97 protein-coding genes, 11 tRNA genes, 1 other RNA gene and 1 pseudogene (2 of these 110 running past the window's edge) are annotated in these 111,765 nt (G+C 70.3%); 59 read left to right on the forward strand and 51 right to left on the reverse strand.

Annotated features, from left to right (window positions below):
- From ACX114_RS09590 to mglB, 11 genes and pseudogenes are all read right to left on the reverse strand, one after another.
- Window positions 1–502, reverse strand: partial view of a hypothetical protein gene (locus ACX114_RS09590; protein WP_014394786.1) — the 5' portion only. Its footprint begins 62 nt before the window's first position; the window shows 502 of its 564 coding nt (coding positions 1–502); it begins with the start codon at window positions 500–502; its stop codon lies off the left edge, out of view.
- A 117-nt stretch (window positions 503–619) separates the two neighbouring features.
- The gene (locus ACX114_RS09595; RefSeq protein ID WP_459296896.1) at window positions 620–1,066 is read right to left on the reverse strand and encodes a cyclic nucleotide-binding domain-containing protein; all 447 of its coding nucleotides are present in this window, start codon (window positions 1,064–1,066) and stop codon (window positions 620–622) included.
- A gap of 47 nt (window positions 1,067–1,113) precedes the next feature.
- Window positions 1,114–2,463: an AgmX/PglI C-terminal domain-containing protein gene (locus ACX114_RS09600; protein WP_459296898.1), complete on the reverse strand. Its 1,350-nt coding sequence runs from the start codon at window positions 2,461–2,463 to the stop codon at window positions 1,114–1,116.
- A gap of 4 nt (window positions 2,464–2,467) precedes the next feature.
- Complete coding sequence (locus ACX114_RS09605) at window positions 2,468–2,767, reverse strand: hypothetical protein (RefSeq protein ID WP_459296900.1); 300 nt, start codon at window positions 2,765–2,767, stop codon at window positions 2,468–2,470.
- 15 nt (window positions 2,768–2,782) lie between these two features.
- Window positions 2,783–3,196 carry a tetratricopeptide repeat protein gene (locus tag ACX114_RS09610; RefSeq protein ID WP_459300105.1) on the reverse strand — a complete coding sequence of 138 codons (414 nt, stop codon included), beginning with the start codon at window positions 3,194–3,196 and terminating at the stop codon, window positions 2,783–2,785.
- A gap of 94 nt (window positions 3,197–3,290) precedes the next feature.
- A pseudogene (locus ACX114_RS09615) lies at window positions 3,291–4,142 on the reverse strand (tetratricopeptide repeat protein); the annotation flags it as partial.
- Window positions 4,139–7,567 (reverse strand): tetratricopeptide repeat protein, encoded by a 3,429-nt coding sequence (locus ACX114_RS09620; RefSeq protein ID WP_459296902.1) that lies wholly within the window; start codon window positions 7,565–7,567, stop codon window positions 4,139–4,141. The pseudogene ACX114_RS09615 and the gene ACX114_RS09620, both read right to left, overlap by 4 nt.
- Before the next feature lie 2 nt (window positions 7,568–7,569).
- The gene (locus tag ACX114_RS09625; protein WP_459296904.1) at window positions 7,570–9,975 is read right to left on the reverse strand and encodes a tetratricopeptide repeat protein; all 2,406 of its coding nucleotides are present in this window, start codon (window positions 9,973–9,975) and stop codon (window positions 7,570–7,572) included.
- Between the two features lie 12 nt (window positions 9,976–9,987).
- Window positions 9,988–10,788, reverse strand: coding sequence for a dihydrolipoamide acetyltransferase (locus ACX114_RS09630; protein ID WP_459296906.1), 801 nt, complete (start codon window positions 10,786–10,788; stop codon window positions 9,988–9,990).
- 108 nt (window positions 10,789–10,896) lie between these two features.
- A complete protein-coding gene (mglA, locus tag ACX114_RS09635) occupies window positions 10,897–11,484 on the reverse strand; it encodes a gliding-motility regulator Ras-like GTPase MglA (protein ID WP_014394794.1) in 588 nt (195 codons plus the stop codon).
- Window positions 11,485–11,495: 11 nt separating this feature from the next.
- Window positions 11,496–11,975: a gliding-motility regulator GTPase-activating protein MglB gene (gene mglB, locus ACX114_RS09640; protein ID WP_002637270.1), complete on the reverse strand. Its 480-nt coding sequence runs from the start codon at window positions 11,973–11,975 to the stop codon at window positions 11,496–11,498.
- A 223-nt stretch (window positions 11,976–12,198) separates the two neighbouring features.
- Here mglB and ACX114_RS09645 point away from each other — a divergent pair, with 223 nt between their 5' ends.
- From ACX114_RS09645 to ACX114_RS09655, 3 genes are read left to right on the forward strand one after another with little or no spacing between them, the layout of a single operon-like run.
- The gene (locus ACX114_RS09645) at window positions 12,199–13,764 is read left to right on the forward strand and encodes a carboxypeptidase regulatory-like domain-containing protein (RefSeq protein WP_459296910.1); all 1,566 of its coding nucleotides are present in this window, start codon (window positions 12,199–12,201) and stop codon (window positions 13,762–13,764) included.
- Between the two features lie 31 nt (window positions 13,765–13,795).
- Entirely contained in the window at window positions 13,796–15,760 is a 1,965-nt protein-coding gene (locus tag ACX114_RS09650; protein WP_459296912.1) for a FecR family protein, read from the forward strand.
- Window positions 15,761–15,763: 3 nt separating this feature from the next.
- Window positions 15,764–17,635, forward strand: a complete 1,872-nt coding sequence (locus tag ACX114_RS09655; protein WP_459296914.1) for a protein kinase domain-containing protein — start codon at window positions 15,764–15,766, stop codon at window positions 17,633–17,635.
- A gap of 9 nt (window positions 17,636–17,644) precedes the next feature.
- On the opposite strand, the gene recR is transcribed toward ACX114_RS09655, so the two are convergent.
- The 5 genes from recR to ACX114_RS09680 form a co-directional block, all read right to left on the reverse strand.
- On the reverse strand, window positions 17,645–18,238 hold the full coding sequence (gene recR / locus ACX114_RS09660) for a recombination mediator RecR (protein ID WP_459296916.1): 594 nt from the start codon (window positions 18,236–18,238) through the stop codon (window positions 17,645–17,647).
- A gap of 6 nt (window positions 18,239–18,244) precedes the next feature.
- Window positions 18,245–18,562, reverse strand: a complete 318-nt coding sequence (locus tag ACX114_RS09665; RefSeq protein ID WP_120551982.1) for a YbaB/EbfC family nucleoid-associated protein — start codon at window positions 18,560–18,562, stop codon at window positions 18,245–18,247.
- A gap of 98 nt (window positions 18,563–18,660) precedes the next feature.
- Window positions 18,661–19,731, reverse strand: coding sequence for a DNA polymerase III subunit gamma/tau (locus ACX114_RS09670; RefSeq protein WP_459296919.1), 1,071 nt, complete (start codon window positions 19,729–19,731; stop codon window positions 18,661–18,663).
- Window positions 19,732–20,341: 610 nt separating this feature from the next.
- A complete protein-coding gene (dnaX, locus tag ACX114_RS09675) occupies window positions 20,342–21,553 on the reverse strand; it encodes a DNA polymerase III subunit gamma/tau (RefSeq protein WP_459296921.1) in 1,212 nt (403 codons plus the stop codon).
- 77 nt (window positions 21,554–21,630) lie between these two features.
- Window positions 21,631–23,169: a phytoene desaturase family protein gene (locus tag ACX114_RS09680; RefSeq protein WP_459296923.1), complete on the reverse strand. Its 1,539-nt coding sequence runs from the start codon at window positions 23,167–23,169 to the stop codon at window positions 21,631–21,633.
- Window positions 23,170–23,278: 109 nt separating this feature from the next.
- Here ACX114_RS09680 and ACX114_RS09685 point away from each other — a divergent pair, with 109 nt between their 5' ends.
- The gene (locus ACX114_RS09685; protein WP_459296925.1) at window positions 23,279–24,745 is read left to right on the forward strand and encodes a glycosyltransferase family 39 protein; all 1,467 of its coding nucleotides are present in this window, start codon (window positions 23,279–23,281) and stop codon (window positions 24,743–24,745) included.
- A gap of 86 nt (window positions 24,746–24,831) precedes the next feature.
- Here the strand turns inward: ACX114_RS09685 and ffs are convergent.
- The 9 genes from ffs to ACX114_RS09730 all read right to left on the reverse strand — a co-directional run bounded on the left by ffs (window position 24,832) and on the right by ACX114_RS09730 (window position 32,409).
- Window positions 24,832–24,924: signal recognition particle sRNA small type (gene ffs / locus ACX114_RS09690), an RNA gene on the reverse strand.
- Window positions 24,925–24,952: 28 nt separating this feature from the next.
- Window positions 24,953–25,039 (reverse strand) — tRNA-Ser (locus tag ACX114_RS09695).
- A gap of 13 nt (window positions 25,040–25,052) precedes the next feature.
- Window positions 25,053–25,139, reverse strand: a tRNA-Ser gene (locus tag ACX114_RS09700).
- Between the two features lie 7 nt (window positions 25,140–25,146).
- Entirely contained in the window at window positions 25,147–25,614 is a 468-nt protein-coding gene (tadA, locus tag ACX114_RS09705; RefSeq protein ID WP_459296927.1) for a tRNA adenosine(34) deaminase TadA, read from the reverse strand.
- Window positions 25,615–25,638: 24 nt separating this feature from the next.
- Window positions 25,639–25,715, reverse strand: a tRNA-Arg gene (locus ACX114_RS09710).
- Window positions 25,716–25,744: 29 nt separating this feature from the next.
- Window positions 25,745–25,834: transfer RNA gene (locus ACX114_RS09715), tRNA-Ser, on the reverse strand.
- A gap of 42 nt (window positions 25,835–25,876) precedes the next feature.
- Window positions 25,877–25,963, reverse strand: a tRNA-Ser gene (locus ACX114_RS09720).
- A 126-nt stretch (window positions 25,964–26,089) separates the two neighbouring features.
- Window positions 26,090–27,370 carry a serine--tRNA ligase gene (serS, locus tag ACX114_RS09725; RefSeq protein ID WP_459296929.1) on the reverse strand — a complete coding sequence of 427 codons (1,281 nt, stop codon included), beginning with the start codon at window positions 27,368–27,370 and terminating at the stop codon, window positions 26,090–26,092.
- An 89-nt stretch (window positions 27,371–27,459) separates the two neighbouring features.
- Window positions 27,460–32,409, reverse strand: a complete 4,950-nt coding sequence (locus tag ACX114_RS09730) for a tetratricopeptide repeat protein (protein WP_459296931.1) — start codon at window positions 32,407–32,409, stop codon at window positions 27,460–27,462.
- Window positions 32,410–32,639: 230 nt separating this feature from the next.
- Between ACX114_RS09730 and ACX114_RS09735 the strand changes: the two genes are divergently transcribed.
- From ACX114_RS09735 to ACX114_RS09750, 4 genes are all read left to right on the forward strand, one after another.
- Window positions 32,640–33,734, forward strand: a complete 1,095-nt coding sequence (locus tag ACX114_RS09735; protein WP_459296933.1) for a protoporphyrinogen/coproporphyrinogen oxidase — start codon at window positions 32,640–32,642, stop codon at window positions 33,732–33,734.
- Complete coding sequence (locus ACX114_RS09740) at window positions 33,683–33,952, forward strand: hypothetical protein (RefSeq protein WP_459296935.1); 270 nt, start codon at window positions 33,683–33,685, stop codon at window positions 33,950–33,952. Before ACX114_RS09735 ends, ACX114_RS09740 begins: the two co-directional genes overlap by 52 nt.
- A 78-nt stretch (window positions 33,953–34,030) precedes the next feature.
- The gene (locus ACX114_RS09745) at window positions 34,031–34,741 is read left to right on the forward strand and encodes a glycosyltransferase family 2 protein (protein ID WP_014394809.1); all 711 of its coding nucleotides are present in this window, start codon (window positions 34,031–34,033) and stop codon (window positions 34,739–34,741) included.
- 16 nt (window positions 34,742–34,757) lie between these two features.
- Window positions 34,758–35,705 (forward strand): polysaccharide deacetylase family protein, encoded by a 948-nt coding sequence (locus tag ACX114_RS09750; RefSeq protein WP_459296937.1) that lies wholly within the window; start codon window positions 34,758–34,760, stop codon window positions 35,703–35,705.
- A gap of 1 nt (window position 35,706) precedes the next feature.
- Here the strand turns inward: ACX114_RS09750 and ACX114_RS09755 are convergent, their stop codons facing one another.
- The gene (locus ACX114_RS09755; RefSeq protein ID WP_459296939.1) at window positions 35,707–37,131 is read right to left on the reverse strand and encodes a DUF2252 family protein; all 1,425 of its coding nucleotides are present in this window, start codon (window positions 37,129–37,131) and stop codon (window positions 35,707–35,709) included.
- 91 nt (window positions 37,132–37,222) lie between these two features.
- On the opposite strand from ACX114_RS09755, the gene ACX114_RS09760 reads away from it, so the two are divergent.
- Both ACX114_RS09760 and ACX114_RS09765 read left to right on the forward strand, forming a co-directional pair.
- Window positions 37,223–38,077 carry a lysophospholipid acyltransferase family protein gene (locus ACX114_RS09760; RefSeq protein WP_459296941.1) on the forward strand — a complete coding sequence of 285 codons (855 nt, stop codon included), beginning with the start codon at window positions 37,223–37,225 and terminating at the stop codon, window positions 38,075–38,077.
- Complete coding sequence (locus ACX114_RS09765) at window positions 38,074–39,039, forward strand: SDR family oxidoreductase (RefSeq protein WP_459296943.1); 966 nt, start codon at window positions 38,074–38,076, stop codon at window positions 39,037–39,039. The genes ACX114_RS09760 and ACX114_RS09765 overlap by 4 nt, the downstream gene beginning before the upstream one ends.
- 336 nt (window positions 39,040–39,375) lie before the next feature.
- Here the strand turns inward: ACX114_RS09765 and ACX114_RS09770 are convergent, their stop codons facing one another.
- Window positions 39,376–39,834 carry a hypothetical protein gene (locus tag ACX114_RS09770; protein ID WP_459296945.1) on the reverse strand — a complete coding sequence of 153 codons (459 nt, stop codon included), beginning with the start codon at window positions 39,832–39,834 and terminating at the stop codon, window positions 39,376–39,378.
- 92 nt (window positions 39,835–39,926) lie between these two features.
- Here ACX114_RS09770 and ACX114_RS09775 point away from each other — a divergent pair, with 92 nt between their 5' ends.
- Window positions 39,927–43,541, forward strand: coding sequence for a tetratricopeptide repeat protein (locus tag ACX114_RS09775; protein WP_459296947.1), 3,615 nt, complete (start codon window positions 39,927–39,929; stop codon window positions 43,539–43,541).
- Window positions 43,542–43,593: 52 nt separating this feature from the next.
- Window positions 43,594–43,941, forward strand: a complete 348-nt coding sequence (locus tag ACX114_RS09780; RefSeq protein ID WP_459300108.1) for a hypothetical protein — start codon at window positions 43,594–43,596, stop codon at window positions 43,939–43,941.
- Here the strand turns inward: ACX114_RS09780 and ACX114_RS09785 are convergent.
- From ACX114_RS09785 to ACX114_RS09800, 4 genes are all read right to left on the reverse strand, one after another.
- Complete coding sequence (locus ACX114_RS09785) at window positions 43,938–45,995, reverse strand: RecQ family ATP-dependent DNA helicase (protein ID WP_459296949.1); 2,058 nt, start codon at window positions 45,993–45,995, stop codon at window positions 43,938–43,940. The two genes, ACX114_RS09780 and ACX114_RS09785, sit on opposite strands and share 4 nt — an antisense overlap.
- Window positions 45,996–46,046: 51 nt before the next feature.
- Window positions 46,047–46,307 (reverse strand): DUF3006 family protein, encoded by a 261-nt coding sequence (locus tag ACX114_RS09790; protein WP_459300110.1) that lies wholly within the window; start codon window positions 46,305–46,307, stop codon window positions 46,047–46,049.
- On the reverse strand, window positions 46,307–47,068 hold the full coding sequence (radC, locus tag ACX114_RS09795) for a RadC family protein (RefSeq protein WP_459296951.1): 762 nt from the start codon (window positions 47,066–47,068) through the stop codon (window positions 46,307–46,309). Before radC ends, ACX114_RS09790 begins: the two co-directional genes overlap by 1 nt.
- A 178-nt stretch (window positions 47,069–47,246) precedes the next feature.
- Window positions 47,247–47,705 (reverse strand): cyclic nucleotide-binding domain-containing protein, encoded by a 459-nt coding sequence (locus tag ACX114_RS09800; protein WP_459296953.1) that lies wholly within the window; start codon window positions 47,703–47,705, stop codon window positions 47,247–47,249.
- 63 nt (window positions 47,706–47,768) lie between these two features.
- Here ACX114_RS09800 and trxB point away from each other — a divergent pair, with 63 nt between their 5' ends.
- From trxB to moaC, 3 genes are read left to right on the forward strand one after another with little or no spacing between them, the layout of a single operon-like run.
- A complete protein-coding gene (trxB, locus tag ACX114_RS09805) occupies window positions 47,769–48,752 on the forward strand; it encodes a thioredoxin-disulfide reductase (RefSeq protein ID WP_459296955.1) in 984 nt (327 codons plus the stop codon).
- A gap of 40 nt (window positions 48,753–48,792) precedes the next feature.
- Window positions 48,793–49,980 (forward strand): trans-sulfuration enzyme family protein, encoded by a 1,188-nt coding sequence (locus ACX114_RS09810; protein ID WP_459296957.1) that lies wholly within the window; start codon window positions 48,793–48,795, stop codon window positions 49,978–49,980.
- Complete coding sequence (gene moaC, locus ACX114_RS09815; protein ID WP_459296959.1) at window positions 49,977–50,417, forward strand: cyclic pyranopterin monophosphate synthase MoaC; 441 nt, start codon at window positions 49,977–49,979, stop codon at window positions 50,415–50,417. Before ACX114_RS09810 ends, moaC begins: the two co-directional genes overlap by 4 nt.
- Here moaC and ACX114_RS09820 read toward each other — a convergent pair.
- From ACX114_RS09820 to ACX114_RS09835, 4 genes are all read right to left on the reverse strand, one after another.
- On the reverse strand, window positions 50,414–50,992 hold the full coding sequence (locus ACX114_RS09820; protein ID WP_459296961.1) for an NUDIX hydrolase: 579 nt from the start codon (window positions 50,990–50,992) through the stop codon (window positions 50,414–50,416). The two genes, moaC and ACX114_RS09820, sit on opposite strands and share 4 nt — an antisense overlap.
- 21 nt (window positions 50,993–51,013) lie before the next feature.
- Complete coding sequence (locus tag ACX114_RS09825; RefSeq protein ID WP_459300112.1) at window positions 51,014–51,838, reverse strand: SirB1 family protein; 825 nt, start codon at window positions 51,836–51,838, stop codon at window positions 51,014–51,016.
- Between the two features lie 85 nt (window positions 51,839–51,923).
- Window positions 51,924–52,199 (reverse strand): hypothetical protein, encoded by a 276-nt coding sequence (locus ACX114_RS09830; protein WP_459296963.1) that lies wholly within the window; start codon window positions 52,197–52,199, stop codon window positions 51,924–51,926.
- A 19-nt stretch (window positions 52,200–52,218) separates the two neighbouring features.
- Complete coding sequence (locus ACX114_RS09835; RefSeq protein ID WP_459296965.1) at window positions 52,219–53,814, reverse strand: YiiX/YebB-like N1pC/P60 family cysteine hydrolase; 1,596 nt, start codon at window positions 53,812–53,814, stop codon at window positions 52,219–52,221.
- Window positions 53,815–54,018: 204 nt separating this feature from the next.
- Between ACX114_RS09835 and ACX114_RS09840 the strand changes: the two genes are divergently transcribed.
- The 3 genes from ACX114_RS09840 (at window position 54,019) to ACX114_RS09850 (ending at window position 55,763) form a co-directional block, all read left to right on the forward strand.
- Window positions 54,019–54,336 carry a DUF2795 domain-containing protein gene (locus ACX114_RS09840; RefSeq protein ID WP_120551507.1) on the forward strand — a complete coding sequence of 106 codons (318 nt, stop codon included), beginning with the start codon at window positions 54,019–54,021 and terminating at the stop codon, window positions 54,334–54,336.
- An 84-nt stretch (window positions 54,337–54,420) separates the two neighbouring features.
- The gene (locus ACX114_RS09845) at window positions 54,421–55,323 is read left to right on the forward strand and encodes a hypothetical protein (protein ID WP_459296967.1); all 903 of its coding nucleotides are present in this window, start codon (window positions 54,421–54,423) and stop codon (window positions 55,321–55,323) included.
- Entirely contained in the window at window positions 55,320–55,763 is a 444-nt protein-coding gene (locus ACX114_RS09850; RefSeq protein ID WP_459296969.1) for a CoA-binding protein, read from the forward strand. Before ACX114_RS09845 ends, ACX114_RS09850 begins: the two co-directional genes overlap by 4 nt.
- Before the next feature lie 96 nt (window positions 55,764–55,859).
- On the opposite strand, the gene ACX114_RS09855 is transcribed toward ACX114_RS09850, so the two are convergent.
- Both ACX114_RS09855 and ACX114_RS09860 read right to left on the reverse strand, forming a co-directional pair.
- Complete coding sequence (locus ACX114_RS09855) at window positions 55,860–57,461, reverse strand: S8 family serine peptidase (RefSeq protein WP_459296971.1); 1,602 nt, start codon at window positions 57,459–57,461, stop codon at window positions 55,860–55,862.
- 136 nt (window positions 57,462–57,597) lie between these two features.
- Window positions 57,598–58,476 carry a patatin-like phospholipase family protein gene (locus tag ACX114_RS09860; protein WP_206798547.1) on the reverse strand — a complete coding sequence of 293 codons (879 nt, stop codon included), beginning with the start codon at window positions 58,474–58,476 and terminating at the stop codon, window positions 57,598–57,600.
- A 99-nt stretch (window positions 58,477–58,575) separates the two neighbouring features.
- On the opposite strand from ACX114_RS09860, the gene ACX114_RS09865 reads away from it, so the two are divergent.
- Genes ACX114_RS09865 through ACX114_RS09875 form a run of 3 tightly spaced genes read left to right on the forward strand, consistent with a single transcriptional unit; the run spans window position 58,576 to window position 64,136 of the window.
- Window positions 58,576–59,472 (forward strand): ArsR/SmtB family transcription factor, encoded by an 897-nt coding sequence (locus tag ACX114_RS09865; RefSeq protein WP_459296974.1) that lies wholly within the window; start codon window positions 58,576–58,578, stop codon window positions 59,470–59,472.
- Window positions 59,469–62,984: a methionine synthase gene (gene metH / locus ACX114_RS09870; RefSeq protein ID WP_459296976.1), complete on the forward strand. Its 3,516-nt coding sequence runs from the start codon at window positions 59,469–59,471 to the stop codon at window positions 62,982–62,984. Before ACX114_RS09865 ends, metH begins: the two co-directional genes overlap by 4 nt.
- A gap of 57 nt (window positions 62,985–63,041) precedes the next feature.
- Window positions 63,042–64,136, forward strand: coding sequence for a uroporphyrinogen decarboxylase/cobalamine-independent methonine synthase family protein (locus ACX114_RS09875; RefSeq protein ID WP_459296978.1), 1,095 nt, complete (start codon window positions 63,042–63,044; stop codon window positions 64,134–64,136).
- Between the two features lie 27 nt (window positions 64,137–64,163).
- Here ACX114_RS09875 and ACX114_RS09880 read toward each other — a convergent pair whose 3' ends face one another.
- Both ACX114_RS09880 and mutY read right to left on the reverse strand, forming a co-directional pair.
- Window positions 64,164–64,406, reverse strand: coding sequence for a DUF2934 domain-containing protein (locus tag ACX114_RS09880; protein WP_459296980.1), 243 nt, complete (start codon window positions 64,404–64,406; stop codon window positions 64,164–64,166).
- Window positions 64,407–64,652: 246 nt separating this feature from the next.
- A complete protein-coding gene (gene mutY, locus ACX114_RS09885) occupies window positions 64,653–65,840 on the reverse strand; it encodes an A/G-specific adenine glycosylase (protein ID WP_459296982.1) in 1,188 nt (395 codons plus the stop codon).
- A gap of 143 nt (window positions 65,841–65,983) precedes the next feature.
- Between mutY and ACX114_RS09890 the strand changes: the two genes are divergently transcribed.
- Window positions 65,984–66,949, forward strand: coding sequence for a PD-(D/E)XK nuclease family protein (locus tag ACX114_RS09890; protein WP_459296984.1), 966 nt, complete (start codon window positions 65,984–65,986; stop codon window positions 66,947–66,949).
- A 6-nt stretch (window positions 66,950–66,955) separates the two neighbouring features.
- On the opposite strand, the gene ACX114_RS09895 is transcribed toward ACX114_RS09890, so the two are convergent.
- The gene (locus ACX114_RS09895; RefSeq protein WP_459296986.1) at window positions 66,956–67,855 is read right to left on the reverse strand and encodes a tRNA threonylcarbamoyladenosine dehydratase; all 900 of its coding nucleotides are present in this window, start codon (window positions 67,853–67,855) and stop codon (window positions 66,956–66,958) included.
- 29 nt (window positions 67,856–67,884) lie between these two features.
- Window positions 67,885–68,682 (reverse strand): TatD family hydrolase, encoded by a 798-nt coding sequence (locus ACX114_RS09900; protein ID WP_459296988.1) that lies wholly within the window; start codon window positions 68,680–68,682, stop codon window positions 67,885–67,887.
- Between the two features lie 140 nt (window positions 68,683–68,822).
- Between ACX114_RS09900 and ACX114_RS09905 the strand changes: the two genes are divergently transcribed.
- A complete protein-coding gene (locus tag ACX114_RS09905) occupies window positions 68,823–70,292 on the forward strand; it encodes a TolB family protein (protein WP_459296990.1) in 1,470 nt (489 codons plus the stop codon).
- A 354-nt stretch (window positions 70,293–70,646) separates the two neighbouring features.
- Here ACX114_RS09905 and ACX114_RS09910 read toward each other — a convergent pair whose 3' ends face one another.
- The gene (locus ACX114_RS09910) at window positions 70,647–70,895 is read right to left on the reverse strand and encodes a hypothetical protein (protein ID WP_014394842.1); all 249 of its coding nucleotides are present in this window, start codon (window positions 70,893–70,895) and stop codon (window positions 70,647–70,649) included.
- Window positions 70,896–71,261: 366 nt separating this feature from the next.
- Between ACX114_RS09910 and ACX114_RS09915 the strand changes: the two genes are divergently transcribed.
- Complete coding sequence (locus tag ACX114_RS09915; RefSeq protein ID WP_459296992.1) at window positions 71,262–72,227, forward strand: hypothetical protein; 966 nt, start codon at window positions 71,262–71,264, stop codon at window positions 72,225–72,227.
- Here the strand turns inward: ACX114_RS09915 and ACX114_RS09920 are convergent.
- Window positions 72,224–72,805 carry a Maf family protein gene (locus ACX114_RS09920; RefSeq protein ID WP_459296994.1) on the reverse strand — a complete coding sequence of 194 codons (582 nt, stop codon included), beginning with the start codon at window positions 72,803–72,805 and terminating at the stop codon, window positions 72,224–72,226. The two genes, ACX114_RS09915 and ACX114_RS09920, sit on opposite strands and share 4 nt — an antisense overlap.
- Window positions 72,806–72,910: 105 nt before the next feature.
- On the opposite strand from ACX114_RS09920, the gene ACX114_RS09925 reads away from it, so the two are divergent.
- Both ACX114_RS09925 and ACX114_RS09930 read left to right on the forward strand, forming a co-directional pair.
- A complete protein-coding gene (locus ACX114_RS09925) occupies window positions 72,911–74,170 on the forward strand; it encodes a metallopeptidase family protein (RefSeq protein WP_459296996.1) in 1,260 nt (419 codons plus the stop codon).
- An 8-nt stretch (window positions 74,171–74,178) separates the two neighbouring features.
- Window positions 74,179–75,357, forward strand: a complete 1,179-nt coding sequence (locus ACX114_RS09930; RefSeq protein ID WP_459296998.1) for a class I SAM-dependent rRNA methyltransferase — start codon at window positions 74,179–74,181, stop codon at window positions 75,355–75,357.
- Window positions 75,358–75,390: 33 nt separating this feature from the next.
- On the opposite strand, the gene ACX114_RS09935 is transcribed toward ACX114_RS09930, so the two are convergent.
- The gene (locus ACX114_RS09935; RefSeq protein WP_459297000.1) at window positions 75,391–75,888 is read right to left on the reverse strand and encodes a caib/baif family protein; all 498 of its coding nucleotides are present in this window, start codon (window positions 75,886–75,888) and stop codon (window positions 75,391–75,393) included.
- Between the two features lie 28 nt (window positions 75,889–75,916).
- Window positions 75,917–76,477 (reverse strand): hypothetical protein, encoded by a 561-nt coding sequence (locus ACX114_RS09940; protein ID WP_459297002.1) that lies wholly within the window; start codon window positions 76,475–76,477, stop codon window positions 75,917–75,919.
- Between the two features lie 34 nt (window positions 76,478–76,511).
- Between ACX114_RS09940 and ACX114_RS09945 the strand changes: the two genes are divergently transcribed.
- The 4 genes from ACX114_RS09945 (at window position 76,512) to ACX114_RS09960 (ending at window position 81,165) form a co-directional block, all read left to right on the forward strand.
- Window positions 76,512–78,578, forward strand: a complete 2,067-nt coding sequence (locus ACX114_RS09945) for an ATP-dependent helicase (protein WP_459297004.1) — start codon at window positions 76,512–76,514, stop codon at window positions 78,576–78,578.
- 167 nt (window positions 78,579–78,745) lie between these two features.
- Window positions 78,746–79,192: a 50S ribosomal protein L13 gene (gene rplM / locus ACX114_RS09950; protein ID WP_043321175.1), complete on the forward strand. Its 447-nt coding sequence runs from the start codon at window positions 78,746–78,748 to the stop codon at window positions 79,190–79,192.
- An 8-nt stretch (window positions 79,193–79,200) separates the two neighbouring features.
- Window positions 79,201–79,602: a 30S ribosomal protein S9 gene (gene rpsI / locus ACX114_RS09955; RefSeq protein WP_120526842.1), complete on the forward strand. Its 402-nt coding sequence runs from the start codon at window positions 79,201–79,203 to the stop codon at window positions 79,600–79,602.
- 144 nt (window positions 79,603–79,746) lie between these two features.
- On the forward strand, window positions 79,747–81,165 hold the full coding sequence (locus ACX114_RS09960; protein WP_459297007.1) for a type IV pilus twitching motility protein PilT: 1,419 nt from the start codon (window positions 79,747–79,749) through the stop codon (window positions 81,163–81,165).
- 30 nt (window positions 81,166–81,195) lie between these two features.
- Here the strand turns inward: ACX114_RS09960 and ACX114_RS09965 are convergent, their stop codons facing one another.
- Window positions 81,196–81,933: a hypothetical protein gene (locus ACX114_RS09965; protein WP_459297009.1), complete on the reverse strand. Its 738-nt coding sequence runs from the start codon at window positions 81,931–81,933 to the stop codon at window positions 81,196–81,198.
- Window positions 81,934–81,969: 36 nt separating this feature from the next.
- Here ACX114_RS09965 and ACX114_RS09970 point away from each other — a divergent pair, with 36 nt between their 5' ends.
- The 13 genes from ACX114_RS09970 to ACX114_RS10030 all read left to right on the forward strand — a co-directional run bounded on the left by ACX114_RS09970 (window position 81,970) and on the right by ACX114_RS10030 (window position 89,509).
- Window positions 81,970–82,476: a regulatory protein RecX gene (locus tag ACX114_RS09970; protein WP_459297011.1), complete on the forward strand. Its 507-nt coding sequence runs from the start codon at window positions 81,970–81,972 to the stop codon at window positions 82,474–82,476.
- Window positions 82,477–82,488: 12 nt separating this feature from the next.
- Window positions 82,489–83,259, forward strand: a complete 771-nt coding sequence (locus tag ACX114_RS09975; RefSeq protein ID WP_459297013.1) for an outer membrane protein assembly factor BamD — start codon at window positions 82,489–82,491, stop codon at window positions 83,257–83,259.
- Complete coding sequence (locus tag ACX114_RS09980; RefSeq protein WP_459297015.1) at window positions 83,256–83,960, forward strand: hypothetical protein; 705 nt, start codon at window positions 83,256–83,258, stop codon at window positions 83,958–83,960. Before ACX114_RS09975 ends, ACX114_RS09980 begins: the two co-directional genes overlap by 4 nt.
- Before the next feature lie 37 nt (window positions 83,961–83,997).
- Window positions 83,998–84,720, forward strand: a complete 723-nt coding sequence (locus tag ACX114_RS09985) for a tetratricopeptide repeat protein (protein WP_120619113.1) — start codon at window positions 83,998–84,000, stop codon at window positions 84,718–84,720.
- Between the two features lie 37 nt (window positions 84,721–84,757).
- The gene (locus tag ACX114_RS09990; protein WP_223738531.1) at window positions 84,758–85,702 is read left to right on the forward strand and encodes a DUF4388 domain-containing protein; all 945 of its coding nucleotides are present in this window, start codon (window positions 84,758–84,760) and stop codon (window positions 85,700–85,702) included.
- 13 nt (window positions 85,703–85,715) lie between these two features.
- Window positions 85,716–86,777 (forward strand): selenide, water dikinase SelD, encoded by a 1,062-nt coding sequence (gene selD, locus ACX114_RS09995; RefSeq protein ID WP_459297018.1) that lies wholly within the window; start codon window positions 85,716–85,718, stop codon window positions 86,775–86,777.
- A gap of 63 nt (window positions 86,778–86,840) precedes the next feature.
- Window positions 86,841–87,647: an N-acetylmuramoyl-L-alanine amidase family protein gene (locus ACX114_RS10000; protein WP_459297020.1), complete on the forward strand. Its 807-nt coding sequence runs from the start codon at window positions 86,841–86,843 to the stop codon at window positions 87,645–87,647.
- 48 nt (window positions 87,648–87,695) lie between these two features.
- The gene (rph, locus tag ACX114_RS10005) at window positions 87,696–88,400 is read left to right on the forward strand and encodes a ribonuclease PH (protein WP_459297022.1); all 705 of its coding nucleotides are present in this window, start codon (window positions 87,696–87,698) and stop codon (window positions 88,398–88,400) included.
- On the forward strand, window positions 88,397–88,987 hold the full coding sequence (gene rdgB / locus ACX114_RS10010) for an RdgB/HAM1 family non-canonical purine NTP pyrophosphatase (protein ID WP_459297024.1): 591 nt from the start codon (window positions 88,397–88,399) through the stop codon (window positions 88,985–88,987). Before rph ends, rdgB begins: the two co-directional genes overlap by 4 nt.
- Before the next feature lie 71 nt (window positions 88,988–89,058).
- A tRNA-Pro gene (locus tag ACX114_RS10015) sits at window positions 89,059–89,132 on the forward strand.
- A gap of 40 nt (window positions 89,133–89,172) precedes the next feature.
- Window positions 89,173–89,246 (forward strand) — tRNA-Arg (locus ACX114_RS10020).
- Between the two features lie 94 nt (window positions 89,247–89,340).
- Window positions 89,341–89,414, forward strand: a tRNA-His gene (locus tag ACX114_RS10025).
- 21 nt (window positions 89,415–89,435) lie between these two features.
- Window positions 89,436–89,509 (forward strand) — tRNA-Arg (locus ACX114_RS10030).
- A 597-nt stretch (window positions 89,510–90,106) separates the two neighbouring features.
- Here the strand turns inward: ACX114_RS10030 and ACX114_RS10035 are convergent.
- Together ACX114_RS10035 and bet are read right to left on the reverse strand one after the other, a co-directional pair.
- A complete protein-coding gene (locus tag ACX114_RS10035; RefSeq protein WP_459297026.1) occupies window positions 90,107–91,321 on the reverse strand; it encodes a hypothetical protein in 1,215 nt (404 codons plus the stop codon).
- 262 nt (window positions 91,322–91,583) lie between these two features.
- Window positions 91,584–92,675, reverse strand: a complete 1,092-nt coding sequence (bet, locus tag ACX114_RS10040) for a phage recombination protein Bet (protein ID WP_459297028.1) — start codon at window positions 92,673–92,675, stop codon at window positions 91,584–91,586.
- Between the two features lie 334 nt (window positions 92,676–93,009).
- On the opposite strand from bet, the gene ACX114_RS10045 reads away from it, so the two are divergent.
- The 8 genes from ACX114_RS10045 (at window position 93,010) to ACX114_RS10080 (ending at window position 103,711) form a co-directional block, all read left to right on the forward strand.
- Window positions 93,010–93,082, forward strand: a tRNA-Lys gene (locus ACX114_RS10045).
- Window positions 93,083–93,210: 128 nt separating this feature from the next.
- A tRNA-Leu gene (locus ACX114_RS10050) sits at window positions 93,211–93,292 on the forward strand.
- Between the two features lie 103 nt (window positions 93,293–93,395).
- On the forward strand, window positions 93,396–94,673 hold the full coding sequence (tig, locus tag ACX114_RS10055) for a trigger factor (protein ID WP_459297030.1): 1,278 nt from the start codon (window positions 93,396–93,398) through the stop codon (window positions 94,671–94,673).
- A 48-nt stretch (window positions 94,674–94,721) separates the two neighbouring features.
- Window positions 94,722–95,342, forward strand: coding sequence for an ATP-dependent Clp endopeptidase proteolytic subunit ClpP (gene clpP, locus ACX114_RS10060; protein ID WP_014394868.1), 621 nt, complete (start codon window positions 94,722–94,724; stop codon window positions 95,340–95,342).
- A gap of 235 nt (window positions 95,343–95,577) precedes the next feature.
- Window positions 95,578–96,861, forward strand: a complete 1,284-nt coding sequence (gene clpX, locus ACX114_RS10065) for an ATP-dependent Clp protease ATP-binding subunit ClpX (RefSeq protein WP_459297032.1) — start codon at window positions 95,578–95,580, stop codon at window positions 96,859–96,861.
- A gap of 185 nt (window positions 96,862–97,046) precedes the next feature.
- A complete protein-coding gene (locus tag ACX114_RS10070) occupies window positions 97,047–99,233 on the forward strand; it encodes a prolyl oligopeptidase family serine peptidase (protein ID WP_459297034.1) in 2,187 nt (728 codons plus the stop codon).
- A gap of 194 nt (window positions 99,234–99,427) precedes the next feature.
- On the forward strand, window positions 99,428–101,881 hold the full coding sequence (gene lon / locus ACX114_RS10075; protein WP_459297036.1) for an endopeptidase La: 2,454 nt from the start codon (window positions 99,428–99,430) through the stop codon (window positions 101,879–101,881).
- A gap of 168 nt (window positions 101,882–102,049) precedes the next feature.
- Complete coding sequence (locus ACX114_RS10080) at window positions 102,050–103,711, forward strand: peptide ABC transporter substrate-binding protein (RefSeq protein ID WP_459300114.1); 1,662 nt, start codon at window positions 102,050–102,052, stop codon at window positions 103,709–103,711.
- On the opposite strand, the gene ACX114_RS10085 is transcribed toward ACX114_RS10080, so the two are convergent.
- Window positions 103,708–103,836, reverse strand: coding sequence for a hypothetical protein (locus tag ACX114_RS10085; RefSeq protein WP_459297038.1), 129 nt, complete (start codon window positions 103,834–103,836; stop codon window positions 103,708–103,710). The genes ACX114_RS10080 and ACX114_RS10085 overlap by 4 nt on opposite strands.
- A 94-nt stretch (window positions 103,837–103,930) precedes the next feature.
- On the opposite strand from ACX114_RS10085, the gene ACX114_RS10090 reads away from it, so the two are divergent.
- The 7 genes from ACX114_RS10090 (at window position 103,931) to ACX114_RS10120 (ending at window position 108,816) form a co-directional block, all read left to right on the forward strand.
- Complete coding sequence (locus ACX114_RS10090) at window positions 103,931–104,815, forward strand: ABC transporter permease subunit (RefSeq protein WP_459297040.1); 885 nt, start codon at window positions 103,931–103,933, stop codon at window positions 104,813–104,815.
- A complete protein-coding gene (locus ACX114_RS10095; protein WP_459297042.1) occupies window positions 104,812–105,624 on the forward strand; it encodes an ABC transporter permease subunit in 813 nt (270 codons plus the stop codon). The genes ACX114_RS10090 and ACX114_RS10095 overlap by 4 nt, the downstream gene beginning before the upstream one ends.
- A gap of 65 nt (window positions 105,625–105,689) precedes the next feature.
- A complete protein-coding gene (locus tag ACX114_RS10100) occupies window positions 105,690–106,139 on the forward strand; it encodes a response regulator (protein WP_014394875.1) in 450 nt (149 codons plus the stop codon).
- A gap of 60 nt (window positions 106,140–106,199) precedes the next feature.
- A complete protein-coding gene (locus ACX114_RS10105) occupies window positions 106,200–106,745 on the forward strand; it encodes a YqgE/AlgH family protein (RefSeq protein WP_043322781.1) in 546 nt (181 codons plus the stop codon).
- Entirely contained in the window at window positions 106,745–107,002 is a 258-nt protein-coding gene (locus ACX114_RS10110; RefSeq protein ID WP_120619125.1) for a BolA family protein, read from the forward strand. The genes ACX114_RS10105 and ACX114_RS10110 overlap by 1 nt, the downstream gene beginning before the upstream one ends.
- 17 nt (window positions 107,003–107,019) lie before the next feature.
- Complete coding sequence (gene grxD, locus ACX114_RS10115; RefSeq protein WP_014394878.1) at window positions 107,020–107,337, forward strand: Grx4 family monothiol glutaredoxin; 318 nt, start codon at window positions 107,020–107,022, stop codon at window positions 107,335–107,337.
- Window positions 107,338–107,430: 93 nt separating this feature from the next.
- Complete coding sequence (locus ACX114_RS10120; protein ID WP_459297046.1) at window positions 107,431–108,816, forward strand: DUF2914 domain-containing protein; 1,386 nt, start codon at window positions 107,431–107,433, stop codon at window positions 108,814–108,816.
- On the opposite strand, the gene ACX114_RS10125 is transcribed toward ACX114_RS10120, so the two are convergent.
- Window positions 108,797–109,537, reverse strand: a complete 741-nt coding sequence (locus ACX114_RS10125; protein ID WP_459297048.1) for a 16S rRNA (uracil(1498)-N(3))-methyltransferase — start codon at window positions 109,535–109,537, stop codon at window positions 108,797–108,799. The genes ACX114_RS10120 and ACX114_RS10125 overlap by 20 nt on opposite strands.
- 105 nt (window positions 109,538–109,642) lie before the next feature.
- On the opposite strand from ACX114_RS10125, the gene ACX114_RS10130 reads away from it, so the two are divergent.
- Window positions 109,643–110,827: a tRNA-uridine aminocarboxypropyltransferase gene (locus ACX114_RS10130; RefSeq protein ID WP_459297050.1), complete on the forward strand. Its 1,185-nt coding sequence runs from the start codon at window positions 109,643–109,645 to the stop codon at window positions 110,825–110,827.
- A 6-nt stretch (window positions 110,828–110,833) separates the two neighbouring features.
- On the opposite strand, the gene ACX114_RS10135 is transcribed toward ACX114_RS10130, so the two are convergent.
- Window positions 110,834–111,765, reverse strand: partial view of an acyltransferase family protein gene (locus ACX114_RS10135; protein WP_459297052.1) — the 3' portion only. Its footprint extends 160 nt past the window's final position; only the last 932 of its 1,092 coding nucleotides appear in the window; the start codon falls outside the window, past its right edge; the stop codon is at window positions 110,834–110,836.

Genomic DNA, 111,765 nt, shown 5'->3' on the forward strand with positions numbered 1-111,765 from the left:
TGGGGTCACCCCCGGGCAGGTTGTCGGGCTCCTCCACTTCCACGAAGAGGTTCTCGTCGGTGCGGAAGGCGAGCTGGCCGATGCACTCCTCGGCCTCCGAGCGCAGCTGGCCCACCTTCTGCTGGGCGATCATCACCTTGGTGAACTCGTGCTCCCCGGGCGCCGCCTCGCTCTTGCTGACGGCCTCCTGGAGGGCCACGTCGGCCTGCTCGGAGATGCGCAGGAGGCCCTTGATCTGCGTCAGCTTCTCGTTGGCGCAGTTGAGCTTCACCACGTCCTTGGTGCGCCGCGCCTCCTCCACCTTCTCGAACACCTGGCGGAGCGATTCCCGCATGCCGCCCAGCGCCTGCGTGCTGCGCTCCAGCTTCTGGCTGTCCGGCACGTCACCGGCCTTGTCCAGCGCGGGCGGAGCGGGGCGGGGGGGCGACGCGGGTGACTGCGCGAGCGCCATTCCGGAGGTGACGAGTCCTCCCACGACGGCGAGCATTCCCAGGGTGCGCATGCGCCTCACGAGTCCTTCCGGCCCTTCCCAAGCTTCGAGAGTCGAGCCTAGGAGTGAGGGGGAGGGGTGTCAACGCAATGCCCCATCGGCCCGGAGTCCGGCATTCCGGCCCGGGCGTCAGTCCTGGGGGGCCAGGCGGGCGTTGGCCTCGCGCAGGCGGGCGGACAGGCTGCGCGCGATGTTCACGACGATGAAGGTGAAGCCGTCCGCGTGCGCCAGCCGGAAGGTCCGCAAATCCTGCGCGGTGAGCTGGAGCAGCTCCACCTCGCCCAGGGCGCGCACGGTGGCGGAGCGGTGGTCCTTGTCGATGAGGCCCATCTCCCCGAAGAACTCCGGCGGGCCCAGGACGGTGAGGGGCTTCACCCCGTTGCCAGCCCCCCGGCGCACCACCTCCACCTGGCCGCGCACGATGACGAAGAGGCTGTCACCCAGGTCGCCCTCCTCGAACACCACCTCGCCGTTCGCGTAGCGGTACAGCCGTGCCAGCTCCGCCAGGCGTGCGAGCTCGGCGGGGGCCAGCATCTCGAAGAGGGGGGATGTGGCGATGACGGCCAGCTTCTCCATGTGCTCCCCGCGGTCCCGGTGCCTCCGGAAGGTCCGGGAGGTCGAGCCTATTCCCCTGGCGAGAAGATGAACGGGTAGCTGACGGGGACGTCGTCACTCGGTTTGAAAGGGAACGTCCAGGCGCGCATCGTGGTCTTGATGCAGTTGATGACCTCGTCCGAGCGCAGGGTGGACTCGTCCACCTCCACGTCGCTGGCGCGGCCCTGCGGGGTGAGATTGAAGCGGACCATCACCCTGCCCTTGAGGGAGGGGTCGCGCTTGAGGCCGTTTTCGTAGCAGCGCTGGATGGAGGCCTTCCGGCTCTGGATGTAGCGGGCCAGGTCCTTGGGCTTGACCTCCGAGCTGTCCACTTCCGGCACCGAGTCCACGACCTGGGGCACCTTGACGACCTGCTTGCGGCCCGTGTCCACGTTGCCCGCGCCGGAGGTCTGCGTCGCGCCGATGCCCGCCATCTTGCCGCCGGTGTCCCCCTGCGGGTTGGCGATGCCATTGCCGCCGCCGGAGCCCGCCGTGAGCGCGCCGCCCGACGTCGCGCCCGCGAGCGCATCCGCCACGTTGGCGCCGCTGCCGGAGCTCCCGAGCACGTCCGCGATGGCGTCCCCGCCGCCGGGGCCCTTGCCGCCCAGCAGCTTGAGGATGCCGGTGTTGCCCACCTTCTCCGCGATGTACTGCCGGCGCTCCGCGCTGTTGGCGGGAGCGGGCGCCGCTTCCGTGGGCTCGGTCTTCTTCGGGGCGGTCTTCGGCTCGTCCGCCTTCTTCTGCGGCGTGGTGCCCGGGTCCTTGGGCTCCTCCTTCTTCGCGGGCTGGGGCGGGATGATGGCGCGCACGAAGCGGTCTTCCAGCTGGTCCAGCTCCACCTCCGCCTCCACCGGCGCGGGCTGGGCGACGATGAGCGCGACGCTCAGCACGTAGAGCACCAGCATCGACAGCAGGATGCCGAAGAAGACGCGATCCACCGTGCGCCACGGGCTGGCCTTCAGCTCCGGGGGCAGGGTGGGCTTGGAGCCCTCCGCGGGCGCGGGGATGAAGTGGAAGAAGAGCGTGGCGTCCGGCAGGTCCACCTTGCCGCGGGCGCTCTCCTGCAGCGGCAGGTCGAAGGTGTCGTCCGCGCGGCGCGTGGCGAGTCCCTGGGAGCGCAGCGCGTCGAAGTCCACGTCCGACGAGCCCAGGTTGACGCGGCCCTGCATGTGCTCGTCGATGATGAGGTGGAACTGCTGGCCGCGGTTCTCCAGCACCTTGAAGCGCGGCGGTCGCGCCTCGGACGGAGGCATGACGATGGTGTTGCGGGCGTCCTCGCCAATGGTGACGGAGTCGTGGAGCAGGTGGTGCTCTTCGACGATGCGCCCGTCCTGGATGACGCCGACGCGCAGCAACTTGGGGCGGGTTTGAAGGGCCATGTGACTAGAACGGGTCCTGCTGCACGCTCTGGACCACCTTGGGCACGAAGCTCTCCGTGCGGTTCAGGTCGTCGAAGCTCGGCTTGGAGCGGTCGAGGAAATAGAAGGCTTCCGGCTTCTGGATGCGCCCCTCGACCTGGATGGCCTCCAGGCGGATGGTCTTGGCCGGCTTCTTCGGCGCCGAAGCTTGGGAAGCCTGGGGCGCTGGCGTCGCGCCGTTCGCGGCCTTCTTCGTGGACGCGGGGTCCTCCGCCCAGGACGGATGGGCGACGGCGAGGAGCAACAGGAAGAGGGCGGGGCGCATGGGCGGAAGTCGTGACTACTGGACGTCTTTGGACACCTTACCCGAGGCGCCCGGCCGCGTGGCAGGGGGCCCGGGGGGTGAGGCCGGGGTCGGGTTTGCCTCGGGGGCCTTGGCCGCTTCGGCGGCCTTCTTCAGGCCTTCCTTGCGCTCGCGCTCGCGGCGGCGGGTCTCCCGGTCGATGCCCTTCTGCGCGTCCTTGAGGTACTGCGCGGTGCGCTCGTCGGTGCCGCCCTTGGACTTGTACTGCTCCAGGAAGGACGCGGCCTTCTGGAGGCGCTCCAGGGCGTCCATGCCGGCGGGCTCCAGGTCCAGGTGGAGCAGGCCCAGGTTGAAGTACACGTCCTTCGCGTCGGGCTGGAGCTGGAGCACGCGCTCGTACTCCGCCAGCGCGCGGGGGAAGTCCCCTTCGCCGCGGTACGCGTTGCCCAGGTTGAGGTGGGCGGCGGCGAAGTCCGGCGCGGCTCTTCACGGCGGCCTCCAGCTCCACGCGGGCGCCGGCGTAGTCCTCGCCCTCGTTGAGCAGGGTGCCCAGGTTGTTGCGCGCCTCGGCGAAGTCCGGCCGGAGCGCGATGGCCTGGCGGAAGCGCTCCAGCGCCAAGGGGCGCTCCTTGAGGCCCAGGTGCACCAGGCCCAGGGCGTTGAGCGTGGCCGCGTCCTGCGCGTCGATGGCGAGCGCGTTGCCCAGCACCATGGAGGCCAGCTCGTACTTGCCCTCGCGGGCGTACACCTGCGCGAGCACCTGCATGGCGGGCACGTGCTGCTCGCTGACCTGGAGCGCGCGGCGGGCCTCCGCGACGGCGGCCGTGTGCTTCTTCTGCAAGAGGAGGTTCAGCGCCAGCGCCGTACGGCGGGCCACGGAGTCCTGTTTCGTCAGCGCCTCGCGCAGCTCCGCCTCCAGCGATGCCGCGCGGCCCGTGCGCGCGGACAGCCGCACCAGGCAGTCCCACGCGGCCTCCTGGTCCGCATCCAGCGCCAGCGCCTGACGGTAGGAGCGCTCCGCGTCCGGGAAGCGGCCCTGGCGCTCCTGCACGATGCCCAGGTTCGTCCACGCGGGGCCCAGCTTCGGGGACTTCTCCAGCAGGGCCTTGAGCGCGGTCTCCGCGATGGTCAGCTCGCCGCGCCGGGCGATCTCCACCGCGCTGGTGAAGTCCTTCTCCGGTCCCGCGAGCGACTTCGCGACCGGGGCCGGTTCCTTCGCCTGGGGCTTCGCGTCGCCAGACTTCGCTTCGCCCGGTTGGGGCGACGTGCTGATGGCGGTGGCGGGGCCTGCCTCCGGCCCGGTGAGCTTCGAGTCCTTGCGCGTCTCCGGACCGGAGGCGCAGGCGGACAGCCAGAGCACGAGCCCGGTGAGCGCGAACTTGCGGCCCGCGTTCATGGCGTGCCCCCTTCCGTGAGACGGGTCGCCTTGTCCGGGTCGGCGCGCGCGGGCGCGGGCGGCGCGGCGAGGCTGCCCAGCAGGCCGTCCGGATACACGGTCTCCGATGCGAGGGCGCCCCGGGCCTCCTTGAGGACGGGGTACTCCTTGGGGCGGAAGCGGTTGAGGGACTCCAGCGTGCGGCGCGTCCACTCGTTGGAGACGCGGTTGTTGCGCGCCTCCTTGAGCGTGGCGGCGTAGCTCTCCACCGCGCGGTCCTCCAGGGCCACGGTGCGCTGCGTGAGCATGTCCTGGTACGTCAGCACCGCGTCGTCCCCCAGGCGCTTCACTTCCGGAGGCACCGGCGCCTCCAGCAGCGTGGCCGCGAAGCGCTCCAGGGCGTAGCCGCGCCGGTAGAACGACGCCAGCGACCACTCCAGTTGCTTGTACGGCAGCACCTTCGCGTACGCGGCATCCACCGCCTTCACGGCCTCGGTCTTCTTGCTGAAGCTCTTCTCCAGCGCCTTGCCGGCGCCGCTCAGCTTCAGCGCGTCGAAGCGCTGGAACTCCATCTCCGCCAACTGGAAGCGGCTGTACGCGGCGGCCTCCGCGGCGCGTGGCTGCGTGTCCGGCTTCAGCTTGCGGCGGTCGAACTCGTCCGCCGCGGCGGAGTACGCGCGCTGGGCCTCCTTCGCGTTGCCGCGCTTCTTCCACGCGTCACCCAGGCGGCGCTTCGCGTCCACCACCAGCTCCACCTGGTCCGCCTTGCTGGCGAACTTGCGGACGAAGGCCTCCAGCGCCTGGACCTCGCCCTTGGTGTCGCCCGACTTCTCCAGGATGCGGGCCGCGCGGTACTGGTTCTCCGGCGCGCTCTTGCCGTGGGGGTACAGCTCCACGGAGCGCTGGAAGGCCGCGGCGGCTTCCGCGTAGCGCTGCTGTCCTTCGAGCAGCGACGCCGCGTTGAAGAGCGCCGCCTCGCGCTCCTCGGCCTTCGGGTAGTCCTTCACCAGCTTCTGGTAGCTGGTGACGGCCTTGTCGAAGTCGTAGGACTTCTGCGCGTTGAGGGCCACGCGGAACAGCGCGGTGTGCGCCCACGGCGACTTCGGATAGTCGCGGTAGATGCGCTCGTAGAGCTTCATCGCGGAGTCGAAGCGGCGCAGTTCCTCGTAGGCCACCGCCGCGTTGTTGAGCGCCTTGTCCGCGAACTCGTGGCGGGGGGCCTCCTCCACCAGCTGGAGGTACTTCTTCGCCGCCTCGTCGTAGCGCTTCTGCGCGGCCAGCTGGTCCGCCAGGTTGAAGCGGCCGGCGAGCTTGAACTTCATCAGCTCGCGGTACTGCTCGCTGGACGGGTCCACCACCTGCGTGTTGCTGGCGAGCCGCGCGCTGACCTCCTCCACGCTCTTCCAGTCCTGGTCGATGAGGAAGGACTCGATGATGAGGTTGGTGGCGTAGCCGGCCACCGGGTTGCGCGGGTACGCCTGCACCACGCGCTCGAAGCGGGGGCGGGCCTGGGTGAAGTCGTCGTGCGTGTAGAACAGCTCCGCGGCCTGGTACGCGATGCCGGGCGCGGCCTCCTCCTTGGGTAGCAGCGCCACGTACGCGTCGGACGCCTTCACGAGCGCGGCCTCCGTCGGGGCCAGGGCCACGGGCGCGTGCGCGCTGTCCTTGGGGCGCTCGCTGGCGCGCAGCGGCTTGCGCTCCGGCACGCGGCCCGCCTTCACGTCCTCGTCCAGCTGCGCCTTCCAGGCGAGCACCGCATTGTGCGCGGACACGTCGCGGTAGGTGTTGTCCTGGTTGGAGTCGCGGACGGCCTCGTACTCCTTCGCCGCAGGGCCGTACGCGTCCGAGTTGAAGAGCGACTCGGCGTGGAAGAAGCGCATCGCGTACGCGGTCTTGCTGCGCGGGAAGCGCTCCAGGTAGGTGCCGTACGCGCGCGCGGCGGAGGCGTAGGTGCTCTTCGCCTCCGCGTCCTTGCCCTCCTTCTGGAAGGCCTGCGCCTGCTGGTGCTGGTACGCGGCGGCGGAGTAGAGGCTCTGCTCGGCGAGCGTCTGCGCGTGAGACAGCGCGTTCGGGTCGTCCTTGTTCTTCTCGTACCAGGCGCCGCCGGGCAGGTAGTCGTTGGCCAGCTTCTCCGACTCGCGCGCGTACAGGTCCATGCGCCGGTCGCGCTCATAGGCCTGGACGATGCGCTGCTGCAGGCGGGGCGCGTCCGTGGTGAGCGGGTCGGTGGCCAGCACCTGCTGATACGCGGCGATGGCCTCCGGGTTGCGGAGTTGGTCGAAGTAGACGTTGCCCAGCCGGCGGTACACCTCGGCCTCGTAGGGCCGGCCGCCGCGCTTCGCGAAGAGGTCGCGGGCCTTCGCCACGCCGCCCCAGGTCTCATCCGCGAGCGACAGCGCGATGTACTGGAGCGCCTCCGAGCGCAGGTCGCCTTCGTCCGCCTTGCTGCCGGACTGCTGGTGGGACTGGTAGTGGTCCAGGAGCAGCAGGAAGCTGTCCACGGACTCCTCGAACCAGTCCATCCGGTAGTACGTCCAGGCCAGCTTGTAGCGGGCCTTGTCGTAGAACCGGTGCTCCGTGTCGCGCGTGGCGGCGGTGTACGCCTCCGCGGCCTTGCGCAGCGCCTCCGGGTCGGACTCGTCCTCGAACCAGTACTCGCCGATGCGCGTCCACGCGTCGGTGGCGAAGCGGCTCTTCGGGTAGCGCGTGGTGAGCTGCTGGTAGGTGGCGAGGCTCTCCTCGTCCTTGTGCTGCTCGTTGAGGCAGTACGCCAGCAGGTACAGGGAGCCGTCGTTGAGCTTGTAGTCCGGGAAGCGCGCGAGGAGCGTGCGGTACACGCCGATGGACGGCGAGAAGTCCACGTCCGGCTCCGGTGGCAGGTCCGCCATCTGCTCGTCGGACAGGGTGCGCACGCGCTCCGCGTAGTCCTTGCGCGCCAACTGGTGCTCGTCCGCGGAGCGCTCGTAGTACAGCTCCGCCAGGCGGAACATCACGTCCGGCGTGGCGCGCGGCTCGTCCGGGTAGCGGCGCAGGAAGTCCTCGGCCCGGGCGATGGCGTCCAGCCGCTGCGTGCGCTCCTGCGACTCCAGCGCGGTGAGCGTCTTCTCGTAGGCGTTGTTGAGCGCGGAGCGCTTCTGCTGGTAGCGCCGCTCGATGAGCTGCTTCACCTCGCGGTGGAAGTCGCGCGACTCCGCCTCGTAAGCCTCCAGCGCGCGGCTCACGTCGCGCAGCAGCTTCTCCTGCTCGGCCGTGTGGCCCAGGCCGTCCAGGTAGCGCGAGGTGTTGGGCGCGGGCGCGGCGGGAGGCGCGGGCTGGGACTTCGCGGGGGCCGCGGGCGCGGAAGGCTTGGAGGCCTTCTTCGCGGCCTGGCTGGGGGCCTTGGCCTTCGCGGCGTGAGCGGCCAGCGGCGCCAGGGCGATGAGGAGGGCGAGGGCAGGGCGGCGCATGTTCAGTCCCCCCCTTCCGACGTCAGGACGTCCTTGAACTCCAGGTCGAGCGCACGCAGCGCGTCCGACTTCTCCTTGGCGACCTTCTGGATGTTCGCGGCGTTGTCCTGCGTGCGGCTGAAGGCCACGTCCACCGTGCCGGTGTCGGCCTTGAGCACCAGGTCGTAGAACTGCTGTCGCACGCGGCGGAAGCTCTCGTAGGCGATGCGTCCCACCAGGTTGCGCGCGTCACCGGAGGCGGCGGCCACCTCCTGCTCGTAGCCCTGGAGCAGGGCCTGCTCCACGCGCACCTTGTCGCGGATGGACTTCACGCGGTTCTCCAGCCGCGAGCGCAGCGCCACCCGCGCGATGGCGACCCGGCCACGCAGCGAGTCGATGCGCGAGCGCACCGCGTGCATGCGCAACAGCACGCGGGTGTCCTCGCCGGACAGCCGGCCTTCACCGGCGCGCAAGAGGCCGTGCTCCTGCTGGAGCGCGGCGGAGTAGCGGGCGCGGATGGCGGCCTCGCCCTCCAGCGACGTGTCCGTGGACTGGCGCTCACTGGCGAGCCGGGCGCGCGTGCGGTCCAGCTCCGCCTGCAGGTCCTTCAGCGTGGCGATCTCCGCCTGGAGCTGCACCAGGAACTCGCGCTCCTCGGCGGGGTCCGCCTGCCGCTCGTCGCGCGTGTCCTCCACCCACTTGCGGATGGCGGCGGCGTTGGCGTGCAGGCTCTGGAGCTCGTAGCCCACGCGGAAGGCCTCGCGGTCCACCGCGTCCACCTTGGCCTGCATGCGGTGGCGGCGCTCCTCCAGCTCCTTGTTGGTGGTGGGCAGGGCCGCGAAGCGCAGCCGCTGGGCCTCGCGCGCGCCCTGGGCGACGAGCAGCTTCTCGCGCTCGGCGGGCGTCAGCTTCTCCTCCACCAGCTCCGCCTCCGCCTGGACCAGGGACTGCTCCACGGCGGTGAGCGCGGTGTCCACGGCCTCCGTGCGGACGTAGCCCTCCTGCAACTCCGGGAAGGCCTCCAGCCCGCGCGCGTCCAGCGCCTCCAGGATGCGCTCCGCGATGGCCTTCGCCTCGCCCGCGCCCTGACGGCCGCTGTCCAGGTCGCCCACCATCCGCACCGCGTCCGCGACCTCCTTCTGCGTGGACGCGTACTTCAGCGCCAGCGGGGGCAGGAGCGTGCTCACGTCCAGCGAGCGCTCGTTGCGCGCCAGCAGGTTGTCGAAGTACGCGACCGGGTCCTGGTTCACGCGCAGCAGCGCGTCCACCTTGTCGCGCGCGGGACGGAACGTGTTCGCCACGCCGTCATACGTCTCCAGCGCCTCGTCGTACTGGCGCAGCTTCTGGAGCAGGTGCCCCTGGAGGATGCGCGCCTCGGGGGCGAGCTGCGAATCCGGCGCGACGAGCAGCAGGATGTCCGTGGCGTTCTTCGCCTGCGTGAAGTCCTGCTTGCGCACGTACGTCCACGCGACCTCCAGCAGTGACTCCGGGAAGCGCTCGCTCTCGCGTGGAATCTGGCCGTAGTGGTCCAGCGCCTCGTCGTAGCGGCCCGTCTCGTACATCAGCCGTCCCAACGACAGGAACGCGAGCTCGCGGAAGCGCTGGGCCTCCGCCTCCGGAATGCCGGTGGACACCACGGCCTCCGGCCCGGTGCCCACGATGCGCTGGAACTGCGCGATGGCGGCCGGGTAGTCCCCGCTCTGCACGCTCAGGACGCCCAGGTGATAGACGGCCTGCACGCGGAAGGCGCCGGGGCTCTGCGCCAGCGGGGCGAACAGCGCGCGCGAGCGCTGCTGGTGCTCCTCCGGCGTCAAATCCATGCGCTTGAAGGTGCCGCGCGCGTGCACGTAGGCGATGTCCGGCGCCAGCACGCCGCCCGACAGTTGCCGCGCCTTCTCCACGTAGGTGTCGATGCCTTCGAACTGCTGGAGCCGGCCCGCCACCGCGAGGTAGCGGCTCACGGCCTCCTTGTAGCGCTGCGGCGTCAGGGGCAGGTCCAGCACGTCGCGCAGGTACACCCGCGCGCCGATGTCGTTCTTCTGCTGGTAGAGCGCGTCCGCCAGGTAGAAGACCGCCTCGGGGTAGCGCGGGTGCGCCTTGAACGCCGGGTCGCTCACCAGGTCGTAGAAGAGGACGGACGCGGCGGCCCAGTCACCCAGGAGCGAGTACACCTCGCCCTCGGAGAAGCGCTTGAGCTGCGAGTCGGTGCTGCTGGGCTCCGGGCGCTCCGTGAACTGCGTCTCCACGAAGCGCAGCGACAGCTCCGCGGTGCGCAGCTGTGCCTCCACCGCTTCCACCGAAGCCGCGCGCGAGCTCAGCGACGCGGGCATGGGCGGCAGCGGGGCCCCCGGCTTGGGGGCCTGGGGCGCCGGAGCGGGCGCGGCCCCGAGGGACAGCGCGAGGGCCAGGGCGTGAAGCGTCGCGGTCACGGCCGTCCGCTCCTACTTCGGCTCGCTGGAGGTGGTGGCCGGCGCGGCGGGCGTCCCCGGTGCGCCTTCCGTCTCCGAGCCCGCGCTGGGGCCGGCGGGCCGGTTCGCGCGCGTGTCCTTGGCCACTTCGATGTCGTAGCGCACCGCGGGCCGGTCCTTCAGGTCCGTGGTGAGGCCGCCCTTCTCCACGCCCACCACGTTCACCGTGGTGACCTTTCCGGACTCCGCGTTGAAGGTGTAACTGGATTGCACCTTGAACTTGTAGCCTTCCAGGTAGCTGAACACGCCGTAGCCGCTGCCCCGGTACACCAGGCGCACCGCGAGCTGGTGCTGGCCCGGCACGATGCGGCCGTTGAAGACCTCCAGCGACTGGTGCCGGTTCAGGTCTCCCTGCGTGTCCACCTGGGTGAAGATGGGCGCGCCGTCCAGCGCGTACACCACCGACTCCAACTGGAACGCGTTGCCCATCTCGTTCTTGTGCACCAGCACCGCGCGCGCGCCGGTGGACAGCTCGCCGCCCATCACCGACTCCTGGAGCAGCAGCAGGCGCGCCTTGGAGCGGTAGATCTTCTCCTTCAGGTCGACGACCTGCTCCTCCAGCGTCTTCACGCGCGACGTGAAGGCCTCGTCCGCCGTCTGGTCGCCCGCGGGTGCTTGCGCGGCGGGGGCCTGTGGCGTGCTCGCGGCCGATGATGCGGCGGCGGCCGGAGGCGGGGAAGCAGGGGAGGGGGACGCACCTTGCGCGAACACCGGCCCGGACAGGCCAGCGCTCAGGAGCGCGAGGAGACGAAAGGTGGCGGATGCGACGCGCACGGTACGACCTCGGAAGGCGGCTCTGCCCGACGGCACGAGGTCATACCATCCTTTGCCGGGGGCTGCCCGGTGGGGGCCAGCCCGCCGGGCGGGGAAGCAGGCGGACTGTCAACCGCCCTTGCGCAGCTCGGTGAGGACCAGCTTGGCCACGGCCTTGAGCGTGTCGAACACGCCCACGCCCGTGGGCGCCACGGCCTGGTACTCCGGGATGTTCCGCGGGTTGAGCGCCTTGCGCATCTCCTCCACGGTCACCGCGTTGGGCAGGTCGCGCTTGTTGTACTGCACGACGTACGGAATCTTGTTCAGGTCGTAGCCCTGCTCCGCCAGGTTGATGCGCAGGTTCTCCAACGACTCCATGTTGGCTTCCATGCGCTCAATCTGGCTGTCGGCGACGAACACCACGCCGTCCACGCCCTTGAGGATGAGCTTGCGGCTGGCGTCATAGAACACCTGGCCGGGCACCGTGTAGAGGTGGAAGCGCGTCTTGAAGCCGCGGATCTCACCGAGCGACAGCGGGAGGAAGTCGAAGAAGAGCGTGCGGTCCGTCTCCGTGGAGAGGGAGATCAGCTTGCCCTTCGTGTCCGCCGCGGTCTTGTTGTAGATGTACTGAAGGTTGGTCGTCTTCCCGCAGAGTCCCGGCCCGTAATAGACAATCTTGCAGTTGATTTCGCGGGATGAGTAATTGATGAAGGACATGGCTTCCCGGGTTACTCGCTGAAGAGGTTGTCGATATCGTCGTCGGAGATCTCGGCGAACGGCGAACCGGCTCCGGGGCTGTCGGTCTTCTTCACGAGGCTTTCGAAGATCTTCGTCAGCTCGTCGCTGGCCTTCTTGATGCGCAGGCGCACCAGACCCAGGCTCGTGCGGTTGTCGAAGATGACGACCAGCACCACCCGGCTGCCGACGATGGTCATGTAGAGGCTGTCCTTCGCCCCTTCATGGAACTGATTGGGGAACTCGTTCTCCCCGATGAGCTTCGCGAGTCCGCCCATGGCGGCCACGTTGCCGGCCGTCAGCGACGCGAGCGAGGTGGTGTCGATGTTCTGCGTCTGGCCGGCCGAGGAGATGAGCTGGCCGTTCTTGTCGACGAGGAAGACCACCTTCGCGTTCGCGTCCTTGGTGAGCCGGTCGCAAACGGCGTTGATCTTGGTGAACTCCTCTTCGTACATCACCAGTTGCGTGCCCATGGGCGTATGCGCTCCTCAGCGTTCGCTCGCCCCGCGCACGGCGGCGCTCCGATGTTTCTGGAGTGAATCCCGGAGGTTAGACGAGGCGCTACCGACCGCCGTCATGCTTAGCAAAGCAGTTCCACTCCAGCAAGAAGCCAGCCGTGATCCGCGCCGCTTCTTGAAGGAATGACGGGTTCGCGGGTTGGGACACCTGCCCCGCTTCTCTATACTCTCCCGGGCCTTGCGCCGCTCGAGCCCCCTCACCGACATCCTCCCGCGCCTCGTCGTCCTCGTCCTGGCGCTCGCCTGTACCGGGGCCGCCCGTGCGCAGGCCCCCGAGTCCGAGCGCGCCTCGCTGCGCCTTCGCTACGGGCTGTCCTCACGGCAGGGTGAGCAGGTGGATGTAGGGCCCGGGCTCACCTACAGCGGTCTGACGCCGAACGACGTGGCGCTGACGTTGATGGGCTGGGCGGGGGAGTACCTGGGGGGCCAGGTGGATCTGCAGCGCGAGGCGTTCGAGCTGAGGGATGCCTCTTCGCGCGTGACGGGTGGCAGCCTGGTGCGCGGCTCGGTGGGGCCGCGCGGGCGCCTGTCGCTGGGGCCGGTGCGGCTGGAGCTGGGCGCGGGCTATGGCTTCGCGCAGCTGCCGCTGTTCGGTGGGTTCACCTACGCGCCGGTGTTGCAGCGGGGCGTGCGGCACGCGGCGCTGATGTCAGGCCGGGTGCTGGTGGCGCTGCCGGCGCGGCTCCAGTTGGAGGCGCGGGGCGAGGTGCCGCTGACGCTCTCCGCGCACGCGGCGGACGGGCTGAAGGCGTCGTCGTCCGGCTACGTGGTGGGCGCGGCGCTGTCGTATCCGGTGGTGCGCCGGGACGGCTGGACGGGGCGGCTGCTGCTGGACGTGCAGCAGGCGCACGACACGATGGAGCTGGAGGACAGCGGCCTGCGCTCCGAGCAGCGGATGCGCCGCATCGGCCTGGGCTTCGAGGTGGCGCTGGATGGCGTGGGCCGGGCGTCGCGACCCGCGGGCCCGCGCCAGGCCTTCGTCGCGCTGAGCGTGGTGGACGCGGAGACGGGCGCACCGCTTCCGGGCGCGCACGTGCGCGTGCCCTCCTTGAAGACGCCGGGCACGGACGAGGAGCGGGTCGCGGACGCGCAGGGGCAGTTGCGGGTGCTGCTCCCCGAGGGCGCGCAGTCCACGCAGGCCAGCGTGGACGGCTATGAGGACGCGACGGCGGTCGCCACCGTCAACGGCGATGCCCCGGAGAGCGCGCCGGTCCAGCTCCGGCTGCGCAAGAAGGCGCCGAAGACGGGCTCGCTCAAGCTGAAGGTGGTGCAGGGCAAGAACAGCGCGCCGGTCGCGGACGTGCAGGTGGTTTCGGGCACCGCGCGGCTGCGCACGGACAAGGCCGGCGAGCTGCTGCTGGAGGGGCTGGAGCCCGGGCCCGTGGCCATCGCGATGTCCGCGCCGGGCTTCCGCCCCACGGAAGAGGCCGCGGTGGTGGTGGCGGGGCAGACGTCGGAGCTGGTGGTGGTGCTGTCGCAGGACCGCAAGGGCGAGCAGGCCACGCTGGTGGGCCAGGTGCGAAGCGCGCGCAACGGCCAGCCGCTGGTGGCGACGGTGTCCATTCCCCAGGCGAAGGTGCGCACGCGCACGGACAAGAGCGGCACCTTCACCGCGCGCGTCCGCGGCGGCACGTACCGCATCACCCTGTCCGCGCCCGGGCACCGGACCCAGACGAAGATGGTCACCGTGCGCGAGGGCGAGCAGGCCATTCTCAACGTTGATCTGTTCCCGAGGGGCCGGTGAATCGCGCCCGTCCGTCGTCGTCGAGGTTTCAGTGAGTCCTGTCCGCATCCTGGCGCTGTCGCTGCTCGTCCTCCTCTCCGGCTGCTCGGGGTGTGAACGCGAGGAGGCGCCGAAACCTCCGCCAGTGGTGGAGGTGGACGCGGGGAGCGTCGTTCCCATTGGCCGCCTGGAAGGGCTGTCCGGCGACGTGCGCCTGGAGCGCGGCGGCAAGGTGGGCCCGGCGGTGGAGGGCCCCCTGCTCGCGGGCGACGCGGTCGAGACGGGCGAGAGCGGATCCGCGACGGTGCGCTTCCCGGGCGACCGGACGGTGGAGGTGGGCAGCGAGGGCCGGTTCGCGGTGGGCTCGGACGCGACGGGCATCGTGATGAAGGTGGAGCGCGGCATCGTGCTGTCGCGCGTGCCCGCGGGCGGGAAGGCCGACAGCGCGGGCTCCAAGGTGACGTTGAACATCCTCACCCCCTTCGGCCTCACGCGGGTGGGGCCGGAGCAGTCGGAGGTGAAGGTCGCGGTGGCGGAGGACTCGGCGCGGGTGGAGGTGAAGCTGGGCGCCATCGAGCTGGTCTCCAAGGACGGCAAGACGCTGCGCGCGGCGCAGGGCGACGCGGTGGACCTGACCCGCGAGCGCGCGCAGGTGACGTCCGCCCCGCGCGTCGTGGAGCTGGCGCCCATCCCGGTGACGGTGCGCGCGTCGTCTGGCGTCGCGGAGGTGAAGTCGAAGGACACGGGCCGCTGGCGCAAGGTGCGCCGCGAGGGCGAGGTGCTGGCCTTCGGCGACGGCGTGCGGACAAAGGGAGGCGAGGCGGTGCTGTCCCTCAAGGACAGCGGCACGGTGCTGACGCTCGCTCCAGGCGCGGAGGCGGTGCTGGAGAGCGCGGGCCAGCAGGGCACCATCGACGAGGCGCGCGTCAACCTGCTCCAGGGCCTGTTGGCGGTGCAGCTCGCCATGGGCCGTGAGAGCCGCGTGGTGCTGCCGGAGATGACGGTGGAGTCGGGCAGTGGCGCGAGGCTGGAGATCCGCCGCACCCACGCCGGCATGCAGGTGGCGGCGCACACGGGCGACGTGACGCTGCGGCGGGGCGAGGCGCGGCAGGAGCTGCGCGCGGGTGAGCGCGCCACCGTGGGCACGGACGGCAACGCGAAGGTGGAGCCGCTGGAGGAGGCGGTGGTCGCGGTGGGCCCGGGCGACGGCACGGAGGTCTTCCACCGGGGCCTTTCGGAGGTGGCGCTCACCTGGGAGGGCGAGGGCGACGCGGTGGTGGAGGCGGCGCAGGACGCGGCCTTCAAGCGCCCGGTGCTCTGGGGCCGCGTGCACCGCGCTTCCGTCAACGTCACCGCGCTGGCGAAGGGCACGCTGTACTGGCGGGCGCGCAAGGAGGACGGCACGCAGGTGGCGGCGGGCAGCGTCCACTTCGCTCCGGAGTCGCCCACCAATTCGCTGGCGCGCGCGCGCAACGTGGTGCCGGAGGGGCCGGAGAAGACGACCATCTTCTACCAGGACAAGCCCCCGGCGGTGACCTTCACCTACGGCGAGGAACCGCAGGCCCGTACCTATCGCGTGGCGGTGTACAAGGCGGGCTCGCTGGCGACGCCGGTGGTGCAGCGCACGGTATCGGAGACGCGCGCGGCGCTGGAGGCGGGACAGCTGGGCGAGGGCAGCTACCTGTGGTCCGTCACGCCGCTGTCGCAGGCGGGGGCGGCCCTCAAGGGCGGGCGGATGAACAAGCTGGAGCTCGTCTATGACAACTCGGTGGTGGGGCTGGTGGTGGACAGCCCGCGCCAGGGTGTGCCGGCGGCGGAGAAGGTGCGGGCTTCGGGCGTGGCACCCGTGAATGCCCGCCTGTCCATCAACGGACGGGCCGTGCCCCTGGACGCCAAGCACCGCTTCGATACATGGGTGGCCCCCATGGGAATGCCCCCCCTCCTGGTGTTTAAGATGACGCGCCCTGGTGCCCCGGACGTACTCACGGTGCGCACCCTGAAACCGCGAGGACCTTGAGGGATGGCACAGCCCAACGTTCCCATTCCGGATCCCGCCGGCGCATCCACCGCCACGCTCCTCCAGCCCTACGGGCAGTACGTGCTCGTGCGAAAGCTGGCCGAGGGCGGCATGGCGGAGATCTTCCTCGCCAAGCTGCTGGGCGCGGACGGCTTCGAGCGCAACGTGGTGCTCAAGCGGATGCTGCCGACGCTGTCGGCCATCCCGGACTTCGTGGAGATGTTCCGCGACGAGGCGCGGCTCGCGGCGAAGCTGTCGCATCCGCACATCGTGCAGATCCACGAGCTGGGCTTCACGGACGGCTGCTACTACATCTGCATGGAGTACCTCGCGGGCGAGGACTTCTCCACGACGCTGCGGCTCGCGGGCCGGCGCCGGCAGTACGTGCCGCTGCCCATGGTGCTGCGGGTGCTCATCGACGCGGCGCGGGGCCTGCACTTCGCGCACGCCTTCACGAACGAGCAGGGCCAGCCGCTGAACGTGGTGCACCGGGACGTGTCGCCGTCCAACCTGTACGTGACGTACCAGGGACAGGTGAAGGTGCTGGACTTCGGCATCGCCAAGGCCGAGTCGCGGCTCGTCCAGACGCGCACCGGCGTGGTGAAGGGCAAGTACATCTACATGGCGCCGGAGCAGGCGCAGGGGAAGGAGGTCGACCCGCGCGCGGACGTCTTCTCCCTGGGCGTCAGCCTCTACGAGGCCGTCACGCACGTGCGGCCCTTCTCCCGTGAGAATGACCTGGCGGTGCTCAACGCGCTGCTCCAGTGCGAGTTCGAGAAGCCGCGCGCGCTGAGAGCGGACCTGCCGCAGGGCCTGGAGGACATCATCCTCAAGGCCATGGCCTTCAAGCCGGAGGACCGGTACGCGACGGCGGAGGACTTCGCGGTCGCGCTGGAGACCTTCGCCTCGGACTTCCAGGGCGGCGCCGCGAGCGCCCCGGCGCTGGGCACGTTCCTGCGCAACCACTTTGGCGAGGAGCGCGTCACGGAGAAGACGCGCATCCCCACGATGGCCACGCTCACCGCGGCGCGTCCGACGGACCCCGAGTTCGCGGCCATCGCCAGCGCCGGGACGAACACGTACGGGCCGCCGGTGGTCCGCCCGAGCAGCACGGGCGTGAGGGCGCTGACCACGCAGAACAAGGCGGCCCCGGTGCAGGCGCAGGCTCCCGAGCCGGAGGTTGTGCCGAGCGCGCCTCCGGTGAAGCCCGCGTCCCGTCGCTGGCTCCTGGGCGTGGTGGGCGGTCTGGGGCTGGTGGCCGCGGGCGTGGCCTTCGTCGTCGCGCGGCCCGGTGGCATCGCGGCGACCGTCACGCCTCCGCCTCCGGTACAGCAGGCCGTCGCGCCCGTGGCCACTGGAACTCCGGCGGGCACGCAGGCTCCCGCGGTCGCGGCCCAGGGCACGCAGGGGACTCCGGCCCCGGGGCCTGAAGGGACCTCACCGGGAGACGTTCAGGGCACCGTGCGGGACGACACGCCCGGCGGTGACGCGGTGGCGACGTCCGTGACGGATTCGCCCCATGTGGACGACGGGGTGGAGGACACGTCCCACCGCAAGGTGACGAAGAGGCCGGCGGCGAAGGAGCCGGTGACGCTGGGCATCGACGACATCCAGCGCGTGGTGTCCGGCGGCCGCTCGAAAATCACGGGCTGCTTCGAGCGCTACAAGTCCGACCTGCCGGCGGCCTCGGGCGAGGTGCAGGTGGAGCTCACCATCGTGTCGTCGGGCAAGGTGCGCGCAGGCACGCGCGGGCCGCTGGCGTCCACGCCGGTGGGACGCTGCCTGGAGACGCAGGCGCAGAGCCTGCGCTTCCCGGTGCACCGCGACCAGGAGGTCACGGTGTTGATGCCGTTCTCGTGGAAGGTGACGCAGTAGCCCGCGTCGTCACAGGTCGCGGCGGGCGGACAGCGCCTTGGCGAGCGTGGCCTGGTCCGCGAACTCCAGGTCGCCGCCCATGGGCAGCCCCTGGGCGATGCGCGTCACCCGCAGGCCCATCGGCTTGAGCAGCCGCGTGAGGTAGAGCGCGGTGGCCTCGCCCTCGATGTCCGGGTTGGTGGCGAGGATGATCTCCTCCACCCGGCTGTCGTTGAGGCGGTGCAGCAGCTCCTTGATGCGCAGCTGCTCCGGGTCCACGCCTTCCAGCGGGGACAGCACGCCGTGCAGCACGTGGTAGCGGCCCTTGAACTCGCGGGTGCGCTCCAGCGCCATCAGGTCGGAGTAGGTCTCCACCACGCACAGGGCTCGCTCGTCGCGGCGGTTGTCGCGACAGAAGCCGCACAGCTCCGAGTCGGTGAGGGAGAAGCAGCGCACGCACAGGTGCACCTTCTCCTTCACCTCGCGGATGGCCTGCGAGAGGTCGACGGCGAACTCGCCCGGCGCCCGCAGGATGTGGAACGCGAGGCGCTGGGCGGTCTTCTCACCAATGCCCGGCAGCTTCGCGAGCTGGGCGACCAGGCGATTCAGCGGATCGGGGGTCATCCGTCTTTAATTAATGCCGGGGATCTTCACGCCGCCGGAGATCTTCGCCAGCTCGGCGTTCATATGCTGACGGCTGTTCGCCAGGGCAGCGTTCACGGCGGCGGTGATGAGGTCCTCGAGCATCCCCGGGTCGTTGGGGTCGATGGCGCTCTTGTCGATCTTGATGCTGCGGATCTCCTGCACGCAGTTGGCGACGACCGTCACGCGGCCCTCGCCGGACTTCGCCTCGACGGTCTCTTCCGCCAGCTGCTTCTTCCGCTCCTCGATCTTCTCGGTGAGCTTGTTCGCCTGCCGGATGAAGTAGTTCAGGTCGATGCCGGGCATGTGCTTCCTCGGTCCCCGGTCGTGGGAGCGCGGGGCCGCCATGGCGCCGCTCGGAGCAGGGACGTTGCCGCGCACCCTAGCGGGGTGCGGCGGCGTTGTCAGTCCTCAGGAGCAGCGGGGACGTCCGGGAGGTTGGCCGGTGGCCGCTCGGGCTCGTAGACCTGGATGTGTTCGATTTCGCCGCCCAGCATCTTGAGGATGGCCCGCACGGACGCGTGGGAGCGCACCTTGCCCTCGGTGGACTTCTCGTGGGTGTTTCGGGTCTGGGTGTCCACCTCGGAGAGGCTCAGCCCCATGCCGCCCGGGAGGACATCCTGGGTCTGGGGCACGTCCGTGATGGTGAGCTTCACGGCCCGGCCGAAGTGCGACGCGAGCGCCGCGTCCACGGTGGCCTTGCCCGCGGCGGCCGTGACGGCGGCCTTGTGGAAGGCGGCGGAGGGCGGGAAGCCCAGGATGATTTCGCCCGCCTTCATGGACTGGAGGCGGCCGTTGGCGAGCGCCGTGCCGTGGCGCACGGACGTGGCCTTCACGGTCTCCACGGCGGCGCGCCATCGCTCGGGCAGGGAGCGGTTGGGGTTGTCGCGGCTGGTGGCGACGGGCGCCATCGCGGGCGGCGGCTCGGGCTCCGGCGGCTCCGGTTCGGGAGCGGCGGGCTCCGCCACGGGGATGCACTCGCCGGAGGCACAGCCTTCCGCGGAGCCCTCTTCCGGGAACATGCGCTCGTCCGCGTCCTCGTCGCCGTGGGGCGGAGGTTCGGGAGGAGCCACGGGCTCCGGCTTGCGCATGTTGGTGATGCGCACGGTGGGCGCGGCGGGTTCGGGCGCGCGAGCCGCGGGCGTGGGGACATCAGCAGGAGCCGGGGGCTGGGCGCCGCCGTTGCGGAGGAAGGAGAGGGGACGGGCCGCGGACGGGGGCAGGTCGTCCATGACGACGCCCGGGGCCGGAGGGGGCTCCATCGCGGGGGCCGCACCGCCACCATTGCGCAGGAAGGACAGCGGGCGCGCTGCGGACGGAGACAGGTCGTCCATCACCACCGGCGCGGGAGGCACGGCGGCGGGCGTTGGAACGGGACCGGCCGCGCCACCGCCATTGCGAAGGAAGGAGAGGGGACGGGCTGCCGCGGGGGACAGGCCCTCCATCAGCGCGGCAGGAGGCGTCCGGGTAGCCACGGCGGATGCACCGGCCTGCTCACCGCGTGAGGGAGCTTCGTGTGAGGCGGTGGCCCCCACGTGCGGAGATGCGCCGCGAGCCTCGAATGGCTGCGGCGTCGGGCCCGTGCGCGTGGACGCATCCTGCGCCCCGAAGGGACGAGGGCTCGCGCCCGCGTAGGCCGCAGGGCCTTGAGCCTCACGTGAGTGCCCGTTGGACGCGGGGGGCGCCGACGCGCCAGCTGCGTCGAACGGCCGGACCGTCGCGCCCGCGTGCGCGGACGAAGCCGGAGCGTCGAACGAACGTGGCGGTGTCCCCGCATGCGCGGACGGGCTCTGGGTAACCGCCATGCGCAGCGAGGCCTCCGGCGACGCGAATGCGGACGGAGGCACCGGGCGTGACGAGGCCTCCGTGTATGCGGACGGACCTTGCGTGTCCGTCATGCGCGGCGGGGCCACCGTCGACGCGGAGGCGGACGGAGGCACTGGACGCGACGGGGTCTCCGCGTGCGCGGACAGGCCCTGTGCTTCGAACGGACGCGGCGTGGCGCCCGTTTGCGCGGGAGTGCTCGGACCTTCGACAGGACGCGGCGCTGCTACGGGCGCGGGCGCGCGGACTTCGGTCTGGACCTCAGACGCGAAAGTTCGCGGGACCGGAGCGACCTCCTGGCGCTCCGGCAGTGCTCTTCGCGGCGCCTTCCGCGCCAAGGCCCGCGGACAGCCGCTCCACGCGGGCCAGCAGGTCGGGAATCGAACCAGCCGGGGACAGCTGGATGGCCTTGAGCAGCGCCATCTCCAGCGCCAGCCGGGGCTGCGCCGCTCGCGACACGTCCCAGATGCAGCCGTGCACGATGTCGAACAGCCGCGACAACTGCGCCGTGTCCGCTTCCTTCGCCAGCGCCACGAGCGCCTTCTGCTCGGACTCCGCCAGCTCCGCGGGTGCCTCACCCAGCGACTTCGTCACGAAGAGGTGCCGCAGCTGCAGCGCCAGCTCCTCCGCCAGCCGCTTCAGGTCCAGGCCCCGGTTGAACACCTCATCCACGCGGCCCAGCACGCGCTTGGCGTCCTTGCGGACCAGCGCCTCCGCGAAGTCCTGCACCACCGTGCGGTCGATGGCGCCCATCGCCTCCGCGACGGCCTCGTCCGTGGGGTTGGGACCGCACGACGCGAGAATCTGATCCAACAGGCTCAGCGCGTCGCGCATGCCGCCTTCGGACTGGCGCACCACCAGCGACAGCGACTGCTCGGAGATGCCCGCGCCTTCCGCCTGGCAGATCTCCTTCAGGCGCTGGAGCATCCGCGCCGCGGAGATGCGCCGGAAGTTGTGCCGCTGGCAGCGCGACAGGATGGTGTCCGGGAGCTTGTGCGCCTCCGTCGTCGCGAAGATGAACTTCACGTGACCAGGCGGCTCCTCCAACGTCTTCAGGAGCGCGTTGAACGCCGCGCCGGAGAGCATGTGGACTTCGTCGATGATGTAGATCTTGTGGCGGTCGCGCTGCGGCAGGTACTTCGCGTTCTCGCGAATCTCGCGCACGTTCTCGACGCCGTTGTTGGACGCACCGTCGATCTCCGCGACGTCCACGCTGGTGCCGGCGGTGATTTCGGTGCACGCCCGGCAGGTGCCGCACGGGGTCGCCGTGGGGCCCTGCTCACAGTTGAGCGCCTTGGCGAGCAGGCGGGCGGCCGTCGTCTTGCCCACCCCTCGAGGACCGCAGAACAGGTACGCGTGCGCGACCCGGTCCATCTTGATGGCGTTCCCGATGGTCCGGACCACGTGCTCCTGGCCGGTCATGTCATCGAACTTCTGCGGGCGCCATTTGCGGGCGAGGACGAGGTAGCTCATGGGGACAACCATCTAAACACGGCGGGCAAAAGGATCCATGGAACGTCCATTCCGCCCGCCGTGAGACGCACTCCGTGTCAGCGTCCGAGCGCCTGTAGCACCACGTTGGCCGCGTTGTGGCCCGCCGCCCCGATGACACTCCCGGCCGGGTGGCAGCCCGCGCTGCAGAAGTAGAGCCCCTGCACCGGCGTCTCATAGGGCAGCCGGTCGGTGAACCCGCGCTTGTTGTCCACATGATGGATGTGGCCGCGGGTGATGCCGAAGTGGGATTCAATCTTCGGCGGCGTGAGCGCGAAGTACTCCTGCACCAGGTCGCTGGTGCCGGGCGCGAAGCGGTCGCAGATGGACAGGAGGTGCTTCACGTAGCGCGCCTCCTCCTTCTCCCAGGTGGTGCCCTCCAGCTTCTCCGGCACCCACTCCACGAAGAGGGCGGAGTTGTGGTGGCCTTCCGCGTCCTTCAGGGAAGGGTCCACCGTGGTGTGCACGTACCACTCGATGGAGGGGAACTCCGCCAGCCGTCCGGCCTTCGCCTCCTTGTAGCCGTGCGCGAGCGCCCCCAGCACGTCGTCCTCCTGGGGCAGCAGGTGGATGGTGGGCCCGAACTGGCCCCGGTCCTCCGGCAGGCAGGTGAAGGTGGGCAGGGACTTGAGGCACAGGTTCACCTTCAGCGTGGTGCCCGGCGCGGACAGCCCGTCCACCATGCTCCGGTAGTCCTGGTTCAGCGCCTCCGAGTCCACCAGCTTCAGCGTGCGGAAGGGGTCCGCGTTGGAGACCACGACCTTCGCGGACAGCTCCTCGCCATTCTCCAGCACCACGCCCTTCACCACGCCGCTGTCCACGCGCACCGACGCCACCTTCGCGTTCGTGCGCAGCTGGGCGCCGTGCTTGCGCGCGAGCGCCGCGATGCGCTGGGTGACGGTGCCCATGCCGCCTTCGACAATCATCCACGTCCCGCCGCTGCCCGGCAGCCGGCAGAGGTTGTGCACCAGCAGGTTCATGCCCGTGCCCGGCGTGTCGTAGCCGCCGTCCAGGCCGGAGAACGCGTCGGTGACGGCGTACATCGCCTTCACGAAGTCGGACTTGTAGCCGAAGCGCTCCAGGTACTCCCGCGCCGTGCCGCGACACAGATGGATGAAGTGCTGGCGCAGGGCAGGGCGCACGTACCGCTCCGCCGTCTCCTCCAGCGGCCGGGGCGGCAGGAGCCACGCGGGCGCCAGGTCCTCGCGCAGCGCCGCCAGCTCCGTGTTCATGGCGACGTGGGCGTTCCAGTCCGCCTCGGAGAAGAACTCGCGGAACTGCCGCTCCAGCTCCCGCTCATCCGAGCCGAAGAGCAGGTAGCGCTTGTCCATCGTGGGCAGGAAGTAGTGCGGGTCGCGCCGCTTGAGGGGCAGCTCCAACTGGAGCTCCTGGAGCAGCTCCGGCGGCATCAACCCCAGGAGGTACGCGCCGGTGGAGACGCCCAGCTTCGGGGCCGTGCGGAACGGGTACTCCGTCTTGCACGCGCCGCCCACCTGGTCCTTCTCTTCCAGCACGGTGACCGACAGGCCCCGGCGCGCGAGCATCGCCGCCGCGACAAGTCCGTTGTGGCCCGCGCCCACCACGATGACGTCTGGCATGTCTTCCTCCTTGGGGGAAAAGGCCGTTCCTACCCGAGCCGCTGCCTCCCCGACAAACACCGTGCGTCTTGCGCTGGACGTCAGGGCCGGAAAGAGTCGCGCCCGCCACGTGAACGCCCCCCACTCCGACGCGCCCCCGGCCTCCGTTCCTCCCCCGGCTCCGCTGGATGCCCCGGTCCTTGTCCGGCCGGGACTGCCCGCGGGCCTGCGCGTGCTGGGGCTCCTCGCGGTGGCGCTGGTGCCCTGCGCCCTCGCGGTGAGCGAGTTGGGGCGCATCCACCCGGACGAGGTGTTCCAGGCGCTGGAGCCCGCGTACTGGCGCGTGCACGGCTACGGCATCCTGGCCTGGGAGTGGCGCGAGGGCCTGCGCAACTGGGCCGTCCCCGGCGTACTGGCCGCCTTCCTCAAGGTGGCGCACGGGTTCGGCGTCACCGACCCGCGCGTCTACCGGGGCGTGGTGGCGCTGCCCCAGTTCGCCCTGCATGCCTGGAGCCTGTGGGCCGTGTACCGCTTCGCGGAGCGGCGGGCGGGCCCGTGGGGTGGGGCGCTCGCGGTGCTGCTCGTGGGGCTGAGCGCGCCGGTGCTCCTCTTCGCCGGCCGCACCCTGTCGGAGTCCTTCTCCGCGTCCTTCCTCCTGGTGGCCATGGAGGCCCTGGACCGGCCGGACATCGGGGCGGACGCGCGCGTGCGCCGGGCGGGGCTCGTGGGCGGCATGGCCCTGGGGTTCGCCGTGGTGACGCGCTACCCGTCCGCCCTCTTCGTGGTGGCCGCGCTCCTGTGGCTGGCCGCCGCCCGGAGGTGGCGCCTGCTCGGCTTCACCTGCGTGGGAGGCGCCGCGGTGGCGGTGGGGCTGGGCCTGCTCGACTGGGGCACCTGGGGCGCGCCCTTCCACTCGTTCCGGGCCTACGTGGACTACAACCTGCTCTCCGGGAAGGCCGCCGCCGCGTTCGGCGCCTCACCGCCGGACTTCTACTGGGAGCCGCTGCTCCAGGCCGTGCCCCTCTGGGCCTGGGCCGCCGTGCCCCTGTCGCTGGCCCCCCTGGTGCGCTTTCGCGCGCTGTCCCTGCCGCTCACCTGCGCGGCCGTCTACACCGCCGTCCTCCTGGCCACGCCCCACAAGGAGGAGCGCTTCCTCTACCCGGGGCTGGTGGTGGCGCTGCTCGCGGCGGCGTCCCAGTTGGCCGCGTCCTTCGCCACGCTCTCCCGGCAGGGGCCGAGGAACGGGGCGGCGGTGCTCGCGCTGGCCCTGGGGTTCGTGCATGGCCGGGGCTTTCCCTCCAGCGACCTGCGAGCGGACCAGTTCCGCGCCATCGTCCGGGCCACGCGGGGGGACGCGACGGGGCTGCTCATCGTCAACGAGGGGCTGTGGGGCTCCGGGGGCTTCTTCTACATCGGCAAGAACATCCCCTGGCGCACCTGCGACTGGCCCCGGGACGCGGCCTTCCAGGCCTCCATCCGCGACCGCGCCTTCAACCGCGCCGTCACCTTCGAGGGCCGGGTCCTGCCGGAGCTCCAGGCCGCCGGCTTCCGCGTCGTCCGCGAGGTGGGGCGCGAGACCCTCCTCGTCCGCGACTGAAACGAAGGCGGCGGCCGGGCAGGGGAGGGGAAGCCCGCAAAGCCGAAGCGCCGGCATCCCCGGAGGGATGTCGGCGCTTCAGGTGAGACAGAACGGCCGGGACACACGCGGAAGTACGCTACCGTTGCTTCCTTCCGGACCTGGCGGGGTTCGCGCCCCCACGTTGTCCCGACCACAAAATCCGTGCTGCTACTTCGAAAATAACAACGGAGAGGGTGGGATTCGAACCCACGATACCCTTTCAGATATACACGCGTTCCAGGCGTGCGCCTTCAACCGCTCGGCCACCTCTCCAGAGACTTTGGAGCGGAGAGCGTAGGATTCGAACCTACGGTACCGTTGCCGGTACGCCTGATTTCGAGTCAGGTGCCTTCGACCACTCGGCCAGCTCTCCAGAATATTCAGTTTTCGCGTCGCTTCGCGCGCAAGCGCTCGAAGAACGTCTTGAGAAGCTGGCGACTGTCGTCCGCCAGGATGCCACTTGTCACTTGGAGCCGGTGGTTGTGCCGGGGCTCTTCCACCAGGTTGTACAGCGAGCCGACCGCGCCCGCTTTCGGGTCCATTGTACCAAAGACGAGTCGGGTGACACGAGACTGAACCAGCGCACCGGCGCACATGGCACACGGTTCCAGCGTCACGTAGAGGGTCACCCCGGAGAGTCGCCACGCATCGCGTGCTTTCGCGGCGGCGGCGAGGGCAATCATTTCGGCGTGTGCGAAGGGGTTCCGGTCGCATTCGCGGCGGTTGTATCCCGTGCCCACGACGTTGCCGTCGAGCACCGCCACCGCACCAACCGGTACTTCCCCGAGTGAAGCCGCTTCCCGCGCGAGCTCTAGAGCCTGCTGCATGAAAGCGATGTCGTCACTCATGAGACGTGCGCGCCAAAGAAGAAGTGGCGCTCCCTGGAGGATTCGAACCTCCGGCCTTCGGATTCGTAGTCCGACGCTCTATCCAGCTGAGCTAAGGGAGCATTTCTTCCGGCTGCTGCTTTACATCAAGTGGCGGAGAGAGAGGGATTCGAACCCTCGATACCCTTTCGAGTATGCAGGTTTAGCAAACCTGTGCCTTCAGCCTCTCGGCCATCTCTCCAACTCTTCTCTGTCAAAGAACCACGAAACTCAAGCTCAAAATCGGAGGCGGTAGGATTCGAACCTACGGAAGGCTTTCACCTTCTGCGGTTTTCAAGACCGCTGCCTTCAACCGCTCGGCCACGCCTCCACAGCAGGTGCCGCTCGGTTCCCGGCGGGCCAACCGCGCCCGTGGGGCCGCCCTTCTACATCATTTCTTCCGCGTGGCAAGCGAGATGTTGGCCCCTTTTTTACGACCGGGGCCCCATCCGCCTGACTACAGGGGGCGCAGTTCCTTCAGCCCGCCCATGTACGGCACCAACGCCTCCGGGATGGCGACGCTTCCGTCCTCCCGCTGGTAGTTCTCCAGGATGGCGATGCTCGTGCGCCCCACGGCCAGCCCGCTGCCGTTGAGGGTGTGCACCATCTGGGGCTTGTCCCCCTTCTGGGGGCGGAAGCGGATCTTCGCGCGGCGGGCCTGGAAGTCGCCGCAGTCCGAGCAGGACGAAATCTCCCGGTAGGCGCCCTGGCCCGGCAGCCAGACCTCGATGTCGTAGGTCTTGCGCGCGCCGAAGCCCATGTCTCCGGTGCACAGGAGCATCACGCGGTGGTGCAGCCCCAGCCGGCGGAGGATGTCGCACGCGTCGTCCGTCATGGCCTCCAACTCGTCCAGGCTCTTGTCCGGCTGGGAGAACTTCACGAGCTCCACCTTGTGGAACTGGTGCTGGCGGATGAGGCCGCGCGTGTCGCGCCCCGCGGCGCCGGCCTCCGCGCGGAAGCACGGGCTGAAGGCGCAGTAGCGGATGGGGAGCTGCTCGCCCTCCAGGATTTCGTCCGCGTGATAGTTCGTCACGGGGACTTCCGCGGTGGGGATGAGGAAGCGCTCGGGGTCGCCGGACGTCTTGAAGGCGTCGTCCTCGAACTTGGGCAGCTGGCCGGTGCCCATCATCGTCTCGCGCAGCACGAGGTAGGGTGGGAGCAGCTCCGTGTAGCCCTTGGACGTGTGCACGTCGATCATGAACGTGACGAGCGCGCGCTCCAGCCTGGCCAGGGCGCCCTTGTAGAAGGTGAAGCGGCTGCCAGACACCTTCGCGGCGCGCTCGAAGTCGAGCATGCCCAGCGACTCGCCCAGCTCGAAGTGCTGCTTCGGCGTGAAGAGGAGGTTGGGCTTCTCACCCCAGCTCTTCACCTGGACGTTCTCGTCCGCGCTCGCGCCCACCGGGACGGACTCGTGGGGCACGTTGGGGATGACCAGCAGGATGCGGTTGAGCTCCTCCTCCACTTCCTTGAGGCGGGCCTCCTTCTCCTTGATCTCCTGGGAGACGCCGCGCAGGTCGCCGCGCAGCTTCTCCAGCGCGGCCGGGTCCTCCTTGGCCTTGCGCTTCATCTCCTCGTTGGCGGCGTTGCGGCGCGCGGCCAGCGCCTCCATGGAGACATAGAGGTCGCGACGCTCGGTGAAGAGCGTCTGGAAGGGGCCGAGGTCCAGGCTGCCGCCCCGCGTCTTCAGTCGGGCGACGACCGCATCGAAGTTCTGCGCAACGTTCCGGAGGTCCAGCATAGGGGCCCGCCTTGTAGTCATCCCGGGCGTGGGCCGGCAAGGCTCACCACGCGCCGGGTGCTCAAGGCCGGACGCCCGGAGGGGTGAGACTAGTGTTCGAGGTCGTAGATTTCGTCCTCGATGTCCTTCTTGTCCGCCGCGTCCGGCTTCTTCACCAGGTACTCCTTGAAGGCCGTGATGGCGTCCTTGCGCTTGTTGCGCTCCTTGTAGGCGAAGCCCAGGTAGTAGAAGGACTGGGCGTTGTCCGGCTCGGCGGTGGTGGCCTTCTTGTACCAGTCAATGGCCTTGGCGTACTGGGCCTGCTCGGTGAAGGCGCGCGCGACCTTGTAGTAGACGTACGTGAGCTTCGGATCCGCCTTGAGCGCCGCCTGGTAGCGGCGGACGGCGTCGTCCCAGCGGGCGGCGTTGAAGAGCACGTCACCCATGGCGCCCATCACCCGCGTGCGCTGCGGATCCGCCTTGAGCGCCGCCTCGAAGGAGGCGATGGCCTCGTCGAACTCGCCGCGCTCCAGGTGGGCGTGGCCCAGGGCCTCGTGCGCGTCCGCGTAGTTGGGCTCCAGCTCCACGGCGGCCTTCCACTGCTCGACGGCGTCCGGCAGCCGCTTCGCGTCGCGCAGGATGACGCCGTACGCGTACTTGTAGTCCGGGCGCTTGGGCGCGCGGTCCACGGCGGTCTTCATGCTGTCGAGCGCCTGGGTGTACTCGGAGCGCTTCGCGCGCACGAGGCCCAGGTAATAGAGCGCCTCGTGGTTGGACGGCTCGTTGCGCAGCGCGAGGCCCAGGTTGCTCTCCGCGCCGGCCAGGTCGCCCTTCTCCAGGAGCACCGCGCCCAGGGTGATGGGCGTGGTGATGGAGCGGGGGTCCTCCGCCTTGGCCTTCTCCAGCTCCGCGGCGGCCTCGTCCAGCCGGTGCAGCCGCCAGAGGACCAGGCCGCGCTGCAGCCGGCCGTCCTTCAGCAGGTGCGGATCCAGCTCCAGGGCGCGGTTGGCCTCCGCCTCCGCGCGGGTGGCGTCCCCATTGAGCAGGGACACGCGCGACAGGCCCAGGTGGGCGTCCGCCAGGTTGGGGTCCAGCTGCACGGCGCGATCGAACTCCTGCTGCGCGAGCAGGCTGTTGTTCTCCGCGAGCGCCAGCTCACCCAGGCCCGCGTGCACGCCCGCGTGCTCCGGCGCCTGCTGCGCGGCGGCCTCCAGCAGGGCGCGCGCGTCCGCGTTGCGGTGCTGCCGGAGGTACAGGCGGCCCAGGTACAGGCCCGCGTCCACCAGCTTCGCGTCAGCGGCGTTGGCGCGCTTGAAGTGGCCCTCCGCCTCCGTGGGCTTGTCGAGCGCGTCCTCGATGCGGCCGTAGAGGTACGCGATGCGCGCCTCGTTGGGGAAGCTCTTGCTGGCGGCCTCCACGGCGGTGAGCGCGTCCTGCATCTTGCCCGTCATCACCAGCGCGGTGATGTGGCCGTCCACGTACTCCAGGTTGTCGCTGTCCTCCTTCGCGAGCGAGGTATAGAGCGGCAGCGCGCCGTCGTAGTCGCGCTGCGAGCGCAGCACCTGGGCCAGCTGGGCCTTGATGAAGTCGGAGTTCGGGTTGTCCTTGAGGGCCGTCTTCAGCTCCGCTTCCGCCTCCTTGGGCTTGAACTGCTGGAAGAGGGCCACGCCCTTGAGGCCGCGGGCGCGGGCGCGCTCGGCGGGCCCCAGCGCGTCCTGGAGCTTCAGGGCGCTCTCCACGGCCTGGGCGCCCTGCTCGATGTTCGACTTGCGCACCAGCAGCTCCACCGCGGCCAGCTCCACCGCGGAGGCGGCGTGCTGCGGATCCGCGGCGAGCGCTTCCGCGTAGGCCTTGGCGGCCTCGTCGGCCTTGCCCTGCGCCTGGTACAGGTTGCCCAGCGCGTGGTGGGCCTTGGCGGACTTCGCGTCCTTCTCCAGCACCTTGGTCAGCGTGGCGACGGCGTTGCCGATGTCCTTCTGCTGCGCGTAGGACTCCGCCAGGAGGAAGGAGAGCTCCAGGTCGCCCTGGTTGTCCTCGCGGACGGCGGCGTCACGCAGGCGGGCCTGCACCTCCGCCCCCTTGCGCTGGGTGAGCGCGATGCCGGCGGTGGTCTTGATGACCTCCACGTTCTTCTCACCCAGGAGCTCGATGGCCTCCATGTGCTTGCCGCACGCGGTGAGGTCGGAGCGCTCGCCGTCCGCGTAGCGGCGCTGCAGGTAGGCGACGGACTGGCACCAGAGGGCGCGGACCTCCGGGTACTCGTTCTTCGCCAGCACCTGGGCGCTCTTCGTGCGCGCTTCCTTATAGCTGGCGTAGGTGTCCGCCAGGAGCCCCTTGCGAGCCTCCTCGACGAGCTTCGCCTCGGCGGAGCCGGAGGACACGCGGGAGGGGAAGAACTTGTTGCGGCCGAAGGCGCCGTAGCGGCTGGCCTCGAAGCTGGCGCCGGTGCCCAGCACGAGCACCGCCACGCCCGCGGCGATGATGGCGGGCATGCGCTTCTTCCACTTGGCGTCGGACGCGCTGCGGTCCACGACGGACACCGCGGCCATGCGGCCTTCGTAGAGCTGGCGCAGCCGCTCCATGCTGGCCTGGGGGTTGGCCGGATCCGTGGTGCCCGCCGCCTCGGGGGCCGGCGCGCCCGGGGTGGCCGCGAGCGGCACGGCCTTGGCCGGGCCCTCCATCAGCCGCTGGATGGCGGCGGCGAACACGGGCACGGTGCCGATGGCGGACCACGCCTCCGAGTCCGGCGACACGTCCTCGTTGCCCAGGAGCTGGCCGTCCTCGAGCATCTTGACGATGACGCCCTCTTCGAACGGGCCGAACATCTTCCCGGAGCGGCGGCGCACGTGGAAGCGCTTCACCTGCACGCGGCCACCGGCGTCCTTGCCGGCGCTGTCGTCAATGAAGCTGAGCATCTCCAGGCCGTCCGCGGGGCCCGCGGCGGGCGGGGGCGGCAGCGGCGCGGAGAGGTCCGCTTCCAGGTCATCCACGGGCGCGGCGGTGGGGTCGAACTCCAGCGCGTCCGGCAGGCCCGTGGCCGCGGAGGACGGGACGGGCGCGGGGTCGCCGAAGTCCACGTCACCGAAGTCCACGGCGGGGTTGACGCGCGCGGGCGGGGGCGGCGCGGCCGGGGCGGGGTCGCCGAAGTCCAGGCTGAAGTCCGGAGCGGGCGGCGCGGCCGGGGGCGGCGACGAGAAGTCCACGGCGAACGGATCATCCGTGGGCACGGGGGCCTGACCGTACGCGGGGGCCTGGTTGTACGCGGGGGGCGGCGGCTCCGCGAAGTCGAAGGACACGGCCTGGGGCGCGGCGGGCGAGGGCAGGTCCGAGAAGTCCATCGCCTGGGGCGCGGCGGGCGAGGGCAGGTCGGAGAAGTCCATGCCGGGCGAGGGCGGCAGGGCGAAGGGGTCCTCGCTCGCGGAGGGCAGCCCACCCAGGTCGTAGGACGGCGCGCCAGCGGCGGGCGGCGGGGGCAGGGCGAACGGGTCCGCGTCGGGAGGCGGGGCCGCGTAGGCGGAGGGCGGCGGGAGGCCGAACGGATCCGCTTCCGGCTCCGCGGGGGGCGGGGCCAGGGCGAACGGATCCGCCTGGGGCTCCGGCTCGCCGTAGCCGTAGGTCTGCGGGTGGGGACGCGCCGCCGCGGCGGGGCCGTGGGCGTTGTTCGGGTCGTTGATGTCGAAGGTGAACGCGTCCTCCGGCGCCGGCTGCGCGGGGACGGGCAGGGTGCCGTCGTCCGCGAAGTCGAAGTCGGGCGTACCGAAGTCGGCCTCGGCGGGCGGGGCGGCGGCGACGGGCTCTTCGGAGAAGTCGAAGTCGCGAGCGGTGCCGGCGGGCTCGTTCGAGCCGTAGGCGGCGGGCGCGGCGGGCTCGCGGTAGGCGGCGTTGGGGACGGGGATGGCGACGACGCGGGTCACGTCCTCGCGCGGCTCGGAGAAGTCGCTGGTGTCGACCGAGGAGAACTCGCCGCTGCTCACCTCCGCGAAGTCATCCTCCGCGGGCGCGGGGGCCGGCGGCGCGGCGTCCATGTCGAAGTTGAACGAGTCGTCCGGCAGGGCCACCGGCGCGCCAGGTCCCGCGTCGAGCGAGATGGCCCGGGGCGCGGCCACGCCCGGCGAGGCATAGGCCGCGGGCGGGACCTCGTCGTCGAAGGAGAACGGATCCTCGGGGACGGGCGGCGCGGCGTTGCCCGGCAGCGGGATGGCGGCGGAGCGGGGAGCGGCGGTGCCCGGGAGCGGAATGGCCGGACCCGCGCCCATGGGGATGGCGGCGGACTGGGGGGCGGCACTGCCAGGAAGCGGAATCGCGGCGGACTGCGGCGCCGGAGGGGCCGCGCGCGGGGCGGCGGTGCCCGGGAGCGGAATCGCGGCCGACTGCGGCGCGGCGGCACCCGGCAGCGGGATGGCTGCGGACTGCGGCGCCGGAGCGGCGGCGCGCGGCGCGGCGGTGCCCGGGAGCGGGATGGCCGGACCCGCGCCCATGGGGATGGCGGCGGGCTGCGGCGTGGCACTGCCCGGCAGCGGGATGGCTGCGGACTGGGGGGCGGCGCCAGGAAGCGGAATCGCGGCGGACTGCGGCGCCGGAGCGGCCGCGCGGGGAGCGGCCTGGCCCGGCAGCGGAATCGCGGCGGACTGAGGCGCGGCGCTACCCGGGAGCGGAATGGCGGCGGCCTGCGGCGCGGCGCTGCCCGGGAGCGGAATCGCGGCGGCCTGGCCCGGCAGCGGAATGGCGGCGGACTGCGGAGCGGCGCTGCCCGGCAGCGGAATCGCGGCGCCCTGGGGCGCAGCGGGGCGGGGCGCGGCGGTGCCCGGCAGGGGAATGGCGGCGGACTGCGGCGCGGCATTGCCCGGGAGCGGGATGGCGGCGGCCTGGCCCGGCAGCGGGACGGCGGCGGGCTGCGGCGCCGCGGAGGGCGCGGCCTCGGGAGCTTCGGCGCTCGCGCCATCGGCCTTGATGGGGAACGTGGTCTGGCACCGGGCGCACTTCAGCTTCGCGCCGCCGGGCGGGATCCGCCTGTCATCGATGTTGTAATTCGTCTGGCACGACGGGCAGGAGACTTTCATTGTTTTCCTTCGACGAGACCGGCTGGCGCGCGCACGCGCAGCTAATGACGGGGGCGTGCGATGGTCCGCGCGGCGCGTGCAGGCTAGCAGAGCCGTTTCAAGCCCGGAAAGAACGCGCCCCAGGTGTGCACCGTTGTCACCCAGCCGGGCAGGAGGGCGGGCGCCCGCCAACACCAACAGTGTGCATCCCTTTTCCAGGTCCCCTCCCGGGGTGGTAGACCCGGCGGCGCATGGATCCCATCGTCATCCTCGGGGCGGGCCTGGCGGGCCTGTCCACCGCGCACTTCCTCAAGCGCCCCTGGCGCCTCATCGAGAAGTCCGACCGGGTCGGCGGCCTCATCAAGACCGAGGTCATCGACGGGTGTTACTTCGACCCCACCGGCCACTGGCTCCACCTGCGCGACCCGGAGATCCAGCAGCTGGTCAACACGCTCTGGATGCCGGACCAGCTGGTGCGCATCCAGCGCCGCGCCGCCATCTTCTCGCGCGACACCTTCACCCGCTTCCCCTACCAGGTGAACACCCACGGGCTGCCGCCGGAGGTCGTGGCGGAGAACCTGGTCGGCTACGTGGAGGCCATCTACGGGGAGAAGGGCCGCGCCCTGCGCGAGCGCGACCCCGTGAACTTCGAGGAGTTCATCCTCCGCTACATGGGTGAAGGCTTCGCGAAGAACTTCATGCTGCCCTACAACCAGAAGCTCTGGACCGTGCACCCGCGCGAGATGTCCGCCGCGTGGGTCGGCCGGTTCGTGCCGCGCCCCACACTCAAGGAGGTCGTGGACGGGGCGCTCGGCGCGGGCAGTGATCAGCTGGGCTACAACGCGTCATTCCTCTACCCGCGCGAGGGCGGCATCGAGAGCCTGGCGCGCGCGATGAAGCAGCACCTGACGGGCGGCGAGCTGAGCGTGCGCACCGAGCCCGTCTCCATCGACTGGAAGGCGAAGCAGGTCACGCTGTCGGATGGGCGCACCCTGCCGTATTCGGGGCTGGTGTCCTCCATCGCGCTGCCGGCGCTGGTGGAGCTGCTCGGGAAGGGCGCCTCCGGCGTGCCGGACGAGGTGCGGGCCGCGGCGAAGCGCCTGCGCGCCTTCATCGTCACGTACGTGTGCGTGGGCGCCCGGGGCGCGAACCGCCAGCCGTGGCATTGGATCTACCTGCCGGAGCCGGAGTTCCACTCGTACCGCATCGGGGCGCCGTCGGCGGTGTACGCGCCCCTGGCCCGCCGGACACGGCCAGCTTCTCCGTGGAGTTCAGCCACCACGGCGAGCTGTCCGTGGCGGACGCGGAGCGGTTCGCGGTGGAGGACCTGGTGCGCTCGCGGATGATCCACTCGGCGGACGACATCCTCTTCGCCAGGGGGCGCGAGATTCCCAACGCGTACGTCCTCTACGACGACGCCTACGGCCCCGCGATGGCGGAGGTGAAGCGCTTCCTGGAGCACGCCGGCATCCTCATGGCGGGCCGCTATGGAAAGTGGGAATACGCGTCCATGGAGGACGCCATCCTGGACGGGCGGGCTTGCGCCCGGACGCTGAACGGCTGACGCAAGGAGTCGTCTCCTGTCGACGGTGGTCCGGGGGCGTGCTACGCCCCAATGCCTTCCCTTCGCATCTCCGGACCCATGGCCCTGCACCTCTCCGTCGTCATCCCCGTCTACAACGAGGAGTCCATCATCGCCCAGGCAGCCGAAGAGCTGCGCCAGGGGCTGGATGCTCGCGGGCTCGACTACGAAATCATCTTCGCGGAGAACGGCTCGCGCGACGCGACGCCCCGGCTCCTGGAGGAGATCTGCGCGAAGAACCCGCGCCTGCGCTGGTTCCACTCGGAGACGCCCAACTACGGCGTGGCGCTGAAGGCCGGCATCCTGAAGGCCCAGGGCACCTATGTGGTCTGCGATGAAATCGACCTCTGCGACCTGACCTTCTACGACGCGGCGCTGCCCCGGCTGGAACGCGGCGAGGCGGACATGGTCGTGGGCTCCAAGGCGGCCAAGGGCGCGAGCGACCAGCGGCCCCTCATCCGCCGCGCGGCCACGCGGGTGCACAACAAGCTGTTGCGCGTGGCGCTGGGCTTCCAGGGCACGGACACGCACGGCCTGAAGGCGTTCCGCCGGGAAGCGCTGCTGCCCGTCATCCAGAAGTGCGTGGTGGACATGGACGTGTTCGCCAGCGAGTTCGTCATCCGCGCGTGGCGCGAGGGGCTGAACGTCATGGAGATCCCCATCCAGCTCCATGAGAAGCGCCAGCCGTCCATCCACCTGTTCAAGCGCGTGCCCAACGTGCTCAAGAACGTGGGCAAGCTGTTCTACGTCATCCGCGTCCGCGGGACCTGAGCGCAAGGAGTGCCCCATGACGGCAGCGCGCCTGGCGTCCATCTCCGTCGACCTGGATTCGCTGCCGCACTACTGCCGGATCCACGGGCTGCCCGAGTCGCTGCTCGATGAGCGCGCGCGGACGCTGATCCACCGCGTGGCGGTGGCGCGCTTCCTGGAGCTGTTCGCGGCGGTGGGTGTGCCCGGGACGTTCTTCGTCATCGGCGAGGACCTGGAGTCGGACCCCGGCGCGGTGGACAGCATGCGGCGCTCCCACGAGGCGGGGGTGGAGATCGCGAGCCACAGCCACGCCCATGATTACGCGCTCACCCGGCGTGGGCCGGACGCCATCGCGGAGGACCTGGCGCGCGCGGACGCGGCCATCCTCAAGGCCGTGGGCGTGCGTCCTTCCGGATTCCGTGCCCCGGGCTACACGCTGAACGCGGACCTGTACGCGGCCACCGTGGCGCAGGGCTACCAGTACGGCTCGTCCGCGTTTCCGGCGGCGCCGTACTACGCGGCGAAGGCGGCGGTGATGGGGGCGCTCGCGGCGCTGGGGCGGCCGTCTCGCTCCGTGTTGGACACCCCGCGCGTGCTGCTTGCGCCGCGTGTGCCGTACCGGCCAGACCCCGCGCAGCCCTACCGGCGCGGTTCGGGGGCCGTGCTGGAGCTGCCCATGACGGTGACGCCGGTGGTGCGCTTCCCGTTCATCGGCACGTTCGCGACGACGCTGCCTCGCGGCACGATGCGCGCCGCGTATCGCACGTGCCGGGCGGATGCCTTCTTCAACTTCGAGCTGCACGGTGTCGACGTGCTGGACGCCACGGACGGGATTCCCCCGGAGCTCGCGCGGCAGCAGCGGGACCTGCGCGTGAGCGCCTCGAAGAAGATGGAGCGGCTGCGCAGCATCTTCCAGTGGCTCAAGGACGACTTCGACGTCGTCACCCTGCGCGACGCGGCGGGGCAGTTGTCCGCGACGCTCTGAATCAGCGCGCGGCCTTCAGGGCCTTCCAGTCCGCCTCGGCCTGATCCGCGTAGGCCTGCGCGAAGGCGGCCAGCCGCTTCGTGGCCCCCTTCGTGTCTCCGCCCACCCAGTCCTCCAGGCACTTCGCCTGGGCCTGCGTGTTGCCGTGGGCTCGGGCCAGCACGACTCCCGCCTGCTCGAAGGTGGAGCGCAGGGACTTCTTCTTCCCGAGCACGGCGTCGTCCAGCTTGTTCTTCTCCGGCTCCACCTCGCGCACGAGGAACGCCCGGCCGCCCATGTTCACCGCGCCGGTGAGTGGATTCACCGCGCCGCCCAGCTCCTCCTGCGCCTTCACCACCTCCGCGCCGTTCGCGGGCACTGGGGGCGACGCCACACCGGACGCGAGCAGCTCCTTCAGCTCCAGCAACACCGGGGGCGCCTTCGGATCCGCCGCGCCCACGAGCACGTAGTCTCGCTCCAGGCCGTAGCTGCTGCCCCCAGCGTCCAGCCGCTCCGCCAGGTCCAGCACCTTCAGGGGGACGGCCACGCCCTCCGTGCTGTCCAGGGTCTTCTCGTAGGACGCCAGCGCGGTCCGCACCGCCGCCTTCTTCTCCGCGTCCAGCGGCTTGAGCGTGTCCGACGAGAGGAAGCGCGGACCCTTCGAACCGTCGAGCTTCACGTACTTGGACAAGAGGTCCTTGGCGGACGTGTCGCGGGCCTGGTTGATGAGGTCCTTCACCGGGCCGGAGGACTCCTTCTTGTCCAGGAAGGCCCCCGGGTTCGCGTCGCCGTCCGCCAGCAGCTCCAGCGTCTCGAAGTAGTTCTTCGCGAGCGCCTCCACCGCCTTGACCTGCTCGCTGGTGGACAGGCCCGCCTCGCGCGCGATGAGGACCGCGCTGGTGGCCAGCCGCGTGAGGTCCGCCTCTGGCGACGCGGTGCCCGTCTGGTCGAAGTCGTTGAGCCCCCACACCGGCTTGCCCTCTGGACCCCGGAACGTGCCCAGGTTGCCCACGTGCGCGTCGCCCACCACCCGGATGTCCGGCGCGGGCCGGTCCGTCAGCCGGGCCTCCTGCGCGTACGGGCCCCGCAGGTCCGCGTGGAACAGGGCGGGCATGGCGCGGAACATGGCGGAGGGGCTCTCACGCATCTGCGCCAGCTTCTCCTTCAGGCGCGCGGGCGGCAGGTCCAGCCGCGCGTTGAAGTCGCGCACGAAGGCCACGGCCTGTGACGGCTGCCGCTCCAGTCCGGACGCCCGGGCCTGCCTGGGCGCCAGGGTGTTCACCGCCACGCTGTTGCCTGTCCGTGACGTGGTGGCCTGGGGCTGGAAGTCGCTGACGTCGGAGGCAAGCCGCCCCGCTCCGGCCCCGGAGGAGGCGAGCGTCAGGACCGTGGCGGCGACAGTGGAGCCAGACGTCCGGGAGGGGGAGGGCTTGGAGGGGATGCGCATGGGGGACCTTCCGGCGGATTATCGTCAGAAGGGCATCGCGGGTTGTGGGCCCACTCCCGGCGTGCGGGCGGGGGTGCTAAGGAGCGGGCCCATGCTGGAGCGTTTCAGCGACAAGGTGAAGAAGGGCCTGCGCGAGTGGACCGAGCGCATGGCCGGCGAACAGCAGTCCGACCAACTCCAGGCCCTGGCCCGGACGGAGAACGAGTACGGGGTGGATCCGTTCGGGTTCAACCTGGACTACAGCCTGGCCGCCATCGCCCCGTTCATGTGGCTCTACCGCCACTACTTCCGGGTGGAGGCCTACGGCGCGGACCGCATCCCGGCGGGCCGGGTGCTGCTGGTGTCCAACCACTCCGGCCAGCTGCCCCTGGACGGCGCGATGATTGGCATCGCCCTGATGGTGGAGGGCAACCCGCCGCGCGCCATCCGCAGCATGGTGGAGAAGTGGGTGCCGTCCCTGCCATACGTCTCCACGTTCATGGCGCGCGTGGGCCAGATTGTCGGCACGCCGGAGAACTGCCGGCGGCTCTTGGAGGCGGAGGAGGCCATCCTCGTGTTCCCGGAAGGGACGCGCGGGCTCAACAAGCTGTGGCCCCAGCGCTATCAGCTCCAGGAGTTCGGCCTGGGCTTCATGCGCCTGGCGCTGGAGACGAACACGCCCATCGTGCCCATCGCCGTGGTGGGCGCGGAGGAGCAGGCCCCCGCGCTGATGAACCTGAAGCCGGTGGCGAAGCTCTTGGGCTTCCCGTCCTTCCCCATCACCCCCACGGGCACGCCGTTCCCGCTGCCCACGAAGTACCGCATCTACTTCGGTGATGCGCTCCACTTCACCGGCCGCGCGGACGACGAGGACAGCGAGCTGGACAAGAAGGTGCGCACCGTGAAGGCCTCCATCCAGGCGATGCTCCACCAGGGGCTCAAGGAACGCCGGGGGGTGTTCTGGTGAGCGCTTCCACCGAGGAGAAGGACGGCGCTGTCGTGGACAAGCGCCCGGCCGTCGTCGTCACCGGCATCAGCGGCAACCTGGGCCGCACGCTGGCGAAGATGCTGCACAAGCGCGAGCGCATCATCGGCATCGACCGGCGTCCCTTCATCGGGAAGCCGAAGGACGTCGAGATGCACCAGCTGGACCTGCGCAAGAAGAAGGCGGAGGACGTCTTCCGCAAGAACGAGGTCCGCGCCGTCATCCACATGGGCATCATGCATGACCCGCGCATGAGCGAGGAGGAGCACCACTCGTTCAACGTCGTGGGGACCACGCGCCTGTTGGAGTACTGCGCGAAGTACGGCGTGAAGAAGGTGGTGGTGCTGTCCTCGGCGAACGTCTACGGCCCCAGCCCGGACAACTCCAACTTCCTCACGGAGGACGCGCCGCTGATGGCCGCGAGCCGCTTCTCCGGCGTGCGCGACCTCATCGAAGTGGACATGCTGGCGCACAGCTTCTTCTGGAAGCACCCCGACATCGAGACGGTCATCCTGCGGCCCGTCCACATCGTCGGGCCTACCATCAAGAACGCGCCGTCCAACTACCTGCGGCTGCGCCACCCGTGGACCATGGCGGGCTTCGACCCCATGGTGCAGCTCATCCACGTGGAGGACGTCGCCCGCGCCATGGTGGAGGCCCTGCGCCCGGAGCCCAAGGGCGTCTACAACGTCGTGGGCCCCGGCCAGGTGCCTCTGTCCGCGGTGCTGCGCGAGCTGAACCACACCGCGATCCCCGTGCCACACCCCGTGGCCCGGCCCCTGTTGGGCCTGATGTTCCGCTACCGGCTGGCCAACTTCCCGCCGCCGGAGCTGGACCACATCCAGTTCCTCTGCGCCGTGGACGGCAACCGCTGGGTCCAGGACGTGGGCTGGAAGGCCCGGCACTCCATGCGCGACACCATCCGCTCCGTCATCGGCGAGTAGCGGCTTTTCGTGGGACCCCGCGACAGTTCCCTGACAGCCATGTCAGGGGGGACGTGGCGGGATGGCAGGGAGGGCCTGACATCACTGTCAGGCATGGGACGGTGGCGACGGGGAGTGAGTGTCGCCAAGTGCCTGATTTTTCGTGGGAAGCAGGGGTGGGGCAGGGGGGCGCGGCGGTTGGCACTCGCATTGCTCTAGAGACCAGGCAACACGGCGGGGTCGCAGCGGGCCGGAAGTACCGCGCGACATCGTCACCCTGGTAGGGGGTTCCATTGGGGAACTCTCGACGCCCATCGTCTCGGCCGGCCCCGAGACGGTGGGCGACTTTTTTGCGGGCTACGGTGACGGCGGCGCCTCTTGTGGCGGTGTCTCCTGTGGCTCCAGCTCGCCCGCGAAGGGACCGGACAGCTGCTTCTCCAGCAGCCAGACGCCGTCGCGGAAGACGAACTCCGAGGTGACGCTGTCGTTCTGCTCGGTGGCGGAGGGCAGGCGCATCCACTGGATGCGGCTCTGGACGGTGGCGCGGCGGCCGTCGTCGGCGAGCTTCACGCCCTCGATTTCGTAGTCGGTGACGGTGAGGTCGCGGTCGTCGTGGAGCTCGCGGCGCTTGCGTTCGAAGTCCTTGCGCTCCTCGGGGACGATGAAGTTGGACAGGACGCGGTAGTTCCTCCAGCGCAGGTTCTTGTGGAAGCCCTCGACGACGGGCTGGAGCGCTTCCAGGTCCGACTTGGGCGGCGTGTGGGCACAGGCCCCACCGAGGACCAGGGCGACCATCAGGGCAGGCAGGCGGTTCATGCGCGAGACGCTACCAGCCGCTGGGCGGAACGGACGAGGGCAGTGGTATGGTCCGCGCTCCCCCGCTTAGCGCACCGGAGTCGCGACTCAACATGGCCAAGTCGATGGTGGAGCGTTACGAGCAGCTCCTCCGGCAGGACCCGACCTCTTCCGTCTTCGTGGAGTTGGCGAAGGCGCTGCTGGAGAAGGGAGACGCGCAGCGCACCATCGAGGTGTGCACGCAGGGCATCTCCCACCACCCCACGTCCATCGTGGGACGGGTGCTGTGGGGCAAGGCGCTCATCCAGCTGGGGCGGCCCGCGGAGGCGATGGAGCAGTTCGACCAGGCCATCGCCATCGAGCGGGACAACCCGTACGCCTACAACCTCATTGGCGACGTGCTGCTGCAGCGCGGGCTGTACCGCTCCGCGCTGCCGATCCTGCGCAAGGCCGTGGCGCTGCAGCCCAACAACGGGCGCGTGAAGCAGTGGCTGGATCAGGCCCAGCAGGCGCTGTCCGGTGGACCGGCGCCCATCTTCGAGGACCTGGGCGTCCTGGCGACCCCCGCGGCCGCGCCGGAAGAGGACGCGCCGGAACCGCCGGCTCCGGAAGCGGTCCCGTCCGCGTTCGAGGCGCGTGCCGCCGCGGCGGCGGGATTGGAGCCGCGCCGAGCGGCCCGGACGGAGACGCCGGCGGGTGGAACGGATGCGCAGGCGGCCTCCAGGGTCGCCTCCGTCGAGGCGCATGGCGGACCCACGGCCCCCACCGGAACGCCGGTGCCGGAGGACGCGCGGGGCCCCGTGGATGCGGGTGAGCAGGATCGCGGTTCGCCGCGGGATGGCGCGGATCCGATGGATGCGGCGTCCCGTGGCCAGTCGGATCCGGGACAGGAGCCGGGCTCGGGCGAGAGCGCGGATCCGGCGAGCGAGGGTGCTTCGGCCTCGGGCCAGGAGCCCGGTTCGGGTGCCCCCGCGGATCCGGTGGCCGCTGCGCCGTCGGATCCGGATCAGGGCTCGGAGGTTCCTCCCGCTCCCGTGCAGGCGGCGGATCCGGGGGCCTCCAGCCGTGGCCGGAAGTCCGGGATGCTGGCGGATCTCCCGGATGCTCCTCCGGCGGACGAGCCCTCCTCGTCGCAGGGCGGGGGACTGCTCGGAGACCTTCCTCCTCCGGAGGCGGTGCGGGCTCGCCCGGCCGCGCCGGTGACGCCGGCTCCCGTTGCTTCGGCTTCGGGTGGCAAGCGCTCGCTGCTGGACGACATCCCGGACGCGACGGAGCTCGCGGCGGCCGCGGCGCGCAACAAGGCGGCGGCGAACGCGAAGGACACGGAGGCTCTCGCGGCGAAGTACGAGCGCGAGATGCACGAGAAGATCGCCAAGGAGCGGGCGAAGCAGTCCCTCATCGAGCGCTATGGCGCGAAGACCGTGGCGCTCTTCGTGGCCCTCATCTTCCTGGGCGCGAGCGCGGGCTTCTTCATCCTCTACCGCTCCCGTCAGGGCGGCCAGACGCTGTCGGAGACGCTGGAGCTCGCGAAGCGCGCCGTGGCGCAGGACACCGGCGCGTCGCTGGATGAGGCGCTCCGCCAGCTCGAACGCGCGCGCGACATGGACGAGGCGAGCCCCGCCGCGTGGGCGCTCACGGGCTACGCGCACGCGCTGCGCTACCTGGACCACGGCGCCAACGCGGAGGACCGCCGGCTCGCGCTGGAGGCGCTGGAGAAGCCGGGCGTGAAGGACGGCTTCAACGGCCTGGTGCTGGCCACCAACGCGCTCGTCGCCGACGACCGGGCTCGCGAGGCCGCGAACCGTGCGCTGCTGGCCTCTCAGGACGACGTGACGGAGGTGCACGCGCTCGCGGGCAGCCTGCTCATCGCCGCCAAGGACGAGAAGAAGGCCCTGGACCGCTTCGACCGCGCGCTCAAGGCGTCGCCGGGCAACGTCCGCGCGCTGGTGGCGCTGGGCAACTACTACCTCGCCTCCGAGGACTTCGCGCAGGCGCTGGAGATGTTCAAGCGCGCACGCGACGTCTCCAAGGAGCACGCCGCCGCCCGCATCGGGATGGCGGAGAGCCGGCTCGCGCTGGAGCAGGACCTGGACGCGGCGCTGGCGGACGTGGCGCCGCTCGCGCAGGACGCGAAGGTGCCCCCCGCGCTCCGGCCCCGTCAGCAGTTGGTGCACGGCGAAATCCTGTCCGCGCTGGGCAAGTACGACGAGGCGCGCACCCTGCTCTCCAAGGGCACGCAGGGGCCGCTGGCCATGGACTTCCAGCTGGCGCTCGGGGCCGCGGGCCGCGCGGCGGGCAAGCTGGAGGCCGCGCAGCAGGCCTACGAGGCCGCGCTGAAGCTGCAGCCCAAGAGCGAGGCCGCGAAGGAGGGCCTGGGGCGCACGCTGCTGGACCGCGACCGCGAGAAGGAGGCCCTGCAGCGCCTGGAGGCCGATGGCGGGCGCAAGGTGTCGCTGGTGCGGGGCGCGGCGTACGCGCGGCTCGGGGACTGGAAGCGCGCCCGCGTGGAGCTGGGCAAGACGCGCGTGAACGACCGCTATCCGCCGGAGGCCGTCGCATGGCTCGCGCTGGCGGACGCGCACGAGGGCAACGCCGCCCAGGCTCGCGACGTGCTGGAGAAGGCCGTGGCGAAGAAGCCCCGCACGGACCTGCGCGTGGCGCTGGGGCAGGTGTACTGGCGCGAGCGCGCGCTCGACAAGGCGCAGACCCAGTTCGACGAGGCGATGAAGGACCCTCGCGACTACGAGGGCGCGTGCTCGCTGGGGCGGCTGCTCTTGTCGCGCCGCCTGCCGGACATGGCGCTCAAGCCGCTGACGCAGGCGGTGGAGCGCAACGGCGCGCACGGCGAGGCCCGCGACGCCCTGGGCCGCACGCTCCTGGCGCTGGGCCGCACCCCGGAGGCGCTGAAGCAGTTCGAGGCGTGGCAGCTCGACAACCCGGGCAGCGCGGCCGCGCACAAGGGCTTCGCGCTGGCGCTGTACCAGTCCGGCCGCCGCAAGGAGGCGGAGGGCGCGTCCGGCCGCGCGGTGAAGCTGGCTCCGGACGACGCGGAGGGACAGCGGCTGCGCGCGGCGCTCCTGTTCGCCAACGGCGACGCGAAGGGCGGCTTCTCCGCGCTGGAGCGCGCCAACAAGCTGGACTCCAAGGACCCGGACACCTTCTGCGAAATCGCCCAGGCGTTCCTGCGCCAGGGGCAGGTGGAGAGCGCGGACGCGGCCTTCGCGGCGGCGCGGCGGGAAGGGCCGGACGCCACGTGCGGCCGCGTGGGCGAGCTGTACACGCAGCTGCCGGGCGGTGGCCGTGGCGCGGCGCGCACGCTGCAGGACCTGGCCGACAAGGCGCCCACCGTCTGGGACAAGGCCTTCGCCCAGGTGACGCTGGCGCGCGTGCTGCTGGGCGCCGGGGCCGTGAAGGAGGCCCGCGCGGCGGCGGACGAGGCCGTGCGGCTTGCCCCGTACAACGGGCGTGCGTACCTGGCCCTGGGCCTGGTGGCCTTCAAGCAGCGCCAGGAGGCCCCCGCGCGCGAGGCGCTGGCCAAGGCCGTGGAGCTGGAGCCCACGGACGGCCTGGCGCACCTGGCGCTGGCGGACGTGCTGGTGCGCGAGACGGCGGAGCTGCCCCGGGCGGTGGAGGCCTACGAGACCTTCCTGAAGCTCGCCGGGGGCGCGCCGGAGGCGAATCGGGTGAAGAAGGCCCTTCCGCTCCTCAAGCGCCGGGCGTCGCGCTAGCGTGGTCGACGTGAGCGACCCGCGGCCCCCGTCCTCCCCCCTGCTGAAGGTCATGTGGGGCAACGCCTTCCTGCTGTCGGTGCTCTACCTGCTGACGGGCATCGTCGTGGAGTCCATCCGGCGTCGCTACCACGCCCCCTTCTTCGAGCGCCTCTCCATGGCGCTCGACTCGCTGCCGGCGCGGGCGCTGGAGCTGGTGCGCGCCATGGAGCCGCTGCGCGAGGCGTACTTCACCGGCCGCATCAGCGACCTGGGCGTGCGCGTCGTCTTCGGCCTCGTCACCGTGGCCGTCATCTTCCTGCTCGCCCTGGTGGTGGGCGCCATCATGGCCGTGCTGCGCTGGGCGCTGGTTCGCGCCACGCGCGGCGGTGGTGAAGGCCCCCCGCCCGGCAACGGCTAGCGGCGCGACTTCGCCTTGCGGATGCGCGGGGCCACGGGCGCCGCCTGCGGCTCATGGCCCGCGGCGCGCGCCATGAGGCAGATCTCCACCACCTTGGGGCCGAAGCGCTCCCAGCGGCTCTCCCCGGTGCCCTTCACCGCGAGGAAGGACTCCCGGTCCACCGGCAGCGCGGCGGCCAGCCCCAGCAGCGTCGCGTCGTTGAAGATGATGAAGGGCGCGACGTCCAGGTCCTTCGCCAGGTCCTTGCGCCAGCGGCGCAGCTCCATGGAGGCCAGCTCGCTGTACGCCATCACCGGCGCCCCGGACGCGGCCGGCGCTGAACGCGAGGCGGAACCGGACGGCTTGGGCATCATGCTGCCCGCGCACCGGTCGCACTTGCCGCACACCGCCGCCGCGTCCGCCTGCCCGAAGTAGCGCAGGATGAACGCGCGCCGGCACTTCGGCGTATACGCGTAGTCCGCCATCCGCTTGAGCATCAGCCGGTTGAGCCGCTCCTGCTCGCGCACCCGGGAGAGGTCCACCGAGAGCTCGCGGAACGGGACGCGCTCCAGCGCGCGGATGGAGCGCCCCGCGAACGGCCGGCGCACCCGCACCACGCCCGACTTCTCCAGGAGGCTCAGCGCGTGCCGGACGTCGTCCTCCGTCAGCCCCGTGCGCCGCGCGAGGATGGGCAACTCCGTGGTGGCCTGCCGCCCCACGGGGAAGGTCTCCAGCAGCGACCGCAGAAGGCGCTGTGACTCCGCCGCGTGCGGCTGCGCGCTGGCGGCCTTGTCCGTCAGCGTGATGCCGTACTCGCCCTCACCCCGGCCGCCGCGCTCCAGCTTGCCTTCGCGCTCGAAGATTTTCAGGGCGGCGGAGACCTCGAACTCGCTGGCGCCCACCATGCCCGCGAGCGCGTGCACGCCCCGGTCGAACTCCTCCACGGCCTGCAGTTGCGCCCAGATGTCCGACAGCACGGACTCGGACGGGTGGCTGCCTTCGATGAGGCGCTCCTGCGTGTACACGTCCGCGTGGTTGAACAGGAGCACCGCCGTGGCGGGGTTGCCGTCGCGGCCCGCGCGGCCAATCTCCTGGTAGTACGCCTCCACCGCCCGGGGGATGTTGGCGTGCGCGACGAAGCGGATGTCCGGCTTGTCGATGCCCATGCCGAAGGCGTTGGTGGCCACCGCCACCGCCTCCTTCGCGGACATGAAGTCGTCCTGCGCGCGGCGGCGGGCGTCGTCGTCCATGCCCGCGTGGTACAGCACCGCGTTCACCTTGCGCGTGACGAGCGCGGAGTGCATCCCTTCCGCCGCCTTGCGCGTGGAGCAGTAGATGATGCCGCTGCCACCGCCCTTCGCCGCCAGGCTCGCGCACGCGTCCCGGCGCTCCTCGTCCCCGCTGACGTTCACCACGTCCAGGAAGAGGTTGGGCCGGTCGAACCCCTGGGCGAACACCGCCGGGTCCTTCATCAGGAGCACCCGGACGATGTCCTCGCGCACCTCCGGCGTCGCCGTGGCGGTGAGCGCCACCGTGCGCGGAGGACGCAGGCGCTTTCGCACCTGTCCCAGGAGCGCGTAGTCCGGCCGGAAGTCGTGGCCCCACTGGGAGATGCAGTGCGCCTCGTCCACGGCGAACAGCTCCACGCCCAGACTGGCCACCAGCTCCAGGAAGCTCGCGCTGCGGAAGCGCTCCGGCGCCACGTAGAGCAGCTTGTACTCGCGGGCGCGCAGCTTGCGCAGGCGCTCCGCCCGCTCCACGTCCGACAGGGACGAGTTGATGTACGTGGCCGCGATGCCCTTCGCGGCGAGCTGCTCCACCTGGTCCTTCATCAGCGCGATGAGCGGCGACACCACCAGCGTGATGCCCGGCAACAGCAGCGCTGGCAGCTGGTAGCAGAGCGACTTGCCCGCGCCCGTGGGCATCACCACCACGGTGTTGCGGCCGCTGAGGACGGAGCTGATGACGGGCGCCTGGCCGGGGCGGAACTCCGACAGGCCGAAGTGCCGCACCAGTCCCTGCTGGGCATCTTCGAGGAAGGGCAGGGACTCCGTCATCGCGCGCATGTTCATCATCCTGGCTGGGCCGTCAACGCCAATCCCCTCGGGGATACCGGTGTCCCCACGTCACAGCTCGAGCCCCGGAGGAAGGGGAACCGCCAGCGCTGCCCGTTTCAACGCCACCTCGCGCCGCAGCGCCTCCGTCCGCTCCGGGTCCAGGCGGCCGTCCACGAGCACGTCCCCCTCGCGCACGCCCGGTGGCAGCCGCCAGCGCTCCACCGTGCACGCCTGCCCGCCGTCGGTCCGCACCACCTGGGCCCGCGTCTCCTCCAGCACCTCCACCCGGAGGGGGCTCGTCCCCAGTCCCAGCAGCACGCACGCCCCCATCACCAGCCCCCTCCCGAGACGCACTTGCGCCGCCCCTCCCGCTCACTGTCCGGCAGGATGCCCCGCTCCAGCATGGACACGAACGCGCCGTCCCCCACGACGACGTGGTCCAGCAGCTTCACCCCCAGGATGCCCGCGCCCCGCGCCAGGTGCTCCGTGAGCCCCACGTCCTGGACGCTGGGCTCCGGGTCTCCGGAAGGGTGGTTGTGCGCGAACACGATGGCCGTGGCCCGCGAGGCGAGCACCGCGGCGAACACCTCCCGCGGATCCACCGGGCACGCGCTCAGCGTCCCTTCCGCCACCCGCGCGTCATGCACCAGCACGTTGCGCGGGTTGAAGCACAGCACGTGGAACACCTCGCGCCTCAGCGCGCCCAGCGTGGGCGCCAGGTACGCGTGCACCTCCTTCGGATTTCGCAGCCGGGGCCGCTTCTCCGACGAGCGCTGCGCGCGCCGTCCCAGCTCCAGCGCCGCCAGGAGCCGGGACGTGCGGGCCGGCCCCACGCCCCGCCGCGCGCACAGGACGCGCGGATCCTCCTGCACCAGCGCCTTGAGCCCGTCCCGCGTGACGCCGTCCGCCGCGTCCCCCAGCCCCTCCGTCCACAGGAGTCCCAACAACTCCAGGTCGGTGAGGGCCTCCGCGCCCAGCCGGAAGAGGCGCTCGCGCGCATCCCCCAATCCCGCGCCGCGCGCCCTCACCGACCTGCCACCCGTGGCTTCCCCTTCGCCCGGCTCCACCCACGCCTCTCCACCTTGTTCCATCCCGCCTCCGTCCACGCGACGGCGGGCTTGAGCAAGGCATGTGCCCTTCGAGCGCCACTCCGGGACGCCAGGGCAGGGCCCGTCCAGCGGCGTGCGAAGAGGCCCGGCCGCGGGACGGACAGCGCTGCTCCACTCGCACTCCTGGAGTGCGAGGAGCCAGGAAGCGCGTGGCTGGCCGCTAGAAGCGGGAGATGGCGAAGAAGGCCTTGATCTTGTCGTTCGTCTCGCGGAGCCGCTCGCTCAGCGTGCGGACGAACGTCCAGAGGAGGACGTAGGCCAGGTCCTTGTCCGTGAACATCAACTGGTCCAGCTTCGCGCGCTCGATGACCCACACCGTGCAGGAGGTGTGGGCGATGGCGTCCGCGGAGCGGGGCGAATCCTCGATGACCGCCATCTCCCCGAAATACTGACCGGGTTCGAGGATGGCGAGCGCCTCCTCCCCGATGCCCGGCACGGATTTGGAAATGCGCACCTTGCCGTCGGCGAGGATGAACATGTCCTGGCCGGTGTCGCCTTCGCGGAATAGGAAGTCTCCGGCCGTGTGGGTCCGGGACTGGGCAATCCGGGCGACCTTGGCGAGCTGGCCCTGGGTCAATCCCTCGAAGAGCGCAACCTTCTTGAGGACAGCGGCATCCATGGGGTCCAGGTTCGTATCATGGCCAGGAAGGCGGTGTCTGTTACCGTCCGGGCCCGTCAACGTATGAGCGCAGGAGGCGCCGTGTCGCAGGACAAGATCCAGAAGGTCACCATCATCGGCTCGGGACCGGCGGGCTACACCGCCGCCATCTACGCGGCGCGCGCCAACCTGGAGCCCGTGGTGTTCGCTGGCGGCCCCACCCTGGAGCACCCGCAGCGCGTCCCGGGCGGCCAGCTCATGGTCACCACCGACGTGGAGAACTACCCCGGCTTCCCGGAGGCCATCACGGGCCCCGAGCTGATGGAGCGCTTCCAGAAGCAGGCGGAGCGCTTTGGCACCGTCATCCACATGGAGAACGTCACGAAGGTGGACTTCTCCAAGCGGCCCTTCCTCCTGGAGAGCGAGAGCGGCATCCAGATTCGCTCGGAGACGGTCATCATCTCCACGGGCGCCACGGCCAAGTGGCTGAACGTCAAGGGCGAGGACACCTACAAGAACCGCGGCGTGTCCGCGTGCGCCACCTGTGACGGCGCCTTCTTCAAGAAGCAGGACGTGCTGGTGGTGGGCGGCGGCGACACGGCCATGGAAGAGGCCACGTACCTGGCGAAGATCGTCAACCACGTCACGCTCATCCACCGCCGCGACACGCTGCGCGCGTCCAAGGTGATGCAGGAGCGCGCGCTCAACAACCCGAAGATCTCCTTCATGTGGGACTCCGCGGTGGAGGAGGTGGTGGGCGACGGGAAGGGGATGACGGGCGCCGTCGTGCGCAACCTCAAGACGGGCGACAGCAAGCTCGTCAACGCGCACGGCCTGTTCGTGGCCATTGGCCACACGCCGAACACGGAGCTGTTCCAGGGCATCCTGGAGACACACCAGGGCGGCTACCTGAAGACGATTCCGGGCAGCACGCGCACCAACATCGAGGGCGTCTTCGCCTGCGGCGACGTGCAGGACAGCTACTACCGCCAGGCCATCACCGCGGCGGGCACGGGCTGCATGGCCGCCATCGACGCGGAGCGCTGGCTCATCGAGCACGGCGAGTAGTCCGTATCCCTCCTTTCCGTCCCAGCGAGACGACACGCGCATGAAGACGAAGCAGAAGACGGTGGCGGTGCACGCGGGCTCCCGGCTCACCGGGAGCAAGGCCGTGCCCGTCATGCCGCCCATCTTCCCGGCGGCGGTGAACTGGTTCGACAGCAGCGACGATTTGTCCGACGCGCTGGACGGAAAGGACTACGCCTACGCCCGCATCAGCGCGCCCAACGCGGCGCTGCTGGAGGAGGCGGTGGCGGCGCTGGAGGGCGCGGAGGCCTGCGTCGCCTACGCCAGCGGCATGGCCGCGCTGCGCTCGCTGTTCGACGCGCAGCCGTGGAAGGCCGGCGACGTGCTGGTGATGCCCACGGACGGCTACGGCGTCACCCGGGCGCTCTACAGGAACCTGTGCGCCCGCTGGGGCGTGGAGCTCAAGCCCCTGGACGTGACGTCCCCGGACGCGCCCGCGCGCATCCGCGAGTGGCGCCCGCGCCTGGTGCTGGCGGAGAGCATCTCCAATCCGCTCTTGCGCGTGCCGGACATCCGCGCGCTCGCGCAGGCCTGCAAGGACGCGAGCGCGGTGTTCGCGGTGGACGCGACGTTCCCGTCGCCCTTTGGCCAGCGCGCGCTGGAGCTGGGCGCGGACTACGCGGTGCAGTCCACCAGCAAGTGGCTCAATGGCCACAGCGACGCGCTGGGCGGCACGGTGAGCGGTTCCAGGGCGCGCATCGACCCGCTGCGCTCGGCGCGCATCCTGTCCGGTGACGTGCTGGGCCCCTTCGAGGCGTGGCTCACGCTGCGCGGCCTGCGCACGCTGCCCGTCCGCATGAAGGCCCACAACGAGCACGCCGCCCACGTGGCGAAGCGGCTCTCGGACTCGCCGCTCTTGGAGCGGGTCATCTACCCGGGCCTCTCCTCCCACCCCGACCACGCGGTGGCGGCGCGGGTGCTGGAGGGCGGCTTCGGGCCCATGGTGGCTTTCGAAATCAAGGGCGCGGGGCAGAAGGAAGGGGACCGGTTCCTGGAGGCGCTTCGCGTGGCGAAGCCCGGCCCGTCCCTGGGCGACGTGGGCACGCTGGTGATGCACGCGGCCAGCGCCAGCGCGCGCCGGATGACGCCCGAGGAGCGCGCCCAGGCGGGCATCCGCGACAGCCTCATCCGCGTGTCCGTGGGGTTGGAGGATCCGGACGACGTGGCGGACGACCTGCTCGCCGCGGTGGCGAAGGGGGCGGGCCGGTGAAGATGGTGGACGTCGGCGACAAGCCGAAGACGGACCGCGTGGCGGTGGCCACCGCGCGCCTGCGCATGCTGCCCGCGACGCGGGAGCGCATCCTCGCGGGGCAGATTGAGAAGGGGGACGTGCTCGCGGCGGCGCGGCTCGCCGGCATCATGGCCGCCAAGCGCACCCCGGACTTCGTGCCCTTGTGCCACCCCATCGCGCTCGCGGGCGTGGACGTGACGCTCACGCCCGTGGACGAAGGGCTGGAGGTCCGCGCGCGGGTGAAGACGGTGGACCGCACGGGCGTGGAGATGGAGGCGCTTACGGCCGCGTGCGCGGCGGCGCTCACCGTCTATGACATGTGCAAGAGCGTGGACCGCGGCATGGTCATCGAAGCGGTGCAGCTGGACCACAAGTCCGGCGGACGCTCCGGCACCTGGGAGCGCGAGCCCGCCTAGCGCTTCACTTCCGCGCGCAGCCGCTCCATCAGGAAGGCCACCACCGCCAGCGAGTGCGTGATGTGGCCCTCCATGATGAGCCGGGGCAGGTCCGCGCGCGGGTACAGCTCCACGGCGATGTCCTCGCCGTCATCCAGGTCCCCGTCGCTCACGCGCTCGCAGTCCAGCGCCAGGTACGAGTGGCAGCGGTTGGTCTGGAAGGCCGGGTTGGGGTGCACGACGCCCAGCGGCTCCAGTCTCCCGGCGCGGTAGCCCGTCTCCTCTTCCAATTCGCGCGCGGCGGCCGTGGCCGGGTCCTCGCCCGGGTCGATGACGCCGCCGGGCGCCTCCAGCGTCGCCGCCTCGATGCCGCAGCGGAACTGGCGCACCATCACCAGCTCGTCCTGCTTCGTCACCGCGACGACGGTCACCCAGTCCGCGCACTCCATGTGCACGCGGGGGTGCTCCCGGTTCGTGCGCGGATCCGCCACCACGTCCTCGCGCACCTTCACCACCGTGAAGTCGTGCTCCAGCCCCCGGCGCAGACGCGGCCAGGGCTTGATGGGGGACTTGGGCGACTCGGGCGCGGACGACATGCGGCGGGGTTCCTTTCTCTTTCAGTTGAGCAACTCGGCGCGCTCGCGCAGCTCCCGGGCGGACAGCTCCAGGCGCTCACGGTCCGGCGCGTCCGGGGACAGCTCCAGGCAGCGCTCCACGTCCTTGAGCGCCGCGCGGAAGGCGCCCAGCGTGGTGAGCAGCGACGCGCGCGTGCGCAGCTCGCCCGGGTGGTCCGGGGCCAGCAGCAACAGCAGGTCCACCACCGCCAGCCCCTGCTGGCTGTCGTCGCGCCCCAGGTACACGCGGCGCAGGTTGGACAGCATGCGGTACGCGATGAGCTCCACCGGCGCGGGCGCGAGCATGGCCCGGTCGAACTTGAGCTGCGGCGCCACGCGCTTGAGCAGCTCCTCGCAGCCGTGCTCCGTGAGGATGTCGCCGTGGTGGAACGGGTCCATCACCAGCTTGTGGTCGCCCGCGTCGCACGCCACCAGGAAGTGGCCGGGGAAGGGGACGCCGTACAGCGGGATGCCCGCGCGGCGCGCCACCTCCAGGTAGAGCACCGACAGGGTTATCGGCAGCCCCACCTTCCGCTCCAGCACCCGGTCCAGGAAGCTGTTGTCCGGGGAGTGGTAGTCGTCCTCGTTGCCGCGGAAGCCCTCGATGTCCGCCAGCACGTGGCGCAGGGCGCGCAGGGGGGCCAGGGCCTCGCCCTTCTCGCGCAGGCGCTCCGCCTCCACCTGCACCCGCGCGGCGAGCGCGTCCAGCGTCTGGAGACACGCCGGAGCATCCAGGTCCTCTCGGCCCAGCGTCGCGATGGCGAGAGCCGCCAGGTCCAGCCGCGGTGGATCCGCGGCCAGGGAAGACACCAGCCGCTCGCGCGCCAGCGGAGGGCCGAAACCAGAGGGAAAGCTCACGGTGTGCACCAGTAACCCACGGATGCGCCTCACGGCAAAAGCAGGCAGGCGAGCGTCATGCGCCCGGTGGTGCCGCGGGAAGCCGGCCCTTGATTTCCGCGCGCAGGGCCATTTGGGCTGAAATCAGTCCCGCGAGGATGCCGTCCTCGAACTCGAAGGTCGGGTGCTCCTTCAGCTCGGGGAAGTCGTGCGGGTTGCGCAGCTCCTCCGGCCCGATGTTGGGCACCGCCTCGCGCGCCAGCTTGAGCACCTTCGCCTGCTGCTGGGCAATCATCCGCTCGTAGAGGGGGGAGGCCAGGGCCAGGAACTCGTTCGCCATCTCTTCCGTCATGGTGTGTGTGCCTCTAGCCTCACTCTTGGGCGATGTCCCACTTCATCCGCCGGTAGGTGTAACGGAAGGACTCGGCGTTCGCTTCGACGGCGTCCCCCGGGCCCTCCCGCCCGTCCAGGAAGGCGACGAAGTCGAACTGGCGGCCGGGCTGGCCGTACTCGGCGTCGAACACGCGCACGATTTCATTCGCCGGCAGCGTCCTGCGCCCCGCCACGCTCACCAGGGGGATGTCCAGGCCCTTCATGTCCTTCGACGGGGCGTAGGACTTCCACACCAGCTCCGTGCACACCAATGACTGGTCGGAGAAGAAGTCGAAGTTGAAGTCGTACGGCCGGCCCTGGAAGGTGAAGGCGCGCAGGATGGCGCGGGCCTTGTCCACCTGGGACAGCCGGGGCCGCAGCACGCCCAGGTAGTCCACGTGCATGCCGTGCTCCACGCCGGTGAAGCTCACGCCCTCGCTGATGGACTCGATGATGCGCAGCGGGTCCCCGTGCGCGTCCTTGCCGGTGTACTCCGCCCACTTGGCGGGGAAGGCCTTCGCCAGGTGGGCGGTGAACGTCTCCGGGTGGCCGGGCAGGGTGGCCACCCAGGCCTTCACCTCCGGGTCCGCGTCGAACGTCTGGGACAGCTCCTGCGCGGTGCCCACGTAGAGCTCCGCGTGCGGCCAGAAGCCCGGCAGCCCGATGTTGGACAGGAACCAGTTCTGCCGCGCGACCATCACGTCGCCCGGGGCCATGCGCGGCAGGAGCGCCAGCACCTGCTCCCGGGAGATGAGCGGCCTACCGGAGCGGTGCACGCGCGTGTCGCCCATCCACTCCGCCACCGTCTTCTGCACCGGGAACACCGCGCGGGCGGTGGTGTCCTGGGTGACGTCCGCGGCGGCCTTGGCGAAGAGCACCGGGCCGCGCTTCATGAGGCGCGAGCGGGCTGTCTTGCTGTCCCTCCGCATGGTCTGGAAGAGCGCGGGGACGCCGGGCTCGTTCAGCACGCCGGACTTCGCCAGCACCGGGTGCAGCGTGGCGCGGTAGCCGTCGCCCGTGAAGAGCTGCGTGCTGGTGCCCACGTGGACGACCTTCTTCTTGAAGCGGCTGAAGGCGCGCGAGGGCAGGCCGTACTCGGGGCCGGGCTCATCCAGCAGCACCTCCAGCTGCGCCTGGCCTCCGGTGAGGTCCGCGAAGGCCATGCCCTGCGCCAGCTCCGACGCGAGCGCGGCGTGGGTGAGGAGGAAGCCCCAGGCGTGCTTCTTCGGCTGGGTGAGGGCGGGCACCTTGAGGAAGTCCCAGTAGCGCTGGCGCACCACCTCCGTGGAGACGAAGCAGTCGAAGAAGGCGGCCCAGGTGGACACCAGGAGCTGCTTCTCGTCCGGGGTGTACGGCACGTCCTTGCCGCGCTGGTACAGCGCCTTGGAGCGGAAGGCCTCCTCGCGCAGCCGGCGCAGCCCCTCGGTCCCCTGGCGCAGCGTCTCCAGGTCGCGGCGGACCTGGGCGACGAAGGCGGCGTCGTCCAGCGCGTAGACGTCGCGCGGGGCCTGCTCGGCGGCGGGGGCGGGGGACGGCGGGTCGGCGGGGGGGCTGGCGAGCGTGAGCCAGGCGGCGAGCAGGGAGGCTGCGGACATCAGGGAGGACACTCCGGCGGGCGTTGGCGCGGGGGGACTCTACCCCGAAGCGGACGCGGGCAGGTCGGCCGGTCCCCTGCTTGCCCGGCGTCGTAGGAGGTGCCGGACGGCAGGGTGGCCCGGGGCGGGCGTCATCCCCACGTTGAGGCGTGGATGGCCGTCCGGGCACTGGACGCTCCGGGCGCAAGAAAGGTGGAAGACACGATGGCTTACGGAAAGGCGGAGGATCCCTCGCGCTCCATCACCCCGCACCTGGATGGGGTGGAGTACCCGGCGACGCGCGAGGAACTCGTCGAGGCCGCCGCGGACAACGAGGCCCCGGTCGACATCATCAACATCCTCAAGTCCCTGCCACAGACCGAGTACATGCTGCGCGAGCACGTGCTGCGCGACCTGGCGGAGGCCGAGCGCCGCTTCGCGATGAACGGCCTGAAGGACGACGATGGCGTGGACCGCGACCGGCGCAACATCGGGCGCGACCGCATCGAGGGTGCCTCCGAGGGCGAGACGCGCCACCCCTAGTGTCGCCTGAGCGCTGACACTCCACACCACGACGCTGCAAGACGCTCGCGGGCGCCCTGGCTTTCTGCCAGCGTTCGCGAGCGCATGCGTAAGGGCCTCTCGTGGAGCTGTCTGCTGCTGTCGCTGGCCGCCGGGTGCACGTCCCGGTATCCGCCGCTCAACCCCGCGCCGGGGCTGCCGCCGCCGGTGCGTCTGGACTTCAAGCCCCCCGTGGACCGCCTCCTCACCGAATCCGTGCGCGCCACCCGCACCCTCCAGCGCGAGGGCGGGCCGGAGGTGCGCGACGAGGCGGCCTTCACCACCGAGACGCGCTTCACCCCGTCCGACGGCGGCTGGCGCGTGGCTCAAGTCGTGCGCACGCCGCGCCAGGTGCATGACGGGCACGACGTGCCGTCCCTGTCCGGCGCCGTGCTGGAGCGCTTCACGCTGCGCATGCAGCTGGCGGCGGACGGCACCTTCGTGAAGCTGGTGGGCCCGGAGGCCGCGCAGGAGGCGCTGCGGCAGGTGGCGCCCGAGGGCACCGGCGTGCCGGAGGTGGAGCGCTTCTTCTCCCCGGAGGCGCTGGAGATCCGCACGCGCCGCGAGTGGGAGGCGAAGTACGCGGGGCTGCTCCAGCGCAACCTGGTGGAGGGGCAGCGCACCTGGGCGGTGGACTCCGTGGACGTGAACGGCGAGGAGCGCGCCTTCCTCCTGGAGCGCACGGTGCAGGGCACGCGGCTGACGTCCTACGGCGACGCGGTGGTGCTGACGCTCAGGTGCCTGGACGCGCTGCCTCCCAACGCCCCGGCGGAGCTGAAGGCCGCGTGGGCGGAGGCCGGTTCGCCCGAGCTGTCGAAGGGCGTGACGTGTGAAGGCGAGCAGGTGGTGACGTGGGCCCGGTTCATCCCGGTGCGCCGCCTGCTGAAGGTGAAGGCGGTGGGGGCGGGCGGCACGTTGACGCTCACCACCGAGTCCCAGGCGGAAGCGCTCCAGGAGGAAGGGCCATGAGCCACGACGAGTACCTCATCGAGACCGAAGCGGGTGTGAAGCACGTGGTGCAGGAAGCCCGGCGGGTGGCGGTGCTGGGCATCAAGACGGAGGACCACTCCGCCCAGCCCGCGTACTACGTGCCGGAGTACCTGGCGAAGGCGGGCGTGGACGTGGTGCCGGTGCCCGTCTACTACCCGGACGCGAAGGTGATTCTCGGCAAGCCCGTGTACCGGAAGCTGGTGGACATCCCGGGCGACATCGACCTGGTGGACGTGTTCCGCAGGCCCGGTGACATCGACCAGCACGTGGACGACATCATCGCGAAGAAGCCCAAGGCGGTGTGGTTCCAGTCCGGCATCCGCAACGACGCCGCGGCGAAGAGGCTGGCCGCCGCCGGCATCCGCGTGGTGCAGGACCGCTGCCTGATGGTGGACCACCGCCGCTACAGCGGGCGCTGACCCGGGCCAGGAAAAGACAACGGCCCCCCGCGCCCCAAAAGGGCACGGAGGGCCGCGTGGCCGCGCGTGGAGGTCGCGGCGGCCGTTGTCAGGCTTTCAGTAGTTGCCGGAGATGACCTTGGGCAGGGCCTTCGCCAGGTCCGGCAGCGGGCCGATCTGCCGCGAGTCCGCCGCCTGCGCCGTGCCGTTGTTGCGCAGGAGGCCGCGCATCTGCACGGACGTCAGCAGCCGGCCGTTGGCCTTCGCCACGCCCTGCGCGCTGACCGCGGCGCCCACGACGATGGGCGACGCGCTGGAGGTGCCGCTGAAGGCGGACGTGTAGTACTGGTCCTCGCCGTAGCCGCTGCCGAAGCGGTCGCCGTAGCCGGTGGTGACGACGGACTCGCCCCAGGCGTGCACGTTCACGCGCTGGCCGAAGTTGGTCCAGCACATGGGCACGCGCGTGGTGGCGGTGCTGGCGCCCACCAGGATGGCGCCCGAGTCACGCGTGGCCGGGTTGAACCGGCCGCCGTAGGCCGCCGCGTCCAGGTTCGCGCTGCCGTTGCCCGCCGCCTCCACCACGATGACGCCGTTGGCGGTGGCGTTGCGGATGGCGTCGTAGTTGTCCTGCCAGTACTCCATCGCGATGTAGTTGCACTGGGACGTGTTGCACGTGCAGGCCGTGCCGTCCGCGGGGCCGCCCGCGTGCAGCTCGATGAGGACGACGCCGCCCGCGCCCACCGCCGCCGCCGCGTTGGTGATGGCGCTCGCGGTGCTCTGCGCGCCAATGGCCTCCACGCCCGGCGTCGCCGCGTTGGCGATGCCCGTCACGCCGTAGCCGTTGGACGCGCCGATGACCTCACCCAGCACCGCGGTGCCGTGGTTGCGCCAGCCCAGGTCGTTGTACTGCGTGCCGCCCACGCGGAAGAACGTGGGGAAGTCCTCGTGCGTGGTGCGCCAGCCACCCTCGATGTCCACGAACTTCACGTTGGTGCCCCGGCCGCCCGTCTGCGTCCACGCGTAGGTCGCGTTGATGCCGGAGGGCGCCGCGTTGAGGTAGCCCTGGTTGGCCTGGTACAGCGGCGTGGTGGGCGGCAGGTCCGCCGCGGACAAGAGCGCGCGCAGCCCCGCCTCCATGGCGAAGTTCACCATCGCCGGCTCCGGGGGCGGCGCCGCGTAGGCCGTCTCCACGCTGCCCACGCGGTTGAGCGCCGCCACCAGGTCCGCCACGGTGTCCGCGGTGGTTCCGGGCAGCAGCGGAACTTCGAAGTACAGGTTCAGGTCCGCCAACTGCTCGCCGCTCGCGCGCTCACCGGACGCCTTGCTCGCGTCCAGCGTGGCCTCCTCCGCCTGGAACACCCGCTCCAGCGCACCGATGCGCGGCGCGCGATCCAACAGCGCCACCACCTCCGCCAGGTCCGCGTCCACGCGCGCGGCGTCCAGGCGCAGGCCGGACAGCAGCTCGCGCTCACCCGCGCTGCGCTCGGAGGACAGGGCGCGCAGCGCGTTGTCGCGCAGGCGCACGTGGCTGCCCTCGTGGAACTTCACCACCAGCCGCTCCACGAACGTCCCCGCGGGCAACTCCCGACCCGTGGGCTTCGCCAGGAGCGCGCGCGGCGCCAGCGAGGGGGCGGCGCCAGCAGCGGGGGCCAACGCCAGCAGGGACACAGCCATGACCGCGCCGCGCAGGCGGAGCGGGGACAGCGTCGACTTCAGCATGGACTTCCTCCGGGATGAACAGCGTCCCTACCATGCCATGCCGGTCTGTCATTCAAATCAGACTATTCTGTTATTTCTATCCTGGTGAGTTATTCGGCCCTTGTTGAAACAGGCGGGCGAGCCCAGGAGGCTCCGGTCAGGTGCTCTGCTCGAACGGCACCGGGGGCCGGGCCAGGGCGCGCTCGGCGGACAGCCGGGCCTGATCCAGCGCGTCGAAGCCGCGCTCCAGCGTGGCGGGTGTCACCGGCGGCAGGTTGGAGACGACGACGTAGACGGGCACGTTGCGCGTCTGGAGCACGGTGAGCTGGAGGCGGAAGTGGTCGCGCCGGAGCGCGGCGGACCCGGCGGCCAGGCCCTGCGGATAGGCCATGGGGCCGCCCACCACCTTGCGCGTCCGGCTGGGCAGGTAGTGCACGAGGATGGCGTCCAGGTCCTTGCCGATGGCGCTCTCCTGGAGTGACAGCGCGGGCGCCTTGTCCACCAGGCCGCCGTCCCAGAAGAGCTGGCCGTCCAGCGGCACCGCGCGGAAGAGGCCCGGGTACGCGCAGGTGGCGTGGACGCGCGGGGCCAGCTCCCCGGTGGTGAACGCCTGGTGCGTGCCGTGGGTGAGGTTGGCGACGGTGAGCAGCAGCGGGTGCGGCAGGTCCTCGAAGGTGGACACCGGCAGCGTGTCCTCCAGCAGGCGCCGGAAGCGCTCGCCCTTGAGCAGGCCCGTGAAGCCGTGCCCCTGCGACGCCACGTTCAGCACCGCGCCAATGGGGTCCGGGTCCCAGAAGTTGGCCCGCGTCTGGCGCAGCACCAGCTCCTCCAGCTGCGGCATGGGCATGCCCGCCGCCGCGTACGCCGCCACCATCCCGCCCGCGGACGTGCCCGCATAGGCGTGGGGCTTCAGGCCGGAGGCGTGCAGCCCCTTCAGGAAACCCGCATGGCCGTAGAACCCGAAGTAGCCCGCGGAGAGGACCAGTCCGAACCGCTTGCCTTCGAGCAGGGAGTGGAGCGTCGAGGAGGGAGCCATTTCGGATTTTTACGGGATGGGTGCGCCTCAAGGCAACGCAATGCGTTGGCGGGGCCATTGTGATTGAGTCAGAGCATCGATATATGTTGATGGCTCGATATGGACGTCCTCTCCCAATCCTTCCGTGTCCTGGGGGACACGACGCGGCTGCGCATCCTGCGGTTGGTGGCCCAGGCGCCGCTGAACGTGACGGAGCTCGTGTCGCTGGTGGGGGTGGCCCAGTCGTCGGTGTCGCATCACCTGTCGAAGCTGAAGGGGCTGGGGCTCATCCGCGAGGAGCGGCAGGCGGGCTTCACCTACTACTCGCTGGCGCTGGAGCCGGATGACTCGCGCTGGCCGCTCGTCCGGCTGGCGCGCGAGGCGGAGGACGCGGCGGGGGACTCCGCGCGGCTCAACGACCTGCTGCGCGCGCGGGAGGACCGGCAGGCGCTCAACGAGCGGCTGTTGGAGCCCGGCCAGTCGTGGTTCCTGTGGGCGGGGGCGCTGGCGTCGCTCCTGCCGCCGCTGGACGTGGCGGACTTCGGCTGCGGCACGGGCGTGTTCAGCCGGGCCATGGCCCGATGGGCAAGGCACGTGTGGGCCATCGACCAGAGCGAGGACGCGCTGTCCCAGGCGCGGACCCTGGCCCAGCGTGACGCGCTCACCAACATCACGTTCCTGCGCGAGGACCTGCACCGGCTGTCGCTCAAGGGCGGGTGCATGGACCTGGTGGTGATTTCGCAGAGCCTCCACCACGTGGAGGCGCCCGCCGCGGTGGTGTCGGAAGCCGCGCGCCTGCTCAAGCCCGGCGGACGGCTGGTGGTGCTGGAGCTGATGCCGCACGAAGAGAAGTGGGTGCTGGAGCGGTTGGGGCACCGTCACATGGGCTTTTCGCCCGAAGTCCTGGAAGCGGCCCTTCGCGAGGCCGGTTTCACGTCGTTCACCCGCGAGACGCACGCGCGCGACGGGGCCAGCCCCTTCCGCGTCTTCCTGCTGACCGGAGTCAAACCGTCATGACGAGCCACATCGCCCACCCCCTGCCGCTTCCCCCCGGGGAGCACGGCCAGCGCGTGGAGGCGCTCAAGGCCGCGATGCGCGAGCGCATCCTGGTGCTGGACGGCGCCATGGGCACGCTCCTGCAAGGGCATCAGTTGGTGGCGGCGGACTTCGGCGGCGCGCAGTACGAGGGCTGCAACGAGCACCTGGTCCTCACCCGCCCGGACGTCATCGAGGGCATCCACGCGAAGTACTTCGCCGCGGGCGCGGACGTGACGGAGACGGACAGCTTCGGCGGCACGCCGGTGGTGCTGGCGGAGTTCGACCTGGGCCACAAGGCGATGGAGATCAACATCGCCGCGTCCCGCCTGGCGCTCAACGCCGCCAAGGCCGCGGAGGCGAAGGACGGGCGCATGCGCTGGGTGGCGGGCTCCATTGGCCCCACCACCAAGGCCATCAGCGTCACGGGCGGCATCACCTTCGAGGAGCTGGTGGACAACTTCGCCGTGCAGGCGGAGGGGCTCGCGGTGGGCGGCTCCGACTACCTGCTGGTGGAGACGGCGCAGGACACGCGCAACGTGAAGGCGGCGCTGCTGGGCATCGACCGGGCCTTCCAGAAGCTGGGCTGGAAGCTGCCGGTGGCGGTGTCCGGCACCATCGAGCCCATGGGGACCATGCTCGCGGGCCAGTCCGTGGAGAGCCTGGCCACGTCGCTGGAGCACACGGACCTTTTGTACCTGGGGCTCAACTGCGCCACGGGTCCGGACTTCATGACGGACCATATCCGCTCGCTGTCCTCCATGAGCCCGTTCCCGGTGTCGTGCGTGCCCAACGCGGGCCTGCCGGACGAGAACGGTCAGTATCTGGAGTCGCCGGAGATGATTGCCCGGTCGCTGCGGCGCTTCTGTGACAGCGGTTGGATCAACGTGGTGGGCGGCTGTTGCGGCACGCACGCGGGCCACATCGAGGCGCTCGCCGCCGCGGTGAAGGGCCTCAAGCCGCGCACGGAGGTGCCCAAGCCGCGCTCGTCGCTGTCCGGCGTGGACTACCTGGAGGTGACGGACGAGCAGCGCCCCATCATCGTGGGCGAGCGCACCAACGTCATCGGCAGCAAGAAGTTCAAGGAGCTCATCGTCGCGGGTGCGTTCGACGACGCGTCGGAGATTGCCCGCGCCCAGGTGCGGCGCGCGGCGCAGGTCATCGACATCTGCCTGGCGAACCCGGACCGGGATGAGCTGGAGGACATGCGCCACTTCCTGGAGGTGGTGGTCAAGAAGGTGCGCGTGCCGCTGATGATCGACTCGACGGACGAGAAGGTCATCGCCATGGCGCTCACGTATTGCCAGGGCAAGGCCATCATCAACTCCGTCAACCTGGAGGACGGCGAGGAGCGCTTCGAGAAGGTCGTCCCCCTGGCGAAGGCGTTCGGCGCCGCGCTGGTGGTGGGCTGCATCGACGAGGTCGGCATGGCCGTCACGCGCGACCGCAAGCTCGCCGTGGCCGAGCGCAGCTACGAGCTGCTCACCCAGAAGTACGGCATGCGCCCGGAGGACCTGTACTTCGACCCGCTCGTGTTCCCCTGCGCCTCAGGTGACGCGCAGTACACCGGCAGCGGCGTGGAGACGATTGAGGGCGTGCGGCTGATCAAGCAGCGCTTCCCGCAGTGCCGCACGGTGCTGGGCATCAGCAACGTGTCCTTCGGCCTGCCCACCGCGGGCCGCGAGGTGCTCAACTCCGTGTTCCTGTACCACTGCGTGCAGGCGGGCCTGGACATGGCGCTCGTCAACTCGGAGAAGCTGGAGCGCTACCCGTCGCTGCCGGAGGAGGAGCGCAAGCTCTCCGAGGACCTCATCTACAACCGGGGCGCGGACCCCGTGACGCCCTTCGCGGCGCACTTCCGCGAGCGCAAGCCCGCGCGCGCCCAGGTGAGCAGCCTGCCGCTGAACGAGCGGCTCCAGCGCTACATCATCGAGGGCACGCGCGACGGCCTGACGGCGGACCTGGACCTGGCGATGAAGGAGATGTCGCCGCTGGACATCATCAACGGGCCGCTGATGAAGGGCATGGACGAGGTGGGCCGCCTCTTCGGCGCCAACGAGCTCATCGTCGCGGAGGTGCTCCAGAGCGCGGAGTCCATGAAGGCGGCGGTGAGCCACCTGGAGCCGCACATGAGCCAGACCCAGACGGCGTCGCGCGGGAAGATCGTCCTCGCGACGGTGAAGGGGGACGTGCACGACATCGGCAAGAACCTGGTGGAGATCATCCTCGCCAACAACGGCTTCCAGGTGGTGAACCTGGGCATCAAGGTCCCGCCCGAGCAGCTGGTGCTCGCGGTGAAGGAGCACCGGCCGGACATCCTCGGCCTGTCGGGCCTGCTGGTGAAGAGCGCGCACCAGATGGTGGCGACGGCGGAGGACCTCAAGCGCGCGGGCGTGGAGACGCCCATCCTGGTGGGCGGCGCCGCGCTCAGCCGCAACTTCGTGGACCGCAACATCGCTCCGGCCTACGGCGGCGGCACCGTGGCCTACGCGCAGGACGCGATGAACGGCCTGGAGCTGGCGAAGCAGATCGTGGAGCCGGGCGCGCACGCGAAGCTGCGGGATGACCTGGCCGCGCGGCGGCTGAAGCTGGCGCAGGAGGCGAAGGACCGGCCCGCGCCCGCCGCCCCGGTGCGCCGCTCGCGCAGCACGGAGGTGCCGGTGCTGGACGTGGTGCCGCCCGCGCCGGACTTCGCGCGGCACGTGCTCACCAACACGCCGTTGGATCACATCTGGAAGTTCATCAACCCGGTGATGCTCTACGGCCGCCACCTGGGCCTGCGCACGTCGTCGCGCGCCCTGGGGACTCCCGCCGAAGCGGAGCTGGCGAAGACGGAGGAGGGCCGCAAGGCGCTGGCGCTGAAGGAGGCCGTGGAGGAGCTGAAGACGCTCTTGCGTGGCGGCGTGATGCAGGCGCGCTCGGTGTTCCAGTTCTTCAAGGCGGCCAGCGACGGCGACCGCGTGCTGCTCTTCGACGGCACGACGGGCGAGCCGGTGACGTCCTTCGACTTCCCCCGGCAGGACAAGGACAACGGCCTGTGCCTGGCGGACTACGTGAGGCCGCTGGAGAACGGCAAGCCGGTGGACGCGCTCTCGCTGTTCGTCACCACCGCGGGCGCGGGCATCCGCGAGCTGTCCGAGGGCTTCAAGGCCAGGGGCGAGTTCCTCAAGATGCACGCGGTGCAGGCGCTGGCGCTGGAGACCGCGGAGGGCTACGCGGAGCTGCTGCACACGCAGCTGCGCAGCATGTGGGGCTTCCCGGACCGCGCGGACATGACGATGCTGGAGCGCTTCCGCGCGGAGTACACCGGCAAGCGCTACTCGTTCGGCTACCCGGCGTGCCCGCGCCTGGAGGACCAGACGAAGCTGTTCGCCGCGCTCAAGCCGGAGGAGATCGGCGTGCAGCTCACCGACGGCTGCATGATGGAGCCCGAGGCGAGCGTGTCCGCCATCGTCTTCCACCACCCGAACGCGACGTATTTCTCGGTGACTTGATGCGTCGCGGGCCCGAAGGCCGGGCCCGGGCGCGGCGGACGGGTTAGATTGCCCCGCATGCCTTCGCCCACCATCCGTCGCGCCGTCCAGCTCCTGCCCGCGTGTGCCACGACGGGCATTGGCAGCCTGCCGCACACCCAGGTGGAACTGGGTCTGCAAGCCGCGCTCGCCATGGACATCCCGTTCCTGCCGCAGTTGCCGGTGGGCCATCCGTCCGAGCTGATGATCCCCGCCGCGCTGGAGGGCCTGCCGGGCCTGCGCTTCGACGAGGACGGCGTCTGCACGGTGGACGTGGACGCGTGGAGCGCGGGGCGCGAGGCCTTCGAGAAGCGGCTGGAGGCGGCGCTCGCCTCCGGGGACCTGGAGTCCTTCGAGCCCACCGCGGATGCGTGCCGCGCGTGGAAGCCGTTCCTCTGGGAGGTGGAGCACCGCAAGCTGGCCTTCGCGAAGGCGCAGCTGTCCGGTCCCTTCACGGTGCGCTCCGTGGTGCGCACCGCCACGGGCGAGCCGGTGCTGGCGGTGCCGGACCTGGACGCGGCGCTGTACCGGCTGGTGATGGTGCGCGCGCTGGCCATGGTGCGCGCCCTCAAGCGCACGGGCACAACGCCCCTGTTCTACCTGGATGAGCCCGGCCTCTACGCCTACGTGCGGATGAACCCTCAGCACCTGTTGGCCCAGCAGGAGCTGCGGCTGCTGGTGGTGGCGCTGCAACGCGAGGGCGCGCTCGTGGGGATCCACTGCTGCGGCAACACGGACTGGGGCGTGCTGCTGGACGCGCAGGCGGACCTGGTCTCGCTGGACGTGCGGCTGTCGCTGGACGCGATGCTGGAGGAGACGGACGCGCTCAAGCGCTTCCTGGACTCCGGCGCCACGCTGAGCCTGGGCGTCATCCCCACGGACCTGGCGTCCACGTACTCGGTGGAGGAGCTGTCGGACTCGGTGGAGGCGTCGTTGAAGGCGGCGCTGCCCAACGACATCGGCTTCTCACGCGCGCTGTCCACGGTGCTGCTGACGCCCGCGTGCGGGCTGGCGATGCGCTCGGTGATGGACGCCGAGCGCATCCTGGAGGAGCTGAAGCAGGCCCAGCGCCGGCTGAAGCGGGCGCTGGAGTCCGAGCGTCCGGCCCTCCAGGGACTTCCGCCCGCGCACTGAAGACGCGCGGGCGGCGGTTACGGCGGACTACTGACGGCCGAGCCGCAGCTCGCGCTCCGCCTGGTGCCAGTCCTGCTCGGGGTTGCCGTGCGTGCCGCCCCGGGCCTGGAAGATCTCGTAGGCGCGGCGGGCGATCTGCTCCTGCGTGGGCGCGGCGGTCCTGTTCGTGGACGCGCTCGCCGTGGCCACCGGCTTCTTGTCCTCGGTCCGCTCCGGAGCGGCCTTGGGGGCCGGGTTCGGTTGCGACTTCTGCGCGTTCTGACGGGCCATGGGGCTTCCTCCTGGAAAAGGCGACCTGAAGCTTCGGCCGCGCCCCTGAATCGCGGAAGAGACCCAAGGCGTACGGGGTTGCCGGAGCGACATCCCAGGTCGCGAAGTGTTGAGGGACCAACGGGCCATTCCGCTCGGAAAATCCACCAGCGGAATACGCCCGGACGCGCGGTCCAGGAGTTGAAGCCCGGCGGGCGCTTCATCGGCTGGCCGCCACCCGGGCGCCGCCGCGAAGCCCGGGGGGGCTCAGCGGCCGGCCGTCTTCTTCGCGCTCCGGCCTGACGCCTTCTTCATGGGCGTGGCCTCACCGCCCATCACCCCGTGCCCCAGCGCCGCGTCGAGCGCGCGCTGCATCGCGGTGCTCATGCCCAGCGCCTCCGCCTCCTGGGGCGTGCACCAGCGCAGCTCCTGGAACGCGGTGGACTGCGTGGGGCGCTTGTCGCCCGTCACACGCAACAGCCGCAGCGTGAGGTCGCGGTGGGTGAGCTGCCGGCGCACGCTGTCCAGCGTGCCCTCCAGCGTGAGCGGCGTGCCCAGCGTCGTGGCCAGCCGCTCCGTCGCCTCCACCTCGGACGTGTCCTCCTCCACCTCCACGGCGGGCAGCTCCCACAGGCCGCCGAAGAGACCCTTGTCCGCGCGACGCGCGAAGAGGAGCGTGCCCGCGTGCGGCCACACGGCCAGCGCCAGGAACAGCTTGCGGGGCGCGGCGCGCACCTTGGCTGGAGGCAGCTCGTCCACGCGGCCCTGCTTGAACGCGATGCACGCGTCGCGCACGGGGCACAAGAGGCACAGCGGGGACTCCGGCCGGCACACCGTGGCGCCGTGCTCCATCAGCGCCTGGTTGAAGTCTCCGGGCCGCGGGCCCTTCACCAGCGCGGAGGCCAGCGCCCAGAGCGTGGCCTCGCGGTCGCGGTCTCCGGGCAGGCCCTCCACCTCGAAGAGGCGCGACAGCACGCGGGCCACGTTGCCGTCCACGATGGGCGCCTCCTCGCCAAAGGCGATGGAGGCCACGGCCCCGGCGGTGTAGCGCCCGAAGCCGGGCAGGGTGAGCAGCTCCTCCGCCGTGGACGGGAGCTTCCCGCCGAAGCGCTCCACCACCTCTTGCGCGGCCCGGTGCAGGTTGCGCGCGCGCGAGTAGTAGCCCAGCCCCTTCCATCCGGAGAGCACGTCATCCAGGGGCGCGGAGGCCAGGGCCTTCACCGTGGGAAAGCGCGCGAGGAAACGCTCCCAGTACGGGATGACCGTGGACACCTGCGTCTGCTGGAGCATGACCTCGCTGAGCCAGATGGCGTACGGGTCGCGCGTGCGGCGCCAGGGCAGGTCGCGCTTGTTCCGGTCGTACCAGGAGAGCAGCGGACCATGAATGGTGGCGTGGCGTTCAGGGGAGACGGGGGCGGGGAGTGCCGCGCTGTCGGTGCGCTTGCGTGGGCTCATGTGATTCTTCGCGGGGGTGGCGCGGCACCATACCTGTACGGTCGGGCGCACCCGGCGTTTTTACCGACGGCAGGGGGCGGTTGTCCGGCCGCCCGTCCCTCTTCTGGCGAGGCGGGCGATCGTCTATAGGATGCCCCGCGTCCATGGCCCGCCCTCCCATCACCAACGACTTCTCCTGGTCCAAGAGCCGCCACGAGAAGTTCTCCGAATGCCTCCGGGCCTACTACCTCTACTACTACCGCTCCTGGGGCGGCTGGGAGGCGGAGGCGGCCAGGGACGTGCGCGAGCTCTACGTCCTCAAGAAGCTGCACAACCGCTACACCTGGGCGGGCAGCATCGTGCACGAGGCCCTCAAGGACGTGCTGCTGGACTGGCGCGCCGGCCGTGACGTGGACCCCGCGAAGGTGGAGGCCCGCACGCACAAGCTGATGCAGGACGACTTCCGGCACTCGCGCTCCAAGGCCTACTGGACCACGAAGTACCGCAAGCCCTTCACCGGCCTCGCGGAGCACGAGTACGCGGAAGAGATCCCCAACGAGGCCTGGAAGCAGAACTTCGAAACGGTGCGCAACGCGCTGACCTGGTTCTTCCAGTCGCGCTGGCCCACCGTCGCGAAGGGGCTCAAGCCCGCCCAGTGGCTGGAGGTGGACGCGGGCTTCGACTTCGCCCACTTCGTCATGGACGGGGTGAAGACCTTCGCCATCCCGGACTTCGCCTACGTGGACGCCGAGGGCTCCGTCGTGGTGGTGGACTGGAAGACGGGCCGCTCGCGCGAGGGCTACGACGAGCAGGTGCTGGGCTACGCGCTCTACATCGCGCAGCGCTACCGCTACCCGCTGGAGAAGGTGCGCGCGTCGCTCGTGTACCTCAACGAGGGGCTGGAGCACGACGTGACGGTGGATCCGTCCGCCATGGACTCCTTCCGCCAGCACTTCGCCCGGAGCGTGGAGGGGATGCGCGCGCTGCTCAAGGACCCTGGCACCAACACGCCGAAGGAGCCGGAGGCCTTCCCGCAGACGGGGAACCTGGACGTCTGCGCCCGCTGCGTCTTCCGCCGTCCGTGCGGCCGGGAGCCCGCGGTGACGCAGGCCCGGCCCCGAGTCGCCTGAGGCGCGCTACCGCGCGGAGGCGAGCCGGCGCACCACCACGCCCGCGGCGTTCATGCCGAAGGCGGAGGTGACGAACGCCACGCTGCCGTCAATCTGCGTGCGGTGGTCGCAGGTGTGGAACTCGTTGTCCTGCGGGCAGACGCACAGGAAGCCGTCGGTCGCGTCGTCGTAGTTGAGCGGCACCGGCTGCCGGCGCGTCTCGATGGAGTACACGGCGGTGATGCCCGTGTGGCGCTCCGTCTCCACGCCGTACTTGCGCTTGAGCAGCTTGCGGATGTCCTTGGCGAACGGGTCCATGTGCGTCTCGCTCAGGTCCTCCACGCGGATGGCCGTGGGGTCCAGGCGTCCCGCCGCGCCCATGGAGCTGACCACCGGCAGGCCCAGCGTCACGCACCGGTGCAACAGGTGCAGCTTCGCCTTCACGTTGTCGATGGCGTCCACCACGAAGTCGTACCTGCCCGCGGGCAGCAGCGTCTCCGCCAGCTCCTCGCGGTAGAACTCGCGCAGGGCCTCCACCTTCGCCTGCGGGTTGATCTCCTGGCAGCGCTGGGCCATCAGCTCCGCCTTCGACTTGCCCACGGACTTCACCGTCGCGTGCAGCTGGCGGTTGGTGTTGGTGACGCACACGTCGTCATGGTCCACCAGCGTGAGGCGGCCCACGCCGCTGCGCACCAGGCCCTCCGCGGTGAAGCTGCCCACGCCGCCCAGGCCGAACACCACCACGTGCGCGTTGGCCAGCCGCTCCATGGCGTTGTCGCCCAGGAGGCGCGCCGTGCGGTCGAAGCGGCGCGACAGCTTGAAGGGCTTCGCCAGCGACGCTTCCGGCGCGACGGTGTTCGAAGCGGCCGGGGAGACGGGGGGCGCCTCGGTCTCGGCGGTGGGGGTGGGGGCGGGCTGCGGGTTCATGAAGGGCTCCTCTATCACGCGACGCTCGCCTACCGCGAAGGGGAGGGGAAAGCTTCCCGGAACAGGCGCCGGGCATTCTCGGTCGTCCGCTCGGCGAGCGCCTCCACCGGCTCCCCCAGCACCTGCGCCATGCCCGCGAGGATGTGGGGCAGGTAGCCGGGTTCGGAGCGCTGCCCCCGGAAGGGCGTGGGCGCCTGGTCCGGCGAGTCCGTCTCCGCCACCAGCCGGTCCGCCGGAATCACGCGCAGGGCGTCCAGCGGCTTGCGCGCCTCCGCCCACGTCACCGGGCCCGCGAAGGAGAAGTGGCAGCCCTTCTGGATGTAGAAGCGCGCCAGCTCCGCGCCGCCGCTGTAGCTGTGCATCAGGATGCCGGCCTCCGGCCACGCTTCCGCCTTCAGGAACTCCATCAGCGCCGGATGCAGCCGGTGGCAGTGCATCAGCACCGGCAGCCCGTGCTTGCGCGCCAGGGCCAGGTGCCCGCGCAGCACCGCCAGTTGCCGCTCCAGCGGGGCGCCAGGCAGGGACGGGCCGTCCAGGCCGCACTCGCCCACCGCCACCGCGCCGCCCTGGGACAAGAGCGCGTCCAGCCGCTCCAGGTGCGCGCCGTCATCCTCCGGCGGCAGGTCCGGCAGGAACTGGGGATGGATGCCCAGCCCCACCTGGATGCGAGGCTCCCTTCGCGGCAGCGCGAGCAGGGGCTCCCACGTGTCCGGGCCCACCGCGGGGATGAGGATGCCGTGAAGGCCCGCGGCCCAGGCGCGCGCGACAACGCCGTCGCGGTCCGGGTCGAAGCGCGAGGCGTCCAGATGGCAGTGCGTGTCGATCATTGAGCACCCTTCTTCCCAGACCCGTTCAATCACTGACAGCCCCGGATGCGAGGCCCTTCAAGGCAGCCCGGCTCCCGTGAACGCGAAGCTATGACGCGCCCCCTGACTTTTGGATCCATCGCGATTGTGGAGGCGTGGAAATGACCAAGCGAGTGGTGTTGGGGGCGTTGTTCGGGGCGCTGACGGTGCTGGGCACGGGCTGTGGCGACGAGTGCGTCGACCAGTTCGACTGCCGTGACAAGGGCGCCCCTCCGGCGGGACAGGAGTGGGTCTGCAACGCGGACAACAAGTGCGAGCTGCAGAACCTCACGCCCCAGCCTGAAGAGGACGCGGGCACGGAAGAGGACGCGGGCACGGAGGTCGACGCCGGCACCGAGGACGCCGGGACGGAAGTGGACGCCGGCACCGAGGACGCCGGGACGGAAGTGGACGCCGGCACCGACGCGGGCATGAACGTGGCCAAGGGTGGCGCGTGCACCGCGTCCACGGACTGCATGGCGGGCCTGCGCTGCGAGGCCGCCACCTGCCAGTCGCTCCACATCGCCGTGACGGGCTCCGACGGCGGCACGCGCGCGATCGTGGCGGAGTACGACGTGCCGGGCATGACGTCGCTCAGCGCCGACGGCGTCGCCAGCGCCTACCCGCGCTTCGGCCCGGGCGGCACCCAGGTGGCCTTCGTGCAGGGTGACGTCACCGCCGCCGCGGGTGAGCTCGCGGTGCGCCCGCTGCCGCTCACGGCCGCCGCGCCCACCGTGCTGACCACGGGCACGGCCGCCGGCAACGCGCGCATCCGCTACATGGAGTGGGAGCCGGGCAACCTCATCGCCTGGGTGCGCGGCAGCACGGGCATCTCCACCATCCCGGCGACGGGCGGCACGCCCACGCAGGCCACCCAGAACGGCACCTTCCCGGACTGGGCGCCGGACGGCACGGGCTACGCGTACAGCGCCGCGGGCAACGGCATCTACGTCTCCACGGGCGGCGGCGCGCCGGCCCCGCTGGCGGGTTCGCCCACCACGGGTGAGCAGCCGCACTACAACCGCGTCACCTCGCAGCTGCTCTTCCTGGCCAACCCCGAGAGCGAGACCGTGACCTTCGGCACGGACGCGACGCCGGTGCTCAAGCTGTACTCGCTGCCGGTGACGGGCGGCGGCACGCCCACGCTGCTCGCGGGCAAGACCTCCGACGCCGTCACGGGCGGCACCCTGGAGTCGTACATCGCGAACCCGAACTGGGCGCCGGATGGCAGCTGGGTGGCGTACGTGCGCGCCTACTACCAGAACGTCGCTGGCGCGGCCACTCTGTGCGGCAACGCCGCCGCGACGCTGTGCGGGACCACGCCGGGCAACGTCATCTTCCTGCAGCGCGTGAACACCACCACGGGCGCGGTGGAGGGCGCCGCGGTGAAGCTCGCCGACAACGCCACGCTGCCCTCGTTCTCCCCGGACGGCCGCTTCGTGGCCTACATCCTGGGCGGCGCGCTCAAGGTGCAGCCCATCGACCCGGCCACCGGCGCCGCGGCCGGCACGCTCATCGAGCACCCCAAGGACACGTACACGGTGCTGACGAGCGAGGGTGACGACCACCGCCCGCGCTGGCAGCCCCGCTAGTCGCAAGCCGTCCCAAGCCCCGGACTCCGGGGCTTCCCGGCCCGTGTTTCCCGTTTCTCAAGGGAGCACGGGCCGTCGTGTTTCAGGTGCGAAGCGCGCCACCCACCTCGCGCGAAGTGACGAACGCGGGCAGTGCCGGGTCTTGATGAACCCGCGCGCGGATCCACCTCCGGGTCCAGCGGATCCAGGTTCCAGGACGAAGAAGGAGGGGAGAAGGGCTCCACCCGCGCTCACGCGAAACGCGGCACCTGGTGGAGGAAGACTGACAGCCGTGTCGCGACGGCTGGCGCGCCCGCGCACTCCGTTTCAGCGGAGCACGGCCTGGGCTCAAGTGGGCCGGGATGCGAACGCTCTTCAGCCCACGACGACGATGCGGCGGCCCAGCGCGCGGGTCATCTGCGGGGAGGTGACGAGCTCCAGCACGCCGCTCATCTCTCCGCCCGCCGTGTCGAACGCCGCCGCGATGACCTCGCCCACGGTGAGCTGGGCCTTCTGGGCCGCCACCCGCGCGCGCTTCGCCGTGCGACGCAGCGCGGGCATCACCCGCCGACCCTGCCGCCGCACCGTGCCACCCTTCGTCTTGCCTGCGGTCCGCTTCGCCATGGTTCCTCCCGCCACTGCCGACTCGCGGGTGAGTACCTCGTCGGTCTGACACCATGCAGGCGAGGTGCCAGGGCTCAGCCTCCCCGTCAGGTCCCAGAATCCAGGGGTTTTCCTTGCCGGTAGCGGGTTTCCGAGGGGCGGGCAGGCCTTCCTTTTTTCAGCCCTTCAGGGTCGTTCCTCGTTCTGTCGAGTTTTTCGTTCATCCAGTGCGGCGATTTCCACGCATCGTTCAATGCCGCGCACCTGGCTGAGGTCGTGCGACGACAGGGCTGGGTCGAGTGTCACCCCCTGGCCACAGCCCCTGCGGGCAGGCAACCACGGTGCGGTTGGGACGGGGCCGGGCTTTGGGGTAGAGGGCGGGCGCCCATGCGAGTCCAGGTCCTCTTCCACGACAACTGTTTCGACGGCGCGGCCAGCGCCGCGGTCTTCACCCGCTTCTACCGGGAGCGCGTGCGCGCGGACGCGACGTTCAGCTACCGGGGGCTGGCCCACAAGCCGGGGGCGGAGGGCATCGACCCGGCCGTCTTCACCGGCGACGAGAACGTCATCGTCGACTTCCGTTACAGCCAGGACGCGCGGCTCACCTGGTGGTTCGACCACCACGCCTCCGCCTTCCAGCAGCCCGGCGACGAGCCCCACTTCCAGCGCGACACCAGCGGCAGGAAGTTCCACGACCCGCATCGCAAGAGCTGCACGCTGTACCTGGCGGACGTGGCGCGCGAGCGCTTCGGCTGGGACGCGTCCCCGCTGAAGGACCTGCTGCACTGGGCGGAGATCATCGACGGCGCGCAGTTCCCCAGCCCCCAGATGGCGGTGGCGCTGGAGGAGCCCGCGCTGCGCATCATGACGGTGCTGGAGGCCACGAAGGACGACACGCTCATCCCGGAGGTCATCCGGCGCATGCAGACGGAGTCGCTGGCGGACATCGCCGCGTCGCCCCTCATCGCCGCCCCGCTGGCGCCGCTGCTCTTCAAGCACCAGCGCAACATCGACCTGGTGCGTGAGAAGGCCCGGTACGAGAACGGCGTCGTCTTCTTCGACCTGGTGGACGAGGGCGTGGACAGCCTCAACAAGTTCATCGCGTACGCGCTCTATCCGGACGCGCGCTACACGCTGTGGGTGGGCAAGGGCGCGTCGCGCGCCAAGGTCTCGCTGGGCTCCAACCCGTGGAAGCCGGAGACGCGCAAGCACGACCTGTCCGCCATCGCCGGCCGCTACGGTGGGGGTGGCCATCCGGTGGTGGCCGCGGCGAGCTTCAAGGCGGACCAGGCCGATAAGGCCCGGGCCGCGTACCAGGAGATCCTCGCGGAGCTGTCCAGCGCGGGAGCCTAGCGGCGGGCGAAGAGGTCGAAGCCCGCCTGCCGCAAGAGCCGCACCACCGACAGCATGGGCAACCCCTGCACGTTGGTGCGGTCACCCTCCAGCTTCTGGAGCAGCGCCTGTCCGCGGCCCTCCACGCGGTAGCTGCCCGCGCAGCCCTCCCACTCGCCGGTGTCCAGGTAGCGCTCCAGCTCCTCCGCCGGGACGGGGAAGAACGTGAGGCGCGTGTCCTCCACCGTCTCGGAGTGGTGGCCGCCCGGCCCCAGCAGGCACACGGCGGTGTGGATGACGTGGGTGTTCCCCAGGAGGCGCGTGAGCTGCGCGCGCGCCGCGTCCCGGTCCTGGGGCTTGCCCAGCACGCTGTGGCCCACCTCCACCAGTTGATCCGCGCCCAGCACCCAGGCCTCCGGGTGGCGCTCCTGCACCGCGCGGGCCTTGCGCACGGCGAGCATCCGCACGGCCTCGTCGGCGGGCAGGTCGGCGGGGACTTGCTCGTCCACGTTGGGGGCTTCGGTGCGGTAGGGCACGCCCAGCCCGTCCATCAGGACCCGTCGCGCGCTGGAGGTGGACGCCAGGATGAGTTCTCTCATGGGAGGCCGGAGGGTAATGCAGCCGGGAAGGGGATGGGACCCCTCAGGCGGGCAGGCACGTCCCCGCTTCCTGTGCATGGGGCGGATGCCTTAGCCTCCCCGCCCATGTCGCGGCGCGGTCTGCTCGCTGTCTGTCTCCTCCTGCTCGCCTCCTGTAAACGGCCCCCTCCGGCGAACGCCGACGCGGGCACGGATGCGGGCACGGCCACCACCGCCGTGGCGGCCGACGCGGGCACGGGCGCGGTCGCGGAAGGCCCCGGGGACGCGGGTGCCCACGTCGCCGTGAAGCGCCCGGACGACGCGGTGGCGGAGGTGCACCCGCTGGCGGTGTGCGACGCGAAGGGCGGAGCCCCCCTGGACGCGGCCCGCGACTACTACGACGCCGGCCACTACGAAGAGGCGCTCTCCTGCGCCGCGCAGGCCGCCGCGCTGGAGCCGGACCTCTCCGCCGCCCACGCGGAACGGGGCGCCGCGCTGGCCGCGCTCGACCGCGAGCCGGAGGCCCAGCTCGCCTACGCCCGCGCGCTGGCCATCGACCCGGGGGACGCGGACGCGCTGCTGGGCGCCGCGCACCTGTACGCGGTGCAACTGCCCTCCACGCGCGAGCGCGACGAGCTGGGCGCCCTCTACGCCGAGCGCGGCCTGTCCCAGCCCTCCACGCCCCCGGAGCTCGTGCCGCCGCTGGCGCTGGTGGCCGCCATGGCCTTCAACGACCTGGGGCAGGCGGAGCAGGCGTTGGACCGCGCCGCCATCGTGCTCGCCCGCGAGCCGGGCAACGCCGAGGCGAAGTACGAGAAGGCCCTGGCCCTCTTCGAGCTGTGCCGCTTCCGCGAGGCGAAGGCCGCCTTCGCGTCGCTCCTGAAGGACAAGGACCGCGCGGCGCACGCGCACCAGCACCTGGGCCTGCTGCTGGAGCGCGAGGGCCAGTGGGCCAGGGCGGAGGACCACTTCCAGAAGGCCCGCGCGCTGGAGCCCGAGGACTTCCCCCCGCCGCCCCTGCCGTCCGCGGACGAGTTCAAGGCCCAGGTGACGCGCGCGCTGGCGGACCTGCCCGAGGACATGCGCCGCGACCTGGAGGGCGTGCCGGTGGCCACGGAGGAGATTCCCTCCGAGGACGACCTGCTCGCCAACCAGCCGCCCCTGTCGCCCACCATCCTGGGCCTTTTCAGAGGGCCCTCCCTCCAGGAGCCGTGTGACGGCTCGGAGACGCCCTGCCGCTCGGTGGCCCTCTACCGGCGCAACCTGGCCCGCGCGGTGCGCACGCCCGAAGAGCTGCGCGAACAGATTCGCGTGACACTGCTGCATGAAATCGGGCATCTGCGCGGGGAAGACGACGAGGAACTGGCCGCGCGCGGCCTGGAGTGAGCCCCCACATGCCTTCCCTTCCCACCGCCCGGGTCAGCCTCAAGGGCGCCAAGACGCTGCGTCGCGGCACCCCCTGGGTGTACCGCACGGAGCTCACCGACGCCCCCGCCACCGACACGCCGGGCGCGGTGGTGGCGGTGGTGGATCCGCAAGGAAACCCCATCGGCCAGGCGCTCTACGCCCGCCGCTCCCCGCTCGCCCTGCGGCTGCTCACGCGCAAGGGGCCGAATGAGGAGAAGGTGGACGACGCCTTCTTCATCCGCCGCCTGGAGGCCGCGCTCGCCCGCCGCGCCGTGCTGCCGGGGCGGGACGGCCTGCGCCTGGTGCACGGAGAGGCGGACCTGCTCCCCGGCTTCTTCGTGGACCGCTACGGCCAGGGCCTCACCGTGCAGACGCTGTCGGAGGGCATGGACGCGCGCAAGGAGATGCTCGCGAAAGCGCTGGTGGCGCGGACGGGCGCGAGCCACGTGGTGTGCCGCGACGACGCCTCCGGCCGCGACTTCGAGAGCCTGCCCCGCGAGGTGCGCCTGCTGCACGGCGAGGGCGCCGCGCGCTTCACCTACCACGAGGGCGACAACCGCTTCGACGTGGACCTCCTGGGCGACATGAAGACGGGCGCGTTCCTGGACCAGGTGGACAACCACCTGCGCGCGGGCGAGCTGGGCCGGGGTGAGGCGCTGGACTGCTTCAGCTACCACGGCGGCTTCGCGCTCGCGCTCGCGAGGCACTGCACGTCGGTGCTCGCGGTGGAGCAGGACGCGAAGGCCTCTGCCCGCATCCAGACGAACGCGGAGGCCAACGGCCGCGCCAACGTGAAGGTGGAGAACGCCAACGCGTTCGACGTGCTGCGCCGCTTCGACCAGGAGGGCCGCCGCTTCGACACCATCGTCCTGGACCCGCCCGGCCTGGCCAAGCGCCGCGAGGGCCTGGCCACCGCGCTGCGCGCCTACCACGAGCTCAACCTGCGCGCCCTGCGCTGCCTCAAGCCGGACGGCCTGCTCGTCACGTGCTCGTGCTCGGGGAAGCTGGACCGGCAGGGCTTCGAGTCCATGGTCCTGGACGCCGCCGCGGACGCGAAGCGCCCGGTGCAGATCCTGGAGCGGCGGGGCGCCGGCCTGGACCACCCGGTGCTCGCGGGCCTCGCGGAGACGGAGTACCTCAAGGCCCTCTACGTGCGCGCCCTCTAAGGCAGGGCGCGGCGGGGCAGGGGAGCCGGGCCTCTACGGGATGCCCAGCTCCTTGCGCAGCCGGCCCACGACCTTGAAGTACTCCGTGCGGCTGAAGCCCACGTTGAGGATGTGGAAGTCCTTCTTGGACAGCCCCACGCAGCCGAAGCAGTAGTTGCAGTCCTGCAGGTTCTTGCTCATCACCACGTACGCGCTGCTGGAGCAGTTCTCGCTCTGCACGCAGTAGGCGCACGCGTGGCAGTTCTTGCACTCCACGCAGTGCGAGCAGTTGGTGCACAGCTCGCACCGCGTGCAGTGCGTGCACTGGTGGCAGCTGTCGCAGTCCTTGCAGAACATGCAGTTGGCGCAGCGCTGACAGCCCTCGCACGCGTAGGAGCCGGGGTTGCCCGGGTCCGCCGAGTAGCTCTTGGCGAGCTTCTGGAACTGGTCCATGAACTCGCGCTTGCCCAGGGACGACACGCCCAGGCGCGCCGCCTTCTCCTGCTCCAGCAACTCCTGGGTCGTCTGGGGCCGCGACCCCTTCTCCTTCACCGCCACAAACGCTCCTTGAAGTCTTGAATCACTGCAGCCGGGCCAGCCCGGCCAGGTCGATGCCTCGCGCCACCCGCCGCACCTCCACGGTGCTGGGGAAGCCGCGGCTGGTGACGGCCACCACGAAGCGCTCCCCCACCAGGAGGTTCGCCTCCGCGACGGCCTCGTCCGCGTCATAGCGCACGAAGCCCACGGCCTCCTTCCACTGGATGGGCGCCGTCGGGTCGCTCGCCGCGCGGCCTTTCGCCTTCTGCGCCGCCTCGCGGATGGCCTGCCCCAGCTTCAACCCCATGGTGGTGTCCACGATGCGCACCTTCACCTCGCGGCCCTCGCCCCGGGTGTAGGTGCGCTCCGCCTCCGACACGGACACCTCGCCGTACTTCCCGGTGGAGCCCGCGGTGGCACCCACCGTGAAGCCCTCCAGCGACTCCGGCAGGAACGGCGCCAGGTCCTTGAAGTACACGCACGGTGCGGCGGTCGTCACCACGTCGCGCGGGGTGGGAGATGTCGTGCGTTCGTCGTCAAGGCATCCGCCGCCCACGCCGAGCGCGAACGATGCGATGGCCAGCCGGAGGAAATAGTCGCGCACGGACGAATCAAAGGGTATCCCTGGCCCGCGCGCAATGGACCTTTCGAAGCTCAATCCTCCTCAGCGCGAGGCCGTGGTGACGCTCCAGGGCCCCCTGCTCGTGCTGGCGGGCGCTGGCAGTGGAAAGACGCGGGTCATCACCCACCGCATCGTCCACCTGCTCAACGAGCGGCCAAACCACATCATGGCCCGCAACATCCTCGCGGTGACCTTCACCAACAAGGCCGCCACGGAGATGAAGGAACGCCTCATCCACATGGCCGGGCCGCGCGCCCAGGGCGTGCTGGTGTGCACCTTCCACGCGTTCGGCGCGGAGGTGCTGCGCGAGGACATCCACCGGCTGGGCTGGCCCCGGAAGTTCGCCATCGCGGACATGGGCGACCAGCTCTCCATCATCCGCCGCGCCATGCGCGACAAGCGCATCGACGACCGCGCCTTCGACGCGCGCAAGGTCCTCACCCTCATCTCCAAGGCGAAGAACTCCGGCGAGACGCCGCAGGCCAAACCCGAGGGCATGGGGGACGACTACGACCTCATCACGTCGATGATCTTCGCGGACTACCAGCTCGCGCTGAAGGCGCAGGGCTCGGTGGACTTCGACGACCTGCTGGTGCTGCCCGCGCGCCTGTTGCGCGAGCACGCGGACCTGCACCGCAAGTACACGGCCCGCTTCCAGTACCTCCTGGTGGACGAGTTCCAGGACACCAACCACGCCCAGCTGGACCTGCTCAAGCTGCTCGCGGGCGAGGCGCGGAACGTGTGCGCGGTGGGGGATGACGACCAGTGCATCTACTCCTGGCGCGGCGCGGAGGTGCGCAACATCCTGGACTTCGACCGGCACTTCCCGGGCGGCAAGGAGGTGCGGCTGGAGCAGAACTACCGCTCCTCCCAGCGCGTGCTGGACGCGGCCAACGCCGTCATCGCCAAGAACCCGGAGCGCAAGGACAAGCGCATGTGGACCGACCGCAAGGGCGGTCCGCTGGTGAAGGTGGTGGCATGCCCCAACGACGAAGAGGAGGCCCGCTTCGTCGCGCACGAAATCCAGAAGCACATCTCGCTGGGCGTCCCCGCGGACGACATCGCGGTGCTCTACCGCACCAACGGCCAGGCCCACCCGGTGGAGGAGATGCTGCGTGAGAAGAACATCGCCTACGAAGTCGTGGGCGGCAGCGAGTTCTTCGACCGCAGTGAAGTGAAGGACGTCATCGCGTACTTCAAGGTCCTGGCGAACAAGCTGGACGAAATCTCCCTCATGCGCATCGTCAACGTGCCCTCGCGAGGCATTGGCGACGTCACCATGGAGCGGCTGCACGCGCACTCGCGCGCGGAGGGCGTGACGCTCTGGACGGTGATGCGCCGCGCGGACACCTATGACGACCTGCCAGCGGGCGCGGGCGGCAAGGTGCTGGAGTTCGTGGAGATGGTGGAGCGCTACCGCGACGCCTTCGCCCAGACGCCCCGCCTGTCGGAGGCCACGCACAAGCTCCTGGAGGAGATTGGCTTCCGCGAGGCCACCCGGGCCAAGGCCGTCTCCGGCACCGCCGCGGACAAGAAGCTCAAGGGCGTGGATCAGGTGCTCGCGTCGCTGGAGAAGTTCGAGAAGCGCGAGGGCCCCAAGGCCAGCCTCCTCACGTACCTCAACCGCCTCAGCCTGGACACGCGCCAGGAAGAGGAGGAAGTCCCCGGGCAGAACAAGCGCGTCACGCTGATGTCCCTGCACGCCTCCAAGGGCCTGGAGTACCGGCTCGTCTTCTTCATCGGCATGGAGGAGGACCTGATGCCCCACGGCGGCATGCAGGGCGAGGCGCAGAACCTCGAGGAGGAGCGCCGCCTCTGCTACGTGGGCATCACCCGCGCCAAGGAGCTGCTCTACCTCACCCGCTCCACCGTGCGCGTGAAGCGCGGCAAGGAGGTCCCCCGCACGCCCTCTCGCTTCCTGGAGGACCTGCCCCCGGACGCCTTCGAGACCGTGGACATGGACGCACCGCGTCAGGGGCCGCCGGACGAGAAGGAGAAGAACTTCTTCGCGAACCTGAAGGAGCGCTTCAAGAAGCCCACCGCCGGGGGACCAGGCCCGGGCACCCCTGGCCGGGCGCCCTGAGGGGTCTTACGTACGCCCAACCTTGACTTGATCCCGCCGTCCTACTAGGAGGGTCAGCCTTTCCGGGCTTCTGTCGGAGTTTAGGCGGAGGACCCGCGGTTGGTTCGCACGAGCACGCGACCCCTGGCATGCACCTGGGCGTCGCGCCGAAGTCTGGAGTGCACGAAATGTCGCAGAAGACCTACAGCGCCAAGGCTGGGGACATCAAGCGCCAGTGGCACGTCATCGACGTGTCCGACAAGGTGCTTGGCCGCGCCGCCAGTCAGATCGCCACCCTCCTGAAGGGCAAGCACAAGCCGACGTACACCCCGTCCATCGACACGGGTGACCACGTCATCGTCATCAACGCCGAGAAGGTGAAGGTGACGGGCACGAAGGAGACGGACAAGCAGTACTACCGTCACCCGTACGCCGGTTTCCCGGGTGCCCTGAAGATCACCAACCTCCAGAAGCTGCGCCAGCGTCACCCCGAGGACATCATCCTCAACGCCGTGCGCCGCATGCTGCCCCGCAATGCCCTGGGCCGTCAGATGATGACGAAGCTCAAGGTGTATGCTGGTGACACCCATCCGCACACCGCGCAGAAGCCGGTGGCGTTCAAGGTCGAGGCGTAAGAACAACCATGGCGATCAATCCTGAACTCGGTTTCTACGCCACGGGCCGCCGCAAGGAGGCCACCGCTCGCGTCTGGGTGCGTCCTGGCAACGGCGCTGTCGTCATCAACGGCCGCGACATCAACGAGTACTTCGGCCGTGAGACGTCGAAGATGGTGCTCAACCAGCCGCTGGAGATCCTGGAGCAGAAGGGCAAGCTCGACGTCACGGTCAACGTGCGCGGCGGCGGCCTCTCCGGCCAGGCCGGTGCCATCCGTCACGGCATCGCGCGCGCGCTGTGCGCCTTCAACCCGGAGTTCCGTCCGGCGCTGAAGAAGGCCGGCTTCCTCACCCGCGACGCCCGCGCGGTCGAGCGCAAGAAGTACGGCCAGCCCGGCGCCCGTCGTCGGTTCCAGTTCTCCAAGCGCTAATCACGCTTGCCGGCCAGCTGCCCGGCCGCTCTTCGGCGGGGGTTTCCTTCGGGAAGCCTCCGCCGTCGTGCTTTGCGGGCAAGCGGGTGGGCTTGAGCCCCGTCGCGAGGCGCGCGGGCGTTCTGCTACCATCCGGACACCCTCATGGAACTCAACGAAATCCTGCAGATCGCCCTGCGCGGCGGAGCCTCCGACATCCACCTGAAGGCGGGTCTGCCGCCCATGTTCCGCGTGGATGGTTCGCTGGTGCCGCTCAAGGACGGCCGCCGCCTGCCGCCGGAAGAGGTGGCGCGCATGGCGTTCGGCATCATGAACGAGTTCCAGAAGGAGAAGTTCAAGGTCAGCAACGAGGTGGACCTGGCCTACGGCGTGCCGGACCTGGGCCGCTTCCGCGTGAACGTCTTCCAGCAGCGCGGCACGGTGGGCGCCGTGCTCCGCGTCATCCCCTTCAAGGTGATGACGATGAAGGACCTGCTGTTGCCCACGGTGCTGGAGAAGGTGTGTGGCGAGGAGCGCGGCCTGGTGCTGGTGACGGGCACCACGGGCTCCGGCAAGTCCACCACGTTGGCGGCGATGATCGACTACATCAACTCCAACGAAACCAACCACATCATGACCATCGAGGACCCCATCGAGTTCCTCATCCGCGACAAGCGCTCCATCGTGAACCAGCGCGAAGTGGGTGTGGACACGATGAGCTTCTCGCAGGCCCTGAAGTCCGCGCTGCGCCAGGACCCGGACGTCATCCTGGTGGGCGAAATGCGCGACCACGAGACCATCGAAACGGCGCTCCACGCCGCGGAGACGGGCCACCTGGTGATGTCCACGCTGCACACGCTGGACGCCACGGAGACCATCAACCGCATCGTGTCCGCGTTCCCCCCGCACCAGCAGAAGCAGGTGCGCCTGCAGCTCTCCAGCGTGCTCCGCGGCGTCGTGAGCCAGCGTCTGGTCCCGCGCGCGGACGGCAAGGGCCGCGTGGCCGCGGTGGAGGTGCTTCGCGTCACCGCGCGCGTGCGCGAGCTGATCGAGGACAAGGACCGCACGAAGGAGATCCACGACGCCATCTCGCAGGGCACGGACTCCTACGGGATGCAGACCTTCGACCAGTCGCTGATGAGCCTGGTGCGCAACGGCCTGGTCACCTACGACGAGGCCCACCGCCAGGCCAGCAACCCGGACGACTTCGCGCTGCGCTTCTCCGGCATCAGCGGCACGTCCGACTCCAAGTGGGACGCCTTCGACGCCAAGGCCGGCGAGGAGCGGCCCATCCCGGGCTCGCAGTCCTTCGCGCAGAAGGGCGCGCCCACCCAGGCGGCCCCGGTGGCGCCCACGCCCGCGCCGGTGCCCCAGGCCCCGCGTCCCGGAGCGCCCGTGGCCGCCCGGCCCATGACGCCTCCGCCCGGCGTCGCGGCGCCACGTCCCGCCACCCCGCCGCCCGGTGTCGTCCAGGGCCGGCCGCTGCCTCCGCAGGTGGCGGCCCGTCCGCCCACGCCCGCGCCGGTGGCCGCGCCCGCTCCGGCGGCCGGCGGCGACGACGACTTCCAGATCGAACGCTTCTAGGCGTTCAGGCGCGAAGGGGGAGGGCGCCGCTCAGGCGTCGTCATCCCCCAACTGCGCGCGCAGCCGGGTGAGGCGCATGGGCCCGATGAGCCCCTGGTGCGCCAGCGTCTGGAGCAGCGACACGGTGGCGCGCACGCGCGCGTCCTGCACCTCGTCGGACTCCTGGACGACCTCGTTGTCGAGCAGCGTCTCCAGGTGCTCCGGGTTGATGGACGTGGGGCCTTCCGACCAGGCGATGTCGAACAGCGCCCGCGCCATGTGCTCGCGCGCCTTGCGGTCCGCGTCGTTGTCCGCGGCCTTGGCGAACGCGAGGAACAGCGCGTCCACGGACTCCTTGGACAGCGCGGCCAGGGCGGGCACCTCGCCCAGGGACTCCTTCACGTAGTCCGCGTCGAAGCTGTCCACCTCCTGCTCGTAGCCGAAGGCCTCCTCCAGCAGGATGGACGCGAGGAAGGCGTCCGACTCCTCGTCGCTCGCGCCCTCCTCCTTCAGCGCCTCGCGCGCCTTCTGCGTCGCGGCGGACAGGGACTCGTCCTGCGTGAGCGCGCGGGCGGCGGCGTGCGCGGCCAGCAGCACCAGCGCGGCCTGGGCGTCGGAGGACAGCGCGCGTCCGCTCACGCCCAGCAGCATGGCCTTCTGCTTGGGGTTGGCGTCCGCGGCGGCCACGAAGTGCTGCTCCTCGGGAGTCAGCGGTTCGCCCGCCTTCTCCTTGCGGAGCGTTTCCCTGGCGGCGTCTGCGGTGAGGAAGCGGGCGAGGATGGGGTGCATGGCTTCGGCCTGTTACCACATGGTAGGGACTCCGCGATGGTTGACGAGCCCGAAGGCCCCGAGGCTGTCCAGCGCGCCACCGACGCCTGCCTGCGCCTGCTCAAGGCGCGCGGCCGCAGCCGGCATGAATTGACGCTCGCCCTGGAGCGCAAGGGCTACCCCGAATCCGTGCGCGACGCGGTGCTCACCCGCCTTTCGGAGTGGGGCTACCTGGACGACGCGAAGTTCGCGCGTGAACGCGCCCAGGCCCTCCTGGGCAGGGGCAAGCTGGGCCCGCGCGCCGTGCTCCAGCGGCTGCAGGCCCACGGGCTGGAGGGCTCGGAGGCGCGGCGGGCCCTGTCGGAGGCGAAGGACGCGGTGGGCTTCGACGCGCTGGAGGCCGCACGGCAGGTGCTGGAGCGCCGGCGCCTGTCCGGCCGCCCGCTGGACGCGAAGGAGCAGGCGAGGGCGGGGCGACTTCTGCTCAGCCGGGGTTTCGCGCCGGACATCGTGACCCGGCTGGTGGGAGAACCTTCGCTGGACCCCTCCGGGCAGGACGAATAGTTTGGGGGCGTGATGCGCTCCGTCGTCCTCGTCCTGTCCGCCCTGATGTTGTCCGCCTGTGCCGCCCTCACCGCGGGGCCCGCGGGCGAGCCCGACTACGCCACCATGGCCGCGGAGAACCTGGCGCTGGGCGAGGCCGCGATGGAGGACAACGACTACTTCAAGGCGGAGAAGTACTTCGACCACGTCCGCACCAAGTTCCCCTACCTGGAGGCCGCCCGCGAGGCGGAGCTGAAGCTGGGGGACCTGGACATGGCCCGGGAGATGTACGCGGAGGCGCGCGAGAAGTTCGACTCCTTCATGCGACTGCACCCCACGCACCCCAAGGTGGACTACGCCGCCTACCGCGCGGCCCTCTCCTACGTGGAGGAGTTCCCCTCGGAGTTCTTCGCCCTGCCGCCTTCCTACGAGAAGGAGCAGAAGCCCATGTACGACGCGCTCCGGGCCATGAACGTCTTCCTGCGCGAGTACCCGGATTCGCAGTACGTGAAGGACGCCACGAAGCACCGGGATGATGCCAAGCAGCGCCTGGCGCGCCATGAGCTGTACGTCGCGTCCTTCTACGCGAAGCGCGAGCGCTGGAAGGCCGTGGCCCAGCGTCTGGAGGGGCTGCTCAAGAACTATCCGGGCACGCCGCTGGAGGAGGAAGCCCTCTTCGACCTCCACAACGCCTACGTGAAGCTCAACGACACGGAGCGCGCGCAGAACACGCTGAAGGAAGTCCTCAAGCGCCTGCCGGGCACGCCCGCCGCCCAGCGTGCCCAGAAGATGCTGGGCTCGTGAGGCGCTCGGAGGACTGGGGCCGGCTGGGGGGCATCGGCATCGCCGTGCTCGCCGCCGCCATCGTCCTCCTGTTCCTGGGCTCGCGCCTCCTGGGCGCCGCGGCCGGGCCGGAAGCCGAGATCATCACCACCCTGAAGCAGGCCGAGCACGACGGCGTGTCCCTGCCCGTGCCCGGAGCCCCGGCGCCGCTCGTCTCGCGCAAGCTCCAGTACGCCCGCATCTCCGTCTCCGTGGCGCCGGACGGCCAGAGCGCGGAGGCCTTCGCCACGCTGGACTTCGAGGGCGCGCTGGGCACCACCACGGTCAGCACCGCGGGCGTGGAGGTGGTCCCCTTCACCCGCGCGTCCGGCCGGTGGAGGCCCGAGTCCTCGGTGGCCCCCCGGCTGGTGGCCATGGTGGCGGCGCTGGAGGCGCGGCGGCGGGCCCTGGCGCAAGGGCAGCCGGAGGCGCTGTCACGGCTGGCGGACCCGGGCGGAGACGGCGGGGCGGGGCCGACGTGGGCGGAGGTGGCCCCCCTCGGCCGGCGGCGGCTGACGGTCCAGGCCTGGTACGCCCGGCTGGAGCGGGACGAGGTGACGGTGACGGAGCACTACCGGGTGGAGGGAGACCTTCCGGCCCGGCCGGTGGACACGCGGGGCGAGCGACCGCTTTTGCTCGTGCGCGAGGGCGATCAATTCTTGTTTTCGCCCGGGCTGATGTAGGCTTCCCGAGGAGGCAGGGGCCCGCGCGGGCCGAGTCATGGACGAAGCCCTCAAGCAGCTACTGACCCTCGGGCGCGGCTCCTTCGAGAAGAAGCAGTACGCCCAGGCCGAGCAGTTCTTGACGAAGGTGGTCGAGCAGAATCCGACCTTCGCCGACGTCTACAACATGCTCGGCATCATCTACCACGACCAGGGCCAGTTCGCCCGGGCGCAGCGGGCCTTTGAGTCCGCGCTGCGGCTCAACCCCGCGTACACCGAGGCCGCGCTCAACCTGGCGGTCATCTACAACGACATGGGGAAGTACGCGGAGGCGAAGGAGGTCTACCAGGCCGCCTTGTCCCGCCAGAAGGGCGCCCCCGGCGAGCTGGACCCCTACGTCATGAAGAAGGTGGCCAACATGTACGCCGACATCGGCGACGTGTTCGCCTCCAGCGGCGTGTGGCAGAAGGCCATTGAAGAGTACCGCCGCGCGCTGGCCCACTTCCCGGAGTTCGTGGACATCCGCCTGAAGCTGGGCAACGCCCTGCGTGACGCGGGCGACAACGCGGCGGCCCTGGCGGAGTACGAACAGGTCATCGCGCAGAATCCGTCGTACATTCCTGGACGGATCAACTATGGAATCGCCCTGTACTCGGCGGGACGCCGTGACGAGGCGGTGAAGGTCTGGGAAGACGTGCTCGTGCGCAGCCCCGGCAACAAGAGCGCGCAGATGTACCTCAACCTGGTGAAGGACCCGGGGAAGGCGGAAGTGACGGGTTGAGCACCATGGCAACTTCCATCATCGAGGTCGCGGCACCGTGAGCACTCCTGGCGGTACGGCGAAGTCCTTTGCCCTCAAGTTCATCTCCGGGAAGTACCAGGGCGGTGAGTTCCCGCTGAAGGCCAACAAGCAGATCGTCGTCGGACGGTCGAGCGAGTTGGACATGGTGCTGGTGGAGGACATGGTCTCGCGCAAGCACGCGAAGATCCTGTTCTCCGACGGAGCCATCACCATCGAGGACCTGGGGTCCACCAACGGCACCTTCGTCAACGGCGAGAAGGTCAAGCAGGCCAAGCTGAAGGAGGGAGACCGCATCCTCATCGGGACCTCCATCCTCAAGCTCGTGCACCAGGGCGCGGAGAGCGCCCCGGTGGATGAGAGCGTCGTGAAGCAGAAGCTGGAGGAGGCCGCCGCCGCCCAGGCCGCGCGGACCACCAAGGCCAGCTCCATGACGGGGAAGATTGAAGAGATTCCCCTCCCGGACCTGCTCCAGCTCTTCCACACGTCCAAGAAGAACGGCGTGCTCGTGGTCAACAACGCCCACGAGGGGAAGATCTACCTGCGCCAGGGCCGCGTGTACTACGCGGTCATCGACGACAACCACAACCTGGGCCCGCAGAAGAGCTTCAACCGCATCGTCACCTGGGAAGAGGGTGACTTCGAGCTGCGCCCGGCGGACACGCAGGAGTTCATGGTGGAGCTGGACTCCTCCACCGAGGCGCTCCTGATGGACGCCCTGCGGCAGCTGGACGAGTTCAAGCGCCTGCAGCCGAACCTGCCGCCCATGGCCACGGCGCTGCGCCTCGCGCAGCCCATGACGGCGCCCCTGAAGGAACTGACGCCGGAGCTGCTGGACGTGCTGCAACTGGTGCACAACCACGGCTCGCTGGGCGGCGTGCTGGACCACTCGGACGGCGACGACGTGCTCACCGCCGAGACGGTGGTGCAGCTCATGAAGCGCGACTACGTGCGCGCGGAGTAGGGCGGGGAACATCATGGCGGGTGAGAAGCCGGTGAAGGCCAAGCGCCTCACCGAGATGAGCCACTGCGCGGGCTGCGCGGCGAAGCTCAAGGCGGGGGACCTGTCGAAGGTCCTGGGCGGGCTGAAGGGGGCTGCGTCCCACCCCCGGGCCCTGGTGGGCTTCAACACGAATGACGACGCCGCCGTGTACCAGGTGGCGCCGGGCATGGCCGTGGTGGAGACGGTGGACTTCTTCCCGCCGCTCGTGGACGACCCGTTCCAGTTCGGCGCCATCGCCGCGGCCAACGCGCTGTCGGACATCTGGGCCATGGGCGCGAAGCCGCTGTTCGCGCTCAACCTGGTGTGCTTCCCGGACGAGCTGCCGCTCAAGACGCTGCAGAAGATCCTCGCGGGCGGCCAGTCCAAGGCGGACGAGGCGGGTATCCCCATCCTGGGCGGCCACAGCATCCGCGACCCGGAGCCCAAGTTCGGCATGGCCGTCACCGGCGTGGTGCACCCGAAGAAGGTGCTCACCAACGCGGGCGCGAAGCCCGGGGACGTGCTGCTGCTCACCAAGCCCGTGGGCACGGGCATCGCCACCACCGCCATCAAGCGGGGCCTTGCGTCCAAGCAGCTCACGAAGCGCGTGACGGCGCAGATGGCCACGCTCAACAAGGCGGCCGGTGAGGTGTTCGCGTCGGGCGCGTTCAAGGTGAACGCGCTCACGGACGTGACGGGCTTCGGCCTCCTGGGCCACCTGCTGGAGATGATGAACGGCGCGAAGACGCGCGCGGCGGTGGACCTGGAGCGCATCCCGCTCATCGCGGAGGTGCCCGCGCTGGCGGAGGCCGGCGTGATTCCGGGCGGCACGAAGACGAACCTCGCCCACGTGAAGAAGCAGGTGACGTTCCCGGAGGGGCTGCCGGAGCACATCCAGTGGCTGCTCGCGGATGCGCAGACCAATGGCGGCCTCCTGGCCAGCGTGCCCGCGCGCCACGCGCTCAAGGCCATCCAGGCGCTGGAGAAGGCGGGCGTGGACGCGGCCCTCATCGGCGAAGTGCAGGCGGGCCGCCCCGGCATCGACGTCATCGGCTGAAGCACACGCGCCCGGGTGCGGATTTCGCCTCCGGGCCGGGCCTCCGCTAACATCCCGGCGCGAATGTCGCCGCGCCGCTTCCCCCTCTTCCTCCCAGTGCTCGCGTGCCTCCTGCCGGCCCTCGCCGGGGCGGGGGAGCGCGGCGCTCGCATCGTCATCGACCCGGGACATGGCGGGGCGAAGGAGGGCGCGAAGGGGCCCGGGGACCTCTGGGAGAAGGAGGTCGCGCTCCAGATTGCCCAGCGCCTGCGCGAGAAGCTGGAGGCCGCGGGCAGCGAGGTGTTCCTCACGCGCGAGCGCGACACGCTGATGGCGCTGTCGGAGCGGGTGGAGTTCTCCAACATCCAGCGGCCGGACCTCTTCCTCTCCATCCACGCCAACTCCATGCCCACGAAGCGGCTGCGCGAGCGCACCGAGGGCATCGAGACGTACTTCCTCTCCGCCAACGCCTCCGGTGAGGCGGCGCGCGCGGTGGCGGACCGTGAGAACGCGGAAGCCCCCACGGCCCGCGCGGCGCGGGGCCACTCCACGCTGGCCTTCATCCTGGATGACCTGGCGCGCACGGAGGCGCACACGGATGCGTCCCGGCTGGCCTACGCCATCCACCCGCGCCTCGTGTCCAGGAGCGGCGCGGCGGACCGGGGCGTGCAGCAGGCGCCCTTCTTCGTCCTCACGGGCGTGGAGGCGCCGGCGGTGCTGATTGAAGTGGGCTTCATCTCGCACCCGCAGGAGGGCGCGCGGCTGGGGAAGGCCGCGTACCAGGAGACGCTGGCGGAGGCCATCGCGGACGGGGTGTTGGCCTTCCTCCGGGAGACGCGGAAGCGGGACTCCTCGCCCCCGCAACCGGTGGCTGGATCCACCGCGCCCTGATAAAGCGTGGGGGCTTCGCCTGTCCCTCCCTGTCAGGAGCCTTCCCTCGTGCGTTCCTTCAACCGTGGTGCGCTGGACCTCCGGCCCGTCACCCTCACGCCCAACGTCAACCGCTACGCGGAGGGCTCCGTCCAGGTGGAGTTCGGCCACACCAAGGTGCTCGTCACCTGTTCGGTGGAGGACCGCGTCCCGCCGCACCTGATGGGCAAGGGCAGCGGCTGGGTGACGGCCGAGTACGGCATGCTCCCGCGCGCCACGCACACCCGCGGCTCGCGCGAGGCCGCCAAGGGCAAGCAGTCCGGCCGCACCATGGAGATTCAGCGGCTCATCGGCCGCGCCCTGCGCGCGTCGGTGGATCTGCAGGCCCTGGGCGTGCGCACCTTCACGCTGGACTGTGACGTCATCCAGGCGGACGGCGGCACGCGCACCGCGTCCATCACCGGCGCGTACGTGGCGCTGGTGCTGGCCATCCGCTCGCTCAACAAGCCGGGCCTGTTGAAGGGGCTCACCCCGCTGGCCGCGGTCTCCGTGGGCGTGGTGAACGGCGAGGTGCGCGTGGACCTGGACTACGACGAGGACTCCACCGCGGAGGTGGACCTGAACCTCGTGGCCACGGGCGACGGCCGCATCGTGGAGGTGCAGGGCACCGCCGAGCACAAGCTCTTCGACCGCAAGTCGATGGACGCGATGCTGGACGGAGGCCTGGCCGCCATCCAGCAGCTCACCGCCGCGCAGGCGAAGGTGCTGGGATGAAGCCGAAGCTGCTCTTCGCCACCGGCAACGCCGGCAAGGTGCGCGAGCTGCGCCTGCTCGTGGGCGACGCGGTGGAGGTGGTGTCCCTCAAGGACCTGCCCCCCATCCCCGAGCCCGTGGAGGACGCCGCCACCTTCGAGGAGAACGCGGTGAAGAAGGCCCGCGAGTACTCGGAGGCCACCGGGCTGCCCGCGTTGGCGGACGACTCCGGGCTGTGCGTGGACGCGCTGGACGGACGGCCCGGCGTGCACTCCGCCCGGTACGCGCCGGGAAGCGACAAGGACCGGTACGAGAAGCTCCTCGCCGAGCTGGCGGACGTGCCGGATGACAAGCGCACCGCGTCCTTCCGTTGCGCCCTGGCGCTGGTGACGGGGAAGGGTGACGAGCCCCGGGTGGAGGTGGGCCGCTGCGAGGGCGTCATCCTCCGGGCTCCGAAGGGCGCGAACGGCTTCGGCTACGACCCCGTGTTCCAGGTGGAAGGGGAGGGCGGGCGCTCCATGGCGGAGCTGGCACCGGAGGAGAAGTCGCGGGTGTCGCACCGGGCCCGGGCCTTCCAGTTGATTCGGCGCCATCTGTTGGCGCTCTGACCGGGCGGGCGGGCGTCAGGAACAGCAAGCTTGCGCGTCCGTCCGCGTTAGGCGAAGAATGCAGCACTTCTCGGGGCGTAGCGCAGCCTGGTAGCGCACCTGCCTTGGGCGCAGGGGGTCGGAGGTTCAAATCCTCTCGCCCCGACTTGAAGTGCCGTGGGTTTCAGCAGCGTTGTTGTCGACCAGCTCCAGTAGCTCAGCTGGATAGAGCACCGACCTTCTAAGTCGGGGGTCGCAGGTTCGAGCCCTGCCTGGGGCGCAAATCTGCTGGCAGATGGTTTTGGGCCTTGAACGGCTCCGGTTTCCACGGTAGGAGACCGCCGCTTTCCAAAGCCGTGACGTGTGAAGTGACGGCGAATGTAGCTCAACTGGTTAGAGCGCCGGACTGTGACTCCGGAGGTTGCCGGTTCGATCCCGGTCATTCGCCCTTCTTCTCTCGCTTCGCCCCGCGCCTATAGCTCAACTGGATAGAGCATCGGCCTTCGAAGCCGAGGGTTGGGGGTTCAAGTCCCTCTGGGCGCAACCCTTCCCAACCGTCCGAAGCGCACGCGGGGAATGCCCCGGCGCTTTCACGCACGGGGCTTCCGCTCGAACGCCTCTACTGGAGCAGCCTCGGCCAGTACCGGCGCCCAGCATCAAGTGCTTGCAAGGGGACCAGTCTCCTTTGGGCGAGGACAGGAACGGGAGCGTGCCGCACGAAGCGCCCGTCGGCGAGAGGAGCTCCGCCTGTCGCTCGCAAATGAAGTTGCCGGTGTCGGTGGCCGAAGGCCGGAGTAGCCCTTGCCTCCCGGAAGCCGCAGGAGGGGCCGTTCCGCCCCCCGGGCGAGCCATTCAGTGGCGGGGCTTGCCTCGGGCTGCAGGGATTCGAAGGCCGCTGCCCACGTCCTTGCACCGTGGTTGACGGCCAGGAATAGCCCCTGGACGTCCTGGATGGAGCGCGGGCGCGGAGTTTCCGCACCCCGCGCTCACTCCGCCTGCGAACAACCCCGCGACCACCCACCGCCATGCCCTGCGCCCGACCATGAGCCCTGCTCCATCTGGTCAATGTCCTTGACCGAGAGTGCAGGTGGAGACGCACGGCGTGAAGTGCAAGGACTGGGCATGCGCGCAAGGCGCGGACTACGGAATCAGCCCCGGCCACCACCGGGCGTGGCACACGAGCTCATATTGGTAGCCGTCCGGGTAGTGGTAACCGTTCGTCTGCGGCGGAAGGGATTCGAAGAGCGTGCCGTCCGCGGCCACGCTCAACGCGCCGCAGGCGCTGTAGGCCGCTGGAACATCGAACGTGCTGCACGCCTGGCCTGAGGCGGTGATGAACCGGGCCTGGCGGGAGCAGCCCGGGGAGATGCGCAGATAGCCCTTGCCTCCGGGCAGCCGCAGCAGGGAGTGCTGCGCGTCTTGCGCAAGCCACGCGGGGATATTGGAGCTGGCCGGTCTCAGGGGCTTGAAGGCGGCGGCCCAGCGCCGGGTGCCGCTCTCCCAGATGGACAGGAACAGCCCCTTCGTCGCCTGGGGCATCAACTCATAAGTGGCCCTGCCGCCAGGCGCCGGTGCCAGCGCGAGGAACGGGGCGCCGGGCTGTCCCGCGCCGTCCACCCAGAGGCCCTCCGCTGTCGAAGGGCCGAAGCGGGTGGTCCCCACGGCCAGCAACAGGGTGTGGCCCTGGGCGTCCACGCCCAGCGCCTTGATCGACGCACTCAATGCGACGGGGACACTCCAGCGGACGTAGCCGGTCGCGCTGTAGGCCTTGAGGGTTCCATCCGCCAGGAGCGCGCGCAGCCCGCCCTTCGGATCCACTGCCGTCATCACGACCTGCGCCGTTTCGGCGGGATGGTGGATGATCTGGTCGTTGGAGGTGTCCACGTATGTCATCCACGGGAGGCCCCCGGCCGTGGGCGTGCTGAAGCCCAGGATGCCGTTGACCTGGCTGGTCGGCTGGAAGTCGGAGGCCTCGAAGTTGACTCCGCCGGAGTAGTTGTCCTTTCCAAGGACCCAGACACTGACGTTCGGCGGATAGTAACGGAGCGACACCCCCCGGCCTGCTCCGTCCGACAACGTCGCGCCACACGGGAATTCAGTCTGGGCGGGATCCAAAACGCCGCCCCACGTCTCAAGGGCCTCCGGTGAAACCGTGGGCATGGACTCGCACTCCCAGGGGTAGGGGAGGGGATCCGGTTCCTCCGGGGGCATGCCCGGCTCCGGCTCCGGCTCCGGCTCGTTGACGGGGTCGCCCGTGTCCGGCTCTTCGGGCGGTGGAAGCACCTCGCCGGTGACCGGCGCTTCGTCCGGAACCTCCACGTCCACCACTTGAGGGCCTGGGACGGGCTCCTCCATCACGTCATTCCCTGGGGGATTCGCTGGCGCGGAGTTTCCGCAACCCGCGCCCACTCCACCGACAAACAGCCCCGCCACGACCCACCGCCATGCCCTGCGCCCGACCATGTGCCCTGCTCCATCTGGTCAATGTCCTTGACCGAGAGTGCAGGTGGAGACGCTCTGTGTGGAATGCAAGGTCGTGGGCTGCGGAAAAGCGAAACGCCCGCGTCCCCTCTCTGCGGGAACGCGGGCGCTCTTCAACTCATCGAACGGCGTGGACTCAGGCCTCCGGGTTCGTCCCGGCGCGGTCCTTGGAGGACGGCACCTGGCAGCGCAGCTCCGTCTCCGCCTCCAGCGCGGTGAGGTTCTCGCGCATGGCCTTGGCCCACTTGGCGCGGGGCTGCTCCATCAGCTTCTCGTGCGCCAGGTCGATGGTCTCGCTCAGCTCGTCGTCGGACAGCTCGGACGTCGTCTTGCCCTTGTGCGGGCCGAACGCCACCACCACCGCGCTCGCCTTCGGACGCTCGGGCGTCTGGGCCACGGGCACCGCCGCCACCGTCTTGGCCGGCGCCAGCGGCACGTCCACGTCCAGCCGCGCCTCCTCCTTCTCCGGAGTCCGCGCCGTCTCCACCGCCTTGGCGGCCTCCGCGGGGGCGGGGGCCGGAGCCAGGGTGGGGAAGGACGCCTTCACCGGGCCCGGCTTCGAGCCCAGCACCTCGTAGGAACCGGAGGCGGGCGTGTGTTCGTCGTGCGCGTCGTACTCCTCGGCCGGCATCTCCTCGCGCACGTACAGTCCGCCGAAGGCCTCCGGGTACGCCTTGCGCAGCGCCGCCACGCGCGCGCACTTCTCGATCATCGTCGTGGGAATCTTGGCCCACAGCGGCGTCTGCTGGACGTAGCCGGAGAAGTCCAGCCACACGACGACCGGCAGCTTCCCCTCGCGCACCACACGCGACCACGCACCCACCAGGGCGCCCTTGCGCTTGGCCGGGTTGAAGCGGTGCACCACCTCGCCCTTGCCCTGGTCCACGACGATTTCGTCCTCGGCGAACACCGCGCTCGCCTGGATGCCCTTGAAGTCCGGAAAGCGCTCCGCCCGGGCGAGCATCCCCGCCTCGGAGGGCTGGAACTCGTACTTCGTCACCCAGTTGGGCCGCTCGCGGTTGCCGATGTTCTGCCGGCGCGCCACGCAGAACGCTTCCTTGAGGAGCGGATCCAACCCGCTGCGCTTGCACTGCTCGATGAAGAGGGCGAACTCGTCCTCGCTGATTCCCCGGGGGCAGATGGTCCGCTTCACCAGGTCCACCCGCTCCCGGTTCCAGGCCGCGCCCTGCGGCGACGTCGTTCCTTCCGCCTTCACATTCGCATCCATCACTGTGTCTCCAGCACCGCTCGAAAAGGCGGACGACCCTCGCCCGCCCACATGGTTGCCGCGCGGACACGACGCACGACCCGTGGAGCAGGGGCCCGGAAGGACACCTGCTACAGGCCTGCAGCGCGAATCGCGGCGTGGATCAACATGCGAGCCGGGCCGACCCTTCGCATCGCTTCCCGGTCGCGGGGACGGCCGGCCGCACGCCGGGCATCCGGTTCCAGCGCGGAGAATGTGAGGGGTGTGCAAAAACGTTTTGACAGGACAGGCGGCGACCGGTATTCACCGCGCCACCTCGGACGTCGCGCAGCCAACGCGGCAGACGAACCAAGCCGGGAGCGTAGCTCAATTGGCAGAGCAATGGACTCTTAATCCATAGGTTGTGGGTTCGATTCCCTCCGCTCTCACTCGCAGGGCCCCTTCTGGAAACGGAAGGGGCCCTGTGTCTTTTCCGGCACCCCCGAGCTGAAAGCGCGCGCCGGAAAGGCCCTGTCCCCCACGGACGTTTCGCGGTAGGACGGTCGCACGACGCGTCGGGCGGGTGGCGAAACTGGTAGACGCGCCAGACTTAGGATCTGGTACCGCAAGGTGTGAGGGTTCGAGTCCCTCCTCGCCCATTTCGCGTTGACCCGTTCGTGCCTATCCCCTAAAGCCGCACGTCCCACTTTCCGGTTGCCGCCCCGGGACGTACAGCCCGTGGAGGCGGCGAGCGAGGCCCGCATGAAGGTCCAGGTCGAAGAGCTCTCTCCCATCGAGAAGAAGCTCTCCATCGAGGTCGACAACGCCCGCGTCGTTGAGGAGCTCAACCGCGCGTACGCCGCGCTCAGCGGCCAGGTGAAGATGCCCGGCTTCCGTCAGGGCAAGGTCCCCCGCCGCATCCTCGAGCAGAAGTACCGCGAGCAGGTGGAGGACGACGTCATCCAGCGCGTCGTGCAGCGCGCCTACCTGGACGCCGTGCGCGAGCACAAGGTGGAGGCCGTCGCCTCTCCCCAGGTCACCAACTCCGGCATCAAGCCCGGCGCCCCCTTCAGCTTCGAGGCGCGCGTGGAGGTGAAGCCGAAGGTGGAGGCCAAGGACTTCGAGGGCCTGGCGCTCACGAAGGTGGACACCGCCGTCGCGGACGACGCGGTGAACCAGCAGATCGAGAACATGCGCCAGAACCTGGGCCGCATCGAGCCCGTCACCGACCGCGACACCGCGGCCCAGGGCGACCAGGTCACCATCGACTTCGAGGCGAAGGTGGACGGCAATGCGTTCCCCGGTAGCAAGGCGGACGGCATTGGCGTGCGCGTGCAGGACGGCGACCTCATCCAGGGCAACATCCCGCAGCTGGCGGGCGTGAAGGTCGGCGAGTCCAAGGACGTGGAATACACCTTCGCCCAGGACTACCAGGCCGAAGAGGTCCGCGGGAAGACGGCCGTCTTCCACATCACCGTCAAGGAGCTGAAGAAGCCGGTGGTGCCGGAGCTCAACGACGACTTCGCCAAGGAGACGGGCGTCGCGCAGACGGTGGACGAGCTGCGCGCCAAGGTCCGCTCGGACCTGGAGAAGGCCAAGAAGAACCAGGCCACCGTGGACGAGCGCGACGGCCTCATCAAGGCGCTCCTGGAGAAGAACCCGTTCGACGTGCCCCGCGCCATGGTGGAGCGCGCCATCGACTCCATGATGGAGGGCGCCTTCCGCCAGATGCAGCGCCAGGGCATCGACCCGCGCCAGCTGGGCCTGGACTTCAACCGCCTGCGCGACGAGATGCGGGAGAAGGCCACCCTGGAGGTGAAGGGCACGCTGCTCTTCGAGGCCATTGCCCAGCAGCAGAACATCCAGGCGTCCGACGAGGACGTGGAGAAGCGCATCGAGGACCTGGCCATCGAGGCCAACCAGCCGGTCGCCCAGGTGAAGAAGTACTTCAAGGGCCCGGACGAGCGCCTTGGGTTGTCTCTGCGACTCCGCGAGGAAAAGACGATTGAATTCCTCAAGGGCCGGGCGAAGTATTCTTGAGGTCTTTTCCTCAAGCCTTCGCAAGTTCCTTCTAGAGGTCCATCCGACATGCCCTTCATGCCCGTCCCCTACGTCATCGAGCAGACCCACCGGGGTGAGCGCTCGTACGACATCTACAGCCGGCTCCTGAAGGACCGCATCGTCATGCTGGGAACGGAGATCGACGATGACGTGGCCAACGCCATCGTCGCCCAGCTCCTGTTCCTGGAGTCCGAGGACCCGGACAAGGACATCAACCTCTACATCAACTCGCCCGGTGGGTCGGTGACGGCGGGCCTCGCCATCTACGACACGATGCAGTACGTCAAGGCGCCCGTCTCCACCATCTGCGTGGGGCAGGCGGCCTCCATGGGCGCCGTGCTGCTGCTCGCCGGCGCGAAGGGCAAGCGCTACTCGCTGCCCTCCAGCCGCATCATGATCCACCAGCCGCTGGGCGGCGCGCGCGGCCAGGCGACGGACATCGAAATCCAGGCCCGTGAAATCCTTCGCATGAAGGCCAAGCTCAACGAGCTCATCGTCAAGCACACCGGCCAGACGATCGAGCGCGTGGAGAAGGACACGGACCGCGACTACTTCATGGGCGCCGCGGAGGCGAAGGCGTACGGCATCATCGACTCCATCCAGGACCCCCGGAAGGTCGTGGGTGTGAAGCCGGAAGAGAAGAAGTAGACACACCGATACGCGTGACGGCCGGGGTGTCAATCACCCGGTCGGCGGCCGGGGGTGCTGGGAATCTTCTCCCGCGCCTCCGGCCTTCGCGTTTCTCCCCTCACCGGTATTTTCCCCTTGTTAAGTACCCGGAAGGTGCGTGGACGTTCCGGATGGGGGCTGACTAGATTGGGTGCAGGGGCAGGGGACCGGACGCGAAGCGGGTTGGGGCCTTTCAGGCGCAGCGAGGGATTTCATGGCGGGTAAGAACGTGGAGAAGCGAGACAACCAGACCCTCTGCTGCTCCTTCTGCGGCAAGTCGCAGAAGGAGGTGAAGAAGCTCATCGCGGGCCCGACGGTCTACATCTGCGACGAGTGCATCGGGCTGTGCAACGACATCATCGCGGAGGAGATCGACCGCGAGGAGACCAAGGACACCAAGCTGCGCATCCCCCGGCCCTCTGAAATCAAGGCCGTGCTGGACGAGTACGTCGTGGGCCAGGAGCGCGCGAAGAAGACGCTCTCCGTGGCGGTGCACAACCACTACAAGCGCATCGAGTCCAAGGTCGCCATGGACGATGTGGAGCTGCAGAAGAGCAACATCCTGCTGCTCGGCCCCACGGGCTCCGGCAAGACGCTGCTCGCGCAGACCCTGGCGCGCATCCTCAACGTCCCCTTCACCATCGCGGACGCCACGTGCCTCACGGAGGCCGGCTACGTCGGTGAGGACGTGGAGAACATCATCGTCAACCTGCTGCAGGCCGCCGACCATGACATCGAGCGCGCGCAGCGGGGCATCGTCTACATCGACGAAATCGACAAGATCGCCCGCAAGTCGGAGAACCCCTCCATCACCCGCGACGTGAGCGGCGAGGGCGTGCAGCAGGCGCTGCTGAAGATCATCGAAGGCACGGTGGCCAATGTCCCGCCCAAGGGTGGCCGCAAGCACCCGCAGCAGGAGTTCCTGCAGGTGGACACCACCAACATCCTCTTCATCTGCGGCGGCGCGTTCGGCGGCCTGGAGCAGGTGATTGAACGGCGCCTGGGCGGCCGCAGCCTGGGCTTCGGCGCGGAGATCCAGTCGCGCAAGCAGCGCAACCTCAGTGAGCTGCTCAAGCACGTGGAGCCGGAGGACCTGCTCAAGTTCGGCATGATTCCGGAGTTCATCGGCCGTCTGCCCATCATCACCGCGCTGGAGGAGCTGGACGAAGGCGCGCTCGTGAACATCCTGGGCGAGCCCAAGAACGCGCTCACCAAGCAGTACCGCAAGCTCTTCGAGCTGGACGGCGTGTCGCTGAAGTTCACCGACGGGGTCCTGAAGGCCATCGCGTCGGAGGCCATCCGCCGCAAGGCGGGCGCTCGCGGCCTGCGCTCCATCCTGGAGACGGCCATGCTGGACGTGATGTACGAAATCCCGTCCCGCAAGACGGCCCGCGAGGTGCTCATCTCCGAGGAGGTCATCCTCAAGAAGAGCGAGCCCGTCGTCCTGCACTCGCAGGACAACAAGGAGACTCCGGAGCCGAAGAAGGAATCGGCCTAGAGCGAATCATCCTCTAGGGGCTCGCAAGGGCCTGACGGGGATGACGGGGCGCGTCACGGTCATTGGACCGAGGCGCGCCCTTCGTCTTTCCAAGGGGCCCTGCGAGCGTAGGGGCGGGCCACGCTTTTTTGCGGGCCGGGGCGGGGGGCTTCTTGTATCTGCTGTCCCCCATGAGAAAGCTCCTCATGCCTGCCCTGTTGTCGCTCGTGGCCTGCACCTCCGCGAAGGAAGCCACGCGTGACGAAGCCCCCGCCGCGTCCGCAGCGACGCAGAGCGCTCCGGCCCAGGAGGGCCCCTCCCGCATGGCCTACCCGGCGACCCGTTCCGACGCGGTGATGGACACGCTGCACGGACAGCAGGTGGCGGATCCGTACCGCTGGCTGGAGGACGAGAAGGCCCCGGAGGTCCAGGCCTGGATGAAGGCGCAGGACGGCTTCACCCGCGACGCGCTGGCGAAGATGCCGGGCCGCGACGCGCTGGCGAAGCGCTTCACGGAGCTCTTCTACGTGGACTCGGTGACGGCGCCGTTCCGCCGGGGCAACCGCTTCTTCTACATGCGGACCCACAAGGACAAGGAGAAGGCCATCGTCTACTGGAAGGACGGCGAGTCCGGACAGGAGAAGGTGCTGCTGGACCCGAACGCCATGAGCAAGGACGCCCCGGTGTCCCTGGGCCGCTGGGTGCCGTCGTGGGATGGCAAGCGCGTGGCCTTCCCGGTGCGCCCCAACGCCGCGGACGAGGCCACCTTGCACGTCATCGACGTGGACACCGGCGAGTGGTCCAAGGTCGACGTGATTGAGGGCGCCAAGTACGCCAACACCAACTGGACGCCGGACGGCAAGGGCTTCTACTACGAGTGGCTGCCCACGGACCCCTCCATCCCGGTGGACGCGCGCCCGGGCTACACCACGCTCAAGTTCCACAAGCTGGGCGAGGATCCGAAGAAGGACGTCGTGGTGCACGAGCGCACCGGCGACCCGACGACGTTCCTCCAGGGCGACCTGTCGCGTGACGGCAAGTACCTCTTCGCGTCCATCCTGCGCGGCTGGAGCGAGAACGACGTCTACTGGAAGCACCCGGCGGAGAAGGACTGGCGGCTGCTCGTGAAGGGCAAGGGCGCCAAGTACAGCGTCCTCGCGTGGAAGGACCGCTTCTACGTCGTCACCGACGAGGGCGCCCCGCGCCAGCGCATCTTCGCCGTGGATCCCAAGAAGACGGACCGCGCGAACTGGAAGGAAGTGGTGCCGGAGGACCCCAAGGCCACGCTGGAGAGCGTGTCGCTGGTGGGCGGCCACCTGGCGCTGGAGTACCTCAAGGACGTGGCCACGGAGCTGCGCATCACCACGCTGGAGGGCAAGCCGGTGCGCACCGTGCAGCTGCCGGGCGTGGGCGCCGCCAGCAACCTGACGGGCCTGGAGGACCAGGACGACGCCTACTTCTCCTACAGCTCCTTCACCACGCCCCGGCAGGTCTACCGGACGTCCGTGAAGAGCGGGAAGGTGGACCTGTGGGCGAAGGTGGAGGTGCCCATGGACCCGGACGCGTACACCACCGAGCAGGTCTTCTACACGTCGAGGGACGGCACGAAGGTGCCCATGTTCCTCGTCTACAAGAAGGGCCTGAAGAAGGACGGCACCGCGCCCACGCTCCTGTACGGCTACGGCGGCTTCCTGGTGAGCATGCAGCCGGGCTTCCGCGCGAGCATCCTGCCGTGGCTGGACGCGGGCGGCATCTACGCGGTGGCCAACCTGCGTGGCGGCGGTGAGTACGGCACCGCGTGGCACGAGGCGGGCAAGGGCGCGAACAAGCAGAACGTGTTCGACGACTTCGCCGGCGCGGCCGAGTACCTGGCGAAGGAGAAGTACACGCAGGCGAAGAAGCTGGCCATCTACGGCGGCAGCAACGGCGGCCTGCTGGTGGGCGCGGCCATGACGCAGCGCCCGGAGCTGTACGGCGCGGTGGTGTGCGGCGTGCCGCTCCTGGACATGGTGCGCTTCCACCTGTTCGGCAGCGGGCGGACCTGGGTGCCGGAGTACGGGTCTGCGGAGGACGCCGGGCAGTTCAAGACCCTGTACGCCTATTCGCCCTACCACCACGTGCGTCAGGACGTGCGGTACCCGCCCCTCCTGATGATGAGCTCGGACCACGATGACCGGGTGGACCCCATGCACGCGCGCAAGTTCGTGGCGGCGGTGCAGAACGCGAAGGGCAATCCGGCCCCCACGCTGCTACGCATCGAGGCCAACGCGGGCCATGGCGGGGCGGACCAGGTGGCCAAGGCCATCGAGTCCAGCGTGGACATGTATGCCTTCCTCTTCCAGGCCCTGGGCGTCGCATGGCCGGATGCCGGGGTAGCGGCCGAGAGCCGCTAGAATCGGGGCAGGACACACTCCTGCCTCCCGGTGTTCCCTTGATGGCAGGGTGCGGACCCCCAATCTTGAGCGGGGAACGGGTCCTGCGACCGGCGTGTTATAGAGCAGCGTTTCACCCTGCATGCGCGCTTGGGCGGCATGTGGGCAACTCTTGAAGGGCCTGCCTGTACGGCAGGCCAGCGGGTGGCGGATACATGTTCTTCGGACGTGACGACAAGAAGGAAGCCCAGAAGCGGGGCCTCACCATCCCGCTCTTGCCCCTTCGGGACATCATCGTGTTCCCGCACATGGTGGTTCCGCTGTTCGTCGGCCGGGAGAAGTCCATCGCGGCCTTGAAGGACGCGATGGCCCACAAGGGTCCGGATGACAAGGCAGTCATCCTGCTGGCCGCCCAGAAGAAGGCCAAGACGAACGACCCCTCGCCCGACGACATCTTCCACTTCGGCACCATCGGCCACCTCATCCAGCTCCTCCCGCTGCCCGACGGCACGATGAAGGTCCTGGTGGAGGGCGTGCGCCGCGCCAAGGTGAAGAAGTTCCACCCGAACGACGCCTTCTTCATGGTCGAGGTGGACGAGGTCGAGGAGCAGCTGGAGAAGAGCGTGGAGCTGGAGGCGCTGGTGCGCTCCGTCCACTCCGTCTTCGAAGCCTTCGTGAAGCTCAACAAGCGCATCCCGCCGGAGATGCTGATGCAGGTCGCCAGCATCGACGACCCGGCGCGCCTGGCGGACACCATCGTCGCGCACCTGTCGCTGAAGCTGAACGACAAGCAGGCGCTGCTCGAGACGGAGTCCCCGGCCAAGCGCCTGGAGAAGCTCTACGAGCTGATGCAGGGCGAGATCGAGATTCTCCAGGTGGAGAAGAAGATCCGCACGCGCGTCAAGAAGCAGATGGAGAAGACCCAGAAGGAGTACTACCTGAATGAGCAGATGCAGGCCATTCAGAAGGAACTGGGTGAGCGCGACGAGTTCAAGAACGAGATCCAGGAGATCGAAGAGAAGCTGAAGAACAAGCGGATGAGCAAGGAGGCCACGCTCAAGGTCAAGAAGGAGCTGAAGAAGCTCCGGATGATGAGCCCGATGAGCGCCGAGGCCACGGTCGTCCGCAACTACATCGACTGGATCATCAGCCTGCCCTGGTACGACGAGACCCAGGACCGGCTGGACGTCACCGAAGCGGAGCGGGTGCTCAACGAGGACCACTACGGCCTGAAGAAGCCGAAGGAGCGCATCCTCGAGTACCTCGCCGTGCAGCAGCTGGTGAAGAAGCTGAAGGGCCCCGTGCTGTGCTTCGTGGGGCCTCCGGGCGTGGGCAAGACGTCGCTCGCGCGCTCCATCGCGCGGGCCACGGGCCGCAAGTTCGTGCGCCTGTCGCTGGGCGGCGTGCGTGACGAAGCGGAGATCCGCGGCCACCGCCGCACGTACATCGGCGCGATGCCGGGCAAGCTCATCCAGTCCCTGAAGAAGGCGGGCAGCAACAACCCCGTGTTCCTCCTGGACGAGATCGACAAGATGTCCACGGACTTCCGTGGCGACCCGAGCGCGGCGCTGCTGGAGGTGCTGGACCCGGAGCAGAACCACAACTTCAACGACCACTACCTGGACCTCGACTACGACCTGTCCAAGGTGATGTTCATCTGCACCGCGAACACGATGCACAACATCCCCGGTCCTCTCCAGGACCGCATGGAGGTGATTCGCATCGCGGGGTACACCGAGCCGGAGAAGCTCTCCATCGCTCGGCGCTACCTGATTCCGAAGGAGCAGGAGGCCAACGGTCTCACGGACCTCAAGATTGAAATCACCAACGACGCGCTGAAGACCATCGTGCACCGCTACACGCGCGAGTCGGGCGTGCGCTCGCTGGAGCGTGAGATTGGCGGCGTGTTCCGGAAGATCGCCCGCGACGTGCTGAAGAACGGCAAGCGGGACCTCATCGAGGTGGACCGCAAGCAGGCGATGAAGTTCCTGGGCACGCCCCGCTTCCGCTACGGCGTGGCGGAACGCGAGGACCAGGTGGGCATCGTCACGGGCCTCGCGTGGACGGAGCTGGGCGGTGAGATCCTCACCACGGAAGCCACGTCCATGCCGGGCAAGGGCAAGCTCATCATCACCGGCAAGCTGGGCGAGGTGATGCAGGAGTCCGCCCAGGCGGCCATGTCCTACGTGCGCAGCCGCGCGGAGCGCTTCGGCATCGACCGCAAGGTGTTCGAGAACTACGACATCCACGTCCACCTGCCGGAGGGCGCGATTCCCAAGGACGGTCCGTCCGCGGGCGTCACCATGGCCACGGCGCTGGTGAGCGCGCTGACGCGCGTGCCGGTCCGCAAGGACGTGGCGATGACGGGTGAAATCACGCTGCGTGGCCGCGTGCTGCCCATCGGCGGTCTGAAGGAGAAGACGCTGGCGGCGCACCGCGCGGGCATCAAGACGGTCCTGATTCCGAAGGCGAACAAGAAGGACCTGAAGGACATCCCGCTGAAGATCCGCAAGGCGCTGCGCATCGTCCCGGTGGAGTTCGTGGACGACGTGCTGCGTGAGGCGCTCGTCCTGGAGAAGCCGGAGGAGTTCGGCCGCAAGGGCGCCGGGGACAACCTGAAGCCGGGGCTGTCCGTGACGGAGGCGGTGTCCACGCCTTCGCAGGCCTGAGGTTGAGCTTCAGGCCCCTTGAAGGGGCCGGGCAGTGACGAAGCCAGGATGCCGGCCGACCAGGAGTCGCCGGCCTCCTGGCTTCTCTCTTTTTTACGGGCGGGTCGGGGTACAACGCGGGGAGTGGCTCCCCGCGCGCGAATCCTGTCCTACTCCCTGGTGCTGGTGATGGCCGCGGCCTGCGGGCCGTGCGGCTTCCAGCCCGAGCCGGGCGTGAAGGTGGTGGTGCCGGCGATGCCCACCACGCTCGACTGGAGCCACTCGGATCCGCAGAGCTGGGTGAACTACCCGGTGATGCTGGCCACGCAGAAGGGGCTCACCACGTTGGGGGCGGACCACTCGGTCCAGCCGGGCCTGGCGGCGCGGTGGGAGCGTGAAGCGGACGCGGCCGGGCATGAGGTCTACACGTTCCACCTGCGCGAGGACGTGACGTGGTCGGACGGCTCGCCCGTCACGGCGCGCGACTTCGTCTTCGGGTGGCACCGGGCGCTGCTGGGCCGCGAGCGCGGCGAGATGGCGGACCTCCAGGGCGCGGAGGAGGTGCTCTCGCTGCTGGAGCGTGGGGCTCCGGAGGCGGAGGTGAAGGCCGCGCTTGCTCGCGTGGGGGTGGAGGCGCTGGATGCGCGGACGCTGCGGGTGACGCTGGCGCGGCCCCGGAGCTACTTCCTGGCGCGGCTCGCGAACGTGTACCTGTTCTTTCCAGCGCCTTCGGCGGACCTGGAGGGCAAGTCGGACGAGGCGGTGCGCGACTACTTCGACCGGCCTCGTGATGGGCGACCGCTGGCGGTGGGGCCGTATCGCGTCGAGCGGTGGGACCGCGCGGGAGAGCGCGTGCGGCTGGTCTTCAACCCACGCAGTGCGTTCCTCCCGCCGATGGGCCCGGGGGAGACGCCGGCGCCAGTGCTGACGCTGATGAAGTCGGAGATTGGCCCGGCGCTGTATGAGCGGGGCCGGGTGGACTTCGTCTTCGTGGACAGTGCGGCGGCGTTGCGCGGGATGAAGGCGGCGGACCTGAAGCGGGAGCCGCTGTTGTCCACGTACTTCCTGGGCTTCAACACGGAGCGTCCGCCGTTGGACCGGCCGGAGGTGCGCCGGGCGCTGGCGCGGGCGTTGGACCGGGAGGCGCTGCTCGCGGGGCTGTTGCCGGCCGCGCGCGCGACGAACGTGTTGCTGCCGCCGGAGCTGCCGGATGCGGCGACGCCGGAGCAGGCGGCTTTGCTGCCTCGCTACGAGCCGGAGCGGGCGAAGGCGGAGCTGGCGGGGGTGAAGGGGTTGGACCGGCCGCTGCGGCTGGTGGTGAAGGCGGGGGATTCGTTCGTGCCGGAGGAGGCGCTGGCGGAGCGCATCGCGGCGCAGCTCGCGAAGGTGGGCGTGCAGGTGGTGGTGGATTCGCGGTCGGACTTCTCCGCGGAGGTGGCGCGCAGGACGCCGCAGGGCCCGCGCGCGTATGACCTGTACCTGCGGCGATTGGGCGCGGACTATGCGCACCCGAACACGTTCTTCACGCTGTTCGAACGGCAGGGCAACCACCAGACGGGCTGGGAGACGCAGGGCGACGGCGAGCCCATGCGCCGCTTCGAGCAGCTGCTGGAGATGGCGGACGGCGACTCCGACCCCGTGCACGCGCGCGAGCTGTACGCGAAGGCCCAGCAGGTGCTGGTGGGGGATGAGGCCGTCATCGCGCCGCTGTACCACCCGGACCGCTACTTCCGGGCGCGGGCGCGGCTGCACGGCCTGGACGTGGATCCGTTCAACTTCCTCGCGCTGCGCGCGCTGCGGCTGGGGCCGGATGAAACACCCTCGGCCCGCGCGGAAGGGCAGGGGCCCTAGAACATGGACCCCGTGATGCGAGGCGTGGAGTCGTGCTTCAAGGGCCCGTTGCGTGCGTGCCGCTCGCGCGCCGTGGCACCGCGGCCCACGACGACTCCGGTGTTTGGACCCTGGCGGATGGGCATGACAGGCCGGGCCTCTTTTCGACGGTCGCGCACTGGGGGCTCTGCTCCCCGGGGCGTGAGCCCGCGCGCTTCAGCAAGGCAGGGGCCCTAGCGCATGCGCCTCATCGCGACGCGCCTCGTGCGCCAGCTTGTGCTCGTGCCGGTGGTGGCGGTGGCCTCGTACTTCCTCATGGCCGCGCTGCCGCTCACCACGGAGAGCGACAACAAGCGTCAGGTGTCTCCGGAGCTGGCGGCTTCGTATCAGCGCGACCTGGGCATCGGTGAACCGCTCGGGTTCCTGCGGCCCTGGGAGAAGCTCTTCTCGGGGGAACGCCTGGGCACCAGTGCTCAGGGCATCACCGGTGATGAGCTGCTCCAGAAACTCTCCGGCAGCGTGGGCGTGGGCCTGGTCGCGCTGCCTCTCGCGCTCGCCTGGGCGGTGGGCTTCGCGCTCCTTCGCACGCGTTGGCGGCGGGGACGCTTCGCCGTGTTGGGCGACGTGCTCCCGGCCATCGCGTTCGGAACGCCCGTGTTCATCCCCGCGCTGCTGCTGGCACCCGCCGTGGTGGAGCGTGGGCACCTGCTGCCGGAGCTGTGCGCGGCGGTCGTCATCGCCATCTGGCCCGGGACCTTCCTGGGCACACTCGTCGGTGACGCGCTGGAGACCGAGCTGTCTCGTGACTACGTGCGCACCGCGCTCAGCAAGGGGCTGGACCCCGGCACCGTGCTGCGCCGCCACGTCCTTCCCAACGTGTGGCCCGCGCTCCTGGACGCCGTGACTCCCGTCGCCACCGCTTTGCTCGCGGGCTCGTTCGCCGCGGAGCGCGTCTTTGGCCTGCCTTACTTCGGCCAGCTCTACGTGCTCGCCGTCCTCAACAAGCAGGTCGCCGTCGTCGTCGTGTCCACCACCACCTTCGCCACCGTGCTCGTCGTCGTGAGCCTCACCGTGGAGTTCCTGCGCATGCTCGTGGATCCACGTGCACGGGAGGCCCGCGCTTGAACCGCATCCCCGTGCGCGCCTGGGTGGGGCTGGTCCTGCTCGTGGGGCTGGGCGCCTTGAGCCTCGTGGCTGGCCGCCTGTTCCCCGAGGCCCTCACGAACACCTGTCCTCTTGGCTGGGACCTGAACCGCCCGGACCGCAGCGTGTGCGAGCTGGCCTTCGGTGGCCTGTGGGTGTCGCTGGCCATCGGGCTCGCGGCCGGTGCGCTGTCCACCGTGCTGGGGCTGGCCGTCGCGGCGCTCGCGCGGCTGTCCGGCGGCGTAACGGAGCAGGTGCTCCTGCGTGCCGTGGATGCCGTGTTCGCCCTGCCGGATGTGCTCGTGGTGATGGTGCTCCAACTCGCGGGCCAGTCCCTCATGGACGCGGGCATGGGCGGTGGCCTGGGGCCCTTTGGCTTGATGGTGACGTCCCTGGCCCTGGTGGGCTGGGCCGGCCCCGCGCGCATATTCCGCGACCGCCTGGCCACCCTGGAGGGCCAGGAGTACGTGGCCGCCGCTCGGGCCCTGGGCGGCGGTAGCGCGCACATCCTTCGCGTGCACCTGTGGCCGCTCCTGCGCCCCTTCGTGCTGGCCGTATTCCTGAGCCGCCTGCCGAGCGCCATCCTCACCGAGTCCACGGTGAGCTTCTTCGGCATCGCCCGCATGGAGCCCATGTCCCTGGGCCGCTACCTGGGCACGTCCTACGCCGCGCTCATCTACGAGGGCGGAGGCCGCGTGGTGATTCCCGCCTGGGGACTGCTCGTGCTGCTGGTGCTTGGTGCCTCGCTCGCTTCCCAAGCGTTGGGGGGAGGTACCCGTCGCGAAGTGTGAGGAATGCCGCACATTGAGGCAAAGGTTTCACACGGACGGAAACCCTTTGCCCTCAGGTGAACACCATGTCCCTCCCGACGGAAGAAATCCCCCTCTCGCCTGCCCGTGATGAGCGTCCGCGTGACGACGGTCTGCGCAAGGAGACCGTCCGGGGTTCGGTGCTCGTGGTGGAGGACGACGCCGCGCACCGCGAGCTCCTGGTGGAGCTGGTGAGCACCTGGGGCTACGACGCCATGCCCGTGGGCAGCGCCGAGGAGGCCGAGTTCGCCGTGCGCAACAAGCGCATGGACGCGGCCATCGTGGACGTGTTCCTGCCCGGCCGCAGCGGCACGACCCTCATGTCCAAGCTGCGCGAGAAGTTCCCGCAGGCCGTGCTCATCGGCGTGAGCGCCATGAGCGACGCGGCCACCGCTCGCAAGTGCAAGGGCCTGGGCGCGGACCTCTTCATCGGCAAGCCGTTGGATCCGGAGAAGCTGGCCAAGGCGCTGAAGTCCAAGCACCAGAGCTGGCACTGAAGTCAGCAGGGGAGCGGGTTCCGGTTGCACACCCCCGCCGGACGCCCGATGCTCCCTGGCGTGAAGAACCTCGCCTCCGGCTTCCTGCTGGCCATGCCCCAGCTTGGAGACCCGAACTTCTACCGCTCGGTCATCCTGATGATCGAACACGGGGAGACGGGCTCCATGGGGCTCGTCGTGAACCGGGGAGCGCCCCTGACGCTCGGTGAGCTGGCGCGCGGTCAGTCGATGGACATCTCGACGGACCGCGTGTCGCAGCCGGTGTTCGTGGGCGGCCCGGTGGAGCCCCAGCGGGGCTTTGTCCTGCACGACGATGAATCCGTCGCGGAGAAGCACTCCGTCCTCCCGGGCCTCTACCTGAGCGTCACCCTGGACGCGCTGGGGCCCCTCTTGCAGCGGACGAGTCCGCGCGTGCGCTTCTGCCTGGGGTACGCGGGCTGGGGCCCCAAGCAGCTGGAGAATGAAATCGCCGCGGGCTCGTGGCTGTACGCCGACGCCACCGCGGACGCGGTGCTGGGACAGGACCCGGCGAAGTTGTGGGATGCCACCCTGCGCGGTCTGGGCGTGGACCCGGCCATGCTGGTGATGGGAAAGGGGATGAACTGATGCTCGACGCCGAGACGCTTCGCCGTTACCTCCTGGACGCCCTGCCGGGCTCGGAGGTGGAGTTGAACGACACCACGGGGACGGGAGACCACTTCGAGGCGCGCGTCATCTCCCCCGCCTTCACCGGCAAGACGATGGTGGAGCAGCACCAGCTGGTGTACGCGCCGCTGCAGCAGTGGCTGAAGTCGGGCGAGCTGCACGCGCTGGCGCTCAAGACCTATTCGCCCGAGCAGTGGAAGAAGCTCGGGCCCCGCTGAAGAAGGAGCAACGACTCATGGATCCGACCCTCAAGGCCCAGTTCGACGAGACGGTGAAGTCGCACCCCATCGTCCTCTTCATGAAGGGCAACGCCCTGTTCCCCCAGTGCGGCTTCTCCGCGCGCGCGCTCCAGCTGCTCCAGCCGCTGGGCCCCGTGCACACGGTGGACGTGCTGGCGGACCCCAACGTGCGCCAGGGCATCAAGGACTACTCCAACTGGCCCACCATTCCGCAGGTCTACATCCACGGGAAGTTCGTGGGCGGGTCGGACATCCTGATGGAGCTGGCCGAGCGCGGCGAGCTGCAGGACCTGGTCGCCGCCGGCGGCAAGTAGGCGTTTCAAGAGGGAGCGGGGCCGGGGGGAAGACCCGGGCCCCGTCCCCCGCGTAGACTGGGCGGCGGTCGCCAAGAGGGGTTGAAAGCCGCCGTGCTCACCGTCACACCGCCTGAGTCGAAGCCGCAGGACGCGTCCAACGAAGTGCCCGGAGTGCCGGTCGAGGGTGGCCCCCTTCCTCCCGGCGCGAACGTCGCGGTCGTCACGCCCGGCGCCGCGGTCGTGGATCCGGACGACCTCGTCAGCACGGAGAAGACGCCCACGCTGGTGGACCGCGTGCAGGCCTTCCGCGCGAAGTACGAGAAGCAGGAGATGGCCCTCTTCTTCTTCGCGGGCTTTCTCTACGACGTCCTCACGCTGAGCCCCGTCGACGACGCGCTCACGGAGGTGCAGAACCTCGTCTACCTGGCCATCCTCGCGGGCCTGCTCGTGCTGGAGCAGCGCTACCCCGAGGGCGTGGAGCCGCCGAAGCTGCTGGCGAAGGTGTGGCGCTTCCGCGAGGACGCGCTGCACTTCTTCATGGGCAGCCTGCTCAGCGCGTTCACGCTGTTCCTCTTCAAGAGCTCGTCGGGCTTCACGCCGCTCTTGTTCATGGCGGGCATGTTCGGGTTGCTGGTGGCCAACGAGCTGCCGCGCTTCCGGCAATTGGGCCCCGTCATCCGCGTGGCCGTCTTCAGCCTGTGCGTGACGCTGTACTTCGCGTCGCTCCTGCCGGTGCTCTTTGGCCGGGTGGGGTGGTGGATCTTCACGCTGTCCGTCGTGCTGGGGTGCGGGAGCGTCTACGGGCTCTTGCGCGTGCTCAAGCGGTGGCGGCCGGATGAGAAGGCGCTCTTGCGCACGGTGGCCATTCCCGGCTTCGGCGCGCAGGCGCTGCTGCTCGGGTGCTACTTCCTGGGCGTGATTCCGCCGGTGCCCCTGGCGGTGCAGTACAGCGGCATCTACCACCAGGTGAAGCGCGTCTCCCCGGGCGTGTATCACCTGACGTCGGAGGCGCAGCCCTGGTGGAAGGTCTGGACGGCGTTCCACCACGGCGACCAGGACTTCATGGTGCGGCCGGGGGAGCAGCCCGTGTACTTCTTCCGCATCTTCGCGCCCAAGGGCTTCCAGCCGTACCGCGTGCGCGTGCGCTGGTTCCATGACCACCCGGAGAAGGGCTGGACGGCGCTGGGCAAGGGCTTCCTCGCCTCGGTGAGCAGCAACGGCTCGGAGGGCGGCTACCGCTACTACGCGCAGCCGGGCACCACGCCCAAGCCGGGGGACTGGCGCGTCGTGCTGGAGACGGAGGCCGGGCACGAAATCAACCGCCTGAACTTCACCGTCATCGAGGACACGCGCACCGAGCCGCGCGAGGAGAAGGTGGACGTGTCCGTGCTCAAGGTCACCAAGCCCATCTCGCTGGAGGACTGGCAGAAGCTCCAGCCTCCCGCGCCGGCGGCGGCCGCGGCGGCGCCCGAGCCCGCTACGGCGCCGGCGCCTTGAGCAGCGTCACCTGACCCAGCAGCACCGGCACCGCCGTCTCCACGCGCAGGATGCGGGGGCCCAGCGAGAAGGGCAGGAAGCCGTGGGCTTCCAAGAGCTGGGCCTCGAAGGGCACCCAGCCTCCGTCCGGGCCGATGGCGAGCACCACCCGCGTGGCGCGCGTGATGTCCCGGGCCTGGAGGGAGAGGCTGGCGGGTGGGTGGGGGAGCAGGCGCAGCGGCTCCGGGCCGAAGACGGCGTCCAGCTCGTCCTCGACGAAGGGGCGGAAGCGCTCGCGGATGAGCACCTCCGGCATGCGCGTGTCGCGGGCCTGCTCCAGGCCCTGGAGGAGCAGCTCGCGGACGAAGGCCTCGTTGAGCACCTTGGAGTCGAAGTAGCTCTTCTCCACGCGGGCCGCGTTCACCAGCACGACGCGGTCCACGCCCAGGGACGCCACCGCGGGCAGGACCTTCTTGAGCGCCTTGGGGCGGGGGATGGCCAACAGCAGGTCCACGCCGGCCCTTGGAGGTGGCGGGTCCGTCAGGTCGACGCGCAGGTGGAGCAGGCCGGGGGCGTTCTCCAGCACCTCGCCCGTGCCGGTGAGGCCGTTCAAGCGGCCCACCCGCAGGGATTCGCCGGGTTCGGCCTTCAGGACGTCACGGGCGTGCTGGGCGCGGCGGCCGGTGAGCCGGGCGGTGCCGTCCGGCTGGAAGTCCTCGTCGAAGAGCAGGAGCAGGTTCACGGTCCCCTCCATGTAGCCGTTCCCGGGCGGGCAGGGGAGGGGGCGAGCCTCCCGGAAGGGGCCGCGCCCGGCAGCCCGGGGCGGGGCCGTGATAAAGGGCCGGGCGTGCGTACCTTCTGCATCAAGTGTCTGCGTCCTGAAAGCGCGTGCTACTGCGCGCACGTCCCCCAGCTCCAGACGCGCACGCGCGTGGTGTTCCTCCAGCATCCGAGGGAGCGGCGCGTGGCCATTGGCACGGCGCGCATGGCGCACCTGTCGCTGCCCAACTCGGAGCTGCACCGGGGCGTGGACTTCACCGGCCACGCGCGGCTGGAGGAGCTGGCGAAGAACCCCGAGCGCGTCGCGGTGCTCTTCCCGGGCGAGGACGCCATCTCCGTGGAGGAGGCCCAGGCGAACCCGCCGGAGACGCTCATCGTCGTGGACGGCACCTGGCCGCAGGCGAAGAAGGTGGTGATGCGCAACCCGGTGCTCGCGGCGCTGCCGCGCATCGGCTTCGTGCCGCGCCGCCCCAGCAACTACCGCATCCGCGCGGAGCCGGCGGACCACTGCGTCTCCACCATCGAGGCGGTGGCGGAGATCCTGGGCCAGCTGGAGGGCAAGCCGGACTACTTCGACCGCATGCTGGGCGCGTTCGAGTTCATGGTGGACACGCAGCTGGAGCGCCAGGAGACGCGCACGGGGCCCAACCGCCGCCGCATCTACAAGAGCGAGTGGCGCCCGCCGCTGGAGCTGCGCTCGCTGGCGGAGGCCTCGGAGCGGCTGGTCCTCTTCTACGCGGAGGCGAACGCGCACCCGCTGGAGTCGGGCATCCCGCCGGAGCTGGTGCACCTGGTGGCGGTCCGCTACGCCACGGGCGAGCGCTTCGAGGCGGTCATCGCGCCGGAGCAGCCGCTCGCGCACAGCACGTCGCTGCACGTGGAGCTGCCGGAGGAGGAGCTGCGCGCCGGTGAGCCCCGTGCCCAGGCGCTGGCCCGCTTCGAGGCGTTCCTGCGTCCGGACGACGAGCTGACGGTGTGGACCACCTTCGCCCTGGACCTGCTGTGGAACAGCGGCCTCGGGCGCAGGGCCGCGCGCAACGTGCGGCTGGCCACGGCGCGGGCGCTCAAGGGCAAGGCGGGAGGCGTGGAGCAGGCGGTGGGGCTGCTCAATGCGCCGCAGGTGGCCACGTGGGCCCGGGGCCGCGCGGGCCGCCGCATCAGCGCCCTGGAGTCCGTGACGCGCGAGCTGGTGGCGCGCGGCAGTGCGACCGAGCCTCCCGCGAAGCTGCCGCGTACCGGCTCAGAGGGCTGAGGCCGCCTACTGGCCCAGGCGGGCGGTGCCGACGCTGGCTTCCAGCGTGGTGGAGCCCGCGCGCCAGGGACGGGCCTGCTCGCGGACCCAGCGGCCCACCCGGGCGACGAGGTAGCAACCGAGGAGCAGCGCCACGGAGGCACCCAGCGCCGCCGCGATGCCCAGCCGGGGACCGATGCGCTGCGAGAGGCCCGCGATGTCCGCCCAGCCGTACACCACCGGCAGGTGCAGCACGTAGATCCACAGCGACAGCCGTCCCAGCGGCGCCAGCACGCCGCTCACCCGCTGCGGCAGCAGGTTCACGACGCCCAGCACCAGCAGGCCCTGCGCCACGCGGTACATCACCATCGTGGGACTGGCGGGCGTCCACTCCACGGGCACCCAGCGGGTGAGCGCCAGCAGCGCTCCGCCCAGCGCGAGCAGCGCGAAGCCCTGCGCCAGGCCCGGCTTGAACAGGTGCAGCAGGTGCGCGGCGAACGCGCCCGCGAAGAAGAAGCCCGCCCAGGGGAAGAACGGGAAGCGGCTGCCCTCGCCATTGCCAATGAACTGCTGGAGCGGCACCGGCAGGTGCTCGCCCGCGATCCACATCCCGGCGCTCGCCAGGGGGATGCCCACCGCCAGCCCGCCCAGGAGCAGCGCGCGGGCGCCCCGGTGCGGCGTCACCACCAGCGCCATCGCGCCCAGCAGCAGCGCCGCGCCAATGCACTGGAGCGCGTCGAACTGGAACACCTTGCGCAACATGGCGTCGGAGAAGCCCAGGTCGCGCACCGCGCCCCAGCCCGGCCAGTGCAGCAGGTAGCCCAGGAAGAGCAGCAGCAGCGCGCGGCGGAACCGGCGGCCGAAGGAGTCCTTCGCGGCGCCCGGCTTCGTGCCCAGCGCCATCACCACTGCCCAGCCGCTCACCAGCAGGAACAGCGGCGCGGTGATGCCCCGGATCT

Source organism: Corallococcus sp. M7 (genome assembly GCF_054512695.1).

What these genes read in the sequence shown, in the direction of transcription:
- ACX114_RS09855 (WP_459296971.1), bottom strand. Translation starts at nt 57,461, where the DNA reads ATGCTGAAGTCGACGCTGTCCCCGCTCCGCCTGCGCGGCGCGGTCATG.
- ACX114_RS09745 (WP_014394809.1), top strand. Translation starts at nt 34,031, where the DNA reads ATGGCCCTGCACCTCTCCGTCGTCATCCCCGTCTACAACGAGGAGTCC.
- radC (WP_459296951.1), bottom strand. Translation starts at nt 47,068, where the DNA reads ATGGAACAAGGTGGAGAGGCGTGGGTGGAGCCGGGCGAAGGGGAAGCC.
- ACX114_RS09790 (WP_459300110.1), bottom strand. Translation starts at nt 46,307, where the DNA reads ATGGGGGCGTGCGTGCTGCTGGGACTGGGGACGAGCCCCCTCCGGGTG.
- ACX114_RS09970 (WP_459297011.1), top strand. Translation starts at nt 81,970, where the DNA reads ATGGTTGACGAGCCCGAAGGCCCCGAGGCTGTCCAGCGCGCCACCGAC.
- ACX114_RS09830 (WP_459296963.1), bottom strand. Translation starts at nt 52,199, where the DNA reads ATGACGGAAGAGATGGCGAACGAGTTCCTGGCCCTGGCCTCCCCCCTC.
- ACX114_RS09975 (WP_459297013.1), top strand. Translation starts at nt 82,489, where the DNA reads ATGCGCTCCGTCGTCCTCGTCCTGTCCGCCCTGATGTTGTCCGCCTGT.
- ACX114_RS09620 (WP_459296902.1), bottom strand. Translation starts at nt 7,567, where the DNA reads ATGCGCCGCCCTGCCCTCGCCCTCCTCATCGCCCTGGCGCCGCTGGCC.
- serS (WP_459296929.1), bottom strand. Translation starts at nt 27,370, where the DNA reads ATGCTGGACCTCCGGAACGTTGCGCAGAACTTCGATGCGGTCGTCGCC.
- clpP (WP_014394868.1), top strand. Translation starts at nt 94,722, where the DNA reads ATGCCCTTCATGCCCGTCCCCTACGTCATCGAGCAGACCCACCGGGGT.
- dnaX (WP_459296921.1), bottom strand. Translation starts at nt 21,553, where the DNA reads ATGAGCTACCTCGTCCTCGCCCGCAAATGGCGCCCGCAGAAGTTCGAT.
- ACX114_RS09750 (WP_459296937.1), top strand. Translation starts at nt 34,758, where the DNA reads ATGACGGCAGCGCGCCTGGCGTCCATCTCCGTCGACCTGGATTCGCTG.
- ACX114_RS09755 (WP_459296939.1), bottom strand. Translation starts at nt 37,131, where the DNA reads ATGCGCATCCCCTCCAAGCCCTCCCCCTCCCGGACGTCTGGCTCCACT.
- ACX114_RS10080 (WP_459300114.1), top strand. Translation starts at nt 102,050, where the DNA reads ATGGCCGCGGCCTGCGGGCCGTGCGGCTTCCAGCCCGAGCCGGGCGTG.
- trxB (WP_459296955.1), top strand. Translation starts at nt 47,769, where the DNA reads ATGAGCGCAGGAGGCGCCGTGTCGCAGGACAAGATCCAGAAGGTCACC.
- bet (WP_459297028.1), bottom strand. Translation starts at nt 92,675, where the DNA reads ATGGATGCGAATGTGAAGGCGGAAGGAACGACGTCGCCGCAGGGCGCG.
- ACX114_RS09985 (WP_120619113.1), top strand. Translation starts at nt 83,998, where the DNA reads ATGGACGAAGCCCTCAAGCAGCTACTGACCCTCGGGCGCGGCTCCTTC.
- tig (WP_459297030.1), top strand. Translation starts at nt 93,396, where the DNA reads ATGAAGGTCCAGGTCGAAGAGCTCTCTCCCATCGAGAAGAAGCTCTCC.
- ACX114_RS10100 (WP_014394875.1), top strand. Translation starts at nt 105,690, where the DNA reads ATGTCCCTCCCGACGGAAGAAATCCCCCTCTCGCCTGCCCGTGATGAG.
- ACX114_RS09770 (WP_459296945.1), bottom strand. Translation starts at nt 39,834, where the DNA reads ATGAACCGCCTGCCTGCCCTGATGGTCGCCCTGGTCCTCGGTGGGGCC.
- ACX114_RS10110 (WP_120619125.1), top strand. Translation starts at nt 106,745, where the DNA reads ATGCTCGACGCCGAGACGCTTCGCCGTTACCTCCTGGACGCCCTGCCG.
- ACX114_RS09605 (WP_459296900.1), bottom strand. Translation starts at nt 2,767, where the DNA reads ATGCGCCCCGCCCTCTTCCTGTTGCTCCTCGCCGTCGCCCATCCGTCC.
- mutY (WP_459296982.1), bottom strand. Translation starts at nt 65,840, where the DNA reads ATGAGCCCACGCAAGCGCACCGACAGCGCGGCACTCCCCGCCCCCGTC.
- ACX114_RS10000 (WP_459297020.1), top strand. Translation starts at nt 86,841, where the DNA reads ATGTCGCCGCGCCGCTTCCCCCTCTTCCTCCCAGTGCTCGCGTGCCTC.
- ACX114_RS10085 (WP_459297038.1), bottom strand. Translation starts at nt 103,836, where the DNA reads ATGCCCATCCGCCAGGGTCCAAACACCGGAGTCGTCGTGGGCCGCGGT.
- ACX114_RS10070 (WP_459297034.1), top strand. Translation starts at nt 97,047, where the DNA reads ATGCCTGCCCTGTTGTCGCTCGTGGCCTGCACCTCCGCGAAGGAAGCC.
- ACX114_RS10090 (WP_459297040.1), top strand. Translation starts at nt 103,931, where the DNA reads ATGCGCCTCATCGCGACGCGCCTCGTGCGCCAGCTTGTGCTCGTGCCG.
- ACX114_RS09730 (WP_459296931.1), bottom strand. Translation starts at nt 32,409, where the DNA reads ATGAAAGTCTCCTGCCCGTCGTGCCAGACGAATTACAACATCGATGAC.
- ACX114_RS09595 (WP_459296896.1), bottom strand. Translation starts at nt 1,066, where the DNA reads ATGGAGAAGCTGGCCGTCATCGCCACATCCCCCCTCTTCGAGATGCTG.
- ACX114_RS09960 (WP_459297007.1), top strand. Translation starts at nt 79,747, where the DNA reads ATGGAACTCAACGAAATCCTGCAGATCGCCCTGCGCGGCGGAGCCTCC.
- rpsI (WP_120526842.1), top strand. Translation starts at nt 79,201, where the DNA reads ATGGCGATCAATCCTGAACTCGGTTTCTACGCCACGGGCCGCCGCAAG.
- clpX (WP_459297032.1), top strand. Translation starts at nt 95,578, where the DNA reads ATGGCGGGTAAGAACGTGGAGAAGCGAGACAACCAGACCCTCTGCTGC.
- grxD (WP_014394878.1), top strand. Translation starts at nt 107,020, where the DNA reads ATGGATCCGACCCTCAAGGCCCAGTTCGACGAGACGGTGAAGTCGCAC.
- ACX114_RS09665 (WP_120551982.1), bottom strand. Translation starts at nt 18,562, where the DNA reads ATGCCCGGCATCGACCTGAACTACTTCATCCGGCAGGCGAACAAGCTC.
- ACX114_RS09880 (WP_459296980.1), bottom strand. Translation starts at nt 64,406, where the DNA reads ATGGCCCGTCAGAACGCGCAGAAGTCGCAACCGAACCCGGCCCCCAAG.
- ACX114_RS09890 (WP_459296984.1), top strand. Translation starts at nt 65,984, where the DNA reads ATGGCCCGCCCTCCCATCACCAACGACTTCTCCTGGTCCAAGAGCCGC.
- ACX114_RS09785 (WP_459296949.1), bottom strand. Translation starts at nt 45,995, where the DNA reads ATGATGAACATGCGCGCGATGACGGAGTCCCTGCCCTTCCTCGAAGAT.
- ACX114_RS09735 (WP_459296933.1), top strand. Translation starts at nt 32,640, where the DNA reads ATGGATCCCATCGTCATCCTCGGGGCGGGCCTGGCGGGCCTGTCCACC.
- ACX114_RS09845 (WP_459296967.1), top strand. Translation starts at nt 54,421, where the DNA reads ATGCGTAAGGGCCTCTCGTGGAGCTGTCTGCTGCTGTCGCTGGCCGCC.
- ACX114_RS10035 (WP_459297026.1), bottom strand. Translation starts at nt 91,321, where the DNA reads ATGGAGGAGCCCGTCCCAGGCCCTCAAGTGGTGGACGTGGAGGTTCCG.
- ACX114_RS09945 (WP_459297004.1), top strand. Translation starts at nt 76,512, where the DNA reads ATGGACCTTTCGAAGCTCAATCCTCCTCAGCGCGAGGCCGTGGTGACG.
- ACX114_RS09600 (WP_459296898.1), bottom strand. Translation starts at nt 2,463, where the DNA reads ATGGCCCTTCAAACCCGCCCCAAGTTGCTGCGCGTCGGCGTCATCCAG.
- ACX114_RS09930 (WP_459296998.1), top strand. Translation starts at nt 74,179, where the DNA reads ATGCCTTCCCTTCCCACCGCCCGGGTCAGCCTCAAGGGCGCCAAGACG.
- rplM (WP_043321175.1), top strand. Translation starts at nt 78,746, where the DNA reads ATGTCGCAGAAGACCTACAGCGCCAAGGCTGGGGACATCAAGCGCCAG.
- ACX114_RS09965 (WP_459297009.1), bottom strand. Translation starts at nt 81,933, where the DNA reads ATGCACCCCATCCTCGCCCGCTTCCTCACCGCAGACGCCGCCAGGGAA.
- ACX114_RS09810 (WP_459296957.1), top strand. Translation starts at nt 48,793, where the DNA reads ATGAAGACGAAGCAGAAGACGGTGGCGGTGCACGCGGGCTCCCGGCTC.
- mglA (WP_014394794.1), bottom strand. Translation starts at nt 11,484, where the DNA reads ATGTCCTTCATCAATTACTCATCCCGCGAAATCAACTGCAAGATTGTC.
- ACX114_RS09840 (WP_120551507.1), top strand. Translation starts at nt 54,019, where the DNA reads ATGGCTTACGGAAAGGCGGAGGATCCCTCGCGCTCCATCACCCCGCAC.
- metH (WP_459296976.1), top strand. Translation starts at nt 59,469, where the DNA reads ATGACGAGCCACATCGCCCACCCCCTGCCGCTTCCCCCCGGGGAGCAC.
- ACX114_RS09920 (WP_459296994.1), bottom strand. Translation starts at nt 72,805, where the DNA reads ATGAGAGAACTCATCCTGGCGTCCACCTCCAGCGCGCGACGGGTCCTG.
- lon (WP_459297036.1), top strand. Translation starts at nt 99,428, where the DNA reads ATGTTCTTCGGACGTGACGACAAGAAGGAAGCCCAGAAGCGGGGCCTC.
- ACX114_RS09680 (WP_459296923.1), bottom strand. Translation starts at nt 23,169, where the DNA reads ATGCCAGACGTCATCGTGGTGGGCGCGGGCCACAACGGACTTGTCGCG.
- ACX114_RS09780 (WP_459300108.1), top strand. Translation starts at nt 43,594, where the DNA reads ATGTGGGGCAACGCCTTCCTGCTGTCGGTGCTCTACCTGCTGACGGGC.
- ACX114_RS09835 (WP_459296965.1), bottom strand. Translation starts at nt 53,814, where the DNA reads ATGTCCGCAGCCTCCCTGCTCGCCGCCTGGCTCACGCTCGCCAGCCCC.
- ACX114_RS09850 (WP_459296969.1), top strand. Translation starts at nt 55,320, where the DNA reads ATGAGCCACGACGAGTACCTCATCGAGACCGAAGCGGGTGTGAAGCAC.
- ACX114_RS09925 (WP_459296996.1), top strand. Translation starts at nt 72,911, where the DNA reads ATGTCGCGGCGCGGTCTGCTCGCTGTCTGTCTCCTCCTGCTCGCCTCC.
- ACX114_RS09910 (WP_014394842.1), bottom strand. Translation starts at nt 70,895, where the DNA reads ATGGCGAAGCGGACCGCAGGCAAGACGAAGGGTGGCACGGTGCGGCGG.
- ACX114_RS09860 (WP_206798547.1), bottom strand. Translation starts at nt 58,476, where the DNA reads ATGGCTCCCTCCTCGACGCTCCACTCCCTGCTCGAAGGCAAGCGGTTC.
- ACX114_RS09900 (WP_459296988.1), bottom strand. Translation starts at nt 68,682, where the DNA reads ATGATCGACACGCACTGCCATCTGGACGCCTCGCGCTTCGACCCGGAC.
- ACX114_RS09760 (WP_459296941.1), top strand. Translation starts at nt 37,223, where the DNA reads ATGCTGGAGCGTTTCAGCGACAAGGTGAAGAAGGGCCTGCGCGAGTGG.
- tadA (WP_459296927.1), bottom strand. Translation starts at nt 25,614, where the DNA reads ATGAGTGACGACATCGCTTTCATGCAGCAGGCTCTAGAGCTCGCGCGG.
- ACX114_RS09820 (WP_459296961.1), bottom strand. Translation starts at nt 50,992, where the DNA reads ATGTCGTCCGCGCCCGAGTCGCCCAAGTCCCCCATCAAGCCCTGGCCG.
- ACX114_RS09775 (WP_459296947.1), top strand. Translation starts at nt 39,927, where the DNA reads ATGGCCAAGTCGATGGTGGAGCGTTACGAGCAGCTCCTCCGGCAGGAC.
- recR (WP_459296916.1), bottom strand. Translation starts at nt 18,238, where the DNA reads ATGACCCCCGATCCGCTGAATCGCCTGGTCGCCCAGCTCGCGAAGCTG.
- ACX114_RS09905 (WP_459296990.1), top strand. Translation starts at nt 68,823, where the DNA reads ATGACCAAGCGAGTGGTGTTGGGGGCGTTGTTCGGGGCGCTGACGGTG.
- mglB (WP_002637270.1), bottom strand. Translation starts at nt 11,975, where the DNA reads ATGGGCACGCAACTGGTGATGTACGAAGAGGAGTTCACCAAGATCAAC.
- ACX114_RS09915 (WP_459296992.1), top strand. Translation starts at nt 71,262, where the DNA reads ATGCGAGTCCAGGTCCTCTTCCACGACAACTGTTTCGACGGCGCGGCC.
- ACX114_RS09895 (WP_459296986.1), bottom strand. Translation starts at nt 67,855, where the DNA reads ATGAACCCGCAGCCCGCCCCCACCCCCACCGCCGAGACCGAGGCGCCC.
- ACX114_RS09865 (WP_459296974.1), top strand. Translation starts at nt 58,576, where the DNA reads ATGGACGTCCTCTCCCAATCCTTCCGTGTCCTGGGGGACACGACGCGG.
- ACX114_RS09800 (WP_459296953.1), bottom strand. Translation starts at nt 47,705, where the DNA reads ATGGATGCCGCTGTCCTCAAGAAGGTTGCGCTCTTCGAGGGATTGACC.
- ACX114_RS09875 (WP_459296978.1), top strand. Translation starts at nt 63,042, where the DNA reads ATGCCTTCGCCCACCATCCGTCGCGCCGTCCAGCTCCTGCCCGCGTGT.
- selD (WP_459297018.1), top strand. Translation starts at nt 85,716, where the DNA reads ATGGCGGGTGAGAAGCCGGTGAAGGCCAAGCGCCTCACCGAGATGAGC.
- rdgB (WP_459297024.1), top strand. Translation starts at nt 88,397, where the DNA reads ATGAAGCCGAAGCTGCTCTTCGCCACCGGCAACGCCGGCAAGGTGCGC.
- ACX114_RS09655 (WP_459296914.1), top strand. Translation starts at nt 15,764, where the DNA reads ATGGCACAGCCCAACGTTCCCATTCCGGATCCCGCCGGCGCATCCACC.